This window comes from Gloeothece verrucosa PCC 7822 (assembly GCF_000147335.1).
In the GTDB taxonomy this organism is placed as follows: domain Bacteria; phylum Cyanobacteriota; class Cyanobacteriia; order Cyanobacteriales; family Microcystaceae; genus Gloeothece; species Gloeothece verrucosa.
This window is the reverse complement of the sequence record NC_014501.1, coordinates 57,672-173,014: the sequence shown is the minus strand read 5'-3', so window position 1 is coordinate 173,014 and position 115,343 is coordinate 57,672. Positions and strand designations below refer to the sequence as shown.

The following is a 115,343-nucleotide window of genomic DNA, read 5'->3' as shown; positions in this document are numbered from 1 at the left end:
GTGGATTTTGGCGACTTCTGCGAGTGCCGCTTTACTAGAAAGTTTTGATGCTAAATTAGATCTAGAGAATTGGGCCAATGGGGTTTATTTTCTCTCGAAGTCTCTGAGGACTGCGATAATAGCGATTAATCAATTACCGGTTACTCGAGAAACTCTCTGGTTGAGGCTTTTAGGCAGAGGAGAAATCCAGCGCCAAGCGGCCAGAGAAATATTAGAAATGCCCGAAGGTGATTTGTTACGAGAAAATGTAGAACAATTATTAATCGGATGGCGTGTAACAATGGACATTAAGCAACCTTTGAGTGAAGATGATCAGGAGATAATTATGAATTTTCGACAAGCTTATATGGAATGGCGGCAAGCAACTCTAAAAGAAGGGTTGGAAGAAGGTTTACAATTAGGTTTACAGCAGGGTTTACAGCAGGGTTTACAGCAGGGACGACAACAAGGACGACGGGAAACGATTGAAAGTTTACTTACCGCTAAGTTTGGAGAGTTGGATCGTTCTTTAGAGAGGGTTGTTGATGCTTTGCTACAGTTATCGACTCAACAATACACTCGTCTGTTGTTAGAGTTGTCAAAGGAGGAGTTAATAGAAAGGTTTGGTCAAGATAGTCAATAATATTACTATAGGAACAGTGTATGATGTTTGATAAAAATTAAAATCTTAATTACACTGTAAAGATTTGTAACAGCACTGTGATCAAGATCACATTAAAATGATAACTAAATCACAGAAAACAGAAGAGTTTGGTTAGATGCTAGTAGGAATCAATTTTCTTAAATAGCAAAGAGTGAAAAAACTGCTTCTGTTCGTTTTATTAATTGCTGGAATTTTATTATTAACAGCACCTGCCACTGCAAAACAGTTACCTAGCCAAAATCTCCATTACACCTGCCCTGCTGTCAATTCTCAAGGGTTAGCCGAAGATGGGAAATGCCTTAACCCACCCCATCAAAGTGAAATAGAAACACCTACGCCTATGTTTTCCTTAGAGCAAGAAAATTTAGTGCATCAGTATCAAGAAATTCTCGCTCTCGTGAAAATTTCCCTCTCCGATGAACAATGCGAACAACAGCCGGGATTAATTCTGTATGGCTATTATGATCGCATAGATAATTTAATGGTTATTTGCAAAGATGCTATGAAACACTATCAAGAGTATGTTGAAACCTTAGTTCATGAAAGTTGGCACGCCGTACAAGACTGCATTGATGGCTTAGATAATCCTGATACCACTGCCTTTTTAACTCAAGATCCTGAGCTATTAACCACCATTCTCAATGGTTTATCTCCTGCCCAAGTAGAGAACATTTTACATAACTATGAAAAAGCCGATCAAGCTTTCGAAGTAGAGGCTTTCTTTTTACAGAAATATCCTCATCTCGTTCTCAAAGGATTGAATACTTGTGTATCGCAAATGACTTCAGGATGAGCAAATTTAGGAGGGCACTAAGTACCTGGACAAAATTAAAGTTAACAGTGAGATTGGGGAAAGGGGAAGGGGGAAAGGGCAATGGGTAAGAGTTAGGAGAGTTTTACATTTCTTAACATAGTGTGCTTTATTTATGTCCAGGTACTTACTATAGCTATTCTAGTTCATTGATGAGGGAAAAAACCATTAGTTAGTCTAGGTTGAAACTGATTCTAGATTATTGAATGGGGAAGTTGCCGTCAACTTCTCTACTTTTCTAAAGACGACTTATTAAAACTTCTCTAGGATTGCTAGATCAGCTTTTGCTTAAGAATAACTTTTTATTGAGTTTTTTATTCACTAATTTAATTATAAATTTATTTAAAGTTTTTTTTCATCTATCTTAAGATATATCTAAAATTTTTAAATTCTCTTAAACCCTCCCCTAGACAAGGCAGTAAGGCACTGAACGGGTTCATAATTTAAATAAAAATGCTAAATATTTAACAATTTAAATTAATATTTAACCCCGAAGCCCTCAGAAAAGCTATACTTCATTAGAGAGAGCAAAAAAAAATGATTATGAATTATATTTATGTCTTTGTATAGGCTAACTAACTACCGAATAAACTTAAAATAGAACACAGGTAGGAACTAAGGAACTAGATAGCTAATAACATTTTTAGGGATAGATAATTAAAAAAACAACAGGCTGAACAATTCAATGGGGGAGAATTAATTTCATTAAGCTTTCTTGAGCAATAAACTTTTCACGCAAACAGCACTCCCAAAGTACCGTTAATTAACCTTGACGTAGATTAAGAGAAACAATTTTCTATGGCTACACCAAAACTTGACCCAGTTCGCTCCTATCTTCAAGAAATTGGCAGAATACCCTTATTAAATTCCGAGGAAGAAATTCAACTAGCTACAAAAGTGCAAAAAATGTTGTCCTTATTAGAATTAAAAAAAGACAACCTGGCGGCAGCAGAACAGAAGATTATAGAACAAGGACAACGCGCCAAACAGCAAATGATTCAAGCCAATTTACGTTTAGTGGTTTCTATTGCTAAAAGATACCAAAGACGCGGTTTATCCTTACTAGATTTAATTCAAGAAGGAAGTTTAGGCTTAATTCGCGCTGTCGAAAAATTTGACCCATCTAAAGGCTATAAATTTTCTACCTATGCCTATTGGTGGGTTCGTCAAGCTATTACTCGGGCACTGGCAGAAAAAAGCCGCACCATTCGTCTCCCTATTCACATGACGGAGAATTTAAACCATCTTAAAAAAAGTGTACGGGAGTTAACGGGTGAATTAGGCAGAAAACCCACTGAGCAAGAAGTTGCTCAACGGATGGAAATCCCCCTAGAAAAACTTCAAGAAATTCGCCATGCTGTTTATAGAACTGATGCTAAAAGTTTAAATATCACTTTAGATGATAATCAGACAGAATTAGGGGAAGTTTTACCAGATGAGACTTCTTTACCCATTGATTTTGTTTCTGAACGAGAGTTAATGACTAAAGTTGACGACTTACTGGAAGATTTACCCCCACGCCAACGGGAAATTATTACTCTACGTTTTGGTTTACTTACTGGCAAACGCATGAGCTATAAAGAAATTGGCCGACAATGCGGCATTAGCCATGAGCGGGCACGACAGTTACTTAATCGAGCGATGAGAACGCTAAAACAAAAAGCTTTTCGGATCGGAGAACAAGCGGTATTGTAAACTATAAGTTCTTTACTTCAAGGCAGCCGCTCATCAGAAGCGACTGTCTTCGGTTCAAAAGGAGTTCAAGATAATTTGTTAAAGAATCATGACTAATTAAGGTTAATTAATATTAACTAAGAAAAATTACTCATCAACGGCGAAAAGAGAGAAAAAATGTTTCATAATTTTAAGAGATAACCAGACATATTAAAAGTTTTTTTGAATGAGCCAGATAGAAAATCGATAAACGACCTATATTAGCTCTATTAATTGCCTTAAAAATCGAAAAACCTCAAAAATTGGAACTTTATAAAATTTTAAAAATTTTTTGAATAAGTGTATTATGATTAGAAAAAGTTACGGTTTTCAACTTGATCTAAGCTTTTCCTTAGCTGGATAACAAGCAACCAAGCAAAAGCAATTAACTTGGAAGCCGTCGTTACGAGTCAATCCAACGATAAGTGCCATTACGCCACTTTAAGGAATGTCTCGTCCATTCTATATGGACTGGAGAGTAAAGAGGATGGACTTGAATTTTGTAACTCCTATAATTCAATCAACGTTATCTGAGCAGCCTTACATATTAGCCATAGATGATGATGATGATAATTTAATCATCATTAGTTACATTTTAAGTACGATGGGATATGCCTTTACCACAACCACCAGTGGTGATGAAGGGTTAATACTGGCTCAAACCACTACTCCCTCTCTAATTTTGTTAGATATTCTTTTACCGGGAATTGATGGGTTTGAAATTATTCATCATCTCAAACATAATCCCAAGACAAAAGATATTCCCATTATTGCTGTAACGGGGTTAGCGTTTCCTGAAGATAAACAGCGTATTCTTGAGGCGGGATGTGATGATTATTTGAGTAAACCCTATTTAATCCGAGATTTAGAAAATTTAATTAGTCATTACATCCATAAAAAATACTCGTTTTGCACCTCCCTAATAATGGCTAAACAACAGAATTAGATTCGATGTCAAAAATGACGATCGCTCCCAGGCGATCCGTGTCAACTTTTGCCTTAAAGAGCAGATCAACTACAGTAACTTTCATGGCTTCTTCAATTAGAATTTTGAGTTCAGATTTAATGAAACGATTGAGAACAGAGCGAACTTGTTTAGCTAAAAAGTGTTGAGAATTTTCCTGGAGAAAAATTTCTGTTTTAGTCACAATTCCCTCGATAATTACAATTATATTTTGCTCAGAAAAATATACTTTTATTTCTTTTGGTTCCTGTTTAAGTTGCTGAGAGTAAATCTGTTCTATTCGCTGTTTCAAAACCTCTTCTAAAAAGACTCGGTTCAACTTTTTTGTTTTCATTTAGAGATCGTTTAATCATGCTAATCAAGGACAGTTAGGAGGAAATTTTGCGTTTATTTTTCGGGATTGTATCGGGATTACGAACATCAGGAGTATCGGAAAGAATCGCAATAATCCCTATTCTGCCGGTTTCTAAGGTAGAATCACTCAGTAAATCCTCAACCCTTACCTGTAAAGTTTCCTCAATGACTTCTTTGAGTTGTTGCTGCATAATCTCATCAATACTTGAGCGAACTTTTTGCGCTAATTCTACTTGTCCTTCTTGAAATAAAAGTTGCTCGGTAGGAGTGATAGATTCTTCGAGAATAATGGCAATTTTCTGCTCAAAAATTTGACAAGTGACCTTACTGGGTTGATGCTCTAATTGTTGACGATAAAATTGTTGAATTCGTTGAGATAAATCTCGTTCTAATTTTCCGCTTGTTGGTTTTTTTAGATTGTCCATAATATTGTTTGTTTCTCAATTAGACTACTGCTGATGAGTCTCTTACAATAAGCTTTTTAAAATGCTCTTAGAGAGAGTCATCGAACAGTAGTGTAAATGATTGGGGAATGGGTAAGAAAACCAAAGGGTATTACATCAGTTAACAGTTAATGATTCACAGGGATCAGTTTTCTTTTTTTAACGGTTCACTGTGAGCTAATCATTGTATCCTGTTTACCAATTAAGGTTAATAGCCTTTATGTCTCTTGAATACATATTATAATTATTTCTTCAGCTTATGTAAAAGCTAAAATTAGGTGGACATCGGGGAGTCAGGCACTTTCCAAGCTTCCTGAACTGGTTGAAATCTCTTAACAGGAAGATAAAAGAAACTACGCGCGAGTTTTTTGTTTGGCGCGTAGAATCCAACCTAAATGAGAACACCTAGGTGATGTTTTCTAAGCTAAAATCAAAGGTGACTTCTCGAACTCCAGGAATTTTTTTAACGTTTTCTACAAGGTCATGAGCCTCATATTTATCTTTCGCTCTCCCCGTCAGGCGAACTGAACCATTAGTTACAGCCACAATGACTTTTGGATCACTCATAGATTCCACTTTATTTTGAATCTCTTGATCGCCTAATAATTTATTAGGATTAATCCTTTCGGGATATTCTAAACCCGTGTAATGACCCCCGCCGGGATTGACTTTAAGGTCTTCTTCAAGGTCGGCTTGTTCTTGACTCATGGTATCATTAGCCGCTAATGCTGCAAAGTGGTATTCAGGAGCGGCACTAGCAGGCAGGGTTTTAATAAAAAATAATAAAGATGCTCCTGCTGCGATGAGTCCTAAATTGAATAAATACTTGGGTTTATTAATTAGTTGTACTACAATTAAAGTAGCAGAAATTAACGTACCTAATGCAATTAAATCAGTTAAATTCATCATAAGCTTATAAGTTTCCTATCTTAATTTTTGCAGATGTTTTTTTCAGAGAGGTTTACTGTCTTGAAATTTAATGGTTATCGTTTTTCAACCTTTTCTCGAGCAGTAAGCGGCAGCGATAAAAACTGCACAACCCCTAAGTTGTATAGTTTGAGCATCGTCCTCACATCGCCAAATGCTGATTTTTTGATGTTTGGTTCTGAGTGAAAACGATAAAACCTCTTTCGATGCTCCTGTGTGACTTTTCAAGTTCTATAGCAACTTTAGAAGCTTTAGCCTTAATTTTGCATCAATCCCCAGAAATAAACCGAATTAATCTTTGTTTCCTTCTTTGGAAGTATCTTAAGTGCTAAAAAATCTATTATTGGGTAGATTGATTATTAATAAGTATGCTCTATTTTTAGAAATTTATTTGTCTTTAGATAGTTCTTTAGCAAATTTTACCGCTCTTTTTTGTATAAAATTTATCTTAAATATCTCTCGAGAAAGAAGACTAATTTAAATCTTTGGGCAGATACAATTCTACTATTTATTTTGGCAAGCTTATATTAGAACTACTAAAAAATTAATTTAAATTTACCCGGGAGTCCATTATGCTACAACCATCAGAAATCGGTAACCTTTCGCTAGAACAACAATTTCATTTAAGACAATTTTCTGATCACGTCAATAACTTATCTAGAGAACAAGCCCAGGCCTTTCTAGTGGAATTATATCAACACATGATGTGTAAGGAGAACTTTTATAAGCATTTTTTAAAACATGAATGGGGTTTAGATTCTTCTCCTTTCTCGGCGGCTTAATTTTAATAACTCTTTTTTTCGCTCGTAGCTATAAAACCTCAGCCCGCCTAGGCGGGCTATCATTCACCCATAATTAAATTAAGTTAAAACAGAATTAAATCCCATGACTTTTCCCAATCACCCAATGGCGGCGAAAAAATCGGGCTAAAGAGGTTTCCTCTAACGATAAAAAAATCGGTCGCCCATGAGGACAAGTGCGAGGGTTTCGGGTTCTTTTCCACTGATCTAAAATACTCTGCATTTGCGCTAAACTCAGGGTTGTCCCATTGCGAATGGCACTCCGACAAGCGGTAGCCACTTGGGCAGTTTGTAAATCTCCTCCCCAACTTAATTCTATTAAAGCCTCACTACAATCCTGCCGCTTAGATAACATTTCTGGGGCACTGCGAACGGCCCATAATGCCTCCCCAAAAGGCTCTATTTCTAATCCTAAACGCTGTAACTGTTCTACCTGACTACTCGTTAACTGATTTAAAACAATCGGAGTATCTAAAAAGACAATTTTCCAATCATCTTGTAACTGTTCATATAACACCCGTTCATGAGCAATATGTTGTTCAATTAACCATAACCCATTGCTATGTTCAGCCACAATATAAGTATTGCGAACTTGGGCAACCGCTTGTAAATCTAATAACCCGATAGAATCTTGATGACGAGTTTGAGTCTGGGGTTTAGGATCAACTTTATAAGGGCTTTTTTCTTCAGAAGCTTTGAGTAACTTCACCACTCGATGATTACTCGCTTTATCTGATAGACTATCCCCATTCATTTTTAAAGCTTCATCAATGGATTGGGCAATTTTTTCTTGCCAAAAAGCCAGAGAATGTAAATAAATTTCCGTTTTCGCCGGGTGACGATTCCAGTCAATATGAGAGGGACAAGTTTTGACATGAACAAAACACACCGGAAAACGATCACGAGGTAAAGTCCTAGCAAAAGCCGTAAAAATACTTTGTTCTAACTCAGGCAATCGCACCATACGCCCATTAATAGCCACTTTAACCCAATCTGCCCGCCGGCGATGACATCGATCCGGTAATCCGATGACTAATTCGACTTTAGATTCCTCTACCATTGGAGGTAAATTAGTCTGTAGATCGTTTAAAGCCGGAGTCTCCACTGTTTGAATCAGTAAATGTAAATCATTTTGGTGAACTCGTTTCAGCAGTTGGGGTAATATTTGTAGGGCAGATTTTCCGGGAGAAATATTAAACCAATTGCGGTCATTTTGTTCCAGACACCAGGTAACATGAGGATGACACAAAGCGATGTGATGAATGAGGGTTTGTATCGCTTTTAATTGTTGTGTCATCGGGGGTAAACCCTTGCGGCGTACCGGCAAATTCCCAAATAGATTAGAAACAGTAACAATAGTACCAGGAGCAATGGCCGCCGTTTCCAAACTTTCTGCTTCCCCCACCGCATTATAACGAACACGCCAGCCGGCATCATGGCCGATGGTAAAACGACTAGCGACTTCTAGAATGGCCACTTGGGCGATACTATGTAAAGCTTCTCCCCGGAATCCTAAACTGGTAATATTCCATAAATCATCTCGAGAGCGAATTTTACTGGTACTATGAGCATTAGAGCAACGTTTTAAATCCTCTAATGACATCCCTCGCCCATTATCAGCGACTTGTATCCACCATAAGTCAGGATACAGAGAAATAACAATGCGGGTTGCGCCGGCATCAAGCGCGTTTTCTACTAATTCCCGAACTACTGCGCCTAATGAGTCTATCACCTCACCAGCCGCGATCAGGTTAATAACATCAGGGGGTAACGATTTTATGTTCACTCATCTATCTTGTATTAGTTCTGGGTAGTTCTAGAATACTACATTTCAGGGAACTATATCTTTTTGCATAGAAGTCTGCTTGAGTCTGTGATTTACAATAAATATTAAAAACTGTCAAGATTCATAACTGATGAATACAAATTATCTGTTTCAGCTAGTTTTTCCCCATAAAACCCTTAAAATTTATGATAAAATTTACACCTTACCTATTTTAGTCAATCGAAAATTTTTGCGGCTACAAGAAAAAATACAAGCACGACAGCAGTTAATCAAAAAAGACAACCGATTTTTTCCTCAATGGTTGAAGGTTTTTTCCTCAGTGGAAAGTATCAGTTTTGATGAACAATTTAATCAACTGGAAAAATTAATTGGGGATTATCAAAAAATTATTAGCATTTTAAACCAATATCAAGCCGCTTATCAGCAATTCTTTGTCGTTTTAGCTGAAGATATCAAAAAAATTGTTTCTACAAAATTTACTGAACTATATCAAGCAGAGCGAGAGCGGCTAGAGCTAGAAAAAAAATTTCAGGATGATGAGTTTTTAGGAATAATTTTAAGCAATCAAAAAAATCAAATTTTTCAAAACACCTTGATTCTTTATCGTTCGGCTCAACTAATGCTCAAAAAGTTAGAATTAATTAGTAAAAGTATTCAAAAAATATCTGACGATCAAAATTCACAAATTCAGATTTTAAAAAATACTGTGGATGATTTAAGCTCATATTATCAAATTTATCAACTTCAAAAAAAAATCGATTTAATTGAAAAAGATATAGAAAAATTATCGGATATCGCGATCAACTTTGAGCAGCATTTAATCAAATTTTTAAATCCTTTTCAAGATTTAATCACTCAAGTGGTGGCTGTTGACCAAGAGCTTTTAGGAATAGTCGCACAAATTAGCATTTTAGCCAAAGATATTCTTGAGCAAGAGACAACATTAACCCATTTTGAGCCATTAGAACCTTGGACAGCCAATCTTATCGAATTTATCCTAAAAAGTCAAGAAAAAGAAAATAGAATCCCAGAAGCGCTCGAAGAAATTTCTAGGGAAATGTTTTTGAGCTTAGAGCAATTTCAAATACCTGAAACAATCTTAAAAGAAACTTCCTTGAGCAAAATCTTAAATTCAATGTCTTTCGAGGTAGAAAATAAACTCGAACAATTTAGTCTGAAGATTAAGCCCGAAATCGCCGCTCAATTGGCCAAAGATTACCATCGACAAGGGATGAATGATTACCTTCAAAAAGATTATCAGAGAATGCGGCTTAACTTAACCGAAGCCATTAAGCATAATCCTTTCTATCTTAATGCTTATTATAATCGGGGTCTGGCTTATTATCACCTAGAAGACTATGACAAAGCCATTGAAGATTATAACCAAGCTCTCAAACTTGACCCCCAATCTAGCTATGCTTATAATGGTCGAGGTTTTGTCTATTATCAACTCAAAAAATATGACCAAGCGCTCGAAGATTATAACCAAGCACTGACTCTCAATCCGCAATTGATTTATGCTTACTGGAATCGAGGTCTGAGTTATCATCAGATGGAAAAATATTTTTTAGCTCTAGAAGATTATAATAAGGCTTTATTACTTAACTCTCAATTGACAGATATTTATCTAAAAATAGGTTTAATCAAATATGAAATAGGAGCGATAACAGAAGCTATAGAACAGTGGCATAAAGTCCTCTTACTGGAACCCCACAACCCACAAGCTAAACTAGCGCTTGCTGTGGCTTTATATCATCAAGAGCCGCAAAATAATCTGGGGCAATTAGTTCAAGATTCTTTACAGTTAGAGCCGCGTTTGGCTGAGCAAGACTTTCTCAAAAGCCAACTGTGGGGCAATCAATTAAGGGGTGATACTCAAAAATGGCTTTGTGATCCAAAACGGCTAAACTGAATTAATATAATATAGCTAGATTACACAAGACAAGCCGCCAAGGCAAGTCAAAACAACACTCTGCACTCCTCACCTGTTCCACTCACTCAACTTTTAGGTTTAATAAAAGAGCAATAACTCACAACTGATAACAATTTAGCCATCACCAATGAGTGTAGAACCCTTGATAGAACTAAAAGGAATCTGTAAAAACTTTGGCGAGAAAATGATTCTCAATGATATTGAGTTAAATATTTATCCTGGAGAAGCTTTAGTGATTATAGGCCCATCTGGGGCGGGAAAATCGACACTATTGCGGATAATTGCTGGGTTATTAGCCCCCGATACCGGAGAAATTTATATAAAAGGACAAAATCGCCAAGGACTAATCGAAGATAAACAAGACCCCATCGGCATTAGTATGGTTTTCCAGCAATCGGCCCTGTTTGACTCTTTAACAGTCGCCGAGAATGTGGGTTTCTGTTTATATCAACATTCAAAATTACCAGAGCGCAAAATTCGGCAACTGGTAGAGGAAAAACTAGAAATGGTAGGATTACCCGGCATTAGCCATCAATATCCAGCCGAATTATCCGGAGGGATGCGTAAGCGAGTCAGTTTTGCTCGGGCCATTATGTCGAACCCAGATGATTCACGCTACAATCCCGAGGTGATCCTTTATGATGAACCCACTGCCGGCTTAGATCCCATTGCCTCCACTGTAATTGAGGATTTAGTACGTCGTTTACAACAGGCGGCTCAAGTTTGTGGCACTTATGTTATGGTATCTCACCAAGAGAGTACCATCCGCCGCACAGCCGATCGGGTTGTATTTCTCTATGAAGGTCAGATTCAATGGGAAGGTAAGGTACAAGATATTGATATCACTGATAATCTTCTAGTGCGGCAATTTTTCAGTGCCAGCATAGACGGTCCAATTCGTGTCATTAATTAGCGAATGCACGGTCAGGCAAACTTATGTTAAAAGAAAGGCGACAGGTAATTATACAGAGAGAGGCTCAATCATGCTGAGGTCCCGGTCTATACGAGAAGGAGCGGTGGGATTATTTGCTCTTTTAGGATTAGTGATTTTTGGGGGAATAACCATTTGGTTGCGGGGGGGTAACTGGGGTCAAACATCCTATCGACTTATCGTTTATTTTGATAATGTTGCTGGTTTACAACTCGGCGCTCCTGTACAATATCGAGGTGTTCAGGTAGGAAGATTAACCGCACTCAAACCCAAAGATAACCAAGTAGAAGCTATCCTAGAAATCAGTTCAACCGATCTACGCATTCCTCGCAATGTAACCATTCAAACCAACCGTTATGGACTCATCGGAGAGCCAGCGATTGACATTACCCCAAACGCTCAACTATCCCCTCAAGCTCAATCCATGAGTCCCCTTGGTAAACAATGCAATCAACAGTTAATTTTGTGTGATAATACTCGTATTCAAGGAGAATCAGGGGGTCAACTGATAGAAAGTCTCACCCGCCTGGCTCAAACTTATAGCGATCCAGAATTTTTCCAAAATCTGAACAAAGCCGCCAAAAATGCCAATCTTACCTTAAAAGATATTAGTAGACTGACCAAAGAATTTTCCAACTTATCTAAAACAGCACAACTAGAAATCCGCAAGGTGAGCGGCAATTTTGCTACCACCAGTGCATCAGTGAGCCGCACAGCCGATAGTGCCTCAAATTTTGTCAACAATGCTAATAGCGTACTGTTAGAAAATCGGCAAGCGCTTAATCAAGCCATTAACAATGCTAATCAACTGGTGAGTAATGCCAATCAGTTAGTGGTAGAAAATCGTCAACGTATATCAACGGCCATTGAAAGTATCAATCGGATGAGTGATAGATTAACCCTATTGGCCGCTAATTTGAACAAAACAGCCGTAAAAATTAATACAACCCTAGACTCTGCTAATACAGAAAAAATGGTTGATGATTTAGAAACTTTATTAACTAATGCGGCTGCCGTCTCTAAAGAATTGCGAGAAGTCTCAGAAAAAATCAACGACCCCACCGTCATTTTAACATTACAACAAACCTTAGATTCTGCCCGAGTGACTTTTGAAAATACTCAAAAAATCACTTCAGATGTAGATGAATTAGTGGGTGATCCAGAATTTAGAAGTAATTTACGCCGCTTAGTTAATGGACTATCTAATTTAGTCTCCTCTTCCCAACAGTTACAAAAACAGATGGCCACTGTTGAAAAATTACAAGGACAAACCCAACAAGTCGTTCAGCAAATACAACCTCTTAGCGAAAATATTTATTGTAATCTAGGAGGAAATAATTTATCAGCCAATGAGAACGAAAAAGCCAAATTAATTTCCATGTGTAACCGAGCTAGACAAAATACCCCTCAATTATCGCCCGTTAGGCCTCTGTTAATTCCTAAAGAGCCGCTTTCCCAGCGCCTAGGCAATAATTGAGCAATGATAATTGATAATTGATTATTAAAAACTGACTCATGAAAATTTTCAATTCTCAATTTTTTATTTTCAATTATCAATTATTTAACTAACGGGATGATTGCACCAATTTAAACAATAAAAACTGAGTGACTTGCTCATCTTTAAAATTGTTATCACTCACTAATACTAAAGTGGGACTTCCATCCGGTAAATGAGGGCCAAAACTCATGCCTTCTAAATTATCAAGCTCAATATTTAATTCACTTAAATCTAACAGTAATTTTTTCTGCAAAGGATTAATTTGTGTGATTTCATGTAGAGTCTCAAAACTCGAAGTATCATTGGCATTAGTATTAATAACCTGAAAAATTTTCGCCCCAAAACCTGTTAAGCTTAAAGTGCGCTCTAAACTTAGAAAATATCCCTCTTTTGGCAATGCCGTTAGGGCGGTTAATCCATAATACAAAGCATCATCAGGCGGTGTATCCAGAGGATAAATATGTTCGGCTACCACCAAGGGTTTTCCAAAAGGATTAATCACATAATGCAAAAAACGAATGTGACTATTTTCTTCAGTTGTATGATCGGGACTGTCTTGAATTAAAGCCGCTTCTGTAGCCGTAAATAAACGAAACGGATCATCGGCAATCACACTTGGGGCACTAATCGTTAACGGTTCAAATCCTAAATTATTTTGAATGCCACGAGGAGGCCCATCCGATGAATTCGGGAGATAACGTTGAGGTAGAGGAACATTTAACTTAGCTTGTCCGTTCGTGAGATCATACTCTTCAAGAAAAGGAGCAACTCCTTGTGAAATCACGCCTTCACTGGAAATAAACACGGTTCCTCTGGGAGATAAAGCAATCCCTTCAGCATCAATACTGTTTTTCGGATAAGTTTGTCCTTGCTCGTTTTTAAGAAATGTCACCCCTTCAATGGTCGCCTTGTCAATACCCGTTGGGGAAATGTTCAGATTAAAAGTATAAAATCGAGCCGGTGCAAGCAGAGAACGATCATCAGAGATAACGTAAAAACGGTTAATTTTGTTATTGTAAGTCAGATCAGATAAGCCGCCTACAGGAGTTTCTTGATAATTTTGTTTCGGTAACTGGTATTGGCCTAAAAATTCTAAAGACAGATCCAGAAACATTCGTTGTTCTGCCATCACTCGCCCAGAGACACTACAAGCTGTTACTATTACCATTAGACCAATATTCAGGATTAAAAATATCCATCTGGAGAGTTGAGAAGGTATTGAGAGCTTCATCGTTATCAATAATCTACTTCGCTTCTTGAGCTAGGACTATTTTAAATCAATATAGTCTCAGCAGTTTTCAGATAAACTGGGCACAGTTATTTAATTTTTAACATCTTAACAAATATCGATTTCTAGACTAGATTAAAAATTACAGGACTGACTGAGGAAATATGAGCTATTTAAAACCATTGAGCCAAATAATACCTGTGATTGCCCTTGTTTTCACCATTTCCATCTCCCAAGAAACGGGGAACTTAGCCAATGCGGCTCAAAGCTTTGAACCGAGTCCCCTAGAAATTCCCATTAAAGATCCTTTAATCCCTAGTCTGAAACGTCCCCTCACCCCTTTTGAGGTGCGTAGACTGCGCGAAGCCTTAGATGAGTTAGACACCCAAGCCAAAGCACAACTTGATGCAGGTAACACCGATGGGGCTTTTGAAATTTGGTATCGGGAATTAAGATTAAGACGATTTTTAGGAAATTTGGAAGAGATACAGGCATTAGGAAGAGTGGGTGCCATCGCTTGGGATAAAAGCCGCACCCAAGATGTTAAAAATATCAGTACCCGCCTCGTACTGGTACAACAACAAGCCCAACAGAAAGGCCCTTTAACCCCCCAATTGTTAGACGCTTTTGCTACTGCTTATCAACAGTTACGTAAAATCGATCAATCTATCAATATTCAGCAACAAATTCTCGCTAATGCCCGTCAGCAGGGAGACTTACCCACACAGACTAAAGCCTTAACTACTATCGGCGACTTATATCTATCTCGTTTTGATTATGGTAAAGCCGCTCCGATTTATGAAGACTTATTAAAAATTGCTCAATCACAGCAAGATTCTTATCAAGAAGGAATTTATTTAAAACAATTAGCTGAAATTTATAGCGAAACCCTGCAACCGGCCAATGCTGTCAAAATCAAAGAAGATTTAGCCAATAATTATTTAAAAAATCAGCAAATACAATCTATTCCTGATATAAAAATTTTGATCGGGCAAGATTATGATACTTTAAATCAACCTGAAAAAGCCAGTCAAAATTTTCAAGAAGCTTTTTCTTTAGCTTGGGCACTGCAACAATATGGCGCAGCCGGCAAAGCTTTAACTCAATTAGGAGACCTCTATCGAAAGTACAAACAAGATGATTATGCTTTACAAATTTATGGAGAGTTAATTAAAGTTGAGCAAAGGTCTTATAATTATTATGGGCTGATGAATGCTTATGATAAAATCGGAGAAATTTATTTATCTAAAAATAATTATTCAAGCGCCATAGCCGCCTTTCAACAAGGGTTAGAATTAGCAAGAGCCATTAGTTATAATGAAAATTATTTTATGACGAAAATTGATCAGGCTAACCAAAAAAAGAATGCCCCAACATCAGCCCCAACACCAGCCCCAATTCCGACTCCTGCACCAACTTCACCTCAAAATAGATAATTTAAAAGGATCAAGCCTGCGCCCCATTGCCCTTTCCCCATTCCCCAATCTCATAGTTAACTTTATTGGGAGTCCGACTACTTACCTAGCGAGGTTCAGCAAAGACGACAACGCCGCCAATTTTAGTTTGTGGCGATAAAGCTTTTTCACTCGAAGGGTTAGAGGGATAGGTAGAACCATTAAATTTTAGAGCAACATTTTTTGTCTCTCCACCTCCGCCACTAACCCGAACCACAATATCGCGCCAACCTTTAGTTTGAGTTTCGCTAACTATCACAGGTTCTCGAACTAAGGTAATCTGAGAAACTGGGCGAAAACCTTTTTCTATTCCTTGAAATACCAGCATCGTACAGCCGCCAGAACCACACCAATTCATGTCTTGAAACAAAACTAAAGCATCTTTTTTCTTGTCACCGTTAAGGTCAATTTCAACCGAGCGATACTTAGTTTCTTGAAGCGTCAACCCTTCTTTTTTCAAGAAAGTTTCTAGGGCTTGAATTAAAGCCCCATTAGTTGCCGTTTGAGCTTGAATCCACCCCGAAAAGCTCAAGCCGGTAAGCAAAGTCAGAGCGAAAAAGAGCGGTTTTATCTTGAGTCTAGTTCTATGTTGCATGAATTTCACTAGGGATGATGTTTATTAATTATTAGCACAAATCAGCAAATTTTAAAAATTCTATTCCCCGCCATCAGCAAAGATAATGAAATCGCTGCGAATCCAACCGACGGCTTTTGAGCGAACAAACTGGACTTTACACCAGTTAAGATCGCTGCCTTTTTTGTCTCGATCCTGTACACATTCAAGAACCTTGACTTGATCGCCTGCTAGTCCATACTGAGGCGCAGGAGAATTAATGGTTGGTTGGGTACGTACATTAATACGTCCGCTCCCCCTTAAGGTAGAAATTCCTCTAGCTAGGGTTGGCAATGAGATTAAGACAACAGATAATGCAAGCGCCCCAACCACAGACAGGGTTTTTGCTGCTATTAGGGAGCGCGAGTCATGGTTTACAGTTAATTTTTTTAGCAGTTTCATAAAGTCAATCAAAGTCAGCTAGGTTTTTCAGTTTTGAGAGGATGCGCCTAATACGCATCCCACCGAGTTATGATTTAGGTTTAAAAGTCGAAGCAATGTGCAATTCTTTCAATTGCTTAGGTTCAACTGTAGAAGGGGCTTCTGTGAGTAAACAACTGGCTTGTTGAGTCTTCGGAAAAGCAATCACATCTCTAATAGATTCTTCACCGGCTAACAGCATGACTAATCTATCTAACCCGTAAGCAATACCCCCATGAGGCGGCGTTCCATACTCAAATGCTTCTAGAAGAAAGCCAAATTTACTGTAAGCTTCTTCCATCGATAATCCAATGGTGGCAAACACTTTTTCTTGAATGTCTCGCTGATAAATCCGCAGACTGCCCCCACCGATTTCTATCCCATTAAAAACCATATCATAAGCCAAAGCTCTAGCATGAGATAAATCATGTAAATCTTCGGGTTTAGGCGCGGTAAATGGATGGTGTAACGCTTCTAAACGCTTCTCCTCGGCATTCCATTCAAACATCGGGAAATCTGTGACCCACAGTAGGTTAATTTTGTTTTTATCAATTAACCCTAATTTTTCCCCAACCACTAACCGTAACCGAGCTAAAGATTTATTAACTGTGTCTACATCTCCAGCCCCAAACAGCAATAAATAACCGGGTTTAGCTCCTGTTTTTTCGATTAATTGCTGTTTTTGCTCCTCACTCAGATTATCTTTAATGGCCGCAATGGTATCTAATTCATTGCCTTCTTTAATGCGAATATAAGCAATTCCTTTTGCTCCGGCTTCGGCGGCTTCTTTAAATAACTCTCCACCGGGTTTAATCTGTACATTAGAAATAACGTTAGCCGCTTCAGGAATCGGTAAAATTTTTACCACGCCGCCACTACTCACCGCCCCAGAAAAAACTTTAAACGCACAATCTTTGACAATTTCGGAAACGTCAACTAACTCTAATCCAAAGCGAGTATCCGGGCGATCTGTCCCGTATTTTCCCATAGCATCAGTATATGTAAGACGGGGTAAAGGCAGAGGAATATCTATATTTTTAGTGCTTTTGAAAATATGAGCAATTAACCCCTCATTGAGTTCTAAAATCTCATCAAGAGACATAAAACTCATTTCCATATCTAATTGAGTAAATTCGGGTTGTCTATCGGCCCTTAAATCTTCATCTCGAAAACACCGCGCGATTTGATAATATCTATCTACTCCCGATACCATCAACAACTGCTTAAATAATTGGGGAGACTGAGGTAAAGCATACCATTTGCCGGGGTTAGCCCGAGAGGGAACTAAATAGTCTCTGGCTCCTTCAGGGGTGGAACGGGTTAAAATAGGAGTCTCTACCTCAATAAAATTTTGTTGATCTTCTAAATAACGCCGCATCGCCTTAACCACTTGGTGACGCAATTTGAGATTGTTCATCATGCGTTCACGTCTCAAGTCTAAATAGCGATATTTTAGGCGGACTTCTTCGCGGACTAATTCGGCCTCTTCACTGGACACTACAAAAGGAAGTTGTTTATTAACTCCATTAAGAATTTCAATGCTATCGGCATAAATTTCGACTTCACCAGTAGGAATTTTAGGATTGAGCGATTCTGGAGGACGTTTGCTCACTCTCCCTTCTACTTTAATCACATATTCGTTGCGTAGAGTTGCGGCGGCTTGATAAGACTCAGGTGTCCGTTGCGAATCACTGACAATTTGCACCACTCCCGTGCGATCGCGTAGATCGGCAAAGATGACCCCCCCATGATCCCGATAACGATCTACCCACCCGAACAGGGTCACGGTTTTGTCTATATCACTTGCTCTTAATTCGCCACAATAATGAGTTCTCATAGTTGTTGATCTAGTTACTACTGTAATACAAATTGTATTATATTTCCTGGGCTACAGGGGTCAATTTAGACGCATTGCCCATTATCTAGCATTTTGGTCATTAGTCATTAGTCATTAGTCATTAGCCATTAGCCATTAGTCATTAGTCATTAGTCGTTAGTCATTAGTCATTAGTAGGGGCGCAAGGCTTGCGCCCATTAGTCGTTAGTCATGGGTCATGGGTCATTAGAGGTACTCGGAGGGTTTGCTTGTGGATTCGTTACGCTTTCAGTCGTGATTGATTTAATTGTTGACTTTGACGCTTAAACTAAGTACCAAGGACTGATGACCAATGACTAATCACTCTCTTATGAAAAAATAGGTTATCATTTCTTTTTGTAGTTACCCTTTCTTCTTAACACTTAATACAGGAATGATTATGATGTTCTGTGTGTTTTTTCCGGTTATCTATTTCTAAGTTCATAAACTTCCTAATTTTTACGTCAATTTCTCATCTAATAATTTTAGGACAAGCTCATCTATTTTTTAAGCCTTTTAAGGAATATTTAGGTTAAAATGATTGAATCAACGCTGATTAAGACTATTACTGAACGAATTCATCAATCTCCTCTACATAGAATCAGTTTTTCTGAGTATATGCAGCTAGTGCTTTATCATCCTCAATTCGGTTATTATTCCTCGGAAAAAGCGAAAATCGGCAAGTCAGGAGATTATTTTACCTCCTCTTCATTAGGCCCTGATTTTGGGGAATTATTAGCTAAACAATTTATAGAAATGTGGGAAATTTTAGGGCAGCCCTCTCATTTTATTTTGCTGGAAATGGGAGCCGGGTTAGGATTATTGGCATCAGACATTTTAAATTATTTTAGAAAAACTGCTCCTGATTTATTAGAAAAATTAGAATATCAAATAATAGAACAAAGCCTAGACTTGATAGCAAGACAAAAAGAACAGTTACAATCAGAACTTGCTCAAGGCATTAAAATCGAGTGGAAAACTTGGCAAGACATAGCAGATGAATCTATTATTGGCTGTGCCTTTAGTAATGAATTAGTAGATGCTTTCCCCGTTCATCGACTAGCCATACAAGGAGGAGAGTTAAAAGAAATTTATGTAACTTACTCTGATAATCAATTTCAAGAGATAATCGACAAACCCACACAAGACTTCAATCAATATTTTCAGTTAGTGGGAGTAGAACTACCTTCTGATGCTTATCGCGAAGGATATCAGACCGAAGTCAATACAGCCGCCTTATCTTGGTTAGAAACCCTATCTAAAAAGCTAAAACGAGGGTACTTATTAACCATTGACTATGGGTATCCCGCCCATAAATACTACCATCCCCAACGCTATCGCGGCACATTAAACTGTTACTATAAACATCATCATCACCACGACCCTTATATCAATATTGGACTTCAAGATATAACCACTCACATAGATTTTACCGCCCTAGAACGTCAAGGCGAATTATGTGGATTAGAAAAATTAGGTAGCACAAAACAAGGAATGTTTTTAATGTCCTTGGGATTAGGAGATCGCCTTGCTGAACTTTCCAGTGGCCAGTATAATTTTGGGGAAGTGATTCAACGCCGAGACGCTTTACATCAGTTGATCGATCCAAGCGGTTTAGGCGGCTTTGGGGTATTAATACAATGTAAAGGATTAACCCCATCAGAAAAACAGTTATCTCTCAAAGGATTACAATATTAATAGTTAGTCATTAGTCAGTGGTCGTTAGTCCTTAGTTTAAGCATCAAAGTCAACCCTTAAATCAATCACGACTGAAAGCGTCACTAATCGACCAGCAAACCTCCTAAATCCTCTAATGACCAATGACTAATAACTAATGACTAATAACTAATGACTTTTAATGAAATTAGAAACCGATCCTCGACAATTAGCGGTAACAATTCTTCGAGACATTTATCGAAAAGACGCTTATACTGATATCGCCTTAGATCAGGGACTCAAGCAAGCACAACTAAAAAGTTTAGATCGCGGCTTAGTCACAGAATTAGTTTATGGCATTGTACGCCGAGTGCGAACACTAGACCAATTAATCACACAACTCGGTAAAAAAACAGCCACTCAGCAACCCCCGGACCTACGCATCATTCTGCAAATAGGATTATATCAACTGCGTTATTTAGATCAAATTCCGGTTTCTGCCGCCGTGAATACCAGCGTAGAACTCGCCAAGAAAAATCAACTCGGAAAACTGTCCGGAGTCGTCAATGGAATATTAAGACAGTATGACCGTATCCAAGCACAAGGGAAAGATCCTTTAGAATTACCCAGTGATAGGATTAATCGTTTAGGAGTCTTACATAGTTTTCCCAATTGGATCGTCCAACAGTGGTTAGAAGAATGGGGAGAAGGCGAAACCGAAAAACTCTGCGAATGGTTTAACCAACCCGCTATGATCGATATCAGGGTAAACCTTTTAAAAACCACCGTTGAGGAGGTCGAGTTGGGTTTTTCCAAGGCAGGGGTAAAAGTTTTACCTGTCCCTCACCTCCCCCAAGCATTAAGATTAATAGGGGGAAGCCGATCAATTTCTCAATTACCTGGGTTTGAGGAGGGGTGGTGGACAGTACAAGATAGTAGCGCCCAATTAGTGACTCATCTATTAGATCCACAACCTGAAGAAATTATTATTGATGCTTGTGCCGCCCCTGGAGGAAAAACCACTCACATCGCTGAACTGATGCAGGATCGAGGAACAATTTGGGCTTGTGATCGCGTAGCTTCTCGACTTCGGAAAGTACAACAAAATGCCCAACGTCTCCAACTAAACTCTATTAAGATCTGTAGCGGTGACAGTCGTCAATTAACTCAATTTCGAGAAACGGCTGATCGCGTACTCATAGACGCGCCTTGTTCAGGACTAGGAACCCTGCACAAACGGCCTGATATTCGTTGGCGACAAACACCCGAAAAGATCGAGGAACTTTCTGTTTTACAGAGAGAACTCCTAGAAGAAGCGGCTAGTTGGATCAAACCGAAAGGGGTATTAGTTTATGCCACTTGTACCCTGAACCCATTAGAAAATGAAAAACTCATAGAAGCCTTTCTCCATCATCATCCGAATTGGCAAATACAGCCGCCTCTTTCCTCTTCTCCTGCTGCCGCTTTTGCGACAACACCCGGGTGGATCAAGGTTTTACCTCATCTGCATCTTATGGACGGTTTTTTTATGGTGAAGTTAGTCAAAGGATTTTAAAAATGGACAGCAAACAAAACTTAAATCAACCAAGAATTAAACAATTAATGAAGATTGTTATCGGTGCGGCTTGGATCGATGGTGTGATTCAACCTTCTGAACGAGAATATTTACATCGAATGGCCGAAGAAAATGCTCTCGCTAATGACCCAGAAATCCAAAAGTATTTATCGGAATTGAAACCGATTAAGCCGGCTGAATGTTATGTTTGGTTAGAGGAATATTTAGGGGAAAATCCTACTGAAGAAGATTATTTAAAGTTATTAGAATCTCTCAGTGGGTTAATTTATAGCGATGGAGAGGTGCAAACTCAAGAAGCCTTGTTATTAGATAAATTGCAACTCCTCGATCCGGCTAATAAAGAATCTTCTAACAAGACTTTTGATAAACTGTTGCAGGTTATTCAAAAGTTATACCGTAAGGCAGTTAGTCAAAAGGTTTAACTAATATTAATGCGGCGCGTGATTATCCCTTTTCATCCCTCACCCAACAAGGGTGGGGGCAAACCAAACAAAATAATCTTATGCGGGCTATAGCATAAAAGGGCCAACCCTACGCTTCTCTTAGCATTTTGCGGTAAATAATTTTATCCTCGCCCGAAGAATAAAAGTCGCGGATTCGGGCCTCCTCACTAAAACCACACTTACGGTAGAACGCCCGCGTACCCTCGAAACTCTCCAGACCAGACGTTTCCACCAGAAGCAAGCGCTCGCTACGCGCCGTCAACATTTGCTCAACATATTGTATCAGTGCCGCACCGCGTCCTTGCCTCTGACGGTCGGGTCGGATGGCGATTAACAACAGGTTCCATGTCCCAACCGTCATACGTTCGCTTTGGCAATATGCAACCCCCACCGGCTCCTCCTCATCGTCGATGAGCCAAAAGTGGTCGCTATCGCTGTTGTCGCCGAAGTAGCCGGTTAGCATTTCGTCAAGTACCTTAAGCTCATTGGGCCCGAACAGTCCGACTTTTTCGGCTAGTATTATCAGCGCGGTCTTATCATCGGGTGTGATCGGTCGAATCATAACTTATCTTTATCAATTGTGAGTCGCCCAATTTTAACTCTTTTGACACTCCTCGCCCGCGCATGGTCGAGGATTCTTGGTTCACAGAGGATACTTGCTTAGATAAAATTACTCCTATCAAAGTAGAGGTATCTTCTCCCCCATTAGCTGTAGCTAACGCTGAAAGAATTTCACTTTCAGAAGCTTTAGATCCCGTATGCCCTACGGTACTTAATCCGAGTTTTAAAATATTAAGTGCTGCATTTTCATCTCTATCTAAACAAGCACCGCATGAGCAAACATGAGTCCTTGTTGATAGAGACTTCTTAACAGTTTCACCACAATTAGAGCAATTCTGACTTGTGTATTGAGGTGGCACAGCAACAGTTATTTTACTAAACTTGCTCCCAAAATACTCTATCCATTCTCTAAATTGATACCACGCAGCATCGTTAATACTCTTAGCTAAACAGTGATTTTTAACCAAGTTTTTTATTCTTAAATCCTCATAAGCAATCACATCGTTAGAGTGAACTACGCACCTGGCTAACTTTACAGCAAAGTCTTTACGCTGCCTACTTACTTTAAGATGAACTTTGGCTAATCTCTGTCTGGCTTTTTGTCTATTAGAAGACCCTTTGACCTTCTTCGATAATCTTCTTTGCAGCCTTTTTAACCGCTTTTCAGACTTCCTTAAAAATATAGGGTTATCAACTTTCGAACCCTGTTGGTCGGTGTAGAAAGAAGCTAATCCTACATCTAAGCCAATACATTTACCAGATGGTTTAATATCTTCAGTAACCTCACAAGAAAGAACGAACTGACAGTAATAGCCATCGGCACGTCTAATAAGTCTAACTCGTTTAATATCAGAATCTTTGAAATAAGCTAAGTCCCAAGTCCCTTTTAAAGAGAGTGTTCCAATGCCTTTCTTGTCACTGAAGCTAATAGTCTTAGGTGTAATAAGTTTCCATCCTGTTGTTTTATACTCAACTGAACGAGAAAACTTTTTAAAGCGAGGATAACCTTTCTTTCCTGGTATCTTTTTTTTACAGTTATCAAAGAATCGTGATATTGATGACCAGGCTTTTTCGGCGCTTGCTTGCCTTGCTTGAGAATTTAATTCAGAAGCGAATTTAAAGTCATGAGCTAAAATTTTACAATACGCTGACAAATCATACTTGTTCACTCCTTTATTATCCATCCAATACCTTAAGCATTTATTACGAATAAATTGAGAAGTGCGAATAGCATCATCTATCGCTTGATATTGTTGTTTTTTAGCTTCGACCTTGAATTCTAAAACAAACATTTACGCTCTTTACTTGAGTATAAAACTATCGTAGCATATAAATACTCAGTTGGCAAGCTAGATCAAAAAAGCCGTCCCTTCGCTATCGCTCAGGACAAGCCTAAAAGGACGGGGCTTTAGACCCTTAATTTTCGGTAAAACCCTCTTAGCAAGAGGTTAAAAGATATAGAAGCGGCTTTATTTTTTGCTTATCGTCAGTAAGTTAGTAGGGCATAAATAAACTAGCCAGGTTGATTGATGTCGGTGGTACTTTATAAGCCGCAGGAGAGCCGGTTATTTAGAATACCATACTGTTAGTGGCGGGTTACGGCGAATTGTTAAAGTGTGGTTGAGTTTTAAAAATTATTACCGCCTAACCTACTCTAAGAAATCTAAAATTTGATGATTATTTAAACTACAGAGGATTTAACTGTTTTCTCCCCAAAATATAAGGCAATAGCTTGGCAATATTTCTAGCATCATCAATCCCCCGATGATGAGTACCAGAAAGCGTCAAACCGGCAAGTTCTAGAGCTTCTTTCATACCATAACGTTTCGGTAAACCTTGCCGCTCACTAAATAACTGCTTTAAATTAACGTGAGGATAAGCAATAGGAAAAGGAACCTGATGAAACTTACTATCCTGTAGAAATTGATGGCGATCATAATCTCCCCAAGACCCAAACACAGCATTAGAATAATTAGATAGCCATTTTTTGAGAAGAATAGCGGCTTCGGGATAAGAGGGAGCCTGATCCACTTGCGTTTGAGTAATAGAAGTTAAGGACTTACAAAAATTAGTCAGGATAGGATAACGAACAGGTTTAATAAAAGTTTGAAATTCAGCAACAATCGTTAAATCCTGTTTTTCCACCATAACAGCACCTATTTCAATAATTTCCATCTCGTGCCGCTTGATCGTTCCCCGTTCACCTTCGGTGCTGCGGAGCAGTTCACAACAAGTAGCCTCTAAATCAAGCACTAAATAATAATCGTATTGGTTTAAATTGCTCATGTATTACAAGTAGGTTGGTGGGTTACGACGGATTGTTGGATTATGACCGCCTAACCCACTCTACAGACACAAGGCTAATGAACTACCTACGGACTTCGCTTTGCTGCGTCCGAGGTTTCTGACGCTTCACCTAGACAACTTACGTACAAAAATAGTTTTGAACATAGAGGTTATCTATCGACGTTTGAAGACGCTAGTTCCTAACGCCTGTATCGGGAAAACCCGACCTAAGAGAAAAGAGTGATCAGCATTTATCGACTCTTCTGTGGAATCTCTGTTTTCCAAGCACTGCCACTAACTGTGCTAGTTCTGGGGTAGATAAGTAGCTTTCACGGCATTACTGCACTGCGGAGGAGGTTATCATCCCTGGTGGCAAGCGGGTCTATTACCGTTATTGCCTCGCTATGCTTTATATTAGAGGGTTTTTGCTACGTAGTCAATACCACGCCTCTTTTTCATCCCACGCACTCAGTCGTGCGGTGATTTTCCACTCTGAACTGTTAACCGGCATCAGCCAAAACCGGATTGTCGGTCAAAAGTTTCAAAGCCTCCTGATATTGAAGGTCTTTTTCTGTGCCAATTTGTTGATAAGTAATAGGATCTTCGTGAATCAGTTGATCGGGAACAATACCCGCTTTATGAATATCCTTATGAGCCGGTGTTTCATACTTAGCAACAGTAATGGCTAAACCCGCCCCATCGGGTAACTCAAACAAAGATTGAATTAAACCCTTTCCAAAAGTTTTCTCACCAAGCAAAAGGGCGCGACCATTATCTTGAAGCGCCCCGGCTAAAATTTCACTGGCGCTGGCCGTTCCCTCATTAACCAAAACAATTAAAGGATCTTCTGTCAAAGACATTCCCGAAGCCGCAAAACTATCAAACGCGCCTTGACGGTTAACCGTATAAACAATGGTTCCTTTATCTAACCATAAACGGGCAATTTCAATGCCGGCTTGCAGGAGTCCACCGGGATTATTTCGCAAATCAAAAATATAAGCTTGGGCCCCCTGTTTTTCTAATTCTTTAATCGCTTGAGACACTTCTTTAGCCGCATTAGCACTAAATTGAGTCAAGCGGATGTAACCAATGGGAATTGAACCATGCTGATCTAAACTGGCATAAACTGAACTCAGAGAGATGCGGTCCCGAATCAGATCTACAGTCCGTTGTTGAGACTCTTGTTGACCATTCGGCAAAATCGTTAAAGAAACCTTAGTGCCTTTTGGGCCTCGCATTTTAGCCGCCGCTTCATCTAGCGTCAGAGTAGCAGTATCCACCCCATCAATAAACAGAATTCGATCTCGGGGAGCGATGCCAGCATCTTCAGCCGGAGAACCCACTAGAGGAGCAACCACTTCTAACTTGCCGGTGTCTGGGTTAATATTAATTTGCAGTCCCACTCCTGATAATTCGCCGGCGGTACTCATTTGTAGATTGTGATATTGTTGGGGACGCAAAAGACGAGTAAAAGGCTCATCCAAAGTAGCCAACATTTCATCAATAGCCTTATAAGTATCTTCTCGGGTTTTAAGGGGTCGTTTTAAAAAATCTTGTCGAATTTGCCACCAATTTTGCTGATTAAACGAATCATCTATATAAGCTTGGTTAACCAGTCGCCAGGATTGTAATAAAATCTTTTGTTCTTGTGAAAAACCTGCCGCATTAGCCGCAGGAGTCCAGCCCATCAACGAAACAATTAAACATAAACTCACTAAAAGAGTGACCACTACAGAACGTCTTCTCATAAGGCACAGATCAATTCAAGGTTTGCGCTTGTCAGGAACTTATTCCGGACAGTTTTATATTTTTTCTAATGTAAACTGCAACACCCCAAAATGGGTGTAAAGTCAGCAACTAGGCCAGGGGGACATTTTGCGCTACAATTAAGAGTTTGCAGATCAATGGAAGAAGGAGACAGCCTCATGGCTCGAATGTATTACGATGAAGATGCCAATTTAGACTTACTTGCTAATAAAACGGTTGCCATTATCGGCTATGGTTCTCAAGGCCATGCCCATGCCCTTAATCTTAAAGATAGCGGAGTTAATGTTATTGTGGGGCTGTATCCTGGGAGTAAGTCAGCCCAAAAAGCCACTGAAGCCGGCTTAACGGTTAAAAGTGTAGCCGATGCCGCCGCCGCCGCCGACTGGATTATGATTTTGCTGCCAGATGAGGTACAAAAAAGCGTCTATAAAAATGAAATTGAACCCCATTTAAAAGAAGGCAAAGTTCTTTTGTTTGCTCATGGATTTAATATTCATTTTGGACAAGTAATTCCTCCTTCTACGGTAGATGTGGTTATGGTGGCACCAAAAGGTCCAGGACATCTCGTCAGACGTACCTACACCCAAGGCGAAGGAGTCCCCTGTTTATTTGCAGTCTTTCAAGATGCTTCAGGACAAGCCCGCGATCGCGCTATGGCTTATGCTAAAGGGATTGGAGGAACTCGTGCCGGTGTTTTAGAAACGACTTTCCGAGAAGAAACAGAAACTGATTTATTTGGTGAACAAGTAGTCCTCTGTGGCGGTCTAAGTGCTTTAATTAAAGCCGGATTTGAAACCTTAGTCGAAGCCGGATATCAGCCTGAATTGGCTTATTTTGAATGTCTCCACGAAGTTAAACTAATCGTTGATCTGGTGGTAGAAGGCGGATTAGCTAAGATGCGCGATAGCATTTCCAATACGGCAGAATATGGAGACTATACTAGAGGTCCTCGTATTGTTACGGATCAAACCCGGCAAGAAATGCGGAAAATCCTTAAAGAAATTCAATCCGGTCAATTTGCTCGGGAATTTGTCTTAGAAAACCAGTCAGGAAAACCCGGATTTATCGCCATGCGTCGTCAAGAAGCTGAACATCCTATTGAAGAAGTCGGTAAAGATTTACGAGCTATGTTTAGTTGGCTAAAAAAGGCTTAATTTTGATTCGGTGAAGGATCTGCTTCTCTTTCAAATTCTTGGATTTTTTGTTCCCGTTTCCTACTAGGCCTTGTAGCCTCTGCATCAATATTAGGGAATAGCCCGATCAAGGTATGCTCTAGCTTTTGTCGGGTATTCCTACTATATAGACTTAGCGGTTTAGGAAGTATTACATCACCCCAGACAATAAACACTATGCTAAGAACCATAGTGAGTGAGAAAAAAGTTTTACTACTGAGTAAAGAAAATTTCATCTCTTTATTCCCTTTTTAAAAGCTCGAGTCTGTACTAATAATTTAACAAGAATTTTTTCCCGTGAAAACTGTATTTATAACCAACCTTTTAATCTATAAATAACCATTCCTATATACTCTTTTAAAGCTTTAGTAGTTCCTTCTAGGCGGCCAGCATCAGGGATTAAATTAAGCATTATAGTTTCTACACTGAGATCACTCTGTTCTAACTCGGGTTGACTCACTAAAAAATCAGTGGGGGCAGGAATGACATCTATACCTTGTTTTTTGAAAATCAAAAGAGAACGCGGCATATGAAGGGCCGAAGTCACTAATAACACTCGCTTAATACCTTTTTCATTTAAAATTTTCTTTACATTAACCACATTTTCATAGGTATTAAGGGATGTAGAATCTTGAAGAATTGCGCTAGGCGGTACACCCATCAGAGTCAATAGTGTGGCTATATCTGCGGACTCGGGTTGTTGCTGAGTGCGGAACGAGTTCCCCACCCCACTCAATTTGTCGGTAACTTGTTGGCCACCCCATTTAATTCGACCTCCAGAAGCAATAATTAAAGGCGCTTTGTGGTCTTGATAAAGTTTAGCCGCATAGACAACGCGATCCCCTTGTTCATTTAAATCTACCATTGGACGAGGAAAAGAGGCTGATTTTGTCGCACCACCGAGTACAATAATTGCTTCTGCATTGGGGATATTTTGGGGGATATTTTGCCATTCCAAAGACTGAATTAATCCATTACTGACCCATTCATTACCAGCGACTAAAATAATAATGAGCGCTAATGTTATTGGAAAAGGAACCCAAGCAGGACGTTTCCACCATAAGATTAAACTTATCACTAGCAAGACACAAGTTAATCCAACGGGATACAAAAATAACGGCAGTAATTTAGAAAGAAACAAAAACATATTTATGGTTATTAGTCTGTAGGTAGTTTTAAAGAAGACCCATTAATTATTAATCATTAGTCATGTCCTATTTTCTATTGCAAGAGTGCCCTAGTGCCTAATTGTTAACTATTCTGTCTTCGGTTTCCTAACTCGTGTTTGCGGTCTTCTTTTTGTTTCAGGCTTTGTGGTTTTACTGGGTTCTTTGAGTCCTTTGTTCAACTGCCAAGCGATGGCATTGAGAATGAGATTAGCATAGCCTGAACTATTGGCTCGATAGTTTTCTTGAGTAGCAATTGCCGTTCCTAATCTTTCCAATGTTTTCGGATATTTTTTATCTTTCACTAATTCTTTTTCTTTGGCAGTTAAAGGTCTATTTTTTTCTAACACTGCTTTAATTATGGGCAAATAAGGTTCAGCTTCTTCAGCTATTTCTTGAATTTCTAATTGCAGTCTAGTCAATTCGATAATTTCTTGCGCTCCTTGAATAATTGGCGGAATCTTCGCCGCTTTTTTCGGTGCTTTTGGAGCTTGTAATTGAGGGCTATCAGGCGGAACAAAAACAAGATTTTCCAGCGTTAATCCATCAGGAAATTGATCGGCTTCTATTTCTCCCTGTTCCCACATTCGATGCACAATTTCTAGTGCCTTAGCTCTATTTTGAGGATTATTTCCACCTTTTCCTTCTACTTCAATCAGTATTCCTTCTTGTTCAGATAAAGATTTAGATAGGTCACTAACAGCTACAAAATGAGTCACTGATGATGTTCTTGCCATACTTAACTAATACTCGAATTACTTTAATTGATTATTGCCATTGGTTTAAACTATTTAGCCAATTTTGCCACAAGTTTAACATTTGTTCTCGCCGGCGTTCAAAATTTGCGGCTACAGTAATTAGAATAATACCAAGAGCTAATCCTATTATCCATTTTATAAAACTCCACTGAAAACTGACAATAATTACTTGATAAATACCGGTCATGACAAAAGTCGTAGTTCCCACGAATAAAAAGGCTCTGATTTGTAATCCTAACCCAGTCAATAGCGTTAATAAACTGATGATAGCGGGAATTAGTCCTGTTTTTTGGTAGAATAGTAAAGCCGTCACACAAATAATACTACTTCCTAATAGGCGCAAATAATGACGATTTTTGCGCTCTCGATTGTCTTGAAATTTTTGATCAATTTGAGCTATATATAGGAGAGAAAACCCCCACACAAACGCCTCAAATAGTGGTTCTTTACTTCCTTGCTCAAACCGCCAATTTAAAATCATATAGTCAAGCAAAAATAGGCTAATATAAGTCCAGCGTAAGTTTTTTGTCTTCAGGGCTATTTGCAGATAAAAACCGGCAATAATTAAAAGATTAAAATACTGAACATTAGCTAAATTGGGGAGAATGATTAAAGCCTGTAAAATAGGAAGCAATAAAGCCACATTTTGCCAGGGAGTTACCGGCCACTTCCAAGTTTGCCAAGGTAAATAATATAAAATTAAAGCCAATGCACAAATAATTAAAGCTCGATAAGGATCAAGAATGGCTAATTGCTGCCAAATCATTCGAGCAAAAACAGCAGTAGCAAGAACATCAAATAAGCCCAGATAAACCCAGATATCTTTAGCCGTTGTCAAATTTTGTTGAGAAGATAAGGGGGGTGTAACCCGTCCTTGAATCAGAGAATAAACCGGTAAAATTAAACTCGCTATCAGAAGCAGTAAATTAAGCTGAGATGTTAAGGTAATCGTTGAAGCAACTGTCATAATAGAGATACTCTTTAAAACAGTAGCAATTGCCCAATGAGCATGAGCAATTATTTGAATTTCCCTGAGATTAAGATTTAAATAGTTTTGAAACCCTCGCCATCGCAAAAACCAAGCCAAGAGACGATAACTTAACGCAATTACCCCAGTAATCACAGCTAAGCTCATAATATTATTAGCCGCTTCTCCCTGGAATTGTCTCATTTGATAAATAGCTGATTCATAAATGCCTAGAGAAATGCCAGCGACAGCCAGATAGCTGAGGATTTTAGCCCGATTTAAACGATAGCCTATCATGACACCTGTAATGCCGGCTCCCACCGTCAGCAAGCCTGTATAAGCCGTAAAATGTCCCCATCGCCAACCGATGCCCATGATGGCGATAATTAAGGGAAAAATTTGAAAACTGGTTAATTGAGACAAAGATGAAAATTTTGCCGATAGCCAACCGGTAAACCCAAGAGTAAAGAGAGCTAAAATAATATTGCTCGTGGCAATTATAGAGGCAACATCTTGAGAATTAGGAGCCAATAAATTGACGGTTAAGACAACACTTTGAATCACTAAAATTTCAATGATCCAAACTAGCCCATACACCACCCAATAATTAAGTTCTTGCCAATAGCGGTAAATCACAATAGCCCCAATTAAAAGAGTCGCAACCAAAGAATGCCAAGTCAGAGAAAACAATCCCACTGTGGAACCAAGACAGTCTACGGTTAGACTCAATAAATTAAAAACACATAAAAAAATTGCCCAACCTTCAGCCGCCTTAGCATATAAACTCGCCAAAAATCCCTGACGCTGTTTTAACCCTATATTGAGCAGCCATAGCACCACAAGAGTAATCGCATCACTAATGATAGCTTGAGATGAAACAAAAAATTCACCAAAAGAAGTAGTGAGTAGCCGCCCTAACCATACTGCCTGTAAAGCAAGCGTAAAACCGATTTGAATTCTAGCCGCAGTTAAACGACGAAGATAATAAGTATTAAATAACATTAATCCGGCTCCCATAGCTAAACTAAAGAGCCTATAATCCCGAAACCAAAGCGTTAAAGTCTGTGCAACAATTAACGCCACGCAACTCCAAAAAGCCGCTTCTCTTCTTTGTTTTCTCCCACTCCGACTAGCCACTCCAGTAAGGGTTAATGGCACTAATAACCACCACAATTCTTCTGTGTAAACTTTTTGTGCATCTAGAAACAGTTTAACCTCCTGTGATAATAAAATATAACTGAGAAAGGCGAAGAAAAAACCCAAGTGCCAACAACTACGATACCAAACTTGTTTAACAGTTAAATTCCCCCGAGATTCTTGTAAGGTACTCATTAACCATTCTCCCACCATGAAGCCTAATAATATTTTTATCCATCTGGCCACACTTAGAGAAGGGAATTGCCAATCTACTATCGAAGTAATCGTCAATAAGGCAGTAATATGATTTAAATAAATTGCCGCAATTTTTACCGGTTGACGACGAGAAGAATAATAAGTTAACAGCAGAGTACAAAGGAATAAATTCACGGCTCTGGCTGTCAAATCCAAAAGACTATTAGCCGTCATGCAAAGTGCCAAAAATAAACTTAATCCTTCGCCCAAATTGCCCAAACTAGGCTTATTTTGACGCTGTAGCCAATCGGTTAACCCGACAAAAATTAATAGATAGGGAAATAAAATTAAACTATAGAGCGAGTAAGAATAATTTTGATTGTGAGTAAAATGAATCCAAACATCTAGAATATCTTGACGAACCGATAGAGGAATTAAACGCTCTATCAGAAAAACCCCTTGCAAGCCAATTAAATAAATAGCGAGTAAATCTAACCGTAGCCAATCTCGCCGTAATCGTTGTCCAAAAAATTGTAGTGCTAGAAAACTCACCAGAGCCGCTTGCCAAGGAAAATTCTCTCCTACTGAAAATAACCACCCTAAAAATAATAAAATTATCCCGACAAATTCCCAAACTTTTCCAATAGAAACATCCGGGGCAATCTTCCCACCATTTCCCTGTAGTAACCAGCCAGAAACCCCAATAGCTAACCCTAATTGTTGAATAGGAAGATGATTCACAAAAATTGCTCGTATCAGCAATATACTTAGCCCATAAACTAACAGTCCTCTTCCTTCAACTTCCCTCAATTGTCTTGAACTGGGAAATAATCTTAAAATGATACTGGTAACAATTAGGGCAAAATATACAGCAATAATCGGTACTTCTGAAAAATGCCAACCCCACTGTAAATAACTTAATCCTAAAAAATTAATAGCGATAAGAAAACGATGCCTAGACTTGCTGTATTGATAAAAAACAAGGGTAAGACTAAAACAAGCGAGCGCAATAACTTCCCATCCCCACTGCTTTTCCCATAACCGAAAAGTATCCATCGCCCAAAAGTTAATAGGAATAAGTAAAAAAGCAATATTTTGAAGCGTTTGAGAAGTTAGCTGTAAATTTTCCTGGCGGCTTAACCAAAAACCCGTTCCCCAAAAAACCAGGGTATAACTCCATAAAATTAAATATTGTCCTACATTCGTAAATCTTTGCCATTGAGTAGCCGCTAACAAGGTAGAAGATATGACGACTAAAAATAAGCCTAAAAATAACAACCAACGAACACTCAGTTCATCTTTTAACCCCTGCAATATCCGAGTAAAAATATTTCTAGGTTGACGTTTTTGTGGTATAATTTGCTCTGATTTTAAAGGAGTTTCAGGAATATTAGATAAATCGGTTTTTTGGGGTGAGACAACTGTTACCGGTTCAGGAAGTGGAGAAGTTAAATAAAGCTGACTGAATTGCTTAACATAATCGTCATTAATTAATCCCAAACGCAACCATACTTCTAACCCGTCCAGCAATGCGGGGTTGGAAGCATCGACAACTATCGATAGTGATAGCGGGTTTGAGAGTGAAGATAATTCATCATTCATAATTGATGAGTGATGATGCCTGGTTCAATCACAAAAAGGTTATGGGATATAGGCTAACATACTCTTGCTTTATTTAATTCAACGAAGGGCGTTATAAACCCGAAGAATTAGCCGAAATCGTCAACCCAGAAAATATTATCAACCAAGCATTAAATCTAATTATCAACCCTCACTAAATCTCTCGACAAAACTAAATATATTCATCTGTGTTTATTGGTGTAAGCTTCGCCCCTGCACAACGCCGCATCTGTGGACCCTCATCCCAAGACGGTAAACCCTACCCCCAATTCCCTGAGTACATTGTAAACTAAAGTAAATAAACATGAACAAATATTGAGCAGACCGAATCATGGAACTCGAACAACTCCAAGCCTATCTCGAGAGTTCAGACTCCCAAAACCGCCTTAAAGCCTTAGTGGAGTTACGCAAATACGACTCAGAAATAGCAGTCCCCTTACTCATCAGTCGAATACAAGACCAAGAATTTATCGTTCGTTCCTATGTGGCGATGGGGTTAGGCAGAAAACAAAATGCTGATTCTTATGCGGCATTATTAGAACTCATTGAATTTGAGCGAGACCCAAATGTTCGCGCTGAAGCGGCTAATTCTCTCTCATTTTATGGTGAGCCATCCATTCCTCATTTAGTAGCACTGTTTCATAAAGATAATAACTGGTTAGTTCGTAAAAGCATTTTTGCGGCTATGGCAGATTTAAATGCACCAGCAGAATTACTCGAGATTTGTGTAGAAGGACTCAAAGATAAAGACCTGACTATACAAGAAACTGCTGTGGATGGGTTCACCCTATTAGTTAATACAGATAAAAGTGAAGCGGCTCTTAATCAATTACTGTCTTTAGTGAATCATAAATCATGGCGAGTTCGAGCCAGAGTTGCCAGCGCCTTAAGTAAATTTAATAGCCCATTAGTTGAAGCGGCATTAATTCAATTAAAACAAGACCAAGATCATCGCGTGGTGGCGGCTGTTTTAGAAACTCTGTTACCGTAGGCTAGTGTTGATGCTTTTAGGTTCAAAAATATTAAGTTTTTAGCCGCCAATGCCCACCCTACAACGACAGATAGTGATTAGACCCCTGTATAGTAAAATGTAAAAGGCTCGAAGCTTACCCCTGTCGGGCAATATTTACTGTCTCTACAACTAACCATGAAGCTTCGCACTTTTTTGTCAATCCTAGCAGTTGGTGTTGTTCTCCTTTTATCCATCGCTGGTGGTAGCCTTTATTGGATACTCTCTCAAAGTCCCTTAAATCTCCTCGCAGGAGGGGTAACAGCGCAACCGGCTGCCGCCATCGTCATTCCCCGACAAGCTCCGGTGATGGTATCTCTATTAGTCAGTCCAGAGCGTATAGAAGCTTTTAGTCAACTCATTGCGGCTCCCGCTAACCGGCGACGCTCCCTCAGAGAAATTCGAGAAGTGGAAAAAAGCTTACTGGCCAAAACTGGATTAAACTATCAAAAAGAGATTCAACCCTGGCTAGGAGATGAAATTACTCTAGCAGTCACTTCCCTCGATTTTGATCGCAATCCGGAAAATGGTATTAAACCCGGATACCTGCTGGCAGTACAAACCAAAGATGCGGAGTTAGCCAAAGAATTTCTGCAATCCTCTTATTCTCGAGAAGCGATCGCCGGTACATCAGATTTAGTGTTTGAACAGTACAAAGGGGTTAACCTCATTGCTCAACGTCCCCTATCAGCTAATAAAAATAACGTCACTTTGGGATCTAGTGCCGTTGTAGCCGATTTTGTGCTATTTGCCAACGATCCGAAAGTCTTACGCGATGCTATTAATAATGTTCAAGTTCCTGGACTCAATTTAAAGGGCGCTAATTATTATCAACAAGCTTTAAAGACCATTGAAGACCCTCGCATTGGCCTAGTTTACGGGAATTTACCCGCCTTATCCGCTTGGATAGCTAATGCACCTGTACCCGAAACCCCAGAAGTGGCCCAAATGCTGACCGTAGCATTTTCGATTAAGTCCGAAGGTTTAGCCGCTCAAACCGCCTTATTTGGGGTAGAAGGAGCCGCCAAACGGATTCCCGCTTTATCTCAACCGGTGGGAGCCTTAAATTATGTCCCCGCTAATACCATTGTCACCGCCGCCGGCACCAATCTCAACCAATTTTGGCAAACGGTAGAAACCGGTTTAGCCGCTAATAGTCCGTTACAACAGTTAGTAAAACAGCTTATAAGCCGTTTAGAAGCTCCTTTAGGTTTAAATTTACCTGAAGATATTTTTAAGTGGGTTAAAGGCGAATATAGCTTGGCTCTAGTGCCAAATCCCGAAGGGGATCAACCCGATTGGATCTTTGTCGCTCAGAAAGTGCCCGGGGTAGAGACATCCTCAGCCATCACCCATTTAGATGATTTAGCCAAACAGCAGGGCTATAGCGTGGGAAGTTTGCCCTTGTTTGATAGCACGGTCACCGCTTGGACGAAGTTAAGCACGGCTACAGAAACAGGAGGAGGTTCTTTAGCGCGTCTTAATGCTCAGGTAAAAGGGGTCCATACAAATACTGATCAATATGAAATAATTGCCTCTTCTGTTGAAGCGATGTCTCAAGCATTGGCGGCACAAAAAACCTCTTTAATTGACAGTGAAAAATTCCAACAGGCTATTTCGGCTTTGCCTAGGGAAAATGACGGATACTTTTATGTAGACTGGAATAAGAGTGAGCCAATTATTGAGCAAAAGTTACCGATTGTTCGGGTTATACAATTAGCTGGCAAACCTTTATTTAATAATCTGCGCTCTCTGACCTTGAGTAGTCAAGGAACTGAGCAGGGAATTGCCCGCGCCACAGTCTTTTTTAAATTAGGTGTGAGATAAAATCTACATACAAAGACTCTGTTCACTCATATCAATACTCATGATTAAATCATCCTGATATTGGAAAAATTGATTGGTTTCTTTATAGGCATTAGTGTAGTATGTTGTAGTATTTTTGACGGTATCTTTGCCAGAAAAAACAACATAAATTGCACAATAGGATTTTCCGTTAACTGTTGTGGGTCTAGCTTCGTAGTCATAGGAAGAATTAAAAGGAACTTTTCCACTGCTTTGCAAATAAAAACATTTAGTTGCAGGAGTTCCTTGTTGACTCACCGGAACTATATTAGGATAAACATCTTTAGGATAGTAACCATTTTCTAATCTAAAAATTCTCAGTTCTTTAGCCATACAACTCATCTGAATTTTTGCGTCTCCATATTTAAATTTATCTATCGTAGCCACATAAGAAGGAAAAGCGAAAGCGGCTAATATCCCCAAAATGATCACAGTAATTAACATCTCTAACAGAGTAAATCCTGAATTTGAGGATGAGCTTGACAAATTCTTTAACGACTTATAGCGGTAAATCAGTAGAGTTACGATCAGAGTATTCATGGGCTTAGTCGGTTAAAAATTTAAGTTAATTTAAATAAAATAATAAAAATATAGTTGATGTAAGTTCTTAAAGATTATTGTGCCCAGATTTAAGCTAAAACATAGCAATGGCTGCCGACAATGTTGAGTGCGGTCCGTTGGTGAATCTATGCTATAGGTAAACAAGAAGATTAAGAATTTAACTTTTTTTTGGGTAAGTATAGAGAAAAGCTAAAGAGTTTGTTAAGATTGTTACCAAAAGTGAGCCATCAAGAGAACACACATCATGACCCAAAACGGACATTCCAAATCCATAGTCGTTGCGCCCTCCATTTTATCGGCTGACTTTAGCCGCCTCGGAGAAGAAATACAAGCCATAGATAAAGCCGGCGCAGACTGGGTACACGTAGACGTGATGGATGGGCGCTTTGTTCCCAACATCACCATCGGTCCACTGATCGTAGAAGCTATTCGTCCTTATACCAAAAAGCCTCTAGACGTTCACTTAATGATCGTCGAACCCGAAAAATATGTCGCTGACTTTGCTAAAGCCGGCGCTGATATTATTTCAGTTCATGCGGAACATAACGCTTCACCCCACTTACACCGTACTCTCGGCCAAATTCGGGAATGCGGAAAACAGGCGGGTGTAGTTCTTAACCCCTCTACCCCTTTAGACTTTATAGAATATGTTTTAGAGTTATGCGATTTAGTATTAATTATGAGCGTTAACCCCGGTTTTGGGGGCCAAAGCTTTATTCCTGAAGTTGTACCTAAAATTCAAAAATTGCGTCAAATGTGTGATGAACGGGGATTAGATCCTTGGATTGAAGTTGATGGCGGATTAAAACCGGATAACACTTGGCAAGTTTTAGAAGCGGGTGCTAATGCGATCGTAGCGGGTTCGGCTGTATTTAAGGCTTCTGATTATTCTAAAGCCATTGAAGGCATCCGCCACAGCAAGCGTCCTCAAGCTCAATTAGCTAGTGTTTAATTATTTCTCCTTAAATTAACTCTTGTAACAGGTGGTTCAGGTTTTGTACCGCCTGTTTTGTTCTGAGTTAGGAAGTTGTGTTACGACGGACTGTTAAACTCAGATCTTGCACCTGTCTCTAATGGTATTCGTGAGGGTAGGGTGTAGGGGGTAGGGTGTGGGGTGTAGTGAAATATTGGGCGAAAAAATAATAAAAAGAAAGAGTATTAATCATGTAACTCCGAATAATGTCTCACTAATTGTAAAATCTCTTTAATTTACCTATTCCCCATCCCCGACACCCCACACCCGACACCGATCTCAACACGGAGATCGGTTGGTGCAAGATATGAGTTAAACCTAGGCGATGTTCAACGAGGGTAGCCGCCTAACACACCCTACTTAACTTAATTAAAACCCAATAACCTCTGATAACGACTAAGAGCAATTAAAGGGAAATATTGCAAATAGAGATGGTATTTAAGATAAAAATGACAGGGAAAACCCGTGCCCGTAAAATAACTTTCATCCCATGTCCCATCTGGGCGCTGAGTCGCCAACAGATAATTGACCCCTCTTTCAAGGGCCGTTTTCGCAAATTTTCCGGTCGCTTCTCCGGCGGCTAATAAGCCAATTAAGCCCCAGGCGGTTTGAGAGGCGGTACTGTCTCCTTTTCCTCTCAAGGCAGGATTATTATAACTAAAACAAGTTTCGCCCCAACCCCCATCAGGATTTTGACAACCCACTAACCAAGCCGCACCCTTTTCAATCTGTGCTTGATGGGTAACGGGTGCAATCGCGGCTAAAGCGGATAAAGCCCCACTGGTACCATAAATATAATTTACGCCCCAACGACCAAACCAACTCCCATCCGCTTCTTGTTCTTGTTCTAAGTAAGCGATCGCTCTTTTTACCCGGTCATGATCCATACTTAACTCACAAGTGCCCAACATTTCTAACACTCGTGCCGTTACATCGGCGGTATTCGGGTCAATCATCGCCTTTAAATCAGCATAGGGCAAATAATTGAGCCAATTTTGGTCATTATTAACATCAAAAGCCCCCCAGCCGCCAGCCTTACATTGCATGGTGGCCATCCAGCGCACACAACGCCGCATCGCCCCATATTTAAGCTGTTCATCGGGCATTTTCACCTGTTCGAGGGCCATCACCACCACAGCCGAATCATCTAAGTCAGGATACCAACGGTTATCAAATTCAAACGCCCATCCGCCGGGAGTTCCTTCTTTATTCTTGACTGCCCAGTCTCCATAGTCGAGAATTTGTTTATCTAATAACCATTGTGCCCCTTTTACTAAAACCGGCTCATCGGGTTTTAATCCCGATTCTACCAAGGCACGCAGCACCCAAGCGGTATCCCAAACCGGTGAAATACAGGGTTGAACGTGATAAGTCTCTTCGGTTTCAATGGCAAAATTATCAACTGATTTAAAGCCCCGATGAACGATGGGATCATTGACTTCATAATCTAACGCCCGCAGGGCTAACAGGGAATTTAGCATGGCTGGAATAATACCGCCCCAGTCGCCGGTATCTTCCTGTCTTTCTAACACCCATCTTTCAGCAGCCTTTAAACTCTCATTGCGGAAGGGAATAAGATTATTAGTCTCAGCAAACTTAAACACCCCATCTAACCAGACAAAAACATCTGTCCAATCTCCATTGCGCGGTAAATCATAGCGAACATGATTAATCCCTTCGCTATAGAGTTCATCTAGGGTAATGCCGCACTGATAAACCGGCTTTTTATCAAAGACAATCAACAGAGGAACGGTACTACCGCGCGCCCAACTCGACATCTCATAAATGGTAAAAGGGAAATTCTCCGGCAATAGCATGATCCAAGGCGGAATAGAAGGCACACCCCGCCAGTCATAGCAACCAATTAAGGCTAAGTGCATTTTCGTAAAAATGCGGCTTTTACTAATGCCTCCCCGAGAGAGGATAAAGGCTTTAGCACGAACCAAGGCCGGATCGCTTGCACTAACCCCTAACAGTCGTAAAGCCATGTAAGCTTCTACAGAGGTACTGAGATCGCCGCCATCCCCATAAAATAATTCCCATCCGCCATGTTCTCGTTGCTGACGACGGAGATAGGTTTCTACTTTATGGAGAGGGCGAGTTGTATCCGTTCCCCAAATTTTGTGCAAGAGAACCGCTTCGGCGGTAATGGTAACATTAGACTCTAATTCTGCCCACCAGTACCCCTCGGGATACTGAATCGACAGTAGATACTGTTGCGATGCGGCGATCGCCTCTTTGACCTTGCTGAATACTTCGGTTACTTTGGTGGATATGTTGCGGGCTTGTATTTGCATCAGTTTCCGTTCAACTCCAGGATATTTATTTAAGTTAGCAGGTTTAAATTTTTTGTTCCGTAGTTTAAAGGCTTCTTTTGACTTAGCTCTGATAACTAATTATTAACAATCCTTTGCCAAATCTCGCCCCAAAGCTTTATGATTAACTCAAGTAGGTTTTCTGACTTTTTAGTGCTGTCAATTTCTGCGGTTCTAGGGTTGACATTAAGCGACTTTTATGTTTAAAAAAGTAAGTAAGTAGGGAATACCGGTCTAGATAGTCCTGTACTAAACCCTTACTGGAGAAACCTACCTCAATGTCCTTAAACCCCAAACTGTATGATACCGAGCCAAAACTTCGGAGAAACAGTAAAATCGGTTGTAAAATCCGAAACAAAAGACTTTTCGAGTTTAATGCCCAGACCTGGTTGGAAAGGATGTGAAGGGTTATGGGGGGGCCATTTGTAGCGGTCACTTTTGTGCTGATCGCTGGAAGCTGAATTGAGATAATCGGTAGAATTTTGAGGACATCATCCTAAACAACGTTTTTAAGAGTTGGTTTCAGGAGAAATAAGTTTTACCCCCTTAAAAAATGAAGAGTTGGCAATTCTCTCATTCCTCAGTTTTAAAACCTTTATAAAACTTTGAGCCGCGCTAGAACACAGTCCTCAAACAGGCCGAAGCGAAAGATGATTGACAGATAAAAAACCTGGAATGTTCAATTCCAGAAGGATTTAGTAATTTTTATGAATAGCAAGGAAATTTTAAGCACAAAACTGCTCTTAAAGCAATATCAACAAGGAGTCAGGGATTTTTCAGGGATTAAACTCTCTAAAGCTAATCTCAAAAAAGAAACTCTTAATAAAATTAATTTTAGCGGAGCGGAGCTACAAAAAGCCGATTTGAGTCGAGGAGAATTGATCGGTGCCAATTTAACTAAAGTCAACTTGACCGAAGCAAATTTGTATAAAGCTCAGCTAATAGACAGTAATTTGAGCCAAGCCGACTTAAGCGCAGCCATATTGACCCAAGCTGATTTAAGCGGCGCAATTTTAAGTCAGACAATCCTCAAAAAAGCCGATCTCAGTTATGGATATTTGATCGGCAGTAGTTTAGTCAGTGCTGAACTGAGCAAAGCCAATTTGAAAGCCGCTAACCTAACAGGAGCAAGCTTAAGCAAAGCGGTAATGAGCGAAGTTAATTTGAGTAATGCTCAACTGAATCGCGCCATTCTCAGCCAAGTAAACTTAAAAAGCGCGAATTTAAAAAAAGCTACCCTCATTCGGGCCTATCTAAGTGGAGCCAATCTAGAAAACGCTAATTTACAAGGAGCCAACCTGAGTTTTAGTGATCTACGTCGCGCTAACTTACGCAATACCAATTTGAAAGGCGCAAATTTGCAAGGAGCCAACTTAGCCGGAGCCGACTTAACCGGAGCCAACTTGTCTGCTGCTAATCTTGAAGGGGTAGATCTCGAAAAAGCCAACTTGAGACAGGCAACCTTAATCTACGCCAATTTAAGAGGATGTAACTTGCTGAGTGCGGACCTCGCCGAAGCAGATTTAGAAGGGGCTAACTTGTCTAACGCCGGTTTATTACTCACCTATATGAGAGGAACTAACCTACGTCGCGCTAATTTGGATCAGGCAAATTTAATCGGAGCCAGTCTAGTACACACAAACTTGATGGCGGCTTCCTTAGCTGAGACGATTTTACCCAACGGTAGCCTTTATCATTAGGCAAGAGAGAGCAATATTTTACCCAACAATCTCGCCCTGGTGGAGTCTAAAATAACCTCTGCTGAAAAAATTTTCTCTTTCTTGAACACTAGCGCCAAATATGCTATACTAGCTTTCTTGGAAGGTAATAGCACGGAGTATGAAGTAAGAATGACAAAATTGGGAACCCATCTGATTATCGATGCTTGGCAAGTACCAGCAGACCTTCTTAACGATCCTGAACGTATTCGTCATGCTTTACTTGAGGGGATTGCAGCCGGAGAAGCGACGCTGATCGACTTGTGTGTTCATCAGTTTAGTCCTCATGGGGTGACCGCTACAGCTACATTAGCTGAATCTCACATAGCCATTCATACCTGGCCAGAACTGGGGTATTTTGCTGCCGATCTATTTTTCTGTGGCAGTGGTAAACCAGAAGAAGCCTTGAAAATTCTGAAAACGGCACTTAAAGCTAAGCAAATCAGAGTACAAGAAATTACGCGAGGGTTTCCCGCCTCTTCAGAGATTGAGCAACATCTAGAAAACTCTCTCTATCAAACAGTTGCTTAATTTTCTGACAGTGGACAATCAGTAGAGCTTCCTGCTTCTGATACTTCTCAAAGTTGGTTAGAGGTAACGACTACTGCGGATATTTTTGTTAAGATTGAGGTAAGCTCTTTATTGCTACTAGGTAGGCATCGTGGTAAGGATAATTTTGATTTTTATCCTGGCATCAATACCAGCATTATTAGGTTTTTGGATAATCCGAAGATCTAAAAGACGCTTTCAAGCCAGAATGCGACGTATTCGACATAGAGCTTATCATCAAGCAATAACGAGCGAATCTTCAGAACCTTATCCTCTAACCGAGAGATCTGATCGCTTTATAGGAGAAATTAGCTGTCAATATAACGCTCGTTCTCCTCATCTTCGTTGTGCAGTTAACCCTTCAGGTCCTTGTGAAGGTTGTCCTTATTACAAGGCAAGGGAGTAGCTAAGCCTTAAGATTTTAAAAAGTCCAGGGCTAAATAAATAGCCGCTACCGATCCACAAACACAAATTTCTCCGCACTGTATCATATATTTAACTCTTGTCATAGGAACTAAGACAAGCTCTATATCTTCGGTTAAATCTAAGTGCTGTTTACCCAGAGGAGAAGCATTTAGAGCTAGATACAGATGAATTTTATTGTTATCTTTGACCGGATTATCATAAAGAGTTGCTAATTGAATAAATTGCTCAGAAACATAACCCGTTTCTTCTTCTAATTCTCGCCTCGCCGCCATTAAACTATCTTCTTGTTGAGCATTAAAACTACCCGCCGGTAGTTCCAATAAGATCTCTTGAACACCATGACGATATTGACGCACAAAAACAATCTGGTTATCGGGAGTCAGGGGGAAAACTAGGGCAATTTCCGGACGAAGATTAACAAAATAATCATCCACAATTTGACCATTGGGTAATTGAACAGTATCCTGTTTAACTTGACACCATTGATTATTTAAGACTAACTGAGAATTAATGAGTTTCCATTTTTTAATACGGCTCATTAAAATCTATTTCACTCCTAACTCTTAAGAAATTATACTTCCCCTAAATGAATTTTTTCTCTAAAATTTGAGCCAACTTTTTGACCATCGGTTCCATTTCAATATTGAGCCAGTCTCCTACCCTTCTTTCTCCTAAATTCGTTAATTTTAAAGTTTCTTCATAAATTCCCAAACTTAAAACCCTCTCCTCAATTTTATTAATCATTAAAAGCACTCCATCTAAACAGACTAAATCTTTAGGGTCAAGGTATTTAAGCAAAACATCTTCCCAAACCACTTCAAAAAGGACAGAAGTTTCAGATTCATGAATCAGTGAAATTAATTGACATCTACCCGAAGGAATGCCCAAAAATAAAGAGCTAGAAATCTCCTCGCCCAAACGCACTGCCCTTTCCAAATTGACTCGAGTATTTGCCCTAAAAGATGACAAAGAATGAAGATGAAACTTCAAACAGAATTGGTCATTGATGCTGAACTTATCGACAAGCGTTAAAACCTTACCATTTAAAGCCACCGAAGATTGAAGAGGAAGGTCAGAAAATAGCTCAGAACCTACATTAATGATTAGCTCATGTTGATTAACTTGTGTGATCAATCCAGTTTCTTTAATAATTCCCGTAAACATAGGAAAATAAAATCAGTCTAGGTCTTTATTTTATATGGAATTGTCGGTTCAGCCCTTTACCGTTCACAAACGCTTTCCTCTAACCATCAGCAGAGGAACCAGTAGTCAAAATACTAATCTGTGGGTACGCATTAAAGACCAAGAAATTGAAGGATGGGGAGAAGCCACGCCCTTTTCAGTCACAACAGAAGGATACAAAAATACTTCATCCCTACTCGAAGAATTAGAGCAATTGACCTCTAGTTTAAAATCATTGACCCCCTTAGATCGTCAGTCCATAGAAGCCATTTTGACAGAAAAACAAGCCTCTAGCGCCGTGCGGGCAGCAATTGATATAGCCCTATACGACTGGCTAGGAAAAAAAGCCAACTTACCCTTATGGCGGTTATGGGGACTCGATCGCCGTAAAATTGTACCGATTTCGGTAACCGTCGGCATCACCTCACCCGAAGCCGCTAAACAACGAGTGAGAAACTGGCGGCAAGTCTTAGAACCAGAGATCATCAAAGTCAAATTAGGCTCACCTAACGGAATAGAAGCCGATCAAGCCATGTTACTAGCCATCTTAGAAGAAGCCCCACAAGCTAGGATAACAGTAGATGCCAATGGCGGATGGAGCCTTGATAATGCTCTTTTAATGGGTGATTGGTTAGCACAACAGGGAGTAGAGTATATTGAACAACCCTTACCCGTAGGAGAAGAAGACAAATTAGCCATCTTGTATCAGCACTCACCCCTTCCCATATTTGTCGATGAAAGTTGTTTTAGTAGTCAAGATATTATCCGCTTAGCCGCTTGTGTTCATGGCATTAATATCAAAATCATGAAATCTGGCGGCTTAAGTGAGGCCATAAAAATGATTCATCTTGCTAAAGTCTGCGGGTTAAAGGTGATGTTCGGTTGCTACTCTGACAGCACTTTAGCCAATACGGCCATGTTTCATCTAGCGCCCTTAGCAGATTACCTCGATTTAGATAGCCATCTCAACCTAGTCGATGATCCATTTACTGGGGTAAAGTTAGAACAAGGGCGTTTACTCCCCAATGACTTACCCGGTTTAGGCGTAACTTTAACAGTTAACAGTTATAAGTTATGAGTTTTGACTGACTAATGACTATTGACAAAAAAATGCTTTTAACTTCACAACATCGGGTTGCTATTCTCCTCCATGAAGGCATTCGCGGCACTCATGGAAAAACCGGACTTGCCTTTCTACGCTACGGGAAAAACCCTGTAGTAGCTGTTATTGATGCCGACTGTGCCGGACAATCTTTAGCCGCATTAACGAAAATAGATCGAGATATCCCCATCGTTAAAAATGTCAGCGAAGCATTAAGCTTTCATCCCGATGTTTTATTAATTGGCATTGCCCCTTCCGGCGGCGTATTACCGCAAGCCTGGTGGGAAGAGGTCAAACAAGCCATTATTGCAGGGGTATCCATCGTTAATGGCTTACATACCCCCATTGCCCCTCAATTTGACTTTTTAAAACCCGGACAATGGATCTGGGATATTCGCCAAGAACCCCCAGGACTGATGATCGCTAAAGCGAGGGCGAGATCACTCTCAAGCCGCCGCCTTCTTACTGTCGGGACAGATATGAGTGTCGGTAAAATGTCTACCTCCCTTGAATTGGATCGCGCCGCACAAAAACGGGGAATAAAATCGAAATTTCTCGCTACCGGACAAGGAGGTATTATGATTTCCGGAGAGGGTATCGCTTTAGATGCTATACGGGTAGATTTTGCGGCTGGGGCAGTAGAGCAGATGGTGTTAAAGTGGGGCAATGACTATGATTTATTATGGATAGAAGGACAAGGCTCTCTAGTGCATCCAGGGTCAACCGCCACTCTACCTTTAATTCGGGGAACTCAACCCACCGATTTAATTTTAGTCCATCGCGCAGGACAAAAACACATTAATAATGTCCCAGAAATTATTATTCCTCCTTTATCACAAGTGGTGCAATTATACAATCAGATAGCCAGTGTTTATGGGACATTTGGAGAAGTGAAAGTTAAAGCCATCGCCCTTAATACCTTTCATTTAGATTTAGAAGCGGCTCACAAAGCCATTGCTCAAGTTGAAGAAGAAACCGGACTTCCTTGCACTGATGTAGTGAGATTTGGGGCAGATTTATTACTCGACCAAATATTAAATTAATTGGGGTGTGTTCTACATCAGTGCATGATTTTTTAAAAAGTGCCTATACTCTGTAAGTATTTACGGATGACATAACATTAATAGGTTGCCAAACAATTTATCCTGTGTTAATAGCCAGTTGATGGCCTACTGTAATTCAATTGTTTGTCGTTTTTCCTCTTAAGCTTCTATAAGGAGTAATAGCAATTGATTTAGGCGGTTTAACTCGCCTATTTGTGCTGATGTTTAATGCTATTGGGGCTATGACTGCGGCATAGTGGCTTAAATAGAGCGAAACCAACTCATCTACACATCCCCCTCAAGCAGTCTCTAAGGAGTCTAAAAATAGAAATATTTTGAGATAATTATGTAAAATTTACATCAAAGCAAGTGAATAATTTAAGTCAATGATTTCCTTCGGTGTAAATACCGAGTTTTATAAATCACATCTCAAAAAAATCCTCAAGCTCAACTAAAATCTGTATCAACCGTCACTTCTAGAGTTTTTAATCTATAATTATTGTTGTCTTAATGTGATATTTTTAAAATCAATATTGGGTATAATAAAGATGAAACCTCCTAGACAGGAAAGCACCAAATTAATTAACAGACTGTCGGGAAATCCAAAAGGAGTGGGTTATGAAAATTAGCGACTTAGAAAAAATCCTTGTCCAAATTAAAGAAGAACAAGGTGACATAGCAGTTGTTTGGCGATCTCGACAACAGATCCATGTTTTACTCGAAGAAATTCACCCACAGCAGATTAAAGTCTTAACTAAAACCTCTGAGCCTAAACTATTAATCACTTTTTGATTAAGATTGATAGATTGTAGAGCAGCAATTATCGATTATTTATCTCAAAGTTTCTTTACTATCAGGAGGAAGCGGGAAATAATTCCCAAAACCTCCTTTTTAAAATGCAAATGCTACTTGAGCCATAAGGGCTAATACTGTGGACACCAGAGCTATTATAGCTATTTCTCTATCTTCTTGATTCATAGCATAGATTAATTTGTATAGTTGTTAGCATTATGATAGCAGAAAATTTATAAAATCGCTTACAATGATTTTTAATTCAGTGCGGAACACAGTGAAGCACCTCAGTAAATCTCAACAATAAAATAACAATCAATTATGGTTCAAAGCCATCAGCAAATTTCCCAAGAAATCATCACTCAACGAGTAGATGAGTATTTTGCCAGCATGGAAAAAATGAGTGCTTCCATTTGGCGAGAAATTTTTGCCGAAGATGCGAGTATTCAGGACCCTGTAGGAAAACCGCCTTTTAACCCCCATGAGATGGCCGATAAATTCTTTGGATTTTTAGCCGGTTTTTATGACAAAATTGAACTTTCACAAGACCAAACCTTTATCGCCGGTAATTCCGCCGCTATTGTGTGGACCATGAACATTAGCAGTAAACAGGGTCGTCAAGCTACCTCAAACGGAATTAGTGTCATTGAAATCAACCCACAAGGAAAAATTCAACAAATTTCATCTTATTGGGATGAAGCGGCTTTAATTAGTCAACTCCGACCCTAAATATTCCCCATTTATCCTCGTTTTGTGCGTTATATGCTCCAAAATGGGGAATTAGAGTTTATAACCGATCTTGCGTAAAAACTCCTGACGGGCCTGAACATCTTCAGGTTTTTCCACCCCTTTAGGAGAAAAGCCATCTATAACGCCTAAAACTCCCCGTCCTTGTTCGCTTTCAGCCACAATGACCTCTACAGGGTTAGCGGTGGCACAGTAAATATTACAAACTTCCTGACACTGTTTAATCGTATTTAAAAAATTAATGGGAAAAGCATTCTTGAGAATAATAATAAAACTATGGCCGGCGGCTACAGCTTGAGCATTTTTTGTAGCGACTTCTTGTAATTGTTCATCATTACCAGCAACCCGAATTAAACAAGGACCAGAAGCTTCACAAAAAGCCAACCCAAACTTAACCTGTCCTGAAATGCCTACAATAATCTCATATAAATCTTCTACTGTCTTAATGAAGTGACTTTGACCGAAAATAATATTACACCCTTCAGGAATTTCTAAAGAGACTGCTTTCAGTTCCATAAACTCTTTTCCTAAGCTCTTTACTCAAATTGTAGGATAAATTGAGTACCATTCATCAATCATTTATTTTTGTATCGCTTTTCGGAATTCAATGACAGCATCATATTGATCTGAATAATTTATGTAGCGGCTTAAAAGTTCTAAATCTAAATCTGGTAAAAACTCGCTACGGGCAATTTCTTCATAACCTTGTTCTCGCAGACGATAAATAGATAATTTATTGTTTTTCCATAACCAAACTTCAGGAACTCCTAACCCTTGATAAATGGATAAAATATCTAAGCCGCCACTACTAATAATCACTTCTATCGCCAGATCTGGGATCTCTTTTTTTGTTTCAAGATTATAAGACTCATCTGGTTCTTTTCCTCTTTTGGCTAATTCCTGTTTTAAAGTTGGCGAACCACATCGATACAATCTAATCCCTTTATCTAGAGAGTAAATATCTAAAAGTCGACCAATAGTTGCTTTTTTATACTCATGTTCAGGAGAAGGAGTCATGATTTCTAATAGTCCCTCAAGATAGCTCATTTTAGCCCCTGGAACTTGATCTAGGGTTGTTCGGAGGGTTTCGTACTGTTGCCAGCTTATCCCCTGTAAAATAATGCGTTGTTCGCTAATGAGTTGTTCTGATGGCTCAATAATTGGGGTTTTCATGGTCATCATTCCAAACTGAGGCAATTATAATTATTATAGCTAAAATTTAGTAAAATAAATTAAGATTTAATTGTTCAACTGATTTTAGTGTTTGATTAGGTTTAACTAAATAATTGCTAATCATTAACTCTTTGCCTTTAGCCGCTTTCTCCTGCTTGTAATTATTCATCCCATATTGCAACTCCCACTCAAATAAATTAAAGTCAGCAAAATTCTTGGTAATTTCCGGCGAATTATCATAAGTGATTAGCCATTGATGCTGACATTGTTTAACAGTATGAGCAAAGCGGCTATGATCAAAAGAAGTATGTAAATTTCCATCTTTTCCATAAAGTCTAGATGGTGTGGCATAAAAATAGGGTGGATCTAAAAAAGAAAATACATTTTTTCCCGGAGTGAGTAATAAGTCACTATAATCTAAATTCGTTATTTTGACATCTTTTAAGATGGTTTCTAATTTTTCTAATCGTTCTATAGAAGAATCTGTAAAGCGTTTATGAAAAGATTGTTCAGAATATCCGCCGGATTCTACTGTGCCAGAAAATGTTATTCTATTTAAAATAAAAAAACGTGCGGCTCGTTCTAATTCTGATAAGGTTTCTGGATTGATGGTGGTTAATTCTACAAATAATTTTTTTCCTTCTGTAGAAATTGCTTTTACTTGGCGAATTTTTTCTATTAAAGTTTTTAAATCCGATTGGGCAATTTTCCAAAATATAAATAATTCTGGGTTTAAATCATTAATCCAATATTTTAAATCTGGGTATTTTTGTTTAAGATAAATAAAGACAGAACCGCCGCCAATAAAAGGTTCTCGATATTCGGAAAACTTTTCGGGTAAATATTGAATAATAGTTTGAATAGCTCTTGATTTACCACCAGGATAACGAAGAGGACTTTTTATAATAGATGAATTTTTTTTAGACATAACAACATAATTTGAGCGGGTTATTTCCACATACGCGGGTCTAAAATAAAAAGTTCTTCAGGATAAATTGTAATTTTGGCAAAGTCTGGATGTAAGGGATTTAGTAAATAATTATATTCAACAGGGATAATTACTGAAGGAACTTTGAGAACGGCTGTTTCTTGTGAGGTAAACCAATCATCACCAAGAGATGCTAAAATTTTTGGGGCAGGAATATCACGCCAATTTGAAGGCAAGGTTTGTTCAGCAACTAATTTAATAGATACATCATCTGGAATATCAGCTTTAATAGCAACAAAAAGATTACCCGCGTCTTCTATCGCCATGTGAACGAAAGTTTCAAGTGCTGCTAATGACAGAGTAGCAGAAGTATATACGATACTAGATCCTTTAGAGTTCCAGCGTCCACCAACTAATTTAGCTCCTATTCCACTAAAAGCTGTGGCTGCATATTTTTGTTTAGAAATACGCCAAACCGTTGTACTCAACTATAGACTCCGTATTCGATTCGATTTAGTAATTCATAAACTTGCTGTACCCCTTGTTCTGTATCTAATAAATCTAAGGGAATAACTTCTCCTAAAGCTTTATTTGGTCTTTTCAACCAGTTTTGCGCCACTTCACTATTTTCAAAGACTTCTACAGCATAATTGAGGACTAAAATAGCAGGAAGACCGGCATAATCAACAGAATAGTTAAACTCTAATTTTGAAGCAGTTACTTCATCTGCAATACTATTAATGATATTTTGCATTAAGTCAGGTTCATTTTTTAGCTGTTCAATAAACTCTTTTTTTAGAGTATTTTTGGTTGAATCAACTACAGAGGAGTACCTTAAAGATGCTCCTGAGTAGTTCTCGCCTCCATATATTATTTTTCCTATAAGAGTTTGGCCACTGACATTTATATTTATGTTAGGTTTATCTTTTGACATGACATACATCTCTATTTTAATTAGCTTTACTTTAAGTATAAAAAAGTTTAGTTGGGTTTTGCTATTGCTCAACCCAACCTACATAAATCAATTACTTATCAGCTTGAGAAATTTGGGTACTAATTACGGCTGACTGTAAAATCGGGGTACTGGTGACAGAATCATTCGCCAAAGTAAACAGAGGATTCGATAAAATCCCCGCTAAAGAAGTGGCAACCACCGTTAAAACCAAACCCACTTGAAGAGGACGCATCCCCGGTAAATTCCAACGAATTTCCGGATAATTTTTCACTGCCTCGGACATATCTTGAGGTTCTTTAACCACCATCATCTTAACCACACGAATGTAGTAATAAATGGAGATCACACTGGTGAGTAACCCCAACAAAACTAATCCATATAATCCGGATTTCCAACCTGCCCAGAACAGGTAAATCTTACCAAAGAAACCCGCTAACGGAGGAATCCCCCCTAACGACAACAAACAAATACTTAAGCCTAGAGTCAGTAAGGGGTCTTTTTGATACAATCCCGAATACTCAGAAATCTGATCGGTTCCCGTCCGCAGCGAGAAGAGAATGATACAGATAAAGGCCCCTAAGTTCATAAACAAGTAAATCAGCAGATAAAAAATCATGCTAGAGTAGCCGGCATCACTTCCGGCAGTTAACCCAATCATGACAAAACCGGCTTGACCAATGGAGGAATAAGCCAGCATCCGCTTCATACTGGTTTGGGCTAAGGCTACTACATTTCCCAACACCATACTCAAAATAGCGAGGGCTGTAAAAATAAAATGCCACTGTTCGCTGACTAACGCAAAAGCCGTCACTAATAAGCGAATAGCCAAAGCAAAACCCGCCGCTTTTGAACCCACAGACAAGAAAGCCACCACCGGAGTCGGAGAACCTTCATAAACATCTGGAGTCCACTGGTGAAACGGTACAGCCGAAATTTTAAAGGCAATACCAGCAATCACAAAAACTAAGGCAATAGCCAGTCCTAAAGACTCTCCGCCACTGGCATTAGTAATTTTAGCCGTGATCGCCTCTAAGGTTGTCTCCCCTCCAGATAACCCGTATAACAAAGACACACCATAAAGAAAAATCCCAGAACTCGATGCCCCAATTAACAGGTATTTTAAAGCCGCCTCATTAGAACGAGAGTCACGCTTCATATACCCAGTCATCAGGTAAGAAGAGATACTCAGCATTTCTAGGGAAATGAAAATCATCACCAACTCCGACGCGCCACAGAGAAACATTCCCCCTAAAGTGGCACTCAGCATAATGGCGATAAACTCAGCTAAAGAGGTTCCCGATTGATCTACATAGCGTACCGACATTAAAATTGTTACAGCAGTAGACAGAGCAACAATCGACCGAAAAACAATACTGAGATTATCTCCATTAAAAGCCCCTAGAAAAGACCGAGGATCAGGGTTATCCCACTGAAAATAAAGGGCAACCACTGATGCCAAAAGTCCGGCGATCGCCAGATAGGGCAACGATCCTTTAGAACTGCGCCCGAAAATCAGATCGCCAATGAGAACCACCATTAAAGTGATAATTACGATCCCTTCTGGCCAAATTGTGCCCGCATTAAGCTGGGAAGCGACAAAACTAGAAAAATCCATAGGGTTTAGACAAGTTGAATCAAATTATTCAGACGGTCTGAACGCTCAAACTTTCTAAATTATACGTTTTTATTGAACAGGCAATAGGGAGTAGGGGAATGGATAAAGGGGAATGGATAAAGGGGAATGATTAATGACTCATGACTCACCTGTTGTAAAATCACTGTCTAAAAGGTTAACTTAGAAGCTAGGGCATCCTTCGTCACCACTCCTTCTCATTGCTTAAAAAACTTTTACATTAATTTTTAGCGATCGGATTGCCTGTTAACCCCAGTTGTGGGTATTTATAGATATATATAGATATAAAGCAACGAGAAGAACTACAAGCAAAGGCAACTCGATCATTTTTGCGGCTGAGTTTTAACTTCTGTTGTTCCCCTTGCTCGTTAATTGTTAAAACACAAACTTATAATAAACTCACTCTCGTCAAATTAATTCGGTTGCCTAGTTTTACTCGTAAATCTGTAAGCGGTTAACTCCTATGTCAACTCTTGTCATCGTCGAATCTCCTACAAAAGCTCGTACAATTAGAAATTATCTGCCCAAAGACTACCGTGTCGAAGCATCGATGGGTCATGTACGGGACTTGCCGGCTTCAGCAGATGAAGTTCCCCCGACTTTTAAAGACAAAGACTGGGCTAATTTAGGAGTTAATGTTGATCACAATTTTGAACCCCTCTATGTGGTTCCTAAAAACAAAAAGAAAGTCGTCAAAGAACTCCAAGAAGCCCTCAAAGAAGCCGATCAGTTAATTCTAGCCACTGACGAAGACCGCGAAGGAGAAAGTATTAGCTGGCACTTGATGCAACTCCTGAAGCCAAAAGTGCCCATTAAACGGATGGTGTTTCATGAAATTACCCGAGAAGCCATTCAAAAAGCCCTGAAAAATTGTCGTGATATCAATGATAATTTAGTCCACGCCCAAGAAACTCGCCGCATTTTAGACCGACTGGTGGGCTATACCCTCTCTCCCTTACTCTGGAAAAAGATCGCTAAAGGATTATCGGCCGGTAGAGTTCAATCTGTAGCGGTTCGTTTACTGGTAGAACGAGAAAGAGAACGCCGCGCTTTTAAAACAGCCAGCTATTGGGACTTAAAAGCGATTCTTGAACAGGATAAATCCAAGTTTGAAGCTAAATTAATTACCTTAGCCGCCAAAAAACTGGCAACCGGCGCGGACTTTGACCCAAAAACCGGCCAACTTTTCCCTAAACGAGATGTCGTTCTCCTCAATGAAGCCCAAGCAACAGCCTTAAAAGAACGTCTCAAGGATAAAACCTGGACCGTTATCAACACTGAAGAAAAACCCACCACCCGTAAACCGGCACCGCCCTTTACAACCTCCACCCTACAACAAGAATCGAACAGAAAAATGGGTATGGGAGCTAAAGAAACTATGCAAATTGCTCAAAAACTCTACGAAGAAGGCTATATTACTTATATGCGGACAGATTCGGTTCATCTGTCTGATGAGGCCATCGCAGCCGCCAGAAGCTGTGTAGAGCAAATGTACGGCACAGAATACCTCAGCCCTCAACCCCGTCAGTACACCACCAAAAGCAAAGGGGCCCAAGAAGCCCACGAAGCCATCCGCCCGGCCGGCAATGAGTTTCGCATTCCCCGAGAAACCGGCTTAAGCGGCGTAGCTTTAGGCTTATATGACCTAATTTGGAAACGAACAGTGGCCTCTCAGATGGCAGAAGCTAGACTAACTCAAATTACGGTCATCACTCAGGTAGAAGACGCTGAATTTCGTTCATCGGGTAAACAAATTGATTTTCCGGGCTTTTTCCGGGCTTATGTGGAAGGAACAGATGACCCAGAAGCGGCTTTAGAAGACCAAGAAGTGATTCTTCCCCCCTTAAAAGTTGGGGATCATCCTAGTTGTAAGCAATTAGATGCCCTCGGACACGAAACTCAACCCCCCGCCCGCTATACCGAAGCTTCCCTCGTCAAAACTCTCGAAAGTGAAGGGGTAGGCCGCCCCAGTACCTACGCCAGCATTATCGGCACCATTGTAGAACGCGGTTATGCCCAAATGCGAAATAAAACCCTTGTGCCGACTTTTACCGCTTTTGCTGTGGTGAGTCTTCTAGAACAACATTTTCCGGACTTGGTAAATACAGGGTTTACCTCAAAAATGGAACAAACCCTTGATGATATTGCTAGCGGCGAAGCCAAATGGCTACCCTATCTCCAAAAGTTTTACTTAGGAGAACATGGCCTAGAAAACCAAGTCAAACTCAGGGAGCATGAAATCGATCCGAGCAATGCTAAAATGGTTCCCTTAGAAAATCTCAACGCTACCGTCAAAATTGGCCGATTTGGCCCTTATGTAGAAGTCCAAAACGGAGAAGAAGTCGTTACCGCCTCGATCCCCACAGAATTAACCCCTGCTGATCTCGATCCCGAAAAGGTTGAATTGCTTCTCAAACAAAAAACAGAAGGTCCTGAAAAGGTTGGGTTCCATCCTGAAACCGGCGAACCGATCTATATGTTAATTGGGACTTACGGACCTTATGTTCAACTCGGAGAAGTAACCGAAGAAAACAAAAAACCTAAACGCGGTTCTTTACCTAAAGGTGTTAAACCTGAAGATGTGACTTTAGAAATGGCCGTAAATTTGTTATCCCTTCCTCGTACCTTGGGAAGTCATCCAGAAACGGGCGCAAAAATACAAGTTAATCTCGGACGTTTTGGACCTTATGTGGTACATGATCAAGGAAAAGAAGGAAAAGATTATCGTTCCCTTAAAGCGAGTGATGATCTCTTTACGATTACTTTAGAAAGAGCCTTAGAATTATTATCAGAACCTAAAAAAGGACGCGGAGGTGGGCGTAGTACCACGAAAAAGCCGCTTAAAGAATTGGGCCTTCATCCAAAAGATAATGAACCGGTCAATATTTATGATGGTCCCTATGGTGCTTATGTAAAACATGGTAAAACCAATGCCAAAATGCCTGAAGGTGAAACCCCAGACACCCTGACTTTAGAAAAGGCTTTGGAAGCATTAGCCACCAAAACTACTACTAAAAAAAGTACCAGCACAAGCACTAAAAAAAGTACCAGCACAAGCACTAAAAAAACTACGACTACCAGGAAGAAAACCACTAAACTATGATTAGTGGATTAATGACAATGATTAGGATTAATAAAATGATTAAGACTATCATCTAAAAAAATCCTAGTCCATCAAATCATCACATTAGACCTCTTGCACAAATCATCATTTTTGAAGAAAACGACTAAAGAATCAAACCTTTCCCCTTTTCCCGAATAAAAGCAAGAAGTCTATTAATCATACTCCAGAGGTTTGAGCTAACCAATTCTCAATCACCTTAATTTGTTCATCACTCATCAAGGCCGGCGCATGACCAACATAAGGCAAAGTAACAAGACTCATCTGGGGATTAATTTCTTTCATTTGAGTAATCGTATCCGGCAATAATAAATCCGACTCTTGACCATATAATAATAAAATTGGACAAGAAATTTTTTCCCACCAAGGCCAAAACTCTTGTGCTTTGATAGAATTTATCGGAATATTTTGATAAGGATAAGATATTTGAGGATCGTAATTTAAACGATAACCGCCGCTAGGTAAAGTTTTAACACTATATTGAGTCAAATGTTGCCACTGTTCATCCGTCAAATTGCCAAAGGGTTTATAAGTATCTCGGATATAAATTTCAGCCGCCACTAAATCCGGAAAATCCGGTTTTTCTTTGAGTAAATAGCCGGCAATTCGTTGCATGGCTTTTTCAGGAATAAATGCGCCTACATCATTAATGATTAAACGACGGATAGGAGACTCTGCTTGAGATGCAATTGCCATGCCAATTAATCCTCCCATCGATGTCCCTAACCAATCTACTTGGGTAGCATTTAAATGTTTGATTAACCTTAAAATATCTTGAGCATAAACTATTAAATTATAATCTTTTGCCTCGGTTAACCAATCACTTTCTCCTCTGCCTACAATATCAGGACAAATTATACAATAATCTTTTTCTAATGCTTGAGCTAAAAAGTCAAAGTCTCTTCCGTTTCGGGTTAAGCCATGTACACAAATCAGAATATTTTGATTGTCTTCTTTCCCCCATTGGGTATAGGCCATTTTATGACTTCCGCCTGAATCCTCACAGGTAATATAATATTTATTCATATTTTTGTATTTTATGATTTGATTTTAGTTTAGCTAAAAATGAACAAAAAAATGAGGAAAATTTTCATCGCTTTCGGGAGCGGTATCTTAATGGGGTTGACTCCGGCTCCTGTGTCTGCTTGGTTTTTGGCTTGGGTTTCTCTTGCTCCTCTTTGGTTTTTGCTTTTTTCGCTTCCACTCCGGCGCAAAGATCGCCAAGAAGAAGATATTTTTAAAAGACATGATTTTCAAGAAAGTTTTATTCTTGGTTTCGTTTGGGGGTGCGGTTATCATGGATTAGCTTTATCTTGGATTACAGGAGTTCATCCGATGACTTGGATGGGAGTGCCTTGGTTGGCTAGTCTTGCTATTGCTCTTTTTTGTTGGTTTTTTATTACTTTTTGGGGAGCGATTTTAGTGGGGGTTTGGTCAATGGGAATGACCTGGATAAATTTACATTTAAAAATTAAATGGTTAAGAGTTTTAATGGGGGTCGCTTTATGGTGCGGCTTAGAAAGTTTATGGAGTCAAGGGGATTTGTGGTGGACTTCTCTATCTTATACTCAAAGTCCTCATAATCTTTTGATTTTACAATTAGGTCAGTTATCGGGAAGTTCCACAATTACCGCTTCAATTGTTGCGGTTAATGGTTTATTTGCTGAAATTTTATTGGCAGGGTTAAATAATAAATTTGTTAATTATCAAAAAACTTTTGCTTTATTAAGTTTACCGATAGCGATCATTTTTATTTTACACCTAACCGGGTTTTTTCTCTATAATCGCCCTCTGGTAAAAACCCCAAATACAGCCATTAAAGTTGGCCTTATTCAAGGCAATATTCCTAATCAAATTAAACTTTATCCTCAAGGATGGAAAAAAGCTATTGAGGGTTATACAAAAGGTTATAAGGCTTTGGCAGATGAAAAAGTTGATATTATCTTAACTCCTGAAACAGCTTTGCCTTTTTTCTGGAAGGATATTGTTAATTTTAGTTCTTTTTATCGAGCTATTTTAGATAAAAAAGTCCCAACATGGTTAGGAGCTTTTGGGCAACAAGGAACCAGTTTTACTAATAGTTTATTTACCGTGACCGGAACAGGAACACTCTTTAGCCGCTATGATAAAGTTAAGTTAGTTCCTTTAGGAGAATATATTCCTTTTGAAGAAATTTTAGGGGGCTTCATCAATCGATTGTCTCCTCTAGATGCTCATTTAGCTAGAGGAAAATCTGACCAAATTTTTGATACTCCTTTTGGTCGTGCCATTGTAGGGATTTGTTATGAGTCAGCTTTTTCTGAGCATTTCCGCCGCCAAGCCGCACTTGGAGGAGAATTTATCATTACGGCTTCTAATAATGCCCATTATAGTCAAACCATGCCCGCTCAACATCATGCTCAAGACGTAATGAGAGCCGTTGAAACCGATCGATGGGCGGCAAGAGCGACTAATACGGGTTATTCGGCGATTGTCGATCCTAAAGGTAGAACGTTATGGATTTCTGACATTAATACTTATGAGATTCATTCAGATATCATTTATCGACAGCAGACAAAAACCTTATATGTGACATGGGGAGATTGGTTGACAAAAATTGTCGTTATTTTGGCAATTACTATAGGATTAGTTAACGGGTTTATGATTAGAAATCATTAATTAGAAGTTAATTGCCTGGCCTTCTCAATTCAGTAAAGGTAACAACAACGTCACAAAATAATACACCAAAGGAGCCGTAAAAACATAACTATCCGTACGGTCTAAAATTCCTCCATGACCTGGAATTAACTGTCCTGAGTCCTTAACTCCTGCATCTCGTTTCATCATCGACTCGGTTAAGTCTCCTAATAGACTGACGATGCCGATCAATAGTCCTAATAATAAACCGGTAATTTCCCAGTAAGGCCACTCTAAATACCACGCTCCCCATTCTGCTACCAGAATGCTGCCGATAATGCCAAAAATCGCTCCTTCTACCGTCTTCTTAGGACTAATTTCCGACAACCGGGTGCGTCCGAACCATTTACCCATGACATAAGCCCCAATATCTGCCGCCCAAATACAGCCAAAAGCGAGAAAAGTTACGGTTAAAGCAGAAGGCAATAATTTAAGATGAGTCCACGAGGGCGGCCAATAACCCATCAAGGGTAAATTACTATTGGCAATTTCTAAGGGAGTCGTTGCCTGAGCAAATCCCACTCGCAACCTAACCCAATAACTCGGTAGATAACCTCCGTAAAACAAACCTAGTACCGAAGTTGAAATATCAGCAATAGTCGCTATTTTTGGCTGAAATAGTAAATAAAAACAAATTAGCGCCCCGGCTAAAGGAAATACTGCATCGGTTAAAGAGGGCGCAATCGTAGCAGTAATTAGAAGTAACTGGGAGACAACCAAGGTCGTCTTGGCAGCCGGTGCCATCCCTTTTGCCCTAACTAGGCGAAAATACTCTAATTGTGCTAGAAAAACTAACAGACAAATGCCGAGGGTAAAATACCATCCTCCGATGATGATTATCCCTAGAGCAAAAGCAATAGCAATAATGGCACTAATAATACGAGTCCAAGGCATAGGAGGAATGTTTATTTAATTGATTGGGGTGCCGAACAAATTCCGCTCTCTAGTCAAAAGAGTTAGGAAGATTAAGAAAGCCTTATCAAAGATTAACATTTATTTTACTTGAATTCTATAGATATGGAACTTTCTCTGATGTTATGGATGGGGACTGCGCTCAACATTTTTGTTCAACACTCTTTACTTAAAAATGTCTGCCATCTAATAGAATTCATTCTAGCGCAGGCGACTCAAACATATAGCCCTTTCCTCGCACCGTTTTAATTAATTTTCCGTCAAGGTCTCCAATTTTTTTGCGAATCTGCCCTATGTGAACATCTACCTTCCGTTCAGCCTTTTCTTGTTCATTATCATCGCTCCAAACCGATGTAATCAGTTCTGCACGGTCCCAAACCCGATTAGGATGAGTCGCTAGAAAATATAATAAATCGTATTCTAAAGTTGTTAAAGCAACAGGGTTATTATTCAGCGTCACTTCACATTTTTCTACATCAATCATTAACTCATTAAAAATTAGGCGATTCTGCAAAGTATCTGCATAGGGTTGGGTTAATGATCTTCGTTTAAATAATGCTCCTACTTTAGCCTTGAGAATTTCTAAGTCAAATGGCTTAGTTAGATAATCATCCGCGCCTTTTTCAAATCCTTCTAAAACATAATTCGTATCCGTCATACAAGTTAACATTAATACGATTACTCCGGTTTTGCGAATTTCTTGGCATAATTTAAAGCCGCTTTCATCCGGTAAATTTACATCCAAAATTACCAGATCTGGCTGGAATTTTTGAAACAGTCCCCGGGCTGTTTTAGCATCTGCTGCTGTTTCCGTTTCATAATTGTTATAACTAAAGAAACGAGAAATTAAATTCCGAACAGCCGCATCATCATCAACGACCATAATTTTGTTTTTAGGAGACTTCAAAATCATAACACTTGACTTTTATAAAGAATTTATGATCAAAGCAAAAATAGGATAAGCACAATAAACATCTTTCAGTAAACCCATGAAATCTACAGATTCTTTTTTTAAGTCCCAAAGTCAAGCCCCTTTACTTGAGACTTTAGCCTTGTTAGCGGGTCAACCGGATGCGGCTTTTTATACTCCTGGACATAAGCGAGGACAAGGAATTGCTACAAATTTAGCTAATTTACTAGGATATTTAGTTTTTAGTGCTGATCTGCCCGAGTTACCCGAACTAGATCATTTATTTGCCCCAGAAGGAGTCATTGCTCAAGCCCAATCCCTGGCCGCCGAAGCGTTTGGGGCAAAAAAAACCTGGTTTTTGGTGAATGGTTCAACTTGTGGGATAATCGCAGCAATTTTGGCGACTTGTCAAACTGGGGATAAGATTATTCTACCTCGCAATATTCATCAATCAGCGATCGCTGGCTTGATGCTTTCTGGCGCGGTTCCTATTTTCCTAAATCCAGCATACAACTCAAATGAAGATCTTGCCTATAGCATTACACCATCCTCTTTGGAAACTGCCTTAAAACAGAATCCTGATGCCAAGGCAGTCATGATAGTTTATCCCACTTATCAGGGGATCTGTGGTGACCTAGAGGCGATTATTTCCCTGACTCGACAGTATCATCTTCCTTTGTTGGTGGATGAAGCTCACGGCGGACATTTTTCCTTTCACCCTCATTTGCCGCCTAGTGCCCTTTCGCTAGGGGCTGATCTGGTCATACAATCGACTCATAAAGTTTTAGGTTCTTTGACTCAATCCTCTATGCTCCATCTCCAAGGGCAACGAGTTGAGGCGGACCGCATTAATCAAGCTTTACAATTGCTACAAACTTCCAGCCCTAGCTATTTACTGTTAGCTTCTCTGGATGCGGCTAGACAACAAATGGCTCTAGAAGGTCAACAACTGTTGACAAAAACTTTACAATTAGCGCAGGTAGCCAGAAGTCAAATCGCTCAAATTCCGGGGTTATCCGTCTTGGAATTAGAGGAACCGCTTCCTGGGTTTAGATGGTTGGACCAAACGAGATTAACGGTTAATGTCTCTCCACTGGGTTTAACTGGCTATGAAGTTGATGAAATTTTACATCAACAAATGGGGGTTACGGCAGAATTGCCGATGCTTCATCATCTAACCTTTATTATTACTTTTGGCAATACCGAAGATGATATTAATAAATTAGTTCAAGCTTTAAAAACTATCGCTGCCGATGCTGTTGTGGATGATAGGAGGGCACCAGTTCGTCCCCCTAGTCCAGTTTTCCTCTCCCCTTCTCCGATACCGACTCAAAGTCTTTCTCCGAGAGAAGCTTTCTTTTTACCTAGAGAAACTCGAGCAATCCATCAGACGATTGGTTATATTAGTGCTGAATTAGTCTGTCCTTATCCTCCTGGAATTCCGGTATTAATGCCAGGAGAAATGATTAACCCTCAAGCCATTACTTATTTACAGCAAGTTGTAGCTAGTGGGGCCATGATTACAGGTTGCAGCGATCCAACCCTTGCGACCTTAAAAATTCTCCGACCCTGATTTTTTTGATAATTTAACTCAAAATTTATTATTTTTATTTATGCTTTGGAATTTTAAGACTCCTGGTATTCCCGATCACCTTTTTGAGCGCTTACCCGGCATCCCCCTGAGTAAACGAGAAGTTCGATTGTTAATGATATCCGCTTTACAGATGGAAGAAAATTCTGTGATATGGGATATAGGGGCTGGAACAGGGACTATTCCCATAGAAATTGGTTTATTATGTCCTAATAGCAAAATTATTGCTGTAGAACGAGATGAAGAAGTGGCCAATTTAATTCGTCGTAACTGCGCTCGTTTTGAGGTCAAGAATGTAGATGTGTATCAAGGAAATGCTCCAGACTGTCTCAATGAACTGGCCGGACTCCCTCCTGATCGTATTTGTTTGGAAGGAGGACGACCTATTAAAGATATTATGAAAAGTGTATGGCAATATTTAAAACCTCAAGGCAAAATAGTAGCAACAGCCGCTAATCTAGAAACCCTCTACCTGATCTCTGAAGGATTAGCCGAATTACAAACCCGTAATATAGAGGTAGTACAAGCCTCGGTTAACCGCCTAGAAACTCGAGGGATTCATCAAGTTTTTGCGGCTGTCGATCCAATTTTTATTCTCAGTGGAGAAAAACTTTAGTTAAATTGGTTGAATGGCATGGGGTTGAGGGGTTTTTGTCAAGCTTACTTGTTCTAATGAGGCGAGAAATCAATCTGCTTATCTCTCTTAGGGTAGAAGACAAGACAGGCCATTTTAAGATAAATATGAGAGAAATCTGAAGTAAAACTAAAATTTAAAGGAGTTATCGTTGTAAAGCTTGATTTTTACCGATATTATTAAATAAGTATATCTCTTCGATTCTTTCATCTAAAACAAAGACTAAATCTATCATGGATATTCAACTTATCAATATTGGTTTTGGTAACATTGTTTCAGCCAACCGAGTCATCGCCATTGTTAGCCCAGAGTCCGCTCCCATTAAACGGATCATCAGTGATGCGCGGGAACGAGGACAGTTAATTGATGCTACCTATGGCCGCCGCACCAGAGCAGTAATTATTACGGATTCGAGTCATGTTGTTCTTTCTGCTATTCAGCCAGAAACTGTAGCCCATCGTTTTGTGGTTAATAAAGAAGTTCAAAGTAACAGTAACTAACTGTCACAGAAACTTCAATGAATTTCGGTCAATTAATTGTTATCACAGGGCCAAGCGGTGTAGGAAAAGGAACATTAGTCCGGCTACTTCTAGAACGTCATCCTGAATGGTATCTTTCCGTCTCTGCCACGACCCGGGCACCCCGAGAAGGGGAAGTGGACGGAAAGGACTACTACTTTTTTAGTAAAGAGCAATTTGAAATCATGATTCAGGCTGAAAAGTTTTTAGAATGGGCAGAATATGCCGGCAATTATTATGGGACTCCCCGTACACCAGTAGAAGAACAACTGCACCAAGGGAATTATGTTTTGCTAGAAATCGAATTGCTTGGAGCAAGACAAATTCAACAAACTTTTCCTCATGCTGTAAAAATATTCATTTTGCCGCCGTCAATGAGCGAACTAGAGGATCGTCTCCGAAAACGAGCGAAAGATTCAGAAGCGGTCATAGAACGCCGCCTAGAACGAGCAAAAGAAGAAATAGCAGCTAGTGGAGAGTTTGATTGGCAAATTGTCAATGATAACCTAGAAACTGCCCTTGACGAGATCGAATCGATTTTAGTGACAACCAGAAATCAAAAATCCGAAAATCTATGACAATTGGGTTAGGTCTGCTCGATGATTCTATAAGTTCGACAAAATTAGAATAGAAAGGTAGGCCTAACTTTTAAGAGAGGTTCCTCTGCCTTCGGAGCAATTGGTAATGGCTTATAGAAAATGGCTTAAGCAATTAGGTATTACTTTGGGCGTTCGTTAGCCGAATATCCCTAATTTTTTGTTCGCCATTCCCTACTCGCTATTTCGCTACAATATTAACTAAAACCCGAGGATAGAGACTCAATGATTCCTACCGTAATAGAAACTTCTGGTCGTGGTGAACGCGCTTTTGATATATATTCTCGACTGCTGCGCGATCGGATCGTGTTTCTTGGACAAGAAGTCACCAACGATCTAGCCAACCTAATCGTAGCTCAGTTACTCTTTTTAGAATCTGAAGACCCTGATAAAGACATTTACCTGTATATCAACTCCCCAGGGGGTTCAGTATCGGCAGGTTTAGGGATCTTCGATACCATGAATCAAATTCGCCCCGATGTCTGTACCATTTGCATAGGCTTGGCTGCTAGTATGGGCGCATTCCTTCTTAATGCTGGTGCAAAAGGAAAGCGCATGAGTCTGCCTAATTCCCGTATCATGATCCACCAACCGCTAGGAGGGGCCCAAGGACAAGCTACTGATATTGAAATTCAGGCCAAAGAAATTCTCTATCTCAAAGGTTTACTCAATCAACATCTTGCCAGCCGCACCGGTCAACCTTTGGAAAAAATCGCTGAGGATACCGAACGAGACTTTTTTATGTCTGCTGAGGAAGCCAAAGACTATGGGTTAATTGACCAAGTGATTAACCGCCGTCCTTCAGCTTCTAATCCTCTTCCTGTAGCCATTGGATAGGGCATTAAGGGATAAAAGGTAACGATAAAATCCTTTTATCCGCTCAACCTATTTTTGGATTTAACTAGGCAAACTTTCTAAATAGTTAAGGAACTCTAGCAATTCCTCATCATTTAACAAGTGACGTGATTTCTTGCCATAAGTTTTGAGCAGATAGTCACGTCCTTTTTCAGTTGTCCACCCTAAACGCTTCAGTTGAGCGTTGCTTCTGGCCATAATATCGGAAAAATCCAGAGGTTCAGCACTGTTGTCTTTTGACTCCACAGGAGGGGGTGATGCGGCACTCACTTCAGGTGTCACCGGAGTTTCAACCGCCATTTCCTCCTCCTCTGGTAAGCTTAAGGCTGTTTCTACAACCGGTGATAAATCTGGTGCGCTTAATTCGTTGACACTCTCCTCGGTTACTGAGAGGAGTTCATCTGGGGGGGTTATCGCTTTTGAGGATGTTTTTGCCACGCCCTCAACACTAGCTGTTTTGGGAGACAAGGATTGATTATCTAATGACTCTAACCCGTTGGCCTCCACTACCGATGATTCACTAACAGTCGCTAAAGGGGTCAATAAATCTGTATTTTCTGTTACCGTTGTCAATTTAGCTGGGGACTTTTTCCCTCCATTAGAGGAAGATTCACTTCGCTTTCTTGGCGGTAGTGGTTCCACGATAGGAGGTAACTCAACTTCTTGCACCGGTTCTGGCACTGTAGGCTCTATTTTAGTTGATTCAAACGAATTCAGGTCGGTGACTAAAGAAGCCTCCTTGCCCTTCTGTGGTGTTATAATTTCTGGCTCTTTCTCTATCGGTATAGAATCCAGATTTAAAACCGCTAAGGCTCTAATTCGGGCTTGATCTTCGGCAAGCTCAAGGGTTTCAGAAGCGGCTAATCCTGTGGAAAGGGTTATTCCATCCACTTGGACCAAGGCTTTAACGATATATTTGCCGTGTTCTATCAGGAGTAACTCACTGATCAAACACCCTTTTGGATAACGAGTTCGGAATTGATTTAACATAAGCTTGGATAAACTTGAGGTTGCGTGACTTATTAACAGTTCTTTCGTACTACTATCAATCACTTTAACGTTTTAGTAGCGATAATACCAACTAGGAAAAGACTTTTTTTGATAAAATTAAGGATTAAGTGCAATGTCTAGCCCGAGGAACAGATTCTTAAGAAATTGTACCTATCTTAACAAGAGTTAAACCTCAACGAAATCTATCTGTCAAACAGAATATCTTGTGAGAGGTTTGGAAAAATTTTCTAGATAGAAACCGTTACTCAGGGCCTGACAGTACCACTCATTTCTAGTTGCAACTTCACCGTCAGCTAGAAAATCCCTCTTAAACAAACTATCCCTAGTAGAAAAAAGGCTCTTGCCAACCCTTGTGGTTAGCTCCAACTCATTAGGGAATAAATGCCCCTGTTTCCTCTGGGTCTTCAGCAATGAATAGCAGTTGTGATTTGGGTAGAAGACATTTCTAGTCCTAGGGAAGAAAAAGAAAAGGAGTAAGGGGAAAAAACAAATTTTGACGCTTTACCCTTTAATTTTTACCCCGATCCCTGAATCTCTTGATCATTGTGTTTCACCCCGTTAACAATTGCTCATGGTGGACTTGCCCCCAACACAAGGGTAAATTCCCATTTTGGCAATTTTGGCATCTTTCAAGAGATGAGCCAGCATGGACCCATCTAGTCGCCAGACCAAAGTCAAGAAGACACAAGAGGTAAATTTTAACCTATCAGCCTAAACATCAATTCAATAAGCTCAAGGAATATTTTAAATGGAATTTTCAATCGCTACACTATTGTCCTATTTCAGTCATGACAAATTAGTCGCTGCTAAAGTTTTAGAAAAAAAGCTCGGATGTGAAGATGAAGTAAGCATCTACAAACTACAGATCGTCCTAGAGGCTTTAGAGCGAATCGGCGTATTAGTCAAAGAAAGAGGAAAATATCGGCGAGTTTATGAAGAGAATATCGTTGAAGCCAAATTGCGTTGTTCCAGCAAAGGATTCTGTTTTGCCATTCAAGATATAGAAGATGCAGATGACATCTATGTAAGAGAAAGCCATCTGAGTAATGCTTGGAATGGTGATCGCGTCCTGGTCAAAATTATTAAAGAAGGAACTCGTCGCCGCTCTCCAGAAGGAGAAGTTAAACTGATTTTAGAAAGGGCAAATCCCTCGCTTTTAGCACAAGTTAAACGCAATAATGGGGGATACCGAGCAGTTCCCTTAGATGATCGTCTCTTATTTGAATTAGACCTCACACACAATGAACAACAACTGGAAAACGCCGTAGATCATTTAGTTCATGTTTCCGTATTACGCTATCCCATTGGAGAACATCCGCCCCTAGGACAAGTCACTCGCATTCTGGGTAGCGATGCCGAAGCCGCCGCCGACACCGATATTGTCTGCTGTAAACACGATCTGCTTCATGCTTTCTCGGAGTCAGTTCTTAAAGCCGCCCAAGGACTGCCCAGAAGCTTTAATAAATCTGAACTGCAAAAGCGCCAAGATTTAAGAAAGTTGTTAACCTTCACCGTTGAAGATGGCGTACAACGAGACCACCCCACTTTTATAGAACAGGCCTTTACTCTCGAGAAACCTAAACCCGGCTGGTGGCAATTGGGGATTCACATCGCTGATGTAGCCCATTATATTGAGCAAGATTCGATTTTAGATAAAGCGGCAAAAAAACGAGGAACTAGCATCTTTTTACGCGAAAAAATCTTGCCTTTACTGCCAGAAGCCGTGACCGAACGATGTTCTTTAATTGCTGGTGAAGACCGTTTAAGCATATCCATATTTATCACCCTAGATCAAACCGGCAACGTCATCGAATTTGAAACCCTGCCGAGTGTGATTGAGGTAGATTATCAATTTACTTATACTGAAGTTCAATCCCTACTCAGTAAAAGCGAGCAAGTAGAGGCTCATTTAGTCTCTATTGTCGAAAAACTCAAAGAGATCTTTTTTACGCTATGTCCCTTAGTCAAAGCACAACGCTTACAACGGGGGAGCTTCGAAATTCAACTAGAAAAACAGTCTCCCTTCAAAGATGAAGGACGAGGCGGTACGGTACTGGTATCTTCTAACCTACCGGTACAATCATTAATTAGTGAATTAGCCATTCTTGCCGGTAAAATCGTGGCTGAACACCTGCGGGCCTTAGGAGTACCCGCTATCTACTGTATGCAGCCGGACCCAGACTGGGAAGAATTGGAAGATTTACTCAAATTAGCCAACAATTTAGGTTTAGATGTGGCCTTATCCTCAGAAGAGGAAGTGACTCCCCACGACTATCAAAACTTAACTCAAGCCTTTAGCCGCTCTCATGCCGTTAAAGTGTTAAGCTATATGCTCTATTCCACCTTAAAGCAAGTCAAATATACCAGCCATCCCTCTCCTCATTTTGGGTTAGCTTACTCAGATTGCTACACTCATTGCATTGCGCCTGGACAACGCTATGTAGACTTATTGATACAGCGTGTCTTAAAAGCCGTCTTTGCTGAAGGACGTGATCGCCCGAGCAAAAATGCTAAAATCACCGTTAATCTGGGCAGTAATAGTTGTCATGGTCAAATTAAGTGGAATGTTTTACCTCCTCAGCTTAAAGACGCTTTAGAAGAAGACTTTCATCTGATTGTCTCCCATCTCAATGACCGAGATAAAGTCGCAGAAGATGCTGAAAAAGACCTAGAGGGGTTAAAAAAAGCGGAAAAAATGAAAGAACGGACCGGACAAATTTTCCGAGGCTTAATTACCGGCGTTCAATCCTATGGTTTCTTTGTAGAAATAGAAGATTTGTTAGTGGAGGGTTTGGTTCATGTCAGTTCCCTGAAAGATGATTGGTATGAATACCGCGCCCGTCATAGCTGTTTAGTCGGACGGAAAAATCGCATCGCTTATCGTCTCGGAGATGAAGTCGAAGTGGAAGTGAAAAATGTAGACTATTATCGTCAGCAAATTGATTTGGTGACTGTAGGAGGGGGAAGCGCCCTCAGAAGTGAAGATTTAGATGATGACTAAGAATGCAAAATTTACAATTGACAATGCAAAATTTAAGAGATAAGAATATGTTCGGCAAAATTAACCCCATAAAACCGATATCCTTTTTGCCGCTTGTCTGTTTGCTGGTGCTGTTGTTAACTGGTTGTGTACGCTATGATGTTGGTGTCAATTTTGACAGTCAGCATCATGGTGAAATTGTTCAACACATCACTTTAGGACAACAGCTAACCAGCTTGAGTCAGACAGAAGCCCAAAAATGGTTAAATAGTATTCAACAACGAGCAAAACAACTACAGGGAAGTGCCCAAAAAATTTCCCCTCAAGAAATTATTGTCAGTATTCCTTTTAGTAATGGACAAGATTTAGTCGATAAATTTAATCAATTTTTCAACCCTAATCCCGAAAAAGCTAATCACAAAGTTCAACCCGAAAATTTAGATTTAGTTCAACTTAAATCTGAAATGTCTATTCGTCAAAGTAATTTACTCTTGTTAGAACGAAATCAATTAAATCTCCAGGTAGATTTACGGGCACTAGGGGTATTATCCAATCAAGGAAATATTATTGTTAGTCCTGGGTCTTTAATAGATTTAGAATTAATTTTAAATACTCCTTTTGGTGCAAAACTAATTGAGAATCAACAGGGATTAATTCCTGATATTAATAATGAGGGAAAGCAGTTAGTTTGGCATCTTATCCCGGGTCAAATTAATACTATTGAAGCGGTTTTTTGGGTGCCAAGTTGGTTAGGCATAGGAACCGTTGTCATTATTGTTTTAATGATCGCAGGATTTTATCTTAAATATGGTCATTTCCCTGGCATAGAACCATCCATAAAGACGGCTACAGCCACTAAATAATTAATATTAGTCATTAGTCATAGTCATTAGTCATTAGTCATTAGTCAAGAGTCTTTATCTCTTCAAAGTTAACTGATTTTTAAAACGCGACTCGCATTAAAAATAGCAACAAGCGCTACACCGACATCAGCAAAAACTGCTTCCCACATCGTCGCTAAACCCATTGCTCCTAAAACAATAAATAAACCTTTAACTAACAGAGCAAAAATGATATTTTGCCATACAATTTGATGAGTTTTTCGAGCAACTTTAATGGCTTCGGCAACCTTAGAGGGAGCATCATTCATAATGACAACATCTGCCGTTTCAATGGCGGCATCTGAGCCTAATCCCCCCATCGCTATTCCTACATCAGCCCTAGCAATTACAGGTGCGTCATTAATTCCATCCCCCACAAAAGCTAACTTTTTCTTACCTGCCGTTTCACCAATAAGTTGTTCTAGGGCTTCAAGTTTTTCTTCGGGTAATAATTCAGCTTTATAAGAATTTAACCCTAGCTGTCGAGCAATATTTTCTGCCACAACCTTACTATCACCGGTTAACATAACAGTCTTTTCTATCCCTAACTTTTTGAGTTGCTCAATAGCTTCAGCCGCATCTTCTTTTAAGCTATCAGCGATAAGAATATATCCAGCATAACAATTATCTACGGCTACATGAACAACTGTTCCCTGAACTTGACAAGTATCATGCTCAATATTTTCCCGATGCAGTAATTTATCATTTCCTGCGATGACTACTTGATTATTAACGATAGCCCGAATTCCATATCCGGCTAATTCTTGGTAGTCTTGTACATTGCCATCAATATCTTTTCCGTAAGCTTGAATAATAGCTTGAGCGATAGGATGATTAGAATTAGATTCAACTCTTGAGGCTAAAGTTAATAACTCGGTTGGAGTAAAGCCATTTTTCGGAACTATTTCGGTGACTTGAAAAACTCCTTCAGTTAAAGTTCCGGTTTTATCAAAAACAATAGTTTTCACCTGGGTTAACGTATCTAAATACATCGCGCCTTTTACTAATACTCCTCGTCGTGCCGCACCGCCAACTCCTCCAAAATAGCCTAATGGAATACTAATTACTAATCCACAAGGACAGGAAATAACTAATAAAATTAGAGCGCGATACACCCATTCATTATGAGTACCATGTTCTAAAAACAATGGCGGAATGAAAGCCACTGCCAGAGAAGTAAAAACAACAATGGGAGTATAGTATTGAGCAAATTTAGTAATAAATTTTTGCGTCGGAGCTTTTTTCGAGCCAGCATTTTCTACTAAATCTAAAATTCGGCTGATTGAAGATTCAGCAAAGGGTTTAGTTACTTTGATAGTTAAAAGTCCAGTTTCATTCACCATTCCCGCTAAAACAGTTTCTCCTACTCTAACCGTGCGCGGAACAGATTCCCCCGTTAAAGCCGAAGTATTTATTTGGGAGTTTCCTTCAATAATTTCACCATCTAAAGGAATTTTTTCTCCTGGTTTAACGAGAATTAGGCTACCAATCTTAACGGTTTCTGGGGAAACTTTTTGCACCGTGTCATCAATTTTTAGATTAGCCGAATCTGGACGAATTTCTAAAAGAGATTTAATTGATTTACGAGAACGGCTAACAGCTAATTCTTGAAAAAATTCGCCAATTTTATAAAATAACATCACCCCAACGGCTTCGGGAAGCTTATGAATGGCGATCGCTCCTAGAGTCGCAATTGTCATGAGAAAATTCTCATCAAAAAATCTCCCTCTCAGAATATTTCGTCCTGCCGTCTTTAAAACATTCCAGCCGCTTAAAAGATAAGCCGTGATAAAAATACCATATTCAGCAATCCCATAGTAAGAATTATGCAGGGTATCTTCAAAAGTAAAGCCAAAAATAAATAAAATAGCAATGAATAAAAGATAAGTCAGTTCTTTTTTGAGATTAAAATCTCCGTCTCCATGACTGTGATCATGGTCATGGTCATGTTTATGAGCGTGATGAGGCTCTGGATCGTGGTCATGATCTCCGCCACAACAACCTGAAGAATTGACTTTTGATGACATAGAATTCCTCTTTATTTTAAATATATGAATGATTATTCATATTTTACACAATCAACTTAAGACTAATAACCTCTTTAGCCAAATATTAAGGTTTTGAGAATGAGAATTATTCTTATTTTAAATTGCTACAGCTATTATATTATCAATATTCAAGTATCTTTTTTGTATAAAATATACCTTTAGCTGAAAGTTTTTAGGAAAATGACATTAATGAAATCTATTTTTTACTTTATTTTAGCTGGATTACTGGAAATAGGAGGAGGATACTTGATGTGGCTGTGGTTGCGAGAGAGCAAAAGTATAGGGTTGGCTTTTTTAGGTGCTTTATTGTTAACTCTTTATGGGGTAATTCCTACATTACAGCCCGCTTCTTTTGGAAGAGTTTATGCGGCTTATGGTGGGATTTTTGTCATCCTTTCATTATTGTGGGGATGGCAGGTAGACAAAATTGTGCCAGATAGGTTTGACTGGCTTGGTGTTTGGATTGTCTTGTTAGGGGTACTGGTAATTATGTATGCTCCAAGAAGCTAAGTAGTCGGACATCAATAAGTTTCTCTTCCACTGGATAGGTGCTGTTCCTCTTGATTTACCATCATACTGTTATAATTATGAAAGAAATATGAAAACCTGTTTGGCTCATGTCCGCACACCCGAATTCACCAAGCCTCTCTGAAGTTCACCGCTCTATTAAAATTCCCAATGGGAAAGGATTTTGGCGCAAGATGTTGGCCTATGCAGGGCCTGGGTATCTGGTGTCAGTTGGATACATGGATCCGGGAAACTGGGCCACTGATATCGCCGGCGGCGCTAAATTTGGTTATACTCTGCTGTCAGTTATTCTTTTATCGAATTTAATGGCGATTTTACTGCAATCCTTATGTGTACGATTAGGAGTAGCTACAGGAAGAGATTTAGCCCAAGCTTGTCGGGATTTTTTTAGTGCTAAGATTAGTGTTTGTTTATGGGTACTGTGTGAGATTGCCATAGCCGCTTGTGATTTAGCCGAATTACTGGGGAGTGCGATTGCTCTACAATTACTATTTGGTATTCCTCTAATTTGGGGAATTTGTATTACAGCTTCGGATGTCTTATTATTGCTATTGCTACAAGGAAAAGGTTTTCGCTATGTAGAAGCCTTAATTATTACGCTGGTAGCAACAATAGGATTGTGTTTTTTCGCAGAAATTCTGTTTGCTCAACCCGAAGCCGCCTCAATTTTACAAGGCTATTTACCCAATCCCCAAATCGTTAAAAACCCAGAAATGCTCTACATTGCCATTGGGATTTTAGGGGCGACGGTAATGCCTCACAATTTATATTTACATTCCTCGATTGTTCAAACTCGTGATTGGGAATCTACTTCTACTAAACGATGGGAAGCGATTAAGTTTGGTTCGATTGATTCCACAGTAGCGTTGTCCTTTGCTTTATTGATTAACTCAGCAATTTTAATTGTTGCTGCCGCTACCTTTCATTTTTCGGGTTATCACGGAGTAGCCGAAATTCAAGAAGCTTATAGACTCCTTTCACCTCTTTTAGGAGTGAGTGCGGCAAGTGCAATTTTTGGCTTGGCTTTATTAGCATCTGGACAGAGTTCCACTTTAACAGCGACTTTAGCAGGACAAATTGTCATGGAAGGGTTTTTAAATTTTCGCCTTCCTTCTTGGGTGCGCCGTCTAGTGACAAGATTGTTAGCCATTGTTCCGGCTTTAATAGCGATTATTTTCTTTGGAGAAAGAAGTACAGGAAGCCTATTAATTTTCAGTCAAGTTGTGCTGAGTTTACAATTACCCTTTGCTGTCATTCCGTTAATTATGTTCACCAGTAATCGTCGCTTAATGGGCGAGTTTGTTAATCCAAATTGGCTGAAACTTCTTGCTGGTGCTGTCGCTACTATTATTGTTGGGTTAAATCTGTGGCTCCTCTTACAAGTTTTCTCAGGTTGGCTATAGAGTCTCACCGAGTCAAAAATTAAGTACAAATCTAACCAACATTCATTAGTCATTAGTCATTTATTGAACTTCTCCTGTCTAAAAAAATCCATCAGAATTAATCATTAAATCATTCAATCATAGTTATAGTTTGTCCGGTTTGGGCGGCTCTGAAAGCCGCATCAGCAACTTTTAGGGCATAAACACTCTGTTGAGGGCTAATATATAAAGGTTTTTTTTCTAATAAAAAATCAAGAACCATTTGAGTATCTTTAGCGAATAAACCTCGGCGGCTTCCAACCTCAATGGGAATAACTGTCTCATTTTGAATTAAAGTTCCTTGTTCTCCCTGAAACCATAAAACGCCTTGATCTCCCTGTAACTCAAAAGTGCGATCACTCTTGGAAAAACTCTCTCCTTTGCCATAAATAATATCGCCGATGAAACCATTAGCAAATTGAAGCCGCGCATTACATAAACAAGCGGTAAAATATTCGGTGTCTGGAACATCCCAATAACGGTTAACACAGCTTACAGAGATAACTGTACCAAATAAATCCGTAAAGCGATGAATTCGAGATAGGGCAGCCATCAAAGGAAAGCCGAACAGGGTTTTATGATAATTCCAACTGCGCTTAACAGGTTTTTGAGGGCTAAGGGTCGAGTAACGACCATAAAAAATATTACCAATATGCGGTAAATGCTGACGCATGGCTTGGTGTAAGCCGCCAAGTGATTCAATATGTTCTACGTGGAGGAGTTTACCCAGTTGTTGAGATAAAGCCATTAAATCTTCTGCCTCAGACACACTTAAACTCAAAGGATATTCAGTCACAACGTGCTTACCCGCTTCTAGGGCGGCGCGGACAATTTTGCCATGATCACAGTTAATAGTACAGACAATCACTAAATCAATTTCAGGATGAGTGACTAACTCTTGCCAGGAATTGAGGCTTTTAATTTGATAAGTTTGGCAAAAAAAAGCTAAATTTTCGGGACTATGACCGGTTACAAACTTTAAAGAGCCGCGTTCGTCTTGTTGTAAAGCCTCTGCTCGGCGTTTAGCCGTATATCCGGTTCCTACTATCCCGACCTTAATTTTAGTCATAAGTGTTTATGGATAAATGATCTATATAATTATAACTAATACTGATTTATGGTCAGTTTAAGCTGGGAAAGGGGCACAACTGGAGAGATTAAAATGCTTATAATATAAGATTTTCAGGTGTATATATATTGCCAAATTATGGTATCATACTGGGACTTTTAATATATTAAAAAAACTTATTTTAAGTTTATTTAAGAATCTCATTACTAATGCGAGTCAAACAAAGGATATTTTTCCCGTAGTATCAAAAATGAAGCTTAACTCACCTTGAATTGTTCAAGCCCTAGGTAAGCTTGTTTGGTCAATCAAGACTGCCTTTATAAAAAAATTTGCGAGGAGAAGACAGATGACCACTTACAAAGTGACTCTTAAACTGGACACCGGTGAGGAAAAAATCATCGATGTTGCCGATGATGAGTACATTCTAGATGCGGCTGAAGAAGCCGGCTTAGAGTTGCCTTATTCCTGTCGTGCAGGTGCTTGTTCCACCTGTGCTGGTAAAATCGAATCCGGTAGTGTAGATCAAAGTGACCAGTCTTTCTTAGATGACGATCAGATTCAGGCTGGTTATGTTCTCACCTGTGTGGCTTATCCAACTGCTGATAGCGTTATCCTTACTCATCAAGAGGAAGCATTATACTAACATTCTTACTTAGCATCTTGAACTGCTCAAGTGAGATAAGTTTCATTAATCATCCAAGACTGCCGTTTTAACAACAATAAAGAGGAGAAACAGATGGCAACCTATAAAGTTACCTTAAGAACACCCGATGGCGACAAAGTTATTGAGGTTCCTGATGATGAATACATTCTAGACGTTGCTGTAGACGACGAAGGGATAGACATTCCTTTCTCTTGTCGTGCTGGTTCTTGTTCTACTTGTACTGGTAAACTCGTCTCTGGAACTGTTGATCAATCTGATCAGAATTTCTTGGACAATGATCAGATCGATGCCGGCTATGTGTTAACTTGTGTTGCTTATCCGACTTCTGATTGCGTTATCGAAACTCATAAAGAAGAAGATGTAGTATAACTTCTCTGTCGAAAATTTGGAGAAATAAAACTCCAAAACCGAACTTCAGGCAGGGGCATAAATAGTTAAGTCCCTGCTTTATTTGTTGAATTTAAAAATGCCTGTAAATGTTGCAAAACCTGCTCCAATAAGTCGGCAGCTTGAGCATCAAACCATTGAATTTCAACATTAGCCCTAAACCAAGTCCGTTGACGTTTAGCAAATTGTGCGGTGTGCAGTACCGTTAAATCTGACGCTTCAGATAAAGAAATTTCCCCGATTAAATATTGTTTAATTTCTGCATATCCTAAAGTTTCTAATAAGGGTAAATTCTCACCATATTTATTGATTAGCTTTTCTACTTCTTGTACTAATCCCGCTTCGATCATTTGTTGTGTACGTCGTTCAATTCGCTTCCTTAACTCTTGCGGCTCACAATCTAAACCAATTTGTAGAATCGGGTAATCTGGAGGATTTTCCCCTTGTTGACTGGAGATAGGCTTACCCGTCACATAAAACACTTCTAAAGCGCGAATGGTTCTTATCTGATCATGGGCATGAATTTTTTGAGCGGCTAGAGGATCAACTTGAGACAAAAACTGATAAAGTTGATCTTGACCTAAAGCTTCAAGCTGCGATCGCAAAAGCGGCTGAGGGGATACCCGAGGAATTTTCATCCCTCTAACGATAGACTTAATGTATAAACCCGTTCCCCCAACCAAAAACACAGCGAAATTGTTGCGGTGTGGTGGTTCTAGCTGTTTTGGGGAAGGGGATAAAGCAATGATTGCTTGAGCTTTTTCTTGATACTGCGCTAAAGTTAAAATCTCAGTTGGATCACAGATATCAATCAAGTAATGGGGGACTAACGTTTGTTCATCAGCAGAAGGTTTGGCTGTACCAATATCGAACTCTCGATAAACTTGACGAGAGTCGGCACTAACAATGACTGAGTTGAGGCGCGTAGCAAGATCTATGGCTAACCCAGTTTTACCGCTTGCAGTGGGACCACAAATAACAATTAAGGGAGTTTTCATGAATTCAAATCTAGGCTAACCGTAATACAATAGACAGCATCTTTTCGTTAGGAACTTCACAATAGTCAAAGTGGATCTCACAAATATAAAGTGTATGCTAGTGCATAAAGTGGCGTGAGGAGTTAATTGAATGAATTTTCGTGATAATGCTTTAAGTGTTCTCAAAGAAACGAGCCGGACATTTTATATACCTATCAGTCGTCTACCCGATCAACTACAGGAAGCTGTGGCTTCTGCATACCTTTGTATGCGTGCCATTGATGAAGTCGAAGATCATAGCGCCTTAGATAACTTCACCAAAGCTAGAATTTTACGTCAAATTAGCCTCAATTTACAGGCAGCCGTAGAAAACTCAACTGTAGATAAATTCTCCGTCGGTTTACATTCCTATCAAGATGTACTTCCGGAAGTGACTTTGCGGCTAGGAGAATGGGTATTACTCGCTCCTGACACCATTGCTCCTCGCATTTGGGATGCCACAGCCGCTATGGCTGATCGTATGGCTTACTGGGCTGACAATAACTGGAAGATTACCACAGAATCAGATTTAGATCGTTATACGTTTAGTGTCGCGGGTGCAGTAGGGCTACTACTTTGCGATCTCTGGGCTTGGTATGATGGAACTCAAACAAACCGTACTCATGCCATCGGTTTTGGACGAGGTTTACAAGCCGTTAATATTGCCCGTAATCACAGTGAAGACTTACGTAGAGGGGTTGATTTCTTCCCTAGTGGATGGCGTGCAGAAGATATACACGCTTATGCCCGTCGTAACCTAAAACTAGCTGATTATTATACGAAATCTCTTCCTCATGGGCCTGCCTTAGACTTTTGTAAAATTCCTTTAGCCTTAGCTTATGGAACTTTAGAAGTGTTGGCCCTCGGAAAAGATAAATTGAGCCGCAGCGATGTCATGGCCTTGGTTCAACAGGTGAGTCGCTAACTCAAAAAACTAGAGCTTACGGCTAGTCGGGTGGGTATAGACCACTTAACTAGCCGTTGTTAACTTTTTTACGCTTAAAATGCCTGGGGTTTTGGCTAAAACGAGCTTAAATTACTGTTTATTTTGATTTTGTCCCTGGTTATTCTGTTGATTATCGTTGGTAGGAGGGGCATAAGTCGCTTTATTTTGAACGCTCTTAACTCCTTTAATTTGCATTGCTAAAGGATCAATCTTTTGGATATCTTGCTGATCTGGAACCGTTCCATTGATGGTTACAACTCCCTTTTCAGCCTCAACAGCTAACTGACTCTTGGGAATATTCGCTTCTAATTTAGAGCGTACCTCAGTTTCAATTTGATCATCGGATCTTTGTTGATCACTGCCATTAAAAGCATTATTGCGCTGTTCATTGGCTCGGATATCAGAATTAAGCTGATCACGACGGACTTGGCTTTGAGCATCCTCTTGGCTATCTTTAACAGTATCTTGTGTGGGTGCTGAGGGACTTGCTTGAGGAGAATCTGGAGAATCGGAACTGGTTTTGGATACATCTTGACAAGCAACAGCACCGACCAGTAAAACACTGCTTAATAAAACGGTAGCAATCTTTTTCATTTTCTTTTTCACCAATAGAATTAATAAAGGAATAAAATTTTTTGATTAGTGGAGCAGTATTTATTGAATTTTTTAAAATCTGACTCCACTAAAATTTGTCAATGATCAAAAAACTCGACCAGAACCAAAGCTAGAGAACTTCATTGCGATGATCTACAATGATGACCTTGGGTTCATGGTCAACAGTTTGAACTTCTGCCTGATGTTCCACTGCACGAGTAGGATAATCCTGACTCCGGGTCACATCAGCATCAGGCGCATCATAAATTCCCCAATCTTCTACACCCCAACGGTTGAGAATGGACTCAGCACGGCGAATTTCTTCTTCAGTACCGTCCACGATCAACAGATAACCGCCTCTAGCTATGCGTTCGTTGTAATGTCTAGCTCGGTCTTCAGGAACCCCTAAACCGATTAAAGCCCCGCCTAAACCGCCGGCTGCCGCACCAATGGCCCCACCTGCAAGAGTGGTGGCTAGTGTGGTGGCTGCGGTTCCTGCTAAGAGAACAGGGCCAATGCCAGGAAGTGCTAAAGTCCCAAGACCCACTAATAAGCCGGTTAAGCCGCCTAAGACTCCACCAGTAGCCGCACCGGTTTTAGCACCTTCATCTGCCTTATTCCCGTGACCCACCTGGGTACCTCCAATAGGTCCTTGGTGGTCGTCTTTGGCAATGAGAGACACTCTATCCATCGAAAAACCGGAATCTCTCAGTTCACCAAGCGCGGTTTCTGCGGCTCGACGGTTGGGAAGAACCCCCACAGCGCGGCGTTGTCTGTGATGAGCGACTCCAGCGACTCCTGCACCGACTCCGGTTAGTCCAGTACCCACTGCCGGGGTTGGGAGGGGAGAAGGAGTATGAACAGCAAGAGGGTCTCTATCAGCAGAGACATTAGATACACGAGTACGAGGCGCATCATAAATTCCCCAATCTTCTACACCCCAACGGTTGAGAATGGACTCAGCACGGCGTATTTCTTCTTCAGTACCGTCCACGATCAACAGATAACCGCCTCTAGCTATGCGTTCGTTGTAATGTCTAGCTCGGTCTTCAGGAACCCCTAAACCGATTAAAGCGCCGCCTAAACCACCGGCTGCCGCACCAATGGCCCCGCCTGCAAGAGTGGTGGCCAGGGTGGTAGCTGCGGTTCCCGCTAAGATCACAGGACCAAATCCAGGAATCGCTAAAGTCCCAAGACCCACTAATAAGCCGGTTAAACCGCCTAAGACTCCACCAGTAGCTGCACCGGTTTTAGCGCCTTCATCTGCCTTATTACCATGACCTACGTTAGTCCCCGCGATCGGGCCTTTGTGGTCGTCTTTGGCAATCAGAGACACTCTATCCATCGGAAAACCGGAATCTCTCAGTTCGCCAAGCGCGGTTTCTGCGGCTCGACGGTTGGGAAGAATCCCCACAGCACGACGGTGAAGACCTATTCCCGGGGTAGGAGCGACATAATCTGAGGAAACAGAGGTATTAATCGCAGTGGGGTCATAAATGTGCCACTCTTGAATTCTGTGATTGTTGAAAATGACTGCCGCGCGGCGGATTTCAGCTTCAGTACCTCTGACAATCACCACATAATCTCCCCGTTTGATGCGATCGCTAAAATAGCGAGTCCGTTCTTCAGGTAATCCTAATCTCGAACCGTTAAAGCGATCTAATAGTTCTATGCCAGCGAAGGGTTCGCGGCGATCAAAACGTTCACCCACTAGAGAAATTTGGTTAAGGGGAAAGCCATCTTCTCTAAGTTCGGCGATCGCCCGTTGAGCATCCTGATAATGATTAAAATAACCTATGGCTTGTTTATTGGAGAGAGGACTAACACCAGTCACCGGGGTAGAAGCGACGGGGGTAACATACTCGGGAGAGACATCAGCACCGGGAATATCATAGATGCCAAATTCTTCAATCCCTCGGTTTCTTAATATGGCTTCTGCTCTAGCAATTTCGTCATCGCTTCCATCGACAATGACTAAATATTGTCCTCGGGAAACTCTTTCGTTATAAACTCTCGCTCTTTCTTCGGGAATACCTAAACCTATCAGAGCGCCGATAATTCCGCCGCTTACAGCACCGATCAAACCGCCAGAGATTGTCGTTGCGATGGTGGTGGCGGTGGCTCCGGCTAACATGACAGGACCAATTCCGGGAATGGCTAAAGCGCCTAGTCCTACGAGTAAACCGGTTAATCCTCCTAAAGCTCCACCGGTTAAAGCTCCGGTTTTTGCTCCATCATCGGCTTTATTGCCAACGTTATCACTAACATCGGCTCCAGCAATATCATCATGTTTGTCTGCATCGCGCACCACTACTGAAACTCTATCCATCGGAAATCCCGAGTCTCTCAGTTCGTGAAGGGCGACTTCTGCGTCGTTTCGGGTAGGAAAGATACCCACCGCACGTCTGTGTTTACCCAAAGCCATTTTTATTCTCCATTTAAAAAATCACTTTAAATTACACAAATAAGCTGCTTACGCATTGTTTTTCTCAGCCTGTTGATCCTGAGTTTCAATACAGGAAGAATTTAAGCTGGAGAGATTAAATACCTAAGAGAGCTTGGTTACGTTCTTTTTGCTTTGTGTCATATCTAATTTTTGCCTTGTTTTGGGGGTTATTTGCCTCACTCTTGAGATATAACTTTTATATCCATCAAAAGAGCGATAAACCCTGAAAAGGATATTATTTGGCGGCTAGGGGAGTTTGCTTTGATTGTGAAGAAAGTTAAGCAACGAGGGGGGGAAAAGGATAAGCGGCAAAGGGTAAAGGTGTTATATTATACTTCTTGCACAATTGATAACTTCTGGCGAAAAATTGAAAAATAACCCTTTAATTAAGCCGCATTTCTCGAAGTCGAATAAGTATTAGGTAATGGTAAAGGTTCACCATTCTCTAAAGAGCTTTCTATCAATAAGTCTAAAACTTCTTGAGCATTGGTCAAAGCTTCTTGATAGGTGTCGCCATGAGTATGACAAAATTGACCCCATTCAGGAAGGCTAACGACATAACAATTATCTTCATCAGACCATTGAATAATGATAGTATAATTAGATTTCATGATTATTTTTTGTTGCGTTCTAACCTTTGTTTGCGTAAAGTTTAATCAAATTTAGCAATTACTTCCTCTAATTGTAATCCCACATCTTTTATATCCAGATGGGCACGACGTAAATTATTAATTAATCTTTCATCAACAGACGGATCGGGCATAATAAAATGATTATTCATAATTAACTTGACTTTAGTTTGATTTTAAAGGTAATGAAACTTTTGGATTTTTGGTTTCTTCACACCATTTTTCATAGGTAGCGGCATGAGTTATAATTACTTCACACATCTGTTTGGCTTGTTGTTCAGCTTTTTTTGCCAGTTCCATAATTTCTTGCAGTTCTTGTTCATTTAGGTTTTTGTGTGTCATTGTAAGTTCTCCAAACGAGTTTTGATTTGAATAACAGTGAGTTTGGTTTCTAGGATACGACCTAATTCTATCGCTAAATTTTGTCCAACTTCATTTGTTCACTAATAACTGACCTAACATACTCTCTCACCTTCTCATCAGCATCATTATTTAATCTATCTTGTAATAATGCTGGTAATTGGGAATGGTTGGGGAATAATTTGACAAGGCATTCTAAGGCAGTTTTACGGGGATTAGTATCCATATTTTCTGGGCGCTGAAAGGGATCTTTTAAGGCGCATTGAGACAAGAATTCAAATAGGGTTGAGTCATCTTTATAGTGTGCGGCTAATTGTTTTATTGCCGTTTCTCGCACATCCTCATCTTGATCAGATTGGGCACAGGTTTTGAGGATTTCTTTGCTCTCAGGGTCATCAGGATACTGTTGGGCTATTTGTTCTATTGCCGTCCGTCGCACCCACGAATCTTGATCAGATTGGGCACAGGTTTTGAGGAATTCTTTGATGTCGGGGTCATCAGGATACTGTTGGGCTAATTGTTCTATTGCCTTCCCTCGCACGAACTTATCTTGATCGGATTGGGCAAAGGTTTTGAGGAATTCTTGGATACCGGGGTCATCAGGATACTGTTGGGCTAATTGTTCTATTGCCGTCCGTCGCACCCACGAATCTTGATCGGATTGGGCAAAGGTTTTGAGGAATTCTTGGATACCGGGGTCATCACGATACTGTTGGGCTAATTGTACTATTGCCGTCCGTCGCACCCACGAATCTTGATCGGATTGGGCAAAGGTTTTGAGGAATTCTTGGATACCGGGGTCATCACGATACTGTTGGGCTAATTGTTCTATTGCCTTCCCTCGCACCCACGAATCTTGATCGGATTGGGCAAAGGTTTTGAGGAATTCTTGGATACCGGGGTCATCACGATACTGTTGGGCTAATTGTTCTATTGCCTTCCCTCGCACCCACGAATCTTGATCGGATTGGGCAAAGGTTTTGAGGAATTCTTGGATACCGGGGTCATCACGATACTGTTGGGCTAATTGTTCTATTGCCTCCCCTCGCACGAACTTATCTTGATCGGATTGGGCAAAGGTTTTGAGGAATTCTTGGATACCGGGGTCATCAGGATACTGTTGGGCTAATTGTTCTATTGCCGTCCGTCGCACCCACGAATCTTGATCAGATTGGGCACAGGTTTTGAGGAATTCTTGGATACCGGGGTCATCACGATACTGTTGGGCTAATTGTTCTATTGCCGTCCGTCGCACCCACGAATCTTGATCAGATTGGGCACAGGTTTTGAGGAATTCTTGGATACCGGGGTCATCACGATACTGTTGGGCTAATTGTTCTATTGCTATCCCTCGCACCCACGAATCTTGATCAGATTGGGCACAGGTTTTGAGGAATTCTTGGATACCGGGGTCATCACGATACTGTTGGGCTAATTGTTCTATTGCTATCCCTCGCACACCCTCATGTTGATCGGATTGGGCACAGGTTTTGAGGATTTCTTTGATCTCGGGGTCATCACGATACTGTTGGGCTAATTGTTCTATTGCTATCCCTCGCACAAACTCATGTTGATCGGATTGGGCAAGGGTTTTGATGTAAGCTAGAGTATTAGGAGCATCATGCCAAATAATAGCCATAAATTTCATGGCTTCCCGACGAATATTTAAAATTAAAGACAATTTTTCTTCATCATCACGTTTTAAAGCTTCGTCAATATCGTCATAATACAGTAACTCTTTAATCTGAACTAATAACTTATCCTCAATCTCCTGAATTTCCTTCCGATTTCTCACCTCATTTAAACAATCCGCCGCCAAAAATACATTAAGAAACTTATCCCCTTCCCCGTCCTGACTCATCAAATACTCAATCACTTGCCCCACAAACTTCGGTTCAATTTGTCCAGCAATTAACCTTAAAACCTCATGCCAAGTTTCATCGCGCCAATGTTGTCCAAAAACTCCAGTTTTTAACTCCTCTCTAGATAACGTCTGTGACTCCTTAAACCTCCACACAAACTCCGAAGCACAGAAATACTCTAAAAACGTTCGATGAACAAACGCATAATAATCCGCCCCCAAGAGACATAAAATAAAATTCCGATGCCGCAACTGATGAATGATCAATTTTGCAATATCTCTCGGATTAGAAATCTCAAGAGTTTTCAAATAATCTCGCAAAATCCTTTCTAAATCATCGCCGCTAATTAAATTCCCGGCCAAACCTTGTTCATTAGACTGCATAAAATAGGCAACTTGCCGGCAAAGCGCCTGTTTATCTTTATAATCAATAACTTTAGGGTCTATGCGTTTATCTTCAACTAATGCTCGTCCAAAATCCCACTGATATAACAATATCCGCGAACATTGATTATATAATTCTGCTCTATCTCTCGGTAATTCTTGGGAACGGTTTAAAATGGCCATCATAGTTAACAGTAGAGGATTTCCCGCTAACTCTTCGATAGATGAAAAATTGTTAATTGCTTGTTTTAACCGTTCCTGACTTGGCTGTCTATCTCGTTCATTATCACAGGTAAAATTGTGCCATTTTTCGAGAAATTCATCGATCTGCTTTTCATCCAAATCTTGAATCATAAAGTGATAAAATTCGGCATCTCGCAACTGAGAGGGTTGATATCCAATCACACGAGAGGTAACAATAACCTGAATATTCGGATAATTTTGGGTTAAATCATGAATTTGATTGATGACAGTTTGTCTTTGTCCTAAATCAAACACTTCATCTAAGCCATCAAACATGACTAAAGCATTGCCCTTTTTCAGGGTTTCGTGTAAATCATGCTGATTGAGGTGTCCTACCCATCCACTACTTTTATGAATAAATTCTAGAAAAGTTTGACATTCTTTTTCTTCTCGACTGCGGATATAATCTCTTAATTCTATTAATAAAGGAATCGGTTTAACCGTTAATTCTTTAATCGGTAATTCTGTCCATTTTATCGCTAAATATTTCAATAAGGTTGATTTTCCTGCACCTGGATCGCCTAAAATGACAACATATTTATATTTTTTGTCTTCAATAACCTCTAAAACTGAGCGAATGGGTTGACTAGAATAAATTTTTTGTAATTTTTCTAATTCTTCTAACGTTAACTCTTTATCTAATTGTCCAGTTTCTTTTAAGCGGCGTTGATACTCTTTGGGAATTTCATAAACTTTTGGTAAATACTCTTGACATTCTCGCACATTTTGAGCTATAAAAATTCCCCAAAGTTTAATTCTACGGTCTAGAATGGAATGATGTAAATTATCTAGAGGAAGATTCCCATACCTTTCTTGTAGAGTTTCTTGATATTTAATTAAATCAAAATTGGGTTTAATCTCAGTTTGGGTATTCTCGGCTATTTCATCTAAGCGGCTAGAAATAAAAATCTCTCGTAATTCTTTATTTTCTTGAAGGATAGCTTTAACCTTTTTGACATAGCGCTTACTTAACTGACTCCAGTTAAACCCATCGGGTAAAGCTAATAAATTATAAGTTTCCCAAAGGTTATTTAAAAGACTAAGAAATGGTTTATAAATTAAAAAATTAAGCCCGCGCAGGCGGGCTTTGTTCGTATAGCCCAACCCTTCAGGGTTAGGGCGTTGAAGGGTTATTCCAGAGTCCACATTTTTGAATTAACTTTCCTCATAAAAAAACAGCACCCGTAGGTACTGCTTTCATCAAATGTAGGTCAGACAACACTGAAAAGTATTAAGTTAATGCCGCCATTCTCACATCATTTGTAGCCAACACATCTTGTAACTCTTCTGCGTCTACCGTTTCTTTCTCGATGAGCATATCCGCTAACTTATCGAGAATGTGACGGTTATTAACTAAAACTTCTTTGGCACGACGATAAGCTTGATCCACTAAGTTTCTCACTTCTTCATCAATAGCCGCCGCCGTTTCATCAGAAAAATCTCGGTCTGAAGCAATTTCCCGACCTAGGAAAACATTGCCATTTTGACGACCTAGGGCCACAGGTCCTAAACGATCACTCATTCCGAAACGAGTCACCATCTGACGCGCTACTCGGGCCACTTGTTGCAGGTCATTAGACGCGCCTGTGGTAACTTCTTCTTCTCCGAAAACAATTTCTTCAGCGAGACGACCGCCTAAAGCGACTGCCATTTGATTTTGTAGGTAAGAACGAGAATATAACCCAGACTCCATACGGTCTTCACTGGGGGTAAACCAAGTTAACCCACCGGCACGTCCGCGAGGAATAATACTAATTTTTTGTACTGGGTCGTAGTCTGGCATTAAAGCACCCACTAAAGCGTGACCGGCTTCATGATAGGCTACTAGAGTTTTGCGTTTTTCGCTCATTACGCGGCTCTTTTTCTCGGGACCGGCGAGAACTCTGTCAATAGCATCATTCACCTCATCCATCGAAATTTCGGTGAGGTTACGACGCGCCGCTAAGATAGCCGCTTCATTTAACAGGTTAGCGAGGTCTGCACCGGTGAACCCAGGAGTCCGACGCGCAATTTTATCGAGGTCTACATCTGCCGCTAAGGTTTTACCACGAGCGTGAACTTTGAGAATTTCTTTGCGTCCTGCATAGTCAGGGCGATCTACCACTACCTGACGGTCAAAACGTCCGGGACGTAATAGGGCGGCATCGAGAACATCAGGACGGTTAGTAGCGGCTATAATAATGATGCCGGTATTGCCTTCAAACCCGTCCATTTCGGTGAGTAATTGGTTTAAGGTTTGTTCGCGTTCATCGTTACCGCCGCCTAAACCTGCACCCCGTTGACGGCCTACGGCATCAATTTCATCGATGAAGACGATACAGGGAGCATTAGCTTTTGCTTGTTCAAACAAGTCTCGCACCCGAGAAGCACCAACCCCGACGAACATTTCCACGAATTCTGAACCTGAGATACTGAAGAACGGCACACCGGCTTCTCCAGCAACGGCCCGGGCGAGTAAGGTTTTACCTGTCCCGGGAGGTCCGACTAATAGCACCCCTTTGGGAATTTTTGCCCCAATAGCGGTGAAGCGGTCCGCATTTTTGAGGAAGTCTACTACTTCAGCGAGTTCGAGTTTAGCTTGTTCTATTCCCGCTACATCCCCGAAAGTAACTTGGGTTTGGGGTTCCATTTGCACTCTGGCGCGAGACTTGCCGAAGTTCATCGCTTGTGAACCGGGTCCGCTTTGGGCGCGTCTGAGTAAGAAAAATAAGCCAACTAATAACAGAATGGGGAAGAATAGGCTACTGAGAGCGCGGAACCACATCCCGTCATTCGTTTGTGGGCGTACTACAATATCTACGCCGTTTTCAGCCAAAATGTTGACTAATTGGGGGTCATTGGGCAGATTTACGGTAACATACTGACCGTTTTGAGTGGGAACTCTGGCTTCAGCGCGATCCGCGCTCAGTTGTACTCTTTCGACTTTGCCTTGTCTAACTTGATCTAAAAATTCACTATATTTCCAGGTACTTCTGGGTTGAGGCTGTTGATCTAAAAATGCTGTTGCTAAAGCAATGACGACAATTGCTAACAGTGCATATAGCCCTGCATTGCGCCATCTTTTATTATTGTTATTTTTCACGCTTTACGCCTCCTAGGGTTGAGCAATTAGGATGATCGATTTATGGCTTCGGTAAGATTCCCGTCTTGTTAACTTATGTTAACGTTTCTCAGGAATGTTTGGCTACTTAATTGAGTAAACTGTTAAAAGTTATGAGCCATCAGTTACCGGCTGTGGTGTCTAGGGTTTTAACATAGGGCTGTTCTATTTCGCTAAAGGCTTCAAAGTGGGTTTGTTGAGAAGCCAGTAAGTCAGGGGTTGCATCGGAGATATCTCCGCTTCGGGTTTGTAGGCGCTCGCTTAATATTTCCAAGGGGGCTGTACAATAGAGGATCTCTAAGGGGATGTTTTCAGACTCGGCAAAAGCGATGGCTCCTGCTCGCCATTCTCTTCGATCATACTTCGCATCTAAGATGACTGGGTAGCCGGCTTTAACTAACATTATGCCTAATTCTAATAAGCGATGGTAAGTTTTTTGACTCATTTCGGGGGTATAAATTTCGGGCCCGCCTTTTTCGGAAAGGGGAATAGCGGCTAAATGTTTACGCACGGCATCAGATCTTAGATGAATGGCGTTTATGTCGGCGGCTAATTTTTGCGCGACTGTGCTTTTTCCTGAACCGGATAAGCCGGACATTAAGATTAGTTTGCCGCTTTTTTGTTGGGTATATTCCCAGGCTTGGCGATAATAATCACTAGCGGCTTTTATGGCTTCTTGTTTGACTGATTCTTCGATGGAGGGATCATCTAATAAGAATGAGGTGACTTTTGCTCTTACATAAGCTTGGCGGCTTTGATATAGGGGTAAAACTTGTAACCCTTCCCAATCTCCGGTTTGTTCTATATAGGTGTTTAAAAAGATATTTCCTAAGTCTTTTCTTCCTCTAGCATCCAAGTCCATGACGGCAAATGCTACATCATACATGACATCGACAAACCGAAAAGGCTCATTGAATTCTATGCGATCAAATAGATAGATTTTGTTGTTCCACAAACAGATATTTTTTAGATGTAAGTCTCCATGACTTTCTCGGATTTTATCTTGCTCTCGGCGTTGTTTGAATAGCTCTCCTTTTTCGGCAAAAAATTTCTCGGTATAGGCTTGGGTTTCCTCAAATTGTTTTTGCGTTTGGGCAATTCCTATATATTTATCTGTCTGCTGATAGTTTTCATCAAAGGCTTGTTTGATCTTTTCGATTTCTCCAAAACTTTTGATATAATCATCGGTTCGGGTTTGAGCATGAAATTGGGCTACCAGTTTGCCTAATTCTTGAATCTGAGATTCGGTTAATTTTCCCGCTTCAAATAGACTACTAAATAAACATTCTTGCGGAAACTGCCGCATTTTTAAGACATATTCTACTGCCTGGCCGCCTTCACCTAATTTTAATTGATCTCCTTCTTGAGTAATCGGTAATATTTCTAAATAAATTTCCGAAGCCACCGGTTTATTCATGGCCAGTTCTTGATTTAAAAAATGTTCTCGCTTTTCTAGAGTGGAAAAGTCTAAAAAGCCAAAATTTACCGGTTTTTTAATTTTGTAGGCATAGTCTCCTGTTAGAAAAACAGCAGAAATATGAGTTTGAACAACTTTGATGGGTTCGACTACAGGATGGGGATAAAATTCAGGTTTTTTGAGTTGTTCTATGAGTTGAGAAAAAGTAATAGAGGTCATTATTCAAGAGTTTTTATATGTTAATTAGATGAGGCTAAATTTTAGAGAGTAAAAGGTCGCCGTTTAATCTTGAAACTTTTGTACAAAAATTATGAGGAACCTTACCCACTAACGTTAAGTTTACAGCTAGAAGCCTAAAAGCCTCTCTATAATAACGTTACTATAATTGGTCATCCTTAATTAGACTATAATAGAAGATAAATTAAATTTAGCAGCAATGAATCAAACCCTTGATAGCGTCCGTTGGACAGTCCGAGACTTAGAAGTTTTACCGCAAAGCGAGGGGGTTCGTTATGAAATTATTAACGGAGAGTTGTTTGTGACGAGAGCGCCCCACCGTAAACATCAACAAATTTCTGGTAAAATTTTCCGTTATCTAGATGCTTGGTCGGAAATAAGCGGCTTAGGACAGACTATTCTAGCACCCGGTATCATTTTCTCGGATGCGGATAATGTGATCCCTGATGTAGTATGGATTAGCAAGGAAAGATTAGCTGTAGTAGAAGATGAAGCGGGACATCTTACTGGTGCACCTGAGTTAATTATAGAGGTTTTATCCCCAGGAGAAGAGAATGAGCGGCGTGATAAGGAAGCTAAGTTAAAACTCTATTCGGTTACAGGAGTCCTTGAATATTGGATCGTGGATCGTTTTAAGAAGCAAGTAGAGATTTATCGACGAGATAATGCCAGATTAACATTAGTAGCTACATTATATAACAAGGATGAAATAACCTCAACCCTATTACCGGATTTTCGTTGTTCTATTGAGCGGTTTTTTGTGGTTGAATGATTGATGCTTGTCGCCTTGAAATTGGGGATTAAAATAGGGGGGAAAGCCAGCATTTCCTCTATTAAAAAAGAAACACCTGCAAGTAACTTAGCCGTTGAGGTTAAGTGCATATTTCCCCCTGAATAACCGGGTTAAGCTAATGCTTTCACCCTGATCTGATTAACAAAATTAGATAAGATTTTTAGACCATTACTGGAAGATTTTTCTGGGTGAAACTGTACTGCCATAATATTATCTTTGGCGATGGCGGCTGTTACTTTTTGCGATCCATGAGTTACAGTGGCGGCTTTCACACTGGAATCAACCGGATCGACATAGTATGAATGGACGAAATAAACATAAGGATTAAAAGGTATGTCTTGCCATAAGGGGAGGTTGGCTTGAGTATATTCTAGTTGATTCCAACCCATGTGAGGAATGGTTAACCCAGGTTCAGAGCGAAAACGACGAACAACTCCTGAGATAATGCCTAAACCCGGTTGTGATCCTTCTTCTGAGGCATCAAAGAGTATTTGTAACCCTAAACAAATTCCTAAAAAGGGTTTTCCACTGGCAATAGCGTCTTTGATGGGTGCTTCTAGGTCCCGTGATCGCAGATGTTGCACCGCCGGATCGAATGATCCTACCCCAGGTAATACAATAGCATCTGCTTGTTCTATTTCTTTAGCGGAGTCGGTCACTTTAGGGGTTGCGCCTGCGTTTTCTAGTCCTTTACAGGCAGAGTGCAGGTTTCCCATGTCGTAGTCTATAACAGCAATTAAAGCCATTGTCAGTTATTCGGTATATGCCTCTTCTATTTTGGCATTCTCTCGCTCGGTTTATGCCGCTTTTTTGCAGATATGACTCCTTAACTTTTTATAAAGATGGCTAAAAGCGGTGACTATAATGATTATTTAAAAATTCTATGCGGATGGCGAGACTCGAACTCGCAAGGCGTAAGCCACACGCCCCTCAAACGTGCGCGTATACCAATTCCGCCACATCCGCATTTGAGTGCTTTGCCATTGTATCATACCTATTTGCCGGATGGCAAGGGGTTGAGGGGAAATATAGATACAGTCTAGAAAGCCGTAAAAATTTTTTATTCCCCTTAACTATATTCATTAAGCAAATTTTTATCGAGCAATGAGATCAATTGGAAATAATTCTGTTTGTACAGCCACGTTTTTTTTCGGCTCACTCTTAATTGTGAGTTGTAATTTGGAAAGATGTTCAATAATTTGACTTATTCCTTTTTCTGGATCAATTTTAACTCCTCCTTTTTTAATTAAATCATAATTCCCTTGTGGGGGTTTTTCAAAATACTCAGGATTGACAACAAATAGGGGTAAATTCATATTTAGAGCCGTTAGACCAGTATTAAACGTTCCACTCATTTTTCCTAGTTCGTCTTTTTCGGGTCCTGATTCAATCACAATAATTCCTTGAGATAAAGCACAAACTAATTTATTCCTGGCCATAGCATTTCTTGCCATCCATTTTGTTTTCAGAGAAAATTGCGATATTGTCAAAATATTTTTTTTAAAGTTAAATCCGTTAAATTCTTTTTTTAAACGGAATTCTTTAATTCCGTAACTTAAAACTAAAGTTGTTGTTCCTTCAGCTTGTAAAGCACTTAAATGAGCTTCCGAATCTACTCCCTTAGCATAACCTGAAATAACATTAATTCCCTCAAGAGCTAAGTTATGGGCAAGTTTTTGCGTTGCTTCTATTCCTTTGACAGAGACATTCCTAGAACCAACAACTGCAATTCCTGTTTGATCAAGTAATTTGCTCTGTCCTTGATAAAATAAAACAGGAGAAATGCCATATTTATCTAATTTATTTAGTAATTTTTCAGGATAATGTGGATGTTGAGGGTAAAAAAGATTAATGTCTTCTCTCTCTATTTCATTATACTCTTGAAAAATTTTCTCTTGATCTTCTTTTTTGATTTTATTGAGGATAATTTTAGCCAATTCTGGAAATAGAGATGATAACTCTTTTTTACTATTAGGAATTTTTTCAGGAGATAAATTATATTTTTGAAGAAGTTTGGCTATGGTCACTAAACTTTTAGCCCCAATACCAGGAGTTTGAAGAAGTCTAAACCAAAAATATTCTGTGCTGTTCATTATTTTTTTGTTCGTGTTCGGGTTAATGTTAATACAAATATTCTAGCAACTCCACCTTCATTTGCAAGAACATCAGTAGCAGTCATCAAAGTCGCTCCTGATCGGTATAAATCATCAAATAATAAGATATATCGTCCTCTAAATCTTTGACGATCTGTAACCTGCATTGCACCTTGTAGTAGCTGTTTCCTTGTCTCTAAGTCCTCAACGGCTTTTAGTTGTTCTGTAGATTTTATCTTAACTAAGTAATCTAAAGGAACAGGCAAATTAATCATGTCTCCTATCGCCCTTGCTATCTCATAAACTGGCTGGAATGGTCTATCCGTATTTGAAGGAGGAATAGGGATAATAGCACTTAAATATTGATAAACTAATAGATTTTGAATAAAGGGCGCGACAATTTCTGCAATTGGCACAATAACTTTTTGATCTTGGCGATATTTCAGTTGATAGAGAAGTTCTCCTAAATATGATCTGACAGTATCAAAACTACCATCCGGAAGCGGAGAACTAGAAATAGTATGCACATCCAGCGCCCATCCTGCTCGCCAGTTTCCCTCTATTTTTTGTGGGTTAATTGGATAATTTGTCATAAATTATTTTATGGGTGGGTGATGCCCACCCGACAAGTTAGAAATTAGTATGATTCGTGATCGCCTCCGTCACTTTCTCGATCACTTCACTAACTGCTATGGTTCCTAACTCTCCTGAAGCACGAGTCCTGATACTCAAGGTATTAGACTCCACCTCTTTTGCACCCACAACCGCCATCACCGGTATTTTTTGTTTCTCAGCATTGCGGATCATCTTACCGAGTCTTTCTCCGGAAGTATCTGCTTCTGCGCGTATTCCCTGAGATAACAGTTGTGCCGCAACTTCTTTAGCAAAGTCCAACTGAGGGTCACTCACCGGTAAAAGCCGCACTTGAATAGGGGCTAACCATAAAGGAAAATCTCCGGCATACTCTTCTATTAATATTCCCACTAAACGCTCTAAAGACCCAAACGGGGCACGATGGATCATCACAGGACGTTTTCTAGACCCATCTTCAGCGACATATTCTAAGTCAAACCGTTCGGGTAAATTATAGTCTACTTGAACGGTTCCTAATTGCCATTCTCGTTCTAGGGCATCTTGAAAGATAAAATCAAGTTTAGGACCATAAAAAGCCGCTTCTCCGGGTGCTTCAAAATGTTCCATATTCATTTTTTGCACAGCAGAACGAATAGCATTTTCGGCCTTATTCCAAACATCATCCCCGCCAATATATTTATCCGATGCCGGATCGCGGAAACTCAGTCTCGCTTTAAAGTTCTTTAATTGAAGACTCTTAAACACCGACAGAATTAAGTCAACCACACTCAAGAATTCCTCTTCGAGTTGTTCGGGAGTCACAAATAAATGAGAGTCATCAACGGTAAACCCTCGTACTCGGGTTAACCCCCCTAACTCTCCCGACTGTTCATAACGATAAACGGTACCAAATTCAGCTAAGCGCATAGGTAAGTCACGATAGGAACGTAACTCACTCTTATATATTTGGATATGAAAAGGACAGTTCATCGGTTTGAGGACAAACCCAATTTCATGAAGGGCAGACTCTTCATCTTCTGCCATCATGGGAAACATATCCTCTTTGTAATTTTGCCAGTGTCCGGAAATTTTAAACAGATCCACTCTAGCAAGATGAGGCGTAACCACCGGCAGATAACCCCGTTTTACCTGTTCTTTTTTGAGGAACTCTTCGAGGGTGGTTCTAATAATGGTGCCTTTGGGAGTCCAAAGCGGCAAACCCGGACCGACGACATCGGAAAATATAAATAGTCCTAACTCTCTTCCCAGTTTACGGTGATCCCGTTTTAATGCTTCTTCTTTACGCCGCTTGTATTCGGCGAGTTGTTCTGGGGTTTCCCATGCAGTTCCATAAATACGCTGTAGTTGTGCTTTAGTTTCATCGCCGCGCCAATAAGCGCCGGCTACCGTTTCTAATTCTATGGCTTTGGGGTCTATATCTGCTGTGCTTTCCACGTGAGGACCTGCACAGAGGTCCCACCATTGATCACCTAAATGATAAAGGGTGATCGGTTCTTGTATTCCTTCTAGTATTTCTAGTTTATAGGGTTCGTTGATGGCTTTTATTCGGCGTTCGGCTTCTTGGCGGCTGACTTCTTCGCGAATGACGGGGAGTTTACGTTTGATAATTTTGACCATTTCTTTTTTGATGGCCTTTAAGTCTTCTTCGCTAAAGGGTTGGGGGGTATCAAAGTCATAATAAAAGCCGTTTTCTGTCCAAGGTCCGATGGTGACTTGTGCTTTAGGAAAGAGTTGCTGTACCGCCATGGCCATGATGTGGGAGGCGGTGTGACGTATTCTTTTTAGGTTGTCAGACTCGCTGGTTTTGGGGAGTTTTATCGGTGGTTGTTCTTCGGTTGGTTGGGCGATCGGCGTTTTAACCATTAATCTGTTCTCTATAATATTGTGCTGTGTGTCTATTTAATATCATTGTCTCATCTTATCTGAGGACTGGGTTTCAAGTTTGCGCGGCTAACCCTATCCCCCTCACCCCCCTTTGAGGCGGCGTTAGTTTTATTATATAATACAAATTTGTAACACAACAGGGTTACGAGTTTAAGGTTCTTCTTTTTTAGCCTACACCCTAAAGGGTGCGGCTACACGAACGAAGCCCGCCTACGCGGGCTAGAAAATATCTGAGTAATGCCAAGAATTAATATTTTGTAGGGTGGACACTTCTGCCCTTAATATTAGGTAGAAATTTTAACTTTTTTAGGAAGTGCCCACCTAATTTTTAAGGGTAACAAAAGTTTTATATATGTCAAACAATGAGGCAATATTTAGCAAATGCTATAGCTTAATTTAAAACACAAGACCGTGAATAATTAGATTTTTTGCTAGAATTTATAAGTTAATTTAATAGCCGAAAGCGACGAAATAGAAAAAATATGTATCTCAAAAGCATTCTTTTAGAAAATGTTGGCCCTATCAGTTACTTTAATTTATCATTGCCTTTTTCAGATGGAGGAGTGCCTAAACCGTTTATTATTGTTGGGAAAAATGGTACAGGTAAAAGTATAATTTTATCATTTATTGTTCACCATTTAATTGCCGCCAAACAACTTATTTATGAAAATGCTGAAGTAGAACAAGGAAGAGTTTATAAATTGAGATCACCTCATTATATTCAAACAGGAAAGAATTATTATTTCTCTAAATTAAATTTTGAAGATAAACTAGAATTTATAGAATGGCAATTAAATCAATCGAAAAATAGTTTTGAAGATTACTATAAATATACGCCAATTTATAAAGAGTGGAAAGAAATTCCTCCATATGAAACTTCTTATTTAAAAAATAACGATTTAAGTATAACAGGATATCAAATTAAAGAACTCATCAATACAAATGTAGAATTATTTTTTCCTGCTAATAGATTTGAAGAACCTGCTTGGTTAAATGTAGAGCATTTGCTGGCTAAAGCAAATTTTATGGATTTAAAACATATTGCCGGTTATTCTAATCGCTCTATAATTAAATATAACGGTATCCAAGAAATAAAAAATTGGTTATTAGATATTTTATTTGATCGTGAAACTTTAGAAAAGATGATTATGAAGATTCCTTGTGAGGATTTGAATCCGAACAATTTATCTTTAAATATTTTGACAGGATATATAGGAAAGAATGCTAAATTATACGAAAGGGTTAATATATTTTTAAATATTATTTTTAATACGCAAGAAACTTTGAGCTTAAAATTAGGTAATAGACATAATCGAGTTTTTTCAATTATAAAAAATGAACAACCTTGGATTCCTAATATTTTTCAGCTTTCGACGGGAGAAACCTTATTATTTAATTTATTTTGTTCAATTTTAAGAGATTATGATTTAACTGAACAACCTTTTGAATCTACTCACGATGTTAGGGGTATTGTAATTATAGACGAAATTGATCTACACTTACATACTAATTTACAGCGCAATACTCTACCTAAACTCATTAAGCTTTTTCCTAAAGTTCAATTCATTATTACTACCCATTCACCCTTATTCTTGCTAGGTATGAGGGATGAGTTTACTGATGATGGGTTTCAAATTGTAGAAATGCCTGACGGAAACTTGATCACCGCCGAAAGATTTAAAGAATTTGATCATGCTTACACATATTTTAAGCAAACTGAGAAATATCAAAATGATTTAGAAGAAGCTATCAAAAATAGCAAAAAGCCGATTGTTTTTGTAGAGGGTGACTATGATATTAGATATATCACCAAAGCCGCCCAAGAGTTAGGTAAGACAGAACTTTTAGATAAGATAGAATTAAAAAATGGTGATGGTTGTCCTAATTTAGATAAATTATGGAAGAATGTAAATACTCAAATAGCAGAAGCTTTCTCTCAGCGAGTTTTATTACTTTATGATTGCGATACTCAGAAACAGCCAGATCAAAAAGGAAAAATTACTAAAATAGTTATTCCTTCAAGTGACGAAAATCTAATTAAAAAAGGTATAGAAAATCTTTTGCCAAAATCAACTATAGAAAGAGCTATTGACCATAAACAAGCTTTTATAGATATAACTAAAACTATTAAAATTGAGCGGGGTAAAGAAATACCTGAAGTTATCAAATATGAAGTTAATAATGATGAAAAGAAAAATTTATGTAACTGGTTATGTCAAGAAGGAGATGAGACAGATTTTCAACACTTTAATACAATATTTAATATTATTGAAGAGTTTATTAATGAGAGTTGAGATATTATAGGTAGGTTTTGGTAGGCAATGTCCACCCTACAATTATTAAGTACGCCTTTTTCCCATAGGTTTGTGCTGCTCTTGAATCTGTTCTCGATTTTTTTCTAGAAACTCTTCTAATTCTTCTAAAGGGACTTGTACCGTTTCTCCATTTTTAAGTTTTACTGTAAACATAGCTGTTTTCTGTTTTAGCTGTATTTGCTCGGTTGGTGTCTTTTTGAGAGTAGCCAGGGTGAACGTCTTTAATCAACATATTACAAGCAGAATATCTAATTAGCAAGATAGAAACGATACCAAGTGAACAGACGATTAAAAAAGAGTATGATTTTTCTAAAAGTGAAATAGGAAAGTTATATCACACAAATGCTAGATTTTGCTTTTTTAAACTCCAATCCGAAAAAGGATTTTTTGTCAACAATAAAATCATTTACTCATGCGGCTCAATACCCATCGCTCTCAAGCACTCTGCAAGCCGCGCGGCTTTTTCCTGTGCTTCTAATAGCTGTTGTTGTTTTTCAACCTTTAACCTCTATCCTAACAAACAAGCAACACACGGAGGGTTAGGAGGTCAAAAACGGCTCTAAGTATATATTCTTATCTCTATTAGCCAAAGATGAAAATTTATTTTAAATTATGTTAAGAAATTTAAATAACGCTAAGATAAGACTGGAATAGAAAACCATTTTAAGATAATGTCAAATTCACAACCCTCTGAACCCGAACTCCTGAATACCGTTCTCAAGCCCCTGTTAGAAGATTTCCAATACTGGTTTTCTCGCGCCTGTACATTATTAGAAAACGAGCGGCTGTCATTCATCTCCTGTGAAGAACAAACGGACTTACTCGAACGGGTAAAACAGGCTCAAAAAGAAGTAACCACTGCTCAAATGTTATTTCAGGCGACGGATGGACAAGCGGGTATCGAAGCGAGTATGCTAGTACCTTGGCATAACTTAGTAGCTGAGTGTTGGCGAATTTCGATGCGTTGGCGTTCTATAAAACAGAAACCCGAGTAAAATTCTAAGCAGTCATAGCTAAGACATGATCCCCGGTATGAAAAAACCAAGGTCTATCCTTGGTAAGCTATTTATATACGACTGTCTGATTCAATTCTTTTTTGGTAATTAATCAATACCCCCCATAGACTCGAATCTTTCTAGGAGCATAATAATATGTTACATTTACTTTACATTTTGGCCTTTACGATAATTGCTTTTTTGGCTATTAGCAACCTCATCCGTAGTTTAATCACTGTGAGTATGGACTCACAACGTCGTTATCCAAGTGCGGCAGCTAATGCTAGACGCGCCAGAGCAAATACTTATTACAATGCTCAAACTATTCACCCAGAATTATTAGATAAAAATGGTCGTCCTATTAGTGAGCCGCTTTTAGTTATGCGTTCAGTTACGGTGGAAGATGCTCGTCAACAATTAGATGCCCTTTATAATTCTTCTCCTAGCCAACCCAAAGAAACCGACGAGGAAGGTTAATAATTAAACTTATATAATTCCTTATTTATTATATCTGTTTTTTGGGTAAAAGATCAGTAGCCGTTTATGAATGGGTTACTGATTTTTTGTGATTCTTGTCAAAATATGGCTCTAAATTCTGTATGGTAAATTACATTTATTTACATGGTTTTGCTTCGAGCAACAATTCCACTAAAGCTCAATACATCGGTAATCATTTTCAAAACTGTCAAATTCCTCTGACAATTCCTGATCTCAATGACGGCAATTTTTCTCAACTAACCCTAACACGACAATTACAACAAGCGGCTGCTTTATTTCCTGATGCCGTTACCCCTGTTAGAATCATTGGTTCTAGTTTAGGTGGGTTAGCGGCTGCCTGGTTAGGACAGCAATATTCTCAAGTAGAATCTCTTGTTTTATTAGCGCCGGCTTTGGGTTTTTTAGATCTGTGGTTATCTTATTTAGGAGAAGCCCAGGTTAAGCAATGGCAAGAGACAGACTCGTTATTAGTTTATCATTACGGTGAGCGGCGAATGCTACCGATTCATTATCAATTTGTTGAAGACCTTAAACAATATTCTCTCAACCAATTAAATAGACCAATTCCTACTTTAATTCTACAGGGTCGCTATGACGAAGTTATCCCCATAGCATTTAGCCGCCGCTATGCTAGTGAACGCCCTTGGGTAAAATTAATTGAACTAGAAAGTGATCATAGTTTAACTAATGTTTTGCCCCAAATTTGGCAAGCTATTCAGCACTTTTTTAATCTGTCTCCCTCTACACCGTGAAGGATATTTATTAATAATAAAGGGGGCTAGGATTTTAAATTATTTTGTCCGATAGACACTCCTTATTAAAGCCACATCACGCGGCAATAAATTATCCGATGAATTTAAGTTGCGGTTACGTTCGAGTAAAGCCTTAATTTGTGGCTCTAACTTGCCATCTAAAATCAGGTGTTGCAAGCGATAATTTTTTTCTAGACCCTCAATAATAGCCATCTTACCCTGTTCTGTAATCCCATTACCTCGCAGATTAAGCCTTAATAAATTTGAGTCATTTGCCAGCAATTTACCAACTCTCTCAGCGCCAGCAGCCCCAAGAGAATTAGCTCTAGCGGCTAAAACTTGAGTAGAGGGACTATAACCCAAATCAAGGTTAACTAAAGAAGGATGACCTTCTATCGCCTCTAAAATCGCCATCCCTCCTGTGGATGTAATCCCATTACTAGCAACTCCCAACTCAATTAAAGTGCTATTTTGCCGTAAACCATCAGCCAATTCAATAGCACCTACATCTCCCAAATGATTAACATTCAAAAATAAATACTTAATATTGGGGTTAGTTTTGAGTAACATAGATAGGCGTTTAGCCGCTTGATCATAAATTTGATTCCCCCCCAGATACAAACGCTCAACAGTGCGATTTTTATCAATCAAAACATCAAGAATCCTATTTAACCCTGTTTCTTCCAAATGAGTATTAACTAAATCCAAAGTCCGAATACTTTTATTAATGCTCAACATTTCGGCCAAATATTCAGCGCCTATTCTACCGATGGGATTACGCTTAAGCCATAACCCAGTGACCGAAGTATTCAAACTCAGGGCCGCAGCCAATTGAGCCGCACCTTTTTTAGTAATCTGATTACACCCCAAATAAACCACTTCTAAATGACTATTATGTTGAATCAACTTCGCCACCGCAGACGCACCCACATCACCAATACCATCAGTTCCCAAAAGCAAACTAATAACAGTAGTATTAGCCCTCAAAACATCAGTAATTTGCTGACAACCTGTAACCCCAATTCCCTGTTTACATAAATCCAACCTACCATCAGGCATCATTGTACCCCGAGGAAATCTTACAGGTTCAGTCACAGGAATATTTCCCTGAAGATATTCAATCAAAGGCACAATTTCTTCTAAATCTTTGGCCCCACTTTCCACCGCTTCATCTATAGGACAATGATTAATAAAATCTCCTTGCATCTTAATCTCCTTTCAACATTCATATTCATCTGCTACAGGCTGGGGTGTGAACCAAGTTCCGCACTACGGATAATAATCCCCTACCAAGGATAAGGATGATAATCCTTCAGAAAAAAACCTGATAAAGGTTCTACTTCTTGTTCTATCCCTTGCACAATTGGATCATAAACTCTTGCCATCCCATCAATAATATCTAGCGGCGGATAAAACCCATTTTTTTCTTGTAAATACATCTTCTTAGGATAAGGATTCTCATCAGTAATCCATCCCGTATCTACACTATTCATAAAAATCCCATCAGTCGCATAATCTGCCGCCGAAGTCCGAGTCATCATATTTAAAGCCGCTTTAGCCATATTAGTATGAGGATGATGAACGGTTTTATCCTTACGGTTAAATTGCCCTTCCATAGCCGATACATTAATAATAAAACGCCGCTCAAATTGAGAACGTATCAGCAGAGGTTTTAATTGACTATTTAAAATAAAAGGAGCTACGGCATTAACTAACTGAACTTCCAACATCTCTACAGAACTAACCTGATCTAATTTCAGCCGCCAGCTATTCTGGGAACGCCGATCTAATTGTTGCCCATCTTCATCAAAAATCTGAGGGGGAAAATCTCTTTGATTGATCGTCAGATGTCCGGGATAATTTCCATAGCTTTCTAGCAATAAAGGAGCCGAATTAATCCGAGAGGTAATTAACCCTTCCACCGCCAACGGAAGAAAATTTTTATCAGCTTTTTCTCCTTCTAAAAGATGTTGATAAAAGGCTAACGGGCGCTTAATGGTTTGAGCCGCATTATTAATGATGATATCTAAAGCTTTTTCCGTATCAAAAAGATAGCGAACTAAGTTTTCTACTGCTCCGAGATTACGTAAATCTAACCCATAAATTTGTAAGCGATCACGCCAATAACCAAAATCTACCTCACTGCTAAAACCTTTAGCCGCATCGTGAGGAAATCGAGTAGTAACAATAACTTTTGCTCCATCTTTTAGGAGTCTTAATGCTGTTTGATAACCAATTTTAATACGTCCCCCAGTAATTAGAGCAACACGCCCCTTTAAATTTGTGCGTTGATGCCGTTTATGATAGTTAAACTCAGCACAAATGGGACATAGGGAATGATAAAAAAAATGAATATCTGTATAAGGTTGTTTGCAGATATAACAGGGAATGGGATGAGAAAGTTTTTGACCTTTAAAAAAGAATGAACTTGGCAAATTTGCGCTCGGTTGCTGTCGAGTTTTATTTTTAACTATTGCCGTCGTATTTTTGATTTTTTTATCTTCTTGCTGTGGCTCTTGTGCTAGATTACGGCGCACAATTTTTTTACCATTTTTGTATATTTTTGCAATTAAACTTTTAAAGCGTTCATGATTATTAATCAGTTCTGTATTTTCTGATATTTCCTGTAACACTCTCAGACAAGTTTCTAACTCTTCTGGGTTAATCTTCATACACTCATCATATATTTCATGAAATTGGAAAACTGGAAGGAATCGAACCTTCAACCTTGGGATTCGCAATCCCATACTCTTCCGTTGAGCTACAGTTTTCCTGGAGGGAGCGAGGATTTGAACCTGCAACCTCTTTCCTGCATAAGAAAGCGCTCTTCCGTTGAGCTATCCCCCCTGTAACATAGTGTAGCACAAAAGCGATATAACTGTCAGCCGCTCCTAAACTAATACTCTAGTATTATGTAACGGAAATACCTACCGATTTATTTCGTCGGCGGAAATTGTCAAATACGACTAATGATTTGAGCTAGGGGGTTTCAACTAACTCAAATTATTTTGGCTCAAATGAGAAACTTTTTATCAATTAAAAGCGGATTTAATCAACAATTTTTCTTTCTTTTTTATCGCCGCTAATTTGAAGATTTTTATGAGTTTATTGGGTGTTTTCATGTTCAATATCCTCGGGTTTTAACGGATTGTAAAATTGACTGTCAAATGGTTTTTGAAACCGAGTTGTAACAGACTTAATAAAGACGACTCAAGTTGTAATCTACCAAATCCGCTAATACCTGACTAGATGGAGAAGGTTGCAAACATTTTAAATGTTCCAAAGCCAACTGAGCGTAGTTAGAAGCTAATTCCCTTGATAGCTCAATTCCGTTGCTTTCTTTGACTAATTGTAAGGCTTTTTCTAGGTCACCTTCTTCGCTAAATTCTCGTTCGATCAATACTTCTAAATAGGGATTTTCCTCCATAGCGTACAAAGCTGGAGCGGTAATGTTTCCACTTGCCAAATCCGAGCCGGTAGGTTTGCCTAATACTTCTGTAGGTGACGTAAAGTCAAGAATATCATCGACGATTTGAAAAGCTAAACCTAAATAGCGGCCATAGTTGTACAAATGTTCAGTGACTTCTCGGGGAACATCACTTAAAACCGCCGCCGCTTTGGCACTATTAGCCATTAAAGAAGCTGTTTTGTAATAACTTTTTTCTAAGTAAGCTTCTAGGGTTATGCCAGTATCAAATAGATTGATTCCCTGCTGTATTTCTCCTTCAGCAAAATCTCGGATCACTTCAGATAGCAGTTTGACTACTTCTAAATTATCCAAGTTAGCTAAATACCATGACGACTGAGCAAACAGAAAATCGCCGGCTAAAACCGCAATTCGGTTGTCGAACAAACTATTAACCGTAGGAACATTGCGGCGTAGTTCAGCTTCATCAACCACATCATCATGGACTAAACTAGCGGTGTGAATCATTTCAGTGATTTCTGCTAGTCGCCGATGTCTAGGAGTAATATCTTGATCTAACATGGTCGCTCTCGATACCAGTAGAACGAGCGCCGGTCGGATTCGTTTCCCTCCGGCATCGAACAGGTGTTCGGCGGCCGCGGCCAGAATGGGATGGCGAGCGCCAACAAGCTTTTTTAGGTTCTCGCTTAGGAGACGGAGATCCTTGTCTACGGGAGCAAATAAAGATGTGCTTGAGATCATTGGTGAGCCGAAGTGGGCAAATTAGTTACGAAAGTTTACATATACTCATACTTATTTTAAGATAAGCTTCCCTTACCCAGGAAAATTTGTCTTAGGATCTCTCGGGATTTTGAGCGACCAAACCCTGAACTGTGGGGAAAAAAATCTTCAAAAAAATCTCTACATCTAGGGGTATCTTATGTTAAGCTAATAGTGAGGGTTTTAAGTATTTCCAACACCCGTTCCTCCCAAAACTTGTAGAAAGAGATTTTCAATCACTAGGCTTGGGGAGAACGCGAAGGTTGGGCAGCTATTGCCTGACGTTCCTAAAAAGAGACTCAGCGATTGATGGCTCTACAGTTTTCTATCTCAAAGTAAGATAGAAGGCCCAAATTACTGCGCGTGTTGGCTGTAATGAGCTAAAAAGAACAAAGAAGGGAGAAGTCCTAATCTTTGTGAGTCAGGATTAGTAGTAATGATCGGTTTACTACTTATCCAGATAGGCTATGGCATTTAAGCCGATACCGGTTTTTCCCGCTCAAAATCAAGAACCTACTGCTCGTTTTACCCACCTTACTCCAGTGATAGAAGAAATGCCTGTACTCACGATATTGCTTGCTGCCGCTTATTTGTTAGCGATATATTTTTTACTAACTCTAGCCAAACATATAGCCAAACTTGCTCGACATTCATCGCGTGATGTAAGTCAAGTGAGTTAAGGGTTAGAAACTATCCTCACGCTAAGCCAGAGTTTGGCACTGAGGAGCAAGAGAAACTAAACAGTGAACTACGGTTTTGAGGCCCAAGACCCCTAACGAGATAGAGTTGATCGGATTGAGGGCCTCTTAAGTAGCTTAGCAATTTGATGAGCCGAAAATAGATGATAAGCGAGAGTAAATATAGATAATTTTAGCATAAAGAAAATCCGAACAGGGAAGCTTAAAAGAAAGAGACAGATGACGAGAGCAAAAATGATTGAATTTTATGTAGCGAGAAAAGGGAGTGGTAAAATAAAAAATGCGGCTATATGCTCAATCTAAGCCATTGCCCCTCAAAGGCAGAGCAACCCTTGAGCAACAAACCGTTTCAGACTGGTGAGGGCTAAAGTTCCTAACGAAGAACGGTCAGCCACTCCGCAGGCCAAGTAATCAACAAGAGTCTGGAGGAAAAAGGGTAGCGATGCCCAACGAGCGCAAAAGAGACATAAACATAGCATTAATATAGGTAAAGTACAAAACTGGTGGAAAAGGGAACGCTCTCAAAGGGAAAACTCGTAGAATTCAGGCTACAAGGCGAACGTCGATTAGCCGTTGTTGATCGGCCTGACGGGAAAAAAGACTGGATAGTTATCGATCAAGGAGGACAAGCTCATAAAATACGTCCTCAGCGAGTAGAATTTGAAGTCACCGGGGGTCCATACCAGCCGAGTGATATTGCCAATTTTCTCCAACAAGTACAGCCATTCATCGATCCATCTAGCTTAGAAGTAGCCTGGGAATTGCTGGTAGAAGAAGGGACACCTGTAACCCCATCGGAAATGGCGTTGCTATTGTTTTCTGAGCAAAGTCCAGTGCTGTGCTACGTCGCCCATAGTCTGCTGTGTGAAGATAAGATATACTTTAAGAAAAAAGGGGACAGCTACGAACCCCGCTCGGCTGTACAAGTAGAAGAAATCAAACATCAGTTAGAAGTCGAAGAACAGCGTCAGCGAGAAAAACAAGGGTTTTTTACTCGGATTCAAAAAGCCTTAGCCAAAGAAAAAGTCGAATGGCTAGACAGTGATCGTACCCGTTTAGAAGCACTTGAGAAATTTATCCTTCAACCTGAACAGAAACATTCATCCGCGCAGGACATCCTAAATGCTGTTGATCGTTCACAAACTCCAGAAGCCGCCTTGGAGTTACTGATCTCTTTAGGGTGGTGGAGTCCTCATGAAAATCTGTTTCTACGTCGTAGTTCTTATCCTGTCCAATTTCCGAAAAGGGTTCTAGAAGTGGCCAAAAGTTGTTTAGTATCACCTCCCCCAGACCCGGATGTAAAGCGTCTGGATTTAACTCATCTAAAAATTTACACCATTGATGACGAGAGTACACAGGAAATCGACGATGGGTTAAGTGTAGAATTTTTGGACGAGGGAAAAATCCGTCTATGGATTCATATTGCTGATCCGTCTCGTCTGGTGACTCCAGGAGATGAACTCGACTTAGAAGCTAGACGGCGCAGTACCAGTTTATATTTACCCACCGGCATGATTTCCATGTTTCCGCCGGAACTCGCTACAGGGCCGATGAGTTTAGTACAAGGACAAGTCTGTCCGGCCTTAAGCTTTGCGGTGATTTTAAACGATGATGGTTCAGTATTGGATTATTCGATTCATGCCAGTCTAGTTAAGCCAACCTATCGCTTGACTTATGAAGATGTGGATGAAATGCTACAACTCGACATTAAAGCTGAACCGGAAATAGGGATTTTGGGGAGTAGTGCAATTCGGCGCGTCGAATGGCGTAAATCTCAGGGGTCAATTAATATTTCTATGCCCGAGTCGGTCATCAAAGTGAAAGAAAATGATGAAATTGTGGTGGAATTACTCTATAGTTCTCGTTCTCGTCAGTTAGTAGCCGAGATGATGATTTTAGCCGGGGAAGTGGCCGGGCGTTATTGTCAGCAACATGAGCTACCTGTGCCTTTTCGCGGTCAACCTCAGCCAGAATTACCCCCAGAAGAAGAATTAATTGTTTTGCCAGCCGGACCAGTTCGCTCTTGTGCCCTGCGTCGCTGTATGCCGCGTTCGGAATTGACCACAACCCCATCTCGTCATGCAAGTTTAGGGTTAGATGTGTATACTCAAGTAACCTCTCCCATTCGTCGTTATACAGATTTATTAACCCATTTTCAAGTTAAAGCCCATTTACGAGGCGATCCATTACCCTTTTCCATCGAACAGATGCAAGAAATCATCTATAGTGTGGCGACCTCTACATCAGAAGCTACCTCTGTAGAACGTCAGACAAATCGCTATTGGGGGCTAGAATTTTTGCGGCGCAATGGCGATCAAGCTTGGCACGCAATTCTCTTGCGCTGGTTACGCGAAGAAGAGAATCTTGGCTTGATTTTGTTGGAAGAGTTAGGATTAGAGTTACCTCATCGGTTTGAGCGTTTAATTCCCTTGGGCCAACGTTTTACCGTACAAGTCACTCGCGCTGATCCTCATCGAGATGAAATTCGCTTTCGGGAAATGTTGTCTCATGAAATTCAATCAGTGATTAGTTAAAATGATCTTGACTAGGATTGATCGGATTTTTACTTATATAGAGATGAGGTAGGAAACTCAACTGTAAGTAATTAAAGTAACTATTTATTGACCAAAAAGTTTTCTACCATGAAATAGTAATTCAAAATTCAGTTTTTCGGGTTTTGAGTTTTGAATTTTAAAAAATATGGATAAAAAAAATCAATTTAAACCTTGCCAAATTGTTTGTTTAGAACATAAAAATTCTTGTCTTTATGGTGAAGTGGTTCAAGTGATCACCACAAGAGAATTATGTTGGGTGCGTCCCTTGATTTTGGCTAAGTTATCGCTTGAAGCTGCTATTTTTGAGGATTTTGTGCCGGAAAAACAAGTGGTGGATGTTCGTCTAACTTCGGATTTGATTTTTCCGATGAATTTGTTTAGAGCGGCTTTAGATATAGAAGTTATTCCTATTTTAAGTCAATTAGAAAAAATGGATTTAACCCCTTCAAAAATTCAGATAGCCAAAGGAGAGTTACAGGATTTTATTAAAAATTTTTGGACTCAGGAGTCGTAAATCTTAAAAACTCTTATCAGGGGTAGCGGTTCATTGGAAGTATTATGGTATAGCTGTATTCGGCGGCTATAAATAAGTTAAGGGTTAAGCCGAGAAACATTTACTTAACTATTTAGTCATATAGATGTAAATCAATGATATGATTCTACACTGGTTAATGATCAGCCCAAGGCATTGAAAGGAGGGAGACTTAAGATGACAACCTTGTTACGTAATTTTTGGTACGTAGCACTAGCGGCGAAAAACCTCAAAGCCGGCCAGCTAGTGGGTAAAAAAATGCTAGGTGAACCGGTTTTAATTGGGCGAAAAGCTGATGGTGAAGTATTTGCTATGCGGGATATTTGCCCCCATCGAGGAATTCCCTTACGTCACGGTTGGCTAGAAGGGGATGACGTTTGTTGTTGTTATCATGGCTGGAAGTTTGATACTAAAGATGGGCGTTGCTCAGAAATTCCCTCTTTAACCGAATATGATAAGTTAGATTTTCGACGCATACAAGTTCAGACTTATCCTGCCCGTGAAATTCAGGGTCACATCTGGGTGTATATTCCCTCTGAAGCTAAACGAAATCTTGATGAGTCTGAACTTCCGCCAGTTCCCACCGTGCCTGATTTTGGTAAAACTGCCCCCCAAATTGCCGAAACTTCTCACTTTGCTTGTGATGTGGACCAGGCCGTGATTGGATTAATGGACCCGGCACATGGTCCTTATGTTCATAGCGCTTGGTGGTGGCGCAGTGGTCCAAGAAAGTTTCGCGTTAAAGAAAAACTCTATGAACCGGTGCCGATGGGTTTTCGCTTAGCGCCTTATGAAATGCCGGTGAGTGCTAAACCTTATAAGTTATTGGGAAATAAAGTATCGATCGAAATTGTTTTTCAGTTACCGACGCTTAGACAAGAGATTTTAAGGGGCGATCGTCATAAAGCCTGTTTATTAACGGCTATTACACCCATTGATGAAAATCAATGCGAGGTGCATCAAAGTATTTATTGGACTATTCCTTGGCTGGGGATTTTTAAGCCGATTATGCGTTATTTAACCGTAGAATTTTTAAATCAGGATCGAGACGTGGTGATTAAGCAGCAAGAGGGGTTAAGTTATCATCCTTCTTTGATGTTAATTGATGATGCTGATACTCAGGCGAAATGGTATTTTAGTTTAAAGCGGGAATACGAGCGCTCCCAGCAAGAAAATAGACCCTTTAACAATCCGGTTGAGGCGAAAATTCTACGGTGGAGAAGTTAAGCACTCTATTTGTCATTAACTCCTCGGCTAGAACCCAGAATTTAGCTTGTCGAGGATTCATCGATTTGCTGTTGAAGTTGCTCTTAGGCAGTTGAGAGCAATTTCTGGTTGCTTTCTCGCTTCTGCTATTGTTGTTGCTTCTTGATGAGTAAATTGTACTACTTGCGATTGCTAAAGAAAATGGAAGATAATTAAGAAAGATAGTGGTGCAAGGCAAGATACTAACGATTAAATCCATTGAGGCGTTCCTAAAAATATAGCTGATCAACTCGCTTCTCTAGCAGCTAGATAATTTAAAGCTTTAATAAATTGCCACAAAATCATAACTCAAGGAGATAACAGTGGTATGAAATTTAATAAAAACTTAGTAAAATTTGGCATCACTTTAATCCCTGTAGCTCTTTCTTTGTTTACTAATATTACGAAAGTCGCTGCACAACCCAGTGGTCAGGCGGTTGTTTTTGACCCTCCTTCTAATGTGAGGGTTACGCCTAACGGGGCAGTATTATGTTCAGTGCGAACCGTTAGCCCTATCAATATTTATGGCTCACAAAATGGATGGTATGTCACTGATGCCTGTGGAGAAATGGGCTATATTCATTCTAGCCAAATCCGTCTTCAATCCAATAATCAACCTCAAAGAGGGCCTGTTGTTTGTGATGTTATTAATATTGAAAGAGGACAATTAGCCCTCCGTTTTAGTCCTAACGGAAAATCAAGGGCTGGACTTGATAACGGTAACACAGTTCGCCTACTCTCTCAACAAAGAAATTGGGCTAACGTTCGTGTCATTCAAGGCCCTAATCCGGCAGTGAATGGGTTAGAAGGTTGGGTAAATTCTGATTACCTTTCTTGTCATGACTAGGTGATGTTTTTATTAGATTTTTTTAGCCCTTTAAAAATGTGATCTCATAGTCCATTAAGTAGGGTGCATGACGCTAATTGTCACGCACCAATTTTTGCTCTTTTAAAGTTTAAAGCAGGGATAACTCTTCTATCACTTCCAAACGTTTATACTTACTTAAAGTCATAAACTTTTCAGATAAAACTTCAGCAACACTAGGGCTGATCCATCCCATTTGTTTGAGTAACTGAATAGCCACTGCATATTTAGCTCTTTTTGCCCCATCTTTTACCTTAATGGCTAACCCCATTCCCTCACCAATGCGTCCAATACATTGAATGCCTTCTGCACCGGATTTGCTGACAATTTCCCCTTCAGTGATACGCATCAGTTCAGTATCAAAGGTTCCCTCACCGGCTACCATAGTAGGATGATGGGTCATAGCTCTGACAATTCTCTCCATATCTACAGTTTGACCGGAAGATAATTGAGCATATAAATGAGCCATTTGTCCAAGCTGCATCGAATAAGTCGGGGCCCCACAATCATCTCTGGCCCCAATTAACTCATCTCCAGGCATTCCTAATAACTCAGCTATTTTACCTAAAATTAACTGTTGTAGAGGAGATGACCGTTTTAGATAAGTATTGAGCGGCCAATTGCGCTGCTGACAAACCGCCAGCATTCCCGCGTGTTTTCCTGAACAGTTGTATTGTAAAGGACTTTGCCCGCCTTCGGGAATCGGACATTGCAAGGCACTTGGATCAATATCTGCACGCCAAAGAACATTAAAAACTTGCCGCGCTTGTTCAATGTTCCCTTGATGGGAACTGCAAATAATTGCTAAATCTTTATCCGTCAAATCATAACGTTCTAGTGTGCCGGTGCTGGTAACGGCTAAAGCTTGAAACGGTTTGAGGGCCGAGCGCATAAAAGTAGCCGTTTCGGCACTGCCGGCGGCTAATAAAACCCGTCCTTTTTCATCACAGACGGCGGCTTCAGCCAGATGAACGGATTCTATAATTCCTTCTCTGAGCAGATGAACTTCGATTTTGGGCGTTTGAGTTCGTTTTCCCCTGGTCATTCGATTTTGAAGTTTTAATGAAAGGATGTTGGCGGTTATATATTTTCCAGACAGAACCACAGAAGGCTGCTACTACCGATTAAACTAGCTAACACAAGAGCAGTTTTTTTGATCCGCTTGAGAATTGGCTCTACTTGATAGGAGAGAATTAGGCGATCACGGATCAATACTTCTGGGGTTTTTTGCCATATTTGACCATCATACCATCCGGATTCTTCATAAAACACCTGTTCAGCGTTCAATCGATCACTGATATAAAACCATCCCAAATATAACCGAAGTAGAACCAATCCCACGATCAAGCAAGTTCCTACGATGGCTGATAACACAAATAGTAGAGGCTTTTTCTGGAGGGGGAAACTCGTTGCCGCTATGGGGCCGACTAAGATCCAACTCCATAACCACACCCATCCTAGTTTTCTCCAATATGGTACTGGTTCTAAGGTCGCCCAGCAAAAAAACCAAGATTCTTTTAACTGTTCGTATTCGTTAACTGGTTGTTGTTCGCTAGGAACTGGACAAATTTCCCGATAAGATCCTTTCATATCATCGTCCTACTCTTGCAATGAGTCGATTTCAGACAGGTTAAACCGTTTGGCATGGCCCCAGAATGCTTCTAGATTATAAAATTCTCGTTCTTCTGGCAAAAAGATATGAACGATCACATCGCCATAATCTTGAAGTACCCAGCTTCCTTCGCTTTTTCCTTCTGTACGGGAGGGATAGCGGTTACATTCAATGGCGGCTTTTTCTTCGATCGCATCCGAGATGGCTCTGACTTGTGTTCTCGAAAACCCTGTAACAATGATAAAGTAATCGCTTAGATAGGAAACATCTGATACATCTAAGGCCACAATATCAGCCCCTTTGCGATCATCGGCGGCTTGAGCGATCGTCCAAGCTAGACGACTGGTTTTTTTATCTGCCTCAGTGGTCGGAAACGAGAGGGTTAATAGGTTATTTAAGGGATAGTTTTCAGTATTTGTCATTCAATCCAAGGATGTTGTTTAAGGTCTATAAATCATTATGTATCCACCTTAGCAACCAATCCCTCTGGTTGGGTTGATGTTCGTGCTTGTTGTTTAACTATTTGTAAAGCCCAATTGCGAGTTAATATGGTACGGGGATGGATAGTTTTATGACTATTTAGTAAGTATTTTAAAGAAAAGTCACAGGTTTGTCGCACGCTTTTATAAAGATTTTGCCAACTGACTTGGCGCATGAGTTCTAACTCAGGAGTATCTCCTCGATTTGGCTCTAGAGCATCTGCCACAAATACTATACAACTAAGAGGACTCATCTCGGGACTACCTAAAGTATGATTTGAGATCGCGGTTAATATTTCTTCATCTTTTACCCCAAATTCATCTCTAGCGACAATGGCACTAACATCGGCGTGCAGTAGATGAGGATCACTGCGGCACAGTTGATCAATTTTCAGGCCGCTATCTTGTGCCATTTGTAATAATTTGCTAGGCGGAAAAAATTTGGCTAAGTCGTGCATTAGTCCGGCAAGGCCGGCTTTTTTTGGATCAACCCCATGTTGATAAGCCAGTTGAATAGACATCTGCTCAACCCCTAGAATATGTTGCAGACGATGCTCGGAAACGTTGTTTGACAACCAGGCGATCACCTGATCTCGCATAGGAATTTGCTCGGTTATAGGGACTTAAGATTATTTTAATGGATATGTTCAAAGATGGGTTTGGTAAATCGACGCTATAGAGTTTACTGCTTGGCCAAACTTTTGCTATATCTGTTCCTAGTGGTCAGTGGTTGAAGCCATTAGCTATGGTAAGCTTGTCTATAAGAGATCGATGGTGATAGAACTATCTATTATTTAGGTACTTAATTAAGCTCGCCTTATTAAAGGCATAAACCAAACCTATGAAAATACCTGACTCTCCTAGAGTAATTTATGAGCTTAATCCATTAGTTGAAGTTAGTTGTCGACTAATATTTCCTGCTATCCTAAAAATAGGAATTCAAGAACCAGCCGAATTTCAAGAAAAAACGGGTTTCTCTTTACCAGTAAAAAAACGCCCACAGATTTTTTCAGTCAAAAAAACCCTAAATAATCAAGCTTATATACAATCCGAAACCCGAAAAAAATTTGAAAGTTTAAAATCTAAATGGCAGGAAGAAACAGAAATGCTTTCTTCAATTACAAAAAAAATCAAACATCCTGCTTATCAAGAGATTATTACAATGGGAGAAGAAGTTATTCCTTTTATTTTAGAAGAACTTAGCAGAGAACCTAACCATTGGTTTTATGCTCTTACGGTGATGACTAAAGCTGATCCTGTAAGTCCAGAAGATAATTTTCAGCAAGCGGTTGAAGCTTGGCTAAATTGGGGCAGAGAACAAGGTTACATTCAGTAAATTAATTATATATGAGTTCATTAAAACTTCACACAAGCCGCTTTTGATGAGATGTAACGCTAGAGGACGGTTATGAACAGACGCGCCTACATAACGAATTAATCCTTGGCTTTTCCAAATGTGCAATTGTTCTAAGGCGGCTTGTACATCTTCTAACGTATCATCCGGGGAGACATATTGCAGTAAAAATACATCCACCACATCAGTATTGAGAAATTGACGTATCTGCTGCAATTGCTCTCTAATTTCTCCTAAATCTCGGCTTTCAGTACCGGTTGCAATGATAAGTTGTTCCCGGTGAGTTACCATTAATGACTTGAGTCCGTTGAGTAAGTTGATAAAAGAGGGATCATAAAAGAAGAAAAAATTAATCCCATTCCTAAAAGCTGTCATCACAAAAGACTCTTCTGTGTTTGGATGTCCTGCCAAACCTAACCGACTTACTGGCTTTCCTTCAAGGGTTACAATATCCATAAACAATTTGTCAAAATTTGAAGGGTGGACGAACAGCAATTGTATAAGAAAATCGCTGTTTTTCTTCTCTACGACTCTTCACTATACGAAAGTCTGAGTCGATATAAAGATGTTCAAAATGCGGAGTCGCTTTTAAGGCTCCTTTTAATTGCTTAGAAACTTTTTTATTGATATTTTTCAGAAAAGCAACGTTGAATACTTCGGGTTTTTCTAAATTCAGATTGACTTGGGATTCAACAATTTGCACTAGCCATTTTTTCGCTTTTTCTATATCTAAAGGACTATCCGCAAATTTTAAAGCTTGTTTAAATCCCACATTTTCAATGAGCCATTGATTATTTTTTACTGCATATTTTTGAATTAAAATTAAATCATAAGCCACTAAAGCTTGAGAAAATTTCCCCAAAATCGGTAAGGGATTGAAAGGAGCATAACGAGCAATATTTCCATAGTATCCATTGTCTAGAAAAATTTGGTAAGACTGTTCTATGAGCCGCCCAGGGATGAGGTCTTGAAAAGGAATAGTCGACCAAATGGGAAACCATACTCCTTCAATAAGAGAAGTTTGTTCTTCCGCTTGAGGATATGGATTGCGTTGACTTAACTCTTCAAAAATTGGCGCTAAAGTATCTTGATAAAACTGGACTTTTTTATTGAGTCTATCTTTGTCCCGATGTTGAGTTAAATTAATCAGTTCTTGTTTCAGGTCTTCGGTAGGGATTTCTTTGAGATTTGGGGAAGAGTTTTGGGATAAAATAACCATAATTAATTCTTGTTTTTTTAGCGAGTTAATTGACTCTCAAGCCGTTGTATTTCTTCTGAAGAAAGTTTCACCGCTAAAGCCTTTACAGAATCTTCGATACTCGAGGTTTTACTCGCCCCAGGAATAGGAACAACACAAGGAGATTTACTCAGCAGCCATGCCAAAACAATTTGATAAACTGACACGGCTTTTTCTTGTGCTAACTGGGCAATAATCGGAATATCTTTTAAGCTACTAACGCGACGACTTCCTCCTAAAGGACTCCAAGGCAAAAAAGTTAAACCTTCTTCTTCACAATATTCTAACACACCGTCAAATTCAGGCTCACGATACCAAGGGTTATATTGATTTTGCACTGAAACAATTTCTACTATTTCTCGTGCTTGTTTAATTTGTTCAACGGAGAAATTGGAAACCCCAACATAGCGAATTAATCCCTGCTCAATGGCTTCTTTTGCCGGCGTTAAAGCTTCTTTTATGGTATAGTTAGAATCTGGGGCATGATATTGCCAAACCGCAATAGGTTTTTCTCCTCCCAGCGCTTGATAACTTTCATGAATCGTAGTCCGTAAATGATCGGGGTTGCCGTTGCGAGACCAATTTCCCCCATGCCGCATTAAGCCGCCTTTAGTCGCTACGATAACCTGGCTAGTATCTCCCTTATATTTTTGTAGGGCTTCGGCGATCAATTTTTCATTATGATGTTTATCAGATTCATCTTGGCAATAGGAGTCAGCCGTATCAATTAAAGTTACTCCTAAATCAAGGGCTTTGTGAATAACTTCTATAGACTGGGGTCTAGGAGGACGAGTTTGTAAGGACAGGGGCATTCCTCCTAACCCAATAGCACTAATAATTATATCAGTTTTGCCAAGTTTTTTGGTTTCCATAAATGAGTTTTCTATTTTGACTTTATCTATTTAGCCTAAAAAGGTTTCTCTTAAAAAACAACCCTCATAAGAGAGTTTGATAGTTTGACTGATGAGAATTATTTTTTAGAGGATTTTTAAGGATCATCTGCCGCGAGTTATAAGCTGTCACGCATTTAAATTGTTTTTGGCGACAGGGTGTAGGGGGTAGGGTGTGGGGAAGGGGTTAGAGGTTTATTTCTTAACTTGAGCATATTAAATTTAAATGCGTCTTAGCTTATTAAAAGACAGCAGGTTAAAAGTAGAGCTATTGGGATTTTTTATATTGCCTATTGCCTCATGCTATATATCCATGACTCATAAACCATTCAACCGCATCCTTAAGGGCAATTTCAAGGGGAGATTGAGGTAAACCTAACTCTTTAACCGCTTTAGCCGCCTCATAATACATCGGTTGAGTGGACATCTTTACACCATCTAAAGGAACAGAAGGCGGTTTACCTAAAGGGGCTAAAATGCGTTCTTCTACCCAAGCAACAGCCAGAGGTAACCAAAGGGGAACCGTCGTTTTAGGCGCTTCTAAAGCGGTAATTTGAGCCAGTTTTTCCAACAATTCTTTTAAGCTGAGATTTTGATGACCTAAAATATACCGTTCTCCGGTTTTTCCTTTTTCTAAAGCTAACAAATGCCCCCAGGCTACATCCCGCACATCAATCAAATTTAACCCTGTATCCACATAAGCCGGCATTTGACGACGCAAAAACCGCAAAATAATGTCTCCTGTGGGGGTGGGTTTGATATCCCAAGGGCCGATAGGCGTGCTAGGATTAACGATAACCACATCTTGACCTTTTTGACAGGCTTTTATCGCTTCTTGTTCTGCATAGTATTTAGATTTTTTGTAGTGTCCGACTAATTTTTCTACAGGACTTTGATGGGTTTCGTCGACGCTTTCGCCGGGTTTACCGACTCCTATCGCCGCTACTGAACTTGTATAAACCGTTCTTTCAATACCCGCCTCTCGCGCTGCGGCTAAAACCTGACGAGTGCCTAAGACATTACTTTGATATAATTTCTCTACTTCGCTTTGCCAAAGGGAATAATGAGCGGCGACATGAAACAAAACGCTACATCCTTGCATC

General features: G+C 39.8%; 104 protein-coding genes and 3 tRNA genes (2 of these 107 cut by a window edge). 48 read left to right on the top strand and 59 right to left on the bottom strand.

Features of this window, described 5'->3' with window-relative positions; translation table 11 throughout:
- From CYAN7822_RS00745 to CYAN7822_RS00730, 4 genes are all read left to right on the top strand, one after another.
- Positions 1–622, top strand: the 3' portion of a protein-coding gene (locus CYAN7822_RS00745) for a hypothetical protein (protein WP_013320317.1). 335 nt of this gene lie to the left of the window's left edge; the window shows 622 of its 957 coding nt (coding positions 336–957); its start codon lies off the left edge, out of view; it ends in the stop codon at positions 620–622.
- A gap of 172 nt (positions 623–794) precedes the next feature.
- Positions 795–1,436: a hypothetical protein gene (locus tag CYAN7822_RS00740; protein WP_013320316.1), complete on the top strand. Its 642-nt coding sequence runs from the start codon at positions 795–797 to the stop codon at positions 1,434–1,436.
- An 816-nt stretch (positions 1,437–2,252) separates the two neighbouring features.
- Complete coding sequence (locus tag CYAN7822_RS00735; RefSeq protein ID WP_013320315.1) at positions 2,253–3,149, top strand: sigma-70 family RNA polymerase sigma factor; 897 nt, start codon at positions 2,253–2,255, stop codon at positions 3,147–3,149.
- A 505-nt stretch (positions 3,150–3,654) separates the two neighbouring features.
- Positions 3,655–4,113 carry a response regulator gene (locus tag CYAN7822_RS00730; RefSeq protein ID WP_013320314.1) on the top strand — a complete coding sequence of 153 codons (459 nt, stop codon included), beginning with the start codon at positions 3,655–3,657 and terminating at the stop codon, positions 4,111–4,113.
- Here the strand turns inward: CYAN7822_RS00730 and CYAN7822_RS00725 are convergent.
- From CYAN7822_RS00725 to CYAN7822_RS00715, 3 genes are all read right to left on the bottom strand, one after another.
- Entirely contained in the window at positions 4,097–4,465 is a 369-nt protein-coding gene (locus tag CYAN7822_RS00725) for a Na-translocating system protein MpsC family protein (protein WP_013320313.1), read from the bottom strand. The two genes, CYAN7822_RS00730 and CYAN7822_RS00725, sit on opposite strands and share 17 nt — an antisense overlap.
- A 34-nt stretch (positions 4,466–4,499) precedes the next feature.
- Positions 4,500–4,910: a Na-translocating system protein MpsC family protein gene (locus CYAN7822_RS00720; protein ID WP_013320312.1), complete on the bottom strand. Its 411-nt coding sequence runs from the start codon at positions 4,908–4,910 to the stop codon at positions 4,500–4,502.
- Positions 4,911–5,333: 423 nt separating this feature from the next.
- Entirely contained in the window at positions 5,334–5,837 is a 504-nt protein-coding gene (locus CYAN7822_RS00715; RefSeq protein ID WP_013320311.1) for a BON domain-containing protein, read from the bottom strand.
- A gap of 590 nt (positions 5,838–6,427) precedes the next feature.
- Here CYAN7822_RS00715 and CYAN7822_RS00710 point away from each other — a divergent pair.
- A complete protein-coding gene (locus CYAN7822_RS00710) occupies positions 6,428–6,637 on the top strand; it encodes an NblA/ycf18 family protein (protein WP_013320310.1) in 210 nt (69 codons plus the stop codon).
- Between the two features lie 94 nt (positions 6,638–6,731).
- On the opposite strand, the gene mutL is transcribed toward CYAN7822_RS00710, so the two are convergent.
- Positions 6,732–8,441, bottom strand: a complete 1,710-nt coding sequence (gene mutL, locus CYAN7822_RS00705; protein ID WP_013320309.1) for a DNA mismatch repair endonuclease MutL — start codon at positions 8,439–8,441, stop codon at positions 6,732–6,734.
- A 130-nt stretch (positions 8,442–8,571) separates the two neighbouring features.
- Between mutL and CYAN7822_RS00700 the strand changes: the two genes are divergently transcribed.
- The 3 genes from CYAN7822_RS00700 (at position 8,572) to CYAN7822_RS00690 (ending at position 12,782) form a co-directional block, all read left to right on the top strand.
- Positions 8,572–10,353, top strand: a complete 1,782-nt coding sequence (locus CYAN7822_RS00700) for a tetratricopeptide repeat protein (RefSeq protein WP_013320308.1) — start codon at positions 8,572–8,574, stop codon at positions 10,351–10,353.
- Positions 10,354–10,501: 148 nt separating this feature from the next.
- A complete protein-coding gene (locus CYAN7822_RS00695; RefSeq protein ID WP_013320307.1) occupies positions 10,502–11,287 on the top strand; it encodes an ABC transporter ATP-binding protein in 786 nt (261 codons plus the stop codon).
- Between the two features lie 70 nt (positions 11,288–11,357).
- A complete protein-coding gene (locus tag CYAN7822_RS00690; protein WP_013320306.1) occupies positions 11,358–12,782 on the top strand; it encodes an MlaD family protein in 1,425 nt (474 codons plus the stop codon).
- 88 nt (positions 12,783–12,870) lie between these two features.
- On the opposite strand, the gene CYAN7822_RS00685 is transcribed toward CYAN7822_RS00690, so the two are convergent.
- Entirely contained in the window at positions 12,871–13,971 is a 1,101-nt protein-coding gene (locus CYAN7822_RS00685) for an esterase-like activity of phytase family protein (RefSeq protein ID WP_013320305.1), read from the bottom strand.
- A 224-nt stretch (positions 13,972–14,195) separates the two neighbouring features.
- Between CYAN7822_RS00685 and CYAN7822_RS00680 the strand changes: the two genes are divergently transcribed.
- Positions 14,196–15,467 carry a tetratricopeptide repeat protein gene (locus tag CYAN7822_RS00680; RefSeq protein ID WP_013320304.1) on the top strand — a complete coding sequence of 424 codons (1,272 nt, stop codon included), beginning with the start codon at positions 14,196–14,198 and terminating at the stop codon, positions 15,465–15,467.
- A gap of 85 nt (positions 15,468–15,552) precedes the next feature.
- On the opposite strand, the gene CYAN7822_RS00675 is transcribed toward CYAN7822_RS00680, so the two are convergent.
- The 3 genes from CYAN7822_RS00675 to aspS all read right to left on the bottom strand — a co-directional run bounded on the left by CYAN7822_RS00675 (position 15,553) and on the right by aspS (position 18,355).
- Positions 15,553–16,080 (bottom strand): hypothetical protein, encoded by a 528-nt coding sequence (locus CYAN7822_RS00675; protein ID WP_013320303.1) that lies wholly within the window; start codon positions 16,078–16,080, stop codon positions 15,553–15,555.
- A 60-nt stretch (positions 16,081–16,140) separates the two neighbouring features.
- Positions 16,141–16,500 carry an SH3 domain-containing protein gene (locus tag CYAN7822_RS00670; RefSeq protein ID WP_013320302.1) on the bottom strand — a complete coding sequence of 120 codons (360 nt, stop codon included), beginning with the start codon at positions 16,498–16,500 and terminating at the stop codon, positions 16,141–16,143.
- Positions 16,501–16,567: 67 nt separating this feature from the next.
- Positions 16,568–18,355, bottom strand: coding sequence for an aspartate--tRNA ligase (gene aspS, locus CYAN7822_RS00665; protein ID WP_013320301.1), 1,788 nt, complete (start codon positions 18,353–18,355; stop codon positions 16,568–16,570).
- A 555-nt stretch (positions 18,356–18,910) separates the two neighbouring features.
- On the opposite strand from aspS, the gene CYAN7822_RS00660 reads away from it, so the two are divergent.
- The 3 genes from CYAN7822_RS00660 to CYAN7822_RS00650 all read left to right on the top strand — a co-directional run bounded on the left by CYAN7822_RS00660 (position 18,911) and on the right by CYAN7822_RS00650 (position 22,027).
- Positions 18,911–20,071, top strand: a complete 1,161-nt coding sequence (locus CYAN7822_RS00660) for a class I SAM-dependent methyltransferase (RefSeq protein ID WP_013320300.1) — start codon at positions 18,911–18,913, stop codon at positions 20,069–20,071.
- A 160-nt stretch (positions 20,072–20,231) separates the two neighbouring features.
- Entirely contained in the window at positions 20,232–21,584 is a 1,353-nt protein-coding gene (locus CYAN7822_RS00655; RefSeq protein WP_013320299.1) for a 16S rRNA (cytosine(967)-C(5))-methyltransferase, read from the top strand.
- 2 nt (positions 21,585–21,586) lie between these two features.
- Complete coding sequence (locus CYAN7822_RS00650; RefSeq protein WP_013320298.1) at positions 21,587–22,027, top strand: tellurite resistance TerB family protein; 441 nt, start codon at positions 21,587–21,589, stop codon at positions 22,025–22,027.
- Between the two features lie 109 nt (positions 22,028–22,136).
- On the opposite strand, the gene CYAN7822_RS00645 is transcribed toward CYAN7822_RS00650, so the two are convergent.
- The 4 genes from CYAN7822_RS00645 to ctpA all read right to left on the bottom strand — a co-directional run bounded on the left by CYAN7822_RS00645 (position 22,137) and on the right by ctpA (position 26,643).
- On the bottom strand, positions 22,137–22,610 hold the full coding sequence (locus CYAN7822_RS00645) for a GNAT family N-acetyltransferase (RefSeq protein ID WP_013320297.1): 474 nt from the start codon (positions 22,608–22,610) through the stop codon (positions 22,137–22,139).
- Positions 22,585–23,901 carry an RNA-guided endonuclease InsQ/TnpB family protein gene (locus CYAN7822_RS00640; RefSeq protein ID WP_013320296.1) on the bottom strand — a complete coding sequence of 439 codons (1,317 nt, stop codon included), beginning with the start codon at positions 23,899–23,901 and terminating at the stop codon, positions 22,585–22,587. The genes CYAN7822_RS00645 and CYAN7822_RS00640 overlap by 26 nt, the downstream gene beginning before the upstream one ends.
- 394 nt (positions 23,902–24,295) lie before the next feature.
- Positions 24,296–24,895, bottom strand: coding sequence for a 3'-5' exonuclease (locus tag CYAN7822_RS00635; RefSeq protein WP_013320295.1), 600 nt, complete (start codon positions 24,893–24,895; stop codon positions 24,296–24,298).
- Between the two features lie 500 nt (positions 24,896–25,395).
- Entirely contained in the window at positions 25,396–26,643 is a 1,248-nt protein-coding gene (ctpA, locus tag CYAN7822_RS00630; protein WP_013320294.1) for a carboxyl-terminal processing protease CtpA, read from the bottom strand.
- A 90-nt stretch (positions 26,644–26,733) separates the two neighbouring features.
- Here ctpA and ilvC point away from each other — a divergent pair, with 90 nt between their 5' ends.
- Entirely contained in the window at positions 26,734–27,816 is a 1,083-nt protein-coding gene (ilvC, locus tag CYAN7822_RS00625; protein ID WP_083786811.1) for a ketol-acid reductoisomerase, read from the top strand.
- A 328-nt stretch (positions 27,817–28,144) separates the two neighbouring features.
- Here the strand turns inward: ilvC and CYAN7822_RS00615 are convergent, their stop codons facing one another.
- The 3 genes from CYAN7822_RS00615 to CYAN7822_RS00605 all read right to left on the bottom strand — a co-directional run bounded on the left by CYAN7822_RS00615 (position 28,145) and on the right by CYAN7822_RS00605 (position 33,659).
- A complete protein-coding gene (locus CYAN7822_RS00615) occupies positions 28,145–28,981 on the bottom strand; it encodes a YdcF family protein (RefSeq protein ID WP_013320291.1) in 837 nt (278 codons plus the stop codon).
- Between the two features lie 108 nt (positions 28,982–29,089).
- Complete coding sequence (locus CYAN7822_RS00610) at positions 29,090–29,737, bottom strand: hypothetical protein (protein ID WP_013320290.1); 648 nt, start codon at positions 29,735–29,737, stop codon at positions 29,090–29,092.
- A gap of 31 nt (positions 29,738–29,768) precedes the next feature.
- Entirely contained in the window at positions 29,769–33,659 is a 3,891-nt protein-coding gene (locus tag CYAN7822_RS00605) for a hypothetical protein (protein WP_013320289.1), read from the bottom strand.
- 349 nt (positions 33,660–34,008) lie between these two features.
- On the opposite strand from CYAN7822_RS00605, the gene CYAN7822_RS00600 reads away from it, so the two are divergent.
- Together CYAN7822_RS00600 and CYAN7822_RS00595 are read left to right on the top strand one after the other, a co-directional pair.
- The gene (locus CYAN7822_RS00600; protein ID WP_013320288.1) at positions 34,009–34,668 is read left to right on the top strand and encodes a HEAT repeat domain-containing protein; all 660 of its coding nucleotides are present in this window, start codon (positions 34,009–34,011) and stop codon (positions 34,666–34,668) included.
- A 156-nt stretch (positions 34,669–34,824) separates the two neighbouring features.
- Entirely contained in the window at positions 34,825–36,513 is a 1,689-nt protein-coding gene (locus CYAN7822_RS00595) for a DUF3352 domain-containing protein (RefSeq protein ID WP_013320287.1), read from the top strand.
- A gap of 3 nt (positions 36,514–36,516) precedes the next feature.
- On the opposite strand, the gene CYAN7822_RS00590 is transcribed toward CYAN7822_RS00595, so the two are convergent.
- On the bottom strand, positions 36,517–37,071 hold the full coding sequence (locus CYAN7822_RS00590; protein ID WP_013320286.1) for a prepilin-type N-terminal cleavage/methylation domain-containing protein: 555 nt from the start codon (positions 37,069–37,071) through the stop codon (positions 36,517–36,519).
- Between the two features lie 265 nt (positions 37,072–37,336).
- Here CYAN7822_RS00590 and rpe point away from each other — a divergent pair, with 265 nt between their 5' ends.
- Positions 37,337–38,044 carry a ribulose-phosphate 3-epimerase gene (gene rpe / locus CYAN7822_RS00585; protein WP_013320285.1) on the top strand — a complete coding sequence of 236 codons (708 nt, stop codon included), beginning with the start codon at positions 37,337–37,339 and terminating at the stop codon, positions 38,042–38,044.
- A 386-nt stretch (positions 38,045–38,430) separates the two neighbouring features.
- On the opposite strand, the gene shc is transcribed toward rpe, so the two are convergent.
- Positions 38,431–40,362, bottom strand: coding sequence for a squalene--hopene cyclase (gene shc / locus CYAN7822_RS00580; protein WP_013320284.1), 1,932 nt, complete (start codon positions 40,360–40,362; stop codon positions 38,431–38,433).
- A 725-nt stretch (positions 40,363–41,087) separates the two neighbouring features.
- On the opposite strand from shc, the gene CYAN7822_RS00575 reads away from it, so the two are divergent.
- From CYAN7822_RS00575 to CYAN7822_RS35440, 3 genes are all read left to right on the top strand, one after another.
- On the top strand, positions 41,088–42,080 hold the full coding sequence (locus tag CYAN7822_RS00575; RefSeq protein ID WP_013320283.1) for a pentapeptide repeat-containing protein: 993 nt from the start codon (positions 41,088–41,090) through the stop codon (positions 42,078–42,080).
- A 150-nt stretch (positions 42,081–42,230) separates the two neighbouring features.
- On the top strand, positions 42,231–42,629 hold the full coding sequence (speD, locus tag CYAN7822_RS00570; protein WP_013320282.1) for an adenosylmethionine decarboxylase: 399 nt from the start codon (positions 42,231–42,233) through the stop codon (positions 42,627–42,629).
- 130 nt (positions 42,630–42,759) lie between these two features.
- On the top strand, positions 42,760–43,053 hold the full coding sequence (locus CYAN7822_RS35440; protein WP_013320281.1) for a DUF6464 family protein: 294 nt from the start codon (positions 42,760–42,762) through the stop codon (positions 43,051–43,053).
- 7 nt (positions 43,054–43,060) lie between these two features.
- Here the strand turns inward: CYAN7822_RS35440 and CYAN7822_RS00565 are convergent, their stop codons facing one another.
- Together CYAN7822_RS00565 and CYAN7822_RS00560 are read right to left on the bottom strand one after the other, a co-directional pair.
- Entirely contained in the window at positions 43,061–43,612 is a 552-nt protein-coding gene (locus tag CYAN7822_RS00565) for an NUDIX hydrolase (RefSeq protein ID WP_013320280.1), read from the bottom strand.
- A 43-nt stretch (positions 43,613–43,655) separates the two neighbouring features.
- The gene (locus tag CYAN7822_RS00560; RefSeq protein WP_013320279.1) at positions 43,656–44,237 is read right to left on the bottom strand and encodes a Lumazine-binding protein; all 582 of its coding nucleotides are present in this window, start codon (positions 44,235–44,237) and stop codon (positions 43,656–43,658) included.
- Positions 44,238–44,271: 34 nt separating this feature from the next.
- On the opposite strand from CYAN7822_RS00560, the gene CYAN7822_RS00555 reads away from it, so the two are divergent.
- The 4 genes from CYAN7822_RS00555 (at position 44,272) to CYAN7822_RS00545 (ending at position 47,921) form a co-directional block, all read left to right on the top strand.
- Positions 44,272–45,333: a dipeptide epimerase gene (locus CYAN7822_RS00555; protein WP_013320278.1), complete on the top strand. Its 1,062-nt coding sequence runs from the start codon at positions 44,272–44,274 to the stop codon at positions 45,331–45,333.
- A gap of 32 nt (positions 45,334–45,365) precedes the next feature.
- Positions 45,366–46,400, top strand: a complete 1,035-nt coding sequence (locus tag CYAN7822_RS00550; RefSeq protein ID WP_041933419.1) for an N-acetyltransferase DgcN family protein — start codon at positions 45,366–45,368, stop codon at positions 46,398–46,400.
- Between the two features lie 618 nt (positions 46,401–47,018).
- Entirely contained in the window at positions 47,019–47,192 is a 174-nt protein-coding gene (locus CYAN7822_RS38495; RefSeq protein ID WP_013320276.1) for a hypothetical protein, read from the top strand.
- Between the two features lie 321 nt (positions 47,193–47,513).
- Entirely contained in the window at positions 47,514–47,921 is a 408-nt protein-coding gene (locus CYAN7822_RS00545; protein ID WP_013320275.1) for a nuclear transport factor 2 family protein, read from the top strand.
- Between the two features lie 51 nt (positions 47,922–47,972).
- Here CYAN7822_RS00545 and CYAN7822_RS00540 read toward each other — a convergent pair whose 3' ends face one another.
- The 6 genes from CYAN7822_RS00540 to CYAN7822_RS00515 all read right to left on the bottom strand — a co-directional run bounded on the left by CYAN7822_RS00540 (position 47,973) and on the right by CYAN7822_RS00515 (position 52,610).
- Entirely contained in the window at positions 47,973–48,455 is a 483-nt protein-coding gene (locus tag CYAN7822_RS00540) for an adenosine-specific kinase (RefSeq protein WP_013320274.1), read from the bottom strand.
- Between the two features lie 63 nt (positions 48,456–48,518).
- Complete coding sequence (locus tag CYAN7822_RS00535) at positions 48,519–49,112, bottom strand: Uma2 family endonuclease (RefSeq protein ID WP_013320273.1); 594 nt, start codon at positions 49,110–49,112, stop codon at positions 48,519–48,521.
- 46 nt (positions 49,113–49,158) lie between these two features.
- Complete coding sequence (locus tag CYAN7822_RS00530) at positions 49,159–50,040, bottom strand: DNA adenine methylase (RefSeq protein ID WP_013320272.1); 882 nt, start codon at positions 50,038–50,040, stop codon at positions 49,159–49,161.
- A gap of 20 nt (positions 50,041–50,060) precedes the next feature.
- A complete protein-coding gene (locus CYAN7822_RS00525; RefSeq protein ID WP_013320271.1) occupies positions 50,061–50,528 on the bottom strand; it encodes an RES family NAD+ phosphorylase in 468 nt (155 codons plus the stop codon).
- Positions 50,525–50,974 carry an antitoxin Xre/MbcA/ParS toxin-binding domain-containing protein gene (locus CYAN7822_RS39285; protein ID WP_013320270.1) on the bottom strand — a complete coding sequence of 150 codons (450 nt, stop codon included), beginning with the start codon at positions 50,972–50,974 and terminating at the stop codon, positions 50,525–50,527. Before CYAN7822_RS39285 ends, CYAN7822_RS00525 begins: the two co-directional genes overlap by 4 nt.
- A 91-nt stretch (positions 50,975–51,065) precedes the next feature.
- Positions 51,066–52,610 (bottom strand): NAD(P)H-quinone oxidoreductase subunit N, encoded by a 1,545-nt coding sequence (locus CYAN7822_RS00515; RefSeq protein WP_013320269.1) that lies wholly within the window; start codon positions 52,608–52,610, stop codon positions 51,066–51,068.
- 481 nt (positions 52,611–53,091) lie between these two features.
- Between CYAN7822_RS00515 and topA the strand changes: the two genes are divergently transcribed.
- Positions 53,092–55,731 (top strand): type I DNA topoisomerase, encoded by a 2,640-nt coding sequence (gene topA / locus CYAN7822_RS00510; RefSeq protein WP_013320268.1) that lies wholly within the window; start codon positions 53,092–53,094, stop codon positions 55,729–55,731.
- A gap of 177 nt (positions 55,732–55,908) precedes the next feature.
- Here topA and CYAN7822_RS00505 read toward each other — a convergent pair whose 3' ends face one another.
- Positions 55,909–56,775 carry an alpha/beta fold hydrolase gene (locus CYAN7822_RS00505; RefSeq protein ID WP_013320267.1) on the bottom strand — a complete coding sequence of 289 codons (867 nt, stop codon included), beginning with the start codon at positions 56,773–56,775 and terminating at the stop codon, positions 55,909–55,911.
- A 51-nt stretch (positions 56,776–56,826) separates the two neighbouring features.
- On the opposite strand from CYAN7822_RS00505, the gene lnt reads away from it, so the two are divergent.
- Positions 56,827–58,407 (top strand): apolipoprotein N-acyltransferase, encoded by a 1,581-nt coding sequence (gene lnt / locus CYAN7822_RS00500; protein ID WP_041933087.1) that lies wholly within the window; start codon positions 56,827–56,829, stop codon positions 58,405–58,407.
- 24 nt (positions 58,408–58,431) lie between these two features.
- Here the strand turns inward: lnt and CYAN7822_RS00495 are convergent, their stop codons facing one another.
- Positions 58,432–59,319, bottom strand: coding sequence for a phosphatidate cytidylyltransferase (locus CYAN7822_RS00495; RefSeq protein WP_013320265.1), 888 nt, complete (start codon positions 59,317–59,319; stop codon positions 58,432–58,434).
- 214 nt (positions 59,320–59,533) lie between these two features.
- On the bottom strand, positions 59,534–60,250 hold the full coding sequence (locus CYAN7822_RS00490) for a response regulator transcription factor (RefSeq protein WP_013320264.1): 717 nt from the start codon (positions 60,248–60,250) through the stop codon (positions 59,534–59,536).
- A gap of 76 nt (positions 60,251–60,326) precedes the next feature.
- Between CYAN7822_RS00490 and CYAN7822_RS00485 the strand changes: the two genes are divergently transcribed.
- The 5 genes from CYAN7822_RS00485 to clpP all read left to right on the top strand — a co-directional run bounded on the left by CYAN7822_RS00485 (position 60,327) and on the right by clpP (position 64,423).
- Positions 60,327–61,820 carry an aminotransferase class I/II-fold pyridoxal phosphate-dependent enzyme gene (locus CYAN7822_RS00485; protein ID WP_013320263.1) on the top strand — a complete coding sequence of 498 codons (1,494 nt, stop codon included), beginning with the start codon at positions 60,327–60,329 and terminating at the stop codon, positions 61,818–61,820.
- Between the two features lie 40 nt (positions 61,821–61,860).
- Positions 61,861–62,454, top strand: coding sequence for a precorrin-6Y C5,15-methyltransferase subunit CbiT (gene cbiT / locus CYAN7822_RS00480; protein ID WP_013320262.1), 594 nt, complete (start codon positions 61,861–61,863; stop codon positions 62,452–62,454).
- Positions 62,455–62,705: 251 nt separating this feature from the next.
- Positions 62,706–62,972, top strand: a complete 267-nt coding sequence (remA, locus tag CYAN7822_RS00475; RefSeq protein ID WP_013320261.1) for an extracellular matrix/biofilm regulator RemA — start codon at positions 62,706–62,708, stop codon at positions 62,970–62,972.
- Positions 62,973–62,989: 17 nt separating this feature from the next.
- A complete protein-coding gene (gene gmk, locus CYAN7822_RS00470) occupies positions 62,990–63,568 on the top strand; it encodes a guanylate kinase (protein ID WP_013320260.1) in 579 nt (192 codons plus the stop codon).
- Positions 63,569–63,811: 243 nt separating this feature from the next.
- Positions 63,812–64,423, top strand: a complete 612-nt coding sequence (gene clpP / locus CYAN7822_RS00465; RefSeq protein ID WP_013320259.1) for an ATP-dependent Clp endopeptidase proteolytic subunit ClpP — start codon at positions 63,812–63,814, stop codon at positions 64,421–64,423.
- Positions 64,424–64,483: 60 nt separating this feature from the next.
- Here the strand turns inward: clpP and CYAN7822_RS00460 are convergent, their stop codons facing one another.
- Positions 64,484–65,431, bottom strand: a complete 948-nt coding sequence (locus CYAN7822_RS00460) for a hypothetical protein (protein ID WP_013320258.1) — start codon at positions 65,429–65,431, stop codon at positions 64,484–64,486.
- 769 nt (positions 65,432–66,200) lie between these two features.
- Here CYAN7822_RS00460 and CYAN7822_RS00455 point away from each other — a divergent pair.
- A complete protein-coding gene (locus CYAN7822_RS00455) occupies positions 66,201–68,453 on the top strand; it encodes a ribonuclease R family protein (protein ID WP_013320257.1) in 2,253 nt (750 codons plus the stop codon).
- Positions 68,454–68,500: 47 nt separating this feature from the next.
- Positions 68,501–69,295 carry a DUF3153 domain-containing protein gene (locus CYAN7822_RS00450; RefSeq protein ID WP_049802655.1) on the top strand — a complete coding sequence of 265 codons (795 nt, stop codon included), beginning with the start codon at positions 68,501–68,503 and terminating at the stop codon, positions 69,293–69,295.
- Positions 69,296–69,363: 68 nt separating this feature from the next.
- Here CYAN7822_RS00450 and CYAN7822_RS00445 read toward each other — a convergent pair whose 3' ends face one another.
- Positions 69,364–71,340 (bottom strand): heavy metal translocating P-type ATPase, encoded by a 1,977-nt coding sequence (locus CYAN7822_RS00445; protein WP_013320255.1) that lies wholly within the window; start codon positions 71,338–71,340, stop codon positions 69,364–69,366.
- A 210-nt stretch (positions 71,341–71,550) separates the two neighbouring features.
- On the opposite strand from CYAN7822_RS00445, the gene CYAN7822_RS00440 reads away from it, so the two are divergent.
- Together CYAN7822_RS00440 and CYAN7822_RS00435 are read left to right on the top strand one after the other, a co-directional pair.
- Complete coding sequence (locus tag CYAN7822_RS00440; RefSeq protein ID WP_013320254.1) at positions 71,551–71,871, top strand: YnfA family protein; 321 nt, start codon at positions 71,551–71,553, stop codon at positions 71,869–71,871.
- Between the two features lie 107 nt (positions 71,872–71,978).
- The gene (locus tag CYAN7822_RS00435) at positions 71,979–73,292 is read left to right on the top strand and encodes an Nramp family divalent metal transporter (RefSeq protein ID WP_013320253.1); all 1,314 of its coding nucleotides are present in this window, start codon (positions 71,979–71,981) and stop codon (positions 73,290–73,292) included.
- 109 nt (positions 73,293–73,401) lie between these two features.
- Here the strand turns inward: CYAN7822_RS00435 and CYAN7822_RS00430 are convergent, their stop codons facing one another.
- Complete coding sequence (locus tag CYAN7822_RS00430) at positions 73,402–74,379, bottom strand: Gfo/Idh/MocA family protein (RefSeq protein WP_013320252.1); 978 nt, start codon at positions 74,377–74,379, stop codon at positions 73,402–73,404.
- Between the two features lie 346 nt (positions 74,380–74,725).
- Between CYAN7822_RS00430 and CYAN7822_RS00425 the strand changes: the two genes are divergently transcribed.
- Complete coding sequence (locus tag CYAN7822_RS00425; protein WP_013320251.1) at positions 74,726–75,022, top strand: 2Fe-2S iron-sulfur cluster-binding protein; 297 nt, start codon at positions 74,726–74,728, stop codon at positions 75,020–75,022.
- Between the two features lie 93 nt (positions 75,023–75,115).
- The gene (locus CYAN7822_RS00420; RefSeq protein WP_013320250.1) at positions 75,116–75,412 is read left to right on the top strand and encodes a 2Fe-2S iron-sulfur cluster-binding protein; all 297 of its coding nucleotides are present in this window, start codon (positions 75,116–75,118) and stop codon (positions 75,410–75,412) included.
- Positions 75,413–75,477: 65 nt separating this feature from the next.
- On the opposite strand, the gene miaA is transcribed toward CYAN7822_RS00420, so the two are convergent.
- Entirely contained in the window at positions 75,478–76,428 is a 951-nt protein-coding gene (miaA, locus tag CYAN7822_RS00415) for a tRNA (adenosine(37)-N6)-dimethylallyltransferase MiaA (RefSeq protein ID WP_013320249.1), read from the bottom strand.
- A gap of 130 nt (positions 76,429–76,558) precedes the next feature.
- Between miaA and CYAN7822_RS00410 the strand changes: the two genes are divergently transcribed.
- Positions 76,559–77,371: a squalene/phytoene synthase family protein gene (locus CYAN7822_RS00410; RefSeq protein WP_013320248.1), complete on the top strand. Its 813-nt coding sequence runs from the start codon at positions 76,559–76,561 to the stop codon at positions 77,369–77,371.
- A 111-nt stretch (positions 77,372–77,482) separates the two neighbouring features.
- Here CYAN7822_RS00410 and CYAN7822_RS00405 read toward each other — a convergent pair whose 3' ends face one another.
- The 8 genes from CYAN7822_RS00405 to CYAN7822_RS00380 all read right to left on the bottom strand — a co-directional run bounded on the left by CYAN7822_RS00405 (position 77,483) and on the right by CYAN7822_RS00380 (position 88,645).
- Positions 77,483–77,986 (bottom strand): BON domain-containing protein, encoded by a 504-nt coding sequence (locus tag CYAN7822_RS00405; RefSeq protein ID WP_013320247.1) that lies wholly within the window; start codon positions 77,984–77,986, stop codon positions 77,483–77,485.
- 130 nt (positions 77,987–78,116) lie between these two features.
- Positions 78,117–80,411, bottom strand: coding sequence for a general stress protein (locus CYAN7822_RS39280; RefSeq protein ID WP_013320246.1), 2,295 nt, complete (start codon positions 80,409–80,411; stop codon positions 78,117–78,119).
- Between the two features lie 407 nt (positions 80,412–80,818).
- Positions 80,819–81,043: a type II toxin-antitoxin system HicB family antitoxin gene (locus CYAN7822_RS00395; RefSeq protein ID WP_013320245.1), complete on the bottom strand. Its 225-nt coding sequence runs from the start codon at positions 81,041–81,043 to the stop codon at positions 80,819–80,821.
- Between the two features lie 41 nt (positions 81,044–81,084).
- A complete protein-coding gene (locus tag CYAN7822_RS40080) occupies positions 81,085–81,213 on the bottom strand; it encodes a hypothetical protein (protein ID WP_013320244.1) in 129 nt (42 codons plus the stop codon).
- A 13-nt stretch (positions 81,214–81,226) separates the two neighbouring features.
- Positions 81,227–81,403 carry a hypothetical protein gene (locus CYAN7822_RS38490; RefSeq protein WP_013320243.1) on the bottom strand — a complete coding sequence of 59 codons (177 nt, stop codon included), beginning with the start codon at positions 81,401–81,403 and terminating at the stop codon, positions 81,227–81,229.
- Between the two features lie 73 nt (positions 81,404–81,476).
- Positions 81,477–85,055 (bottom strand): HEAT repeat domain-containing protein, encoded by a 3,579-nt coding sequence (locus CYAN7822_RS00390; protein WP_013320242.1) that lies wholly within the window; start codon positions 85,053–85,055, stop codon positions 81,477–81,479.
- Between the two features lie 85 nt (positions 85,056–85,140).
- Complete coding sequence (gene ftsH3, locus CYAN7822_RS00385) at positions 85,141–86,991, bottom strand: ATP-dependent zinc metalloprotease FtsH3 (RefSeq protein WP_013320241.1); 1,851 nt, start codon at positions 86,989–86,991, stop codon at positions 85,141–85,143.
- A 139-nt stretch (positions 86,992–87,130) separates the two neighbouring features.
- Positions 87,131–88,645 (bottom strand): bifunctional aminoglycoside phosphotransferase/ATP-binding protein, encoded by a 1,515-nt coding sequence (locus CYAN7822_RS00380; protein ID WP_013320240.1) that lies wholly within the window; start codon positions 88,643–88,645, stop codon positions 87,131–87,133.
- A gap of 217 nt (positions 88,646–88,862) precedes the next feature.
- On the opposite strand from CYAN7822_RS00380, the gene CYAN7822_RS00375 reads away from it, so the two are divergent.
- Positions 88,863–89,435 (top strand): Uma2 family endonuclease, encoded by a 573-nt coding sequence (locus tag CYAN7822_RS00375; RefSeq protein ID WP_013320239.1) that lies wholly within the window; start codon positions 88,863–88,865, stop codon positions 89,433–89,435.
- 131 nt (positions 89,436–89,566) lie between these two features.
- On the opposite strand, the gene hisH is transcribed toward CYAN7822_RS00375, so the two are convergent.
- From hisH to thrS, 5 genes are all read right to left on the bottom strand, one after another.
- On the bottom strand, positions 89,567–90,202 hold the full coding sequence (gene hisH, locus CYAN7822_RS00370) for an imidazole glycerol phosphate synthase subunit HisH (protein WP_013320238.1): 636 nt from the start codon (positions 90,200–90,202) through the stop codon (positions 89,567–89,569).
- 138 nt (positions 90,203–90,340) lie between these two features.
- Positions 90,341–90,422 (bottom strand) — tRNA-Leu (locus CYAN7822_RS00365).
- Between the two features lie 128 nt (positions 90,423–90,550).
- On the bottom strand, positions 90,551–91,549 hold the full coding sequence (locus tag CYAN7822_RS00360; protein ID WP_013320237.1) for a DNA-processing protein DprA: 999 nt from the start codon (positions 91,547–91,549) through the stop codon (positions 90,551–90,553).
- Positions 91,549–92,142: a ComF family protein gene (locus CYAN7822_RS00355; RefSeq protein ID WP_013320236.1), complete on the bottom strand. Its 594-nt coding sequence runs from the start codon at positions 92,140–92,142 to the stop codon at positions 91,549–91,551. Before CYAN7822_RS00355 ends, CYAN7822_RS00360 begins: the two co-directional genes overlap by 1 nt.
- Positions 92,143–92,179: 37 nt before the next feature.
- A complete protein-coding gene (gene thrS / locus CYAN7822_RS00350) occupies positions 92,180–94,006 on the bottom strand; it encodes a threonine--tRNA ligase (protein ID WP_013320235.1) in 1,827 nt (608 codons plus the stop codon).
- 503 nt (positions 94,007–94,509) lie between these two features.
- Between thrS and CYAN7822_RS35430 the strand changes: the two genes are divergently transcribed.
- Complete coding sequence (locus CYAN7822_RS35430; protein WP_013320234.1) at positions 94,510–96,321, top strand: AAA family ATPase; 1,812 nt, start codon at positions 94,510–94,512, stop codon at positions 96,319–96,321.
- Between the two features lie 45 nt (positions 96,322–96,366).
- Here CYAN7822_RS35430 and CYAN7822_RS40075 read toward each other — a convergent pair whose 3' ends face one another.
- Positions 96,367–96,495 carry a hypothetical protein gene (locus CYAN7822_RS40075; protein ID WP_013320233.1) on the bottom strand — a complete coding sequence of 43 codons (129 nt, stop codon included), beginning with the start codon at positions 96,493–96,495 and terminating at the stop codon, positions 96,367–96,369.
- Positions 96,496–97,013: 518 nt separating this feature from the next.
- On the opposite strand from CYAN7822_RS40075, the gene CYAN7822_RS00340 reads away from it, so the two are divergent.
- From CYAN7822_RS00340 to CYAN7822_RS00330, 3 genes are all read left to right on the top strand, one after another.
- Complete coding sequence (locus CYAN7822_RS00340; RefSeq protein WP_013320232.1) at positions 97,014–97,337, top strand: DUF2605 domain-containing protein; 324 nt, start codon at positions 97,014–97,016, stop codon at positions 97,335–97,337.
- Positions 97,338–97,493: 156 nt separating this feature from the next.
- On the top strand, positions 97,494–97,814 hold the full coding sequence (locus CYAN7822_RS00335) for a DUF2973 domain-containing protein (RefSeq protein ID WP_013320231.1): 321 nt from the start codon (positions 97,494–97,496) through the stop codon (positions 97,812–97,814).
- A gap of 122 nt (positions 97,815–97,936) precedes the next feature.
- Positions 97,937–98,587 carry a YqiA/YcfP family alpha/beta fold hydrolase gene (locus CYAN7822_RS00330; protein WP_013320230.1) on the top strand — a complete coding sequence of 217 codons (651 nt, stop codon included), beginning with the start codon at positions 97,937–97,939 and terminating at the stop codon, positions 98,585–98,587.
- A gap of 39 nt (positions 98,588–98,626) precedes the next feature.
- On the opposite strand, the gene CYAN7822_RS00325 is transcribed toward CYAN7822_RS00330, so the two are convergent.
- From CYAN7822_RS00325 to sds, 5 genes are all read right to left on the bottom strand, one after another.
- Positions 98,627–99,793, bottom strand: coding sequence for a leucine-rich repeat domain-containing protein (locus tag CYAN7822_RS00325; protein WP_013320229.1), 1,167 nt, complete (start codon positions 99,791–99,793; stop codon positions 98,627–98,629).
- A gap of 80 nt (positions 99,794–99,873) precedes the next feature.
- Positions 99,874–101,259 carry an SDR family NAD(P)-dependent oxidoreductase gene (locus tag CYAN7822_RS00320; protein WP_013320228.1) on the bottom strand — a complete coding sequence of 462 codons (1,386 nt, stop codon included), beginning with the start codon at positions 101,257–101,259 and terminating at the stop codon, positions 99,874–99,876.
- 29 nt (positions 101,260–101,288) lie between these two features.
- A tRNA-Arg gene (locus CYAN7822_RS00315) sits at positions 101,289–101,358 on the bottom strand.
- A 2-nt stretch (positions 101,359–101,360) separates the two neighbouring features.
- Positions 101,361–101,434: transfer RNA gene (locus CYAN7822_RS00310), tRNA-Ile, on the bottom strand.
- Between the two features lie 349 nt (positions 101,435–101,783).
- A complete protein-coding gene (gene sds, locus CYAN7822_RS00305) occupies positions 101,784–102,755 on the bottom strand; it encodes a solanesyl diphosphate synthase (RefSeq protein WP_013320227.1) in 972 nt (323 codons plus the stop codon).
- Positions 102,756–103,240: 485 nt separating this feature from the next.
- Here sds and CYAN7822_RS00300 point away from each other — a divergent pair, with 485 nt between their 5' ends.
- The 5 genes from CYAN7822_RS00300 (at position 103,241) to CYAN7822_RS00280 (ending at position 108,650) form a co-directional block, all read left to right on the top strand.
- On the top strand, positions 103,241–103,453 hold the full coding sequence (locus CYAN7822_RS00300) for a hypothetical protein (RefSeq protein WP_013320226.1): 213 nt from the start codon (positions 103,241–103,243) through the stop codon (positions 103,451–103,453).
- A gap of 521 nt (positions 103,454–103,974) precedes the next feature.
- Positions 103,975–106,005, top strand: a complete 2,031-nt coding sequence (locus CYAN7822_RS00295; RefSeq protein WP_013320225.1) for a ribonuclease catalytic domain-containing protein — start codon at positions 103,975–103,977, stop codon at positions 106,003–106,005.
- Positions 106,006–106,171: 166 nt separating this feature from the next.
- Complete coding sequence (locus CYAN7822_RS00290; protein WP_013320224.1) at positions 106,172–106,540, top strand: hypothetical protein; 369 nt, start codon at positions 106,172–106,174, stop codon at positions 106,538–106,540.
- Between the two features lie 195 nt (positions 106,541–106,735).
- The gene (locus tag CYAN7822_RS00285) at positions 106,736–107,785 is read left to right on the top strand and encodes a Rieske 2Fe-2S domain-containing protein (RefSeq protein WP_013320223.1); all 1,050 of its coding nucleotides are present in this window, start codon (positions 106,736–106,738) and stop codon (positions 107,783–107,785) included.
- Between the two features lie 346 nt (positions 107,786–108,131).
- Complete coding sequence (locus CYAN7822_RS00280) at positions 108,132–108,650, top strand: SH3 domain-containing protein (protein ID WP_013320222.1); 519 nt, start codon at positions 108,132–108,134, stop codon at positions 108,648–108,650.
- Positions 108,651–108,759: 109 nt separating this feature from the next.
- Here the strand turns inward: CYAN7822_RS00280 and CYAN7822_RS00275 are convergent, their stop codons facing one another.
- Genes CYAN7822_RS00275 through yqeK form a run of 4 tightly spaced genes read right to left on the bottom strand, consistent with a single transcriptional unit; the run spans position 108,760 to position 111,358 of the window.
- Positions 108,760–109,713, bottom strand: a complete 954-nt coding sequence (locus CYAN7822_RS00275; RefSeq protein WP_013320221.1) for an asparaginase — start codon at positions 109,711–109,713, stop codon at positions 108,760–108,762.
- Positions 109,714–109,748: 35 nt separating this feature from the next.
- The gene (locus CYAN7822_RS00270; RefSeq protein WP_013320220.1) at positions 109,749–110,258 is read right to left on the bottom strand and encodes a CGLD27 family protein; all 510 of its coding nucleotides are present in this window, start codon (positions 110,256–110,258) and stop codon (positions 109,749–109,751) included.
- A 9-nt stretch (positions 110,259–110,267) separates the two neighbouring features.
- Positions 110,268–110,702, bottom strand: coding sequence for a ribosome silencing factor (rsfS, locus tag CYAN7822_RS00265; protein ID WP_013320219.1), 435 nt, complete (start codon positions 110,700–110,702; stop codon positions 110,268–110,270).
- A gap of 35 nt (positions 110,703–110,737) precedes the next feature.
- Complete coding sequence (gene yqeK, locus CYAN7822_RS00260) at positions 110,738–111,358, bottom strand: bis(5'-nucleosyl)-tetraphosphatase (symmetrical) YqeK (protein WP_013320218.1); 621 nt, start codon at positions 111,356–111,358, stop codon at positions 110,738–110,740.
- Positions 111,359–111,600: 242 nt separating this feature from the next.
- On the opposite strand from yqeK, the gene CYAN7822_RS38835 reads away from it, so the two are divergent.
- A complete protein-coding gene (locus CYAN7822_RS38835) occupies positions 111,601–112,095 on the top strand; it encodes a hypothetical protein (protein ID WP_013320217.1) in 495 nt (164 codons plus the stop codon).
- On the opposite strand, the gene CYAN7822_RS00250 is transcribed toward CYAN7822_RS38835, so the two are convergent.
- The 4 genes from CYAN7822_RS00250 to hpnA form a co-directional block, all read right to left on the bottom strand.
- Entirely contained in the window at positions 112,060–112,569 is a 510-nt protein-coding gene (locus CYAN7822_RS00250) for an aldo/keto reductase (RefSeq protein ID WP_013320216.1), read from the bottom strand. The genes CYAN7822_RS38835 and CYAN7822_RS00250 overlap by 36 nt on opposite strands.
- A 10-nt stretch (positions 112,570–112,579) precedes the next feature.
- The gene (locus CYAN7822_RS00245; RefSeq protein ID WP_013320215.1) at positions 112,580–113,332 is read right to left on the bottom strand and encodes a hypothetical protein; all 753 of its coding nucleotides are present in this window, start codon (positions 113,330–113,332) and stop codon (positions 112,580–112,582) included.
- A gap of 17 nt (positions 113,333–113,349) precedes the next feature.
- Positions 113,350–114,222, bottom strand: coding sequence for an aldo/keto reductase (locus CYAN7822_RS00240; RefSeq protein WP_013320214.1), 873 nt, complete (start codon positions 114,220–114,222; stop codon positions 113,350–113,352).
- Positions 114,223–114,538: 316 nt separating this feature from the next.
- A protein-coding gene (hpnA, locus tag CYAN7822_RS00235) for a hopanoid-associated sugar epimerase (RefSeq protein WP_041933085.1) crosses the window boundary here: on the bottom strand, positions 114,539–115,343 show its 3' portion. Its footprint extends 185 nt past the window's final position; 805 of the gene's 990 nt are visible here — the last part of the coding sequence; the start codon falls outside the window, past its right edge; its stop codon occupies positions 114,539–114,541.

Excerpts from the sequence above, each read along its gene's own strand:
- CYAN7822_RS39285 (WP_013320270.1), bottom strand. The coding sequence starts at position 50,974 with ATGTCAAAAGATAAACCTAACATAAATATAAATGTCAGTGGCCAAACT.
- sds (WP_013320227.1), bottom strand. The coding sequence starts at position 102,755 with ATGATCTCAAGCACATCTTTATTTGCTCCCGTAGACAAGGATCTCCGT.
- CYAN7822_RS00535 (WP_013320273.1), bottom strand. The coding sequence starts at position 49,112 with ATGAAAACCCCAATTATTGAGCCATCAGAACAACTCATTAGCGAACAA.
- CYAN7822_RS00355 (WP_013320236.1), bottom strand. The coding sequence starts at position 92,142 with ATGACAAATTATCCAATTAACCCACAAAAAATAGAGGGAAACTGGCGA.
- CYAN7822_RS00555 (WP_013320278.1), top strand. The coding sequence starts at position 44,272 with ATGGAATTGTCGGTTCAGCCCTTTACCGTTCACAAACGCTTTCCTCTA.
- CYAN7822_RS00615 (WP_013320291.1), bottom strand. The coding sequence starts at position 28,981 with ATGTTTTTGTTTCTTTCTAAATTACTGCCGTTATTTTTGTATCCCGTT.
- CYAN7822_RS00605 (WP_013320289.1), bottom strand. The coding sequence starts at position 33,659 with ATGAATGATGAATTATCTTCACTCTCAAACCCGCTATCACTATCGATA.
- CYAN7822_RS38490 (WP_013320243.1), bottom strand. The coding sequence starts at position 81,403 with ATGACACACAAAAACCTAAATGAACAAGAACTGCAAGAAATTATGGAA.
- CYAN7822_RS00720 (WP_013320312.1), bottom strand. The coding sequence starts at position 4,910 with ATGGACAATCTAAAAAAACCAACAAGCGGAAAATTAGAACGAGATTTA.
- CYAN7822_RS40075 (WP_013320233.1), bottom strand. The coding sequence starts at position 96,495 with ATGTTTACAGTAAAACTTAAAAATGGAGAAACGGTACAAGTCCCTTTA.
- CYAN7822_RS00635 (WP_013320295.1), bottom strand. The coding sequence starts at position 24,895 with ATGAGCAATTTAAACCAATACGATTATTATTTAGTGCTTGATTTAGAG.
- CYAN7822_RS00710 (WP_013320310.1), top strand. The coding sequence starts at position 6,428 with ATGCTACAACCATCAGAAATCGGTAACCTTTCGCTAGAACAACAATTT.
- CYAN7822_RS00240 (WP_013320214.1), bottom strand. The coding sequence starts at position 114,222 with ATGGAAACCAAAAAACTTGGCAAAACTGATATAATTATTAGTGCTATT.
- CYAN7822_RS00575 (WP_013320283.1), top strand. The coding sequence starts at position 41,088 with ATGAATAGCAAGGAAATTTTAAGCACAAAACTGCTCTTAAAGCAATAT.
- CYAN7822_RS00650 (WP_013320298.1), top strand. The coding sequence starts at position 21,587 with ATGGACAGCAAACAAAACTTAAATCAACCAAGAATTAAACAATTAATG.
- CYAN7822_RS00330 (WP_013320230.1), top strand. The coding sequence starts at position 97,937 with ATGGTAAATTACATTTATTTACATGGTTTTGCTTCGAGCAACAATTCC.
- CYAN7822_RS00550 (WP_041933419.1), top strand. The coding sequence starts at position 45,366 with ATGCTTTTAACTTCACAACATCGGGTTGCTATTCTCCTCCATGAAGGC.
- CYAN7822_RS00645 (WP_013320297.1), bottom strand. The coding sequence starts at position 22,610 with ATGATTCGACCGATCACACCCGATGATAAGACCGCGCTGATAATACTA.
- CYAN7822_RS00730 (WP_013320314.1), top strand. The coding sequence starts at position 3,655 with ATGGACTTGAATTTTGTAACTCCTATAATTCAATCAACGTTATCTGAG.
- CYAN7822_RS00495 (WP_013320265.1), bottom strand. The coding sequence starts at position 59,319 with ATGCCTTGGACTCGTATTATTAGTGCCATTATTGCTATTGCTTTTGCT.
- CYAN7822_RS00560 (WP_013320279.1), bottom strand. The coding sequence starts at position 44,237 with ATGTTTACGGGAATTATTAAAGAAACTGGATTGATCACACAAGTTAAT.
- CYAN7822_RS00690 (WP_013320306.1), top strand. The coding sequence starts at position 11,358 with ATGCTGAGGTCCCGGTCTATACGAGAAGGAGCGGTGGGATTATTTGCT.
- CYAN7822_RS00340 (WP_013320232.1), top strand. The coding sequence starts at position 97,014 with ATGTCAAATTCACAACCCTCTGAACCCGAACTCCTGAATACCGTTCTC.
- CYAN7822_RS38495 (WP_013320276.1), top strand. The coding sequence starts at position 47,019 with ATGAAAATTAGCGACTTAGAAAAAATCCTTGTCCAAATTAAAGAAGAA.
- CYAN7822_RS00275 (WP_013320221.1), bottom strand. The coding sequence starts at position 109,713 with ATGACCAGGGGAAAACGAACTCAAACGCCCAAAATCGAAGTTCATCTG.
- CYAN7822_RS00435 (WP_013320253.1), top strand. The coding sequence starts at position 71,979 with ATGTCCGCACACCCGAATTCACCAAGCCTCTCTGAAGTTCACCGCTCT.
- thrS (WP_013320235.1), bottom strand. The coding sequence starts at position 94,006 with ATGGTTAAAACGCCGATCGCCCAACCAACCGAAGAACAACCACCGATA.
- ilvC (WP_083786811.1), top strand. The coding sequence starts at position 26,734 with ATGGGTGTAAAGTCAGCAACTAGGCCAGGGGGACATTTTGCGCTACAA.
- yqeK (WP_013320218.1), bottom strand. The coding sequence starts at position 111,358 with ATGCGAGATCAGGTGATCGCCTGGTTGTCAAACAACGTTTCCGAGCAT.
- lnt (WP_041933087.1), top strand. The coding sequence starts at position 56,827 with ATGAGGAAAATTTTCATCGCTTTCGGGAGCGGTATCTTAATGGGGTTG.
- CYAN7822_RS00375 (WP_013320239.1), top strand. The coding sequence starts at position 88,863 with ATGAATCAAACCCTTGATAGCGTCCGTTGGACAGTCCGAGACTTAGAA.
- CYAN7822_RS00440 (WP_013320254.1), top strand. The coding sequence starts at position 71,551 with ATGAAATCTATTTTTTACTTTATTTTAGCTGGATTACTGGAAATAGGA.
- CYAN7822_RS00300 (WP_013320226.1), top strand. The coding sequence starts at position 103,241 with ATGGCATTTAAGCCGATACCGGTTTTTCCCGCTCAAAATCAAGAACCT.
- CYAN7822_RS00335 (WP_013320231.1), top strand. The coding sequence starts at position 97,494 with ATGTTACATTTACTTTACATTTTGGCCTTTACGATAATTGCTTTTTTG.
- speD (WP_013320282.1), top strand. The coding sequence starts at position 42,231 with ATGACAAAATTGGGAACCCATCTGATTATCGATGCTTGGCAAGTACCA.
- shc (WP_013320284.1), bottom strand. The coding sequence starts at position 40,362 with ATGCAAATACAAGCCCGCAACATATCCACCAAAGTAACCGAAGTATTC.
- CYAN7822_RS00430 (WP_013320252.1), bottom strand. The coding sequence starts at position 74,379 with ATGACTAAAATTAAGGTCGGGATAGTAGGAACCGGATATACGGCTAAA.
- CYAN7822_RS00250 (WP_013320216.1), bottom strand. The coding sequence starts at position 112,569 with ATGGATATTGTAACCCTTGAAGGAAAGCCAGTAAGTCGGTTAGGTTTG.
- CYAN7822_RS00405 (WP_013320247.1), bottom strand. The coding sequence starts at position 77,986 with ATGAAAAAGATTGCTACCGTTTTATTAAGCAGTGTTTTACTGGTCGGT.
- CYAN7822_RS00660 (WP_013320300.1), top strand. The coding sequence starts at position 18,911 with ATGATTGAATCAACGCTGATTAAGACTATTACTGAACGAATTCATCAA.
- CYAN7822_RS00670 (WP_013320302.1), bottom strand. The coding sequence starts at position 16,500 with ATGAAACTGCTAAAAAAATTAACTGTAAACCATGACTCGCGCTCCCTA.
- cbiT (WP_013320262.1), top strand. The coding sequence starts at position 61,861 with ATGCTTTGGAATTTTAAGACTCCTGGTATTCCCGATCACCTTTTTGAG.
- topA (WP_013320268.1), top strand. The coding sequence starts at position 53,092 with ATGTCAACTCTTGTCATCGTCGAATCTCCTACAAAAGCTCGTACAATT.
- CYAN7822_RS00565 (WP_013320280.1), bottom strand. The coding sequence starts at position 43,612 with ATGAGCCGTATTAAAAAATGGAAACTCATTAATTCTCAGTTAGTCTTA.
- CYAN7822_RS00590 (WP_013320286.1), bottom strand. The coding sequence starts at position 37,071 with ATGAATACTCTGATCGTAACTCTACTGATTTACCGCTATAAGTCGTTA.
- CYAN7822_RS00640 (WP_013320296.1), bottom strand. The coding sequence starts at position 23,901 with ATGTTTGTTTTAGAATTCAAGGTCGAAGCTAAAAAACAACAATATCAA.
- rpe (WP_013320285.1), top strand. The coding sequence starts at position 37,337 with ATGACCCAAAACGGACATTCCAAATCCATAGTCGTTGCGCCCTCCATT.
- CYAN7822_RS00490 (WP_013320264.1), bottom strand. The coding sequence starts at position 60,250 with ATGATTTTGAAGTCTCCTAAAAACAAAATTATGGTCGTTGATGATGAT.
- CYAN7822_RS00735 (WP_013320315.1), top strand. The coding sequence starts at position 2,253 with ATGGCTACACCAAAACTTGACCCAGTTCGCTCCTATCTTCAAGAAATT.
- CYAN7822_RS00410 (WP_013320248.1), top strand. The coding sequence starts at position 76,559 with ATGAATTTTCGTGATAATGCTTTAAGTGTTCTCAAAGAAACGAGCCGG.
- CYAN7822_RS00320 (WP_013320228.1), bottom strand. The coding sequence starts at position 101,259 with ATGAAGATTAACCCAGAAGAGTTAGAAACTTGTCTGAGAGTGTTACAG.
- CYAN7822_RS39280 (WP_013320246.1), bottom strand. The coding sequence starts at position 80,411 with ATGGCTTTGGGTAAACACAGACGTGCGGTGGGTATCTTTCCTACCCGA.
- CYAN7822_RS00420 (WP_013320250.1), top strand. The coding sequence starts at position 75,116 with ATGGCAACCTATAAAGTTACCTTAAGAACACCCGATGGCGACAAAGTT.
- CYAN7822_RS00280 (WP_013320222.1), top strand. The coding sequence starts at position 108,132 with ATGAAATTTAATAAAAACTTAGTAAAATTTGGCATCACTTTAATCCCT.
- CYAN7822_RS00515 (WP_013320269.1), bottom strand. The coding sequence starts at position 52,610 with ATGGATTTTTCTAGTTTTGTCGCTTCCCAGCTTAATGCGGGCACAATT.
- CYAN7822_RS40080 (WP_013320244.1), bottom strand. The coding sequence starts at position 81,213 with ATGAATAATCATTTTATTATGCCCGATCCGTCTGTTGATGAAAGATTA.
- CYAN7822_RS00425 (WP_013320251.1), top strand. The coding sequence starts at position 74,726 with ATGACCACTTACAAAGTGACTCTTAAACTGGACACCGGTGAGGAAAAA.
- CYAN7822_RS00325 (WP_013320229.1), bottom strand. The coding sequence starts at position 99,793 with ATGCAAGGAGATTTTATTAATCATTGTCCTATAGATGAAGCGGTGGAA.
- CYAN7822_RS00485 (WP_013320263.1), top strand. The coding sequence starts at position 60,327 with ATGAAATCTACAGATTCTTTTTTTAAGTCCCAAAGTCAAGCCCCTTTA.
- CYAN7822_RS35430 (WP_013320234.1), top strand. The coding sequence starts at position 94,510 with ATGTATCTCAAAAGCATTCTTTTAGAAAATGTTGGCCCTATCAGTTAC.
- CYAN7822_RS00285 (WP_013320223.1), top strand. The coding sequence starts at position 106,736 with ATGACAACCTTGTTACGTAATTTTTGGTACGTAGCACTAGCGGCGAAA.
- CYAN7822_RS00360 (WP_013320237.1), bottom strand. The coding sequence starts at position 91,549 with ATGAACAGCACAGAATATTTTTGGTTTAGACTTCTTCAAACTCCTGGT.
- CYAN7822_RS00245 (WP_013320215.1), bottom strand. The coding sequence starts at position 113,332 with ATGGTTATTTTATCCCAAAACTCTTCCCCAAATCTCAAAGAAATCCCT.
- CYAN7822_RS00270 (WP_013320220.1), bottom strand. The coding sequence starts at position 110,258 with ATGAAAGGATCTTATCGGGAAATTTGTCCAGTTCCTAGCGAACAACAA.
- CYAN7822_RS00675 (WP_013320303.1), bottom strand. The coding sequence starts at position 16,080 with ATGCAACATAGAACTAGACTCAAGATAAAACCGCTCTTTTTCGCTCTG.
- CYAN7822_RS00700 (WP_013320308.1), top strand. The coding sequence starts at position 8,572 with ATGAATACAAATTATCTGTTTCAGCTAGTTTTTCCCCATAAAACCCTT.
- CYAN7822_RS00545 (WP_013320275.1), top strand. The coding sequence starts at position 47,514 with ATGGTTCAAAGCCATCAGCAAATTTCCCAAGAAATCATCACTCAACGA.
- CYAN7822_RS00695 (WP_013320307.1), top strand. The coding sequence starts at position 10,502 with ATGAGTGTAGAACCCTTGATAGAACTAAAAGGAATCTGTAAAAACTTT.
- CYAN7822_RS00395 (WP_013320245.1), bottom strand. The coding sequence starts at position 81,043 with ATGAAATCTAATTATACTATCATTATTCAATGGTCTGATGAAGATAAT.
- aspS (WP_013320301.1), bottom strand. The coding sequence starts at position 18,355 with ATGAGAACTCATTATTGTGGCGAATTAAGAGCAAGTGATATAGACAAA.
- CYAN7822_RS00725 (WP_013320313.1), bottom strand. The coding sequence starts at position 4,465 with ATGAAAACAAAAAAGTTGAACCGAGTCTTTTTAGAAGAGGTTTTGAAA.
- hisH (WP_013320238.1), bottom strand. The coding sequence starts at position 90,202 with ATGGCTTTAATTGCTGTTATAGACTACGACATGGGAAACCTGCACTCT.
- CYAN7822_RS00455 (WP_013320257.1), top strand. The coding sequence starts at position 66,201 with ATGGAATTTTCAATCGCTACACTATTGTCCTATTTCAGTCATGACAAA.
- clpP (WP_013320259.1), top strand. The coding sequence starts at position 63,812 with ATGATTCCTACCGTAATAGAAACTTCTGGTCGTGGTGAACGCGCTTTT.
- CYAN7822_RS00595 (WP_013320287.1), top strand. The coding sequence starts at position 34,825 with ATGAAGCTTCGCACTTTTTTGTCAATCCTAGCAGTTGGTGTTGTTCTC.
- CYAN7822_RS00290 (WP_013320224.1), top strand. The coding sequence starts at position 106,172 with ATGGATAAAAAAAATCAATTTAAACCTTGCCAAATTGTTTGTTTAGAA.
- CYAN7822_RS00715 (WP_013320311.1), bottom strand. The coding sequence starts at position 5,837 with ATGATGAATTTAACTGATTTAATTGCATTAGGTACGTTAATTTCTGCT.
- CYAN7822_RS00380 (WP_013320240.1), bottom strand. The coding sequence starts at position 88,645 with ATGACCTCTATTACTTTTTCTCAACTCATAGAACAACTCAAAAAACCT.
- CYAN7822_RS00680 (WP_013320304.1), top strand. The coding sequence starts at position 14,196 with ATGAGCTATTTAAAACCATTGAGCCAAATAATACCTGTGATTGCCCTT.
- ctpA (WP_013320294.1), bottom strand. The coding sequence starts at position 26,643 with ATGAGAAGACGTTCTGTAGTGGTCACTCTTTTAGTGAGTTTATGTTTA.
- CYAN7822_RS00540 (WP_013320274.1), bottom strand. The coding sequence starts at position 48,455 with ATGGAACTGAAAGCAGTCTCTTTAGAAATTCCTGAAGGGTGTAATATT.
- CYAN7822_RS00655 (WP_013320299.1), top strand. The coding sequence starts at position 20,232 with ATGAAATTAGAAACCGATCCTCGACAATTAGCGGTAACAATTCTTCGA.
- CYAN7822_RS00450 (WP_049802655.1), top strand. The coding sequence starts at position 68,501 with ATGTTCGGCAAAATTAACCCCATAAAACCGATATCCTTTTTGCCGCTT.
- CYAN7822_RS00530 (WP_013320272.1), bottom strand. The coding sequence starts at position 50,040 with ATGTCTAAAAAAAATTCATCTATTATAAAAAGTCCTCTTCGTTATCCT.
- gmk (WP_013320260.1), top strand. The coding sequence starts at position 62,990 with ATGAATTTCGGTCAATTAATTGTTATCACAGGGCCAAGCGGTGTAGGA.
- remA (WP_013320261.1), top strand. The coding sequence starts at position 62,706 with ATGGATATTCAACTTATCAATATTGGTTTTGGTAACATTGTTTCAGCC.
- CYAN7822_RS00445 (WP_013320255.1), bottom strand. The coding sequence starts at position 71,340 with ATGTCATCAAAAGTCAATTCTTCAGGTTGTTGTGGCGGAGATCATGAC.
- CYAN7822_RS00685 (WP_013320305.1), bottom strand. The coding sequence starts at position 13,971 with ATGGTAATAGTAACAGCTTGTAGTGTCTCTGGGCGAGTGATGGCAGAA.
- rsfS (WP_013320219.1), bottom strand. The coding sequence starts at position 110,702 with ATGACAAATACTGAAAACTATCCCTTAAATAACCTATTAACCCTCTCG.
- CYAN7822_RS00505 (WP_013320267.1), bottom strand. The coding sequence starts at position 56,775 with ATGAATAAATATTATATTACCTGTGAGGATTCAGGCGGAAGTCATAAA.
- miaA (WP_013320249.1), bottom strand. The coding sequence starts at position 76,428 with ATGAAAACTCCCTTAATTGTTATTTGTGGTCCCACTGCAAGCGGTAAA.
- CYAN7822_RS00460 (WP_013320258.1), bottom strand. The coding sequence starts at position 65,431 with ATGTTAAATCAATTCCGAACTCGTTATCCAAAAGGGTGTTTGATCAGT.
- CYAN7822_RS00610 (WP_013320290.1), bottom strand. The coding sequence starts at position 29,737 with ATGGCAAGAACATCATCAGTGACTCATTTTGTAGCTGTTAGTGACCTA.
- CYAN7822_RS00600 (WP_013320288.1), top strand. The coding sequence starts at position 34,009 with ATGGAACTCGAACAACTCCAAGCCTATCTCGAGAGTTCAGACTCCCAA.
- CYAN7822_RS38835 (WP_013320217.1), top strand. The coding sequence starts at position 111,601 with ATGAAAATACCTGACTCTCCTAGAGTAATTTATGAGCTTAATCCATTA.